Origin of the sequence: Bradyrhizobium sp. PUT101 (assembly GCF_052043945.1) — a bacterium.
GTDB lineage: Bacteria > Pseudomonadota > Alphaproteobacteria > Rhizobiales > Xanthobacteraceae > Bradyrhizobium.
In genome coordinates this window covers 5,158,103-5,265,836 of sequence record NZ_CP197207.1, presented here as the reverse complement: position 1 = coordinate 5,265,836, position 107,734 = coordinate 5,158,103, and the positions used below count along the sequence as shown (strand labels likewise).

General features: G+C 65.1%; 119 protein-coding genes, 2 pseudogenes and 1 riboswitch (2 of these 122 cut by a window edge). Of the genes and pseudogenes, 69 read left to right on the top strand and 52 right to left on the bottom strand.

Annotated features, from left to right (window positions below; translation table 11 throughout):
* The 6 genes from ACSHT2_RS25430 to ACSHT2_RS25405 all read left to right on the top strand — a co-directional run.
* On the top strand, positions 1-467 hold the 3' portion of the coding sequence (locus tag ACSHT2_RS25430; RefSeq protein WP_440637240.1) for a glutathione S-transferase family protein. It extends 184 nt beyond the left edge of the window; the window shows 467 of its 651 coding nt (coding positions 185-651); the start codon falls outside the window, past its left edge; its stop codon occupies positions 465-467.
* Positions 468-623: 156 nt separating this feature from the next.
* Entirely contained in the window at positions 624-800 is a 177-nt protein-coding gene (locus tag ACSHT2_RS25425) for a hypothetical protein (protein ID WP_319339030.1), read from the top strand.
* Between the two features lie 85 nt (positions 801-885).
* Positions 886-1,032 (top strand): hypothetical protein, encoded by a 147-nt coding sequence (locus ACSHT2_RS25420; protein WP_197488642.1) that lies wholly within the window; start codon positions 886-888, stop codon positions 1,030-1,032.
* Positions 1,033-1,160: 128 nt separating this feature from the next.
* A complete protein-coding gene (locus ACSHT2_RS25415) occupies positions 1,161-1,973 on the top strand; it encodes a PAS-domain containing protein (protein ID WP_440637238.1) in 813 nt (270 codons plus the stop codon).
* Between the two features lie 72 nt (positions 1,974-2,045).
* Positions 2,046-2,501, top strand: a complete 456-nt coding sequence (locus ACSHT2_RS25410) for an N-acetyltransferase family protein (RefSeq protein ID WP_440637237.1) — start codon at positions 2,046-2,048, stop codon at positions 2,499-2,501.
* 257 nt (positions 2,502-2,758) lie between these two features.
* Entirely contained in the window at positions 2,759-3,700 is a 942-nt protein-coding gene (locus ACSHT2_RS25405) for an aldo/keto reductase (protein WP_440637235.1), read from the top strand.
* Positions 3,701-3,713: 13 nt separating this feature from the next.
* On the opposite strand, the gene ACSHT2_RS25400 is transcribed toward ACSHT2_RS25405, so the two are convergent.
* Together ACSHT2_RS25400 and ACSHT2_RS25395 are read right to left on the bottom strand one after the other, a co-directional pair.
* Positions 3,714-4,037, bottom strand: a complete 324-nt coding sequence (locus ACSHT2_RS25400; RefSeq protein ID WP_440637234.1) for an antibiotic biosynthesis monooxygenase family protein — start codon at positions 4,035-4,037, stop codon at positions 3,714-3,716.
* Between the two features lie 155 nt (positions 4,038-4,192).
* Complete coding sequence (locus tag ACSHT2_RS25395; protein WP_440643045.1) at positions 4,193-4,414, bottom strand: hypothetical protein; 222 nt, start codon at positions 4,412-4,414, stop codon at positions 4,193-4,195.
* Positions 4,415-4,527: 113 nt separating this feature from the next.
* Between ACSHT2_RS25395 and ACSHT2_RS25390 the strand changes: the two genes are divergently transcribed.
* Positions 4,528-4,722: a cysteine-rich CWC family protein gene (locus ACSHT2_RS25390; protein WP_440637233.1), complete on the top strand. Its 195-nt coding sequence runs from the start codon at positions 4,528-4,530 to the stop codon at positions 4,720-4,722.
* A 74-nt stretch (positions 4,723-4,796) separates the two neighbouring features.
* Here the strand turns inward: ACSHT2_RS25390 and ACSHT2_RS25385 are convergent, their stop codons facing one another.
* The 3 genes from ACSHT2_RS25385 to ACSHT2_RS25375 form a co-directional block, all read right to left on the bottom strand.
* Positions 4,797-5,495 carry a glutathione S-transferase family protein gene (locus ACSHT2_RS25385; RefSeq protein ID WP_440637232.1) on the bottom strand — a complete coding sequence of 233 codons (699 nt, stop codon included), beginning with the start codon at positions 5,493-5,495 and terminating at the stop codon, positions 4,797-4,799.
* 121 nt (positions 5,496-5,616) lie between these two features.
* The gene (locus ACSHT2_RS25380; RefSeq protein WP_440637231.1) at positions 5,617-5,847 is read right to left on the bottom strand and encodes a hypothetical protein; all 231 of its coding nucleotides are present in this window, start codon (positions 5,845-5,847) and stop codon (positions 5,617-5,619) included.
* Complete coding sequence (locus ACSHT2_RS25375; RefSeq protein WP_440637230.1) at positions 5,844-6,623, bottom strand: TSUP family transporter; 780 nt, start codon at positions 6,621-6,623, stop codon at positions 5,844-5,846. The genes ACSHT2_RS25380 and ACSHT2_RS25375 overlap by 4 nt, the downstream gene beginning before the upstream one ends.
* 123 nt (positions 6,624-6,746) lie before the next feature.
* On the opposite strand from ACSHT2_RS25375, the gene ACSHT2_RS25370 reads away from it, so the two are divergent.
* From ACSHT2_RS25370 to uvrB, 4 genes are all read left to right on the top strand, one after another.
* Positions 6,747-7,661: a LysR substrate-binding domain-containing protein gene (locus tag ACSHT2_RS25370; protein WP_440642928.1), complete on the top strand. Its 915-nt coding sequence runs from the start codon at positions 6,747-6,749 to the stop codon at positions 7,659-7,661.
* 114 nt (positions 7,662-7,775) lie between these two features.
* Entirely contained in the window at positions 7,776-8,000 is a 225-nt protein-coding gene (locus ACSHT2_RS25365; protein ID WP_028176666.1) for a hypothetical protein, read from the top strand.
* Between the two features lie 56 nt (positions 8,001-8,056).
* Positions 8,057-8,284 carry a hypothetical protein gene (locus ACSHT2_RS25360; protein WP_440637229.1) on the top strand — a complete coding sequence of 76 codons (228 nt, stop codon included), beginning with the start codon at positions 8,057-8,059 and terminating at the stop codon, positions 8,282-8,284.
* A gap of 94 nt (positions 8,285-8,378) precedes the next feature.
* A complete protein-coding gene (gene uvrB, locus ACSHT2_RS25355; RefSeq protein ID WP_440637228.1) occupies positions 8,379-11,375 on the top strand; it encodes an excinuclease ABC subunit UvrB in 2,997 nt (998 codons plus the stop codon).
* A 68-nt stretch (positions 11,376-11,443) separates the two neighbouring features.
* Here the strand turns inward: uvrB and ACSHT2_RS25350 are convergent, their stop codons facing one another.
* Positions 11,444-11,830 carry a hypothetical protein gene (locus tag ACSHT2_RS25350; protein WP_440637227.1) on the bottom strand — a complete coding sequence of 129 codons (387 nt, stop codon included), beginning with the start codon at positions 11,828-11,830 and terminating at the stop codon, positions 11,444-11,446.
* A 246-nt stretch (positions 11,831-12,076) separates the two neighbouring features.
* Here ACSHT2_RS25350 and ACSHT2_RS25345 point away from each other — a divergent pair, with 246 nt between their 5' ends.
* The 5 genes from ACSHT2_RS25345 (at position 12,077) to ACSHT2_RS25325 (ending at position 15,523) form a co-directional block, all read left to right on the top strand.
* Positions 12,077-12,523: a nuclear transport factor 2 family protein gene (locus tag ACSHT2_RS25345; RefSeq protein WP_440637226.1), complete on the top strand. Its 447-nt coding sequence runs from the start codon at positions 12,077-12,079 to the stop codon at positions 12,521-12,523.
* Between the two features lie 220 nt (positions 12,524-12,743).
* Entirely contained in the window at positions 12,744-13,184 is a 441-nt protein-coding gene (locus tag ACSHT2_RS25340; protein WP_440637225.1) for a nuclear transport factor 2 family protein, read from the top strand.
* Between the two features lie 265 nt (positions 13,185-13,449).
* Positions 13,450-14,358 carry a hypothetical protein gene (locus ACSHT2_RS25335; protein ID WP_440637224.1) on the top strand — a complete coding sequence of 303 codons (909 nt, stop codon included), beginning with the start codon at positions 13,450-13,452 and terminating at the stop codon, positions 14,356-14,358.
* A 266-nt stretch (positions 14,359-14,624) separates the two neighbouring features.
* Positions 14,625-15,044, top strand: coding sequence for a hypothetical protein (locus tag ACSHT2_RS25330; RefSeq protein WP_319338999.1), 420 nt, complete (start codon positions 14,625-14,627; stop codon positions 15,042-15,044).
* A 341-nt stretch (positions 15,045-15,385) separates the two neighbouring features.
* Positions 15,386-15,523: a hypothetical protein gene (locus ACSHT2_RS25325; protein ID WP_164934668.1), complete on the top strand. Its 138-nt coding sequence runs from the start codon at positions 15,386-15,388 to the stop codon at positions 15,521-15,523.
* Positions 15,524-15,563: 40 nt separating this feature from the next.
* On the opposite strand, the gene ACSHT2_RS25320 is transcribed toward ACSHT2_RS25325, so the two are convergent.
* From ACSHT2_RS25320 to ACSHT2_RS25310, 3 genes are all read right to left on the bottom strand, one after another.
* Positions 15,564-15,710: a hypothetical protein gene (locus ACSHT2_RS25320; protein ID WP_027576077.1), complete on the bottom strand. Its 147-nt coding sequence runs from the start codon at positions 15,708-15,710 to the stop codon at positions 15,564-15,566.
* A gap of 242 nt (positions 15,711-15,952) precedes the next feature.
* Positions 15,953-16,432 (bottom strand): MaoC family dehydratase, encoded by a 480-nt coding sequence (locus ACSHT2_RS25315; protein WP_440637223.1) that lies wholly within the window; start codon positions 16,430-16,432, stop codon positions 15,953-15,955.
* On the bottom strand, positions 16,432-16,884 hold the full coding sequence (locus tag ACSHT2_RS25310) for a MaoC family dehydratase (RefSeq protein WP_440642927.1): 453 nt from the start codon (positions 16,882-16,884) through the stop codon (positions 16,432-16,434). The genes ACSHT2_RS25315 and ACSHT2_RS25310 overlap by 1 nt, the downstream gene beginning before the upstream one ends.
* A gap of 166 nt (positions 16,885-17,050) precedes the next feature.
* On the opposite strand from ACSHT2_RS25310, the gene ACSHT2_RS25305 reads away from it, so the two are divergent.
* A complete protein-coding gene (locus ACSHT2_RS25305; RefSeq protein WP_018648333.1) occupies positions 17,051-17,347 on the top strand; it encodes a DUF4282 domain-containing protein in 297 nt (98 codons plus the stop codon).
* A gap of 147 nt (positions 17,348-17,494) precedes the next feature.
* On the opposite strand, the gene ychF is transcribed toward ACSHT2_RS25305, so the two are convergent.
* From ychF to ACSHT2_RS25285, 4 genes are all read right to left on the bottom strand, one after another.
* Positions 17,495-18,592 carry a redox-regulated ATPase YchF gene (ychF, locus tag ACSHT2_RS25300; protein WP_440637221.1) on the bottom strand — a complete coding sequence of 366 codons (1,098 nt, stop codon included), beginning with the start codon at positions 18,590-18,592 and terminating at the stop codon, positions 17,495-17,497.
* Between the two features lie 120 nt (positions 18,593-18,712).
* Positions 18,713-19,318, bottom strand: coding sequence for an aminoacyl-tRNA hydrolase (gene pth / locus ACSHT2_RS25295; protein WP_319338992.1), 606 nt, complete (start codon positions 19,316-19,318; stop codon positions 18,713-18,715).
* A gap of 58 nt (positions 19,319-19,376) precedes the next feature.
* Positions 19,377-20,093, bottom strand: coding sequence for a 50S ribosomal protein L25/general stress protein Ctc (locus tag ACSHT2_RS25290; protein ID WP_440637219.1), 717 nt, complete (start codon positions 20,091-20,093; stop codon positions 19,377-19,379).
* 258 nt (positions 20,094-20,351) lie between these two features.
* Positions 20,352-20,615 carry an accessory factor UbiK family protein gene (locus ACSHT2_RS25285; protein WP_440637218.1) on the bottom strand — a complete coding sequence of 88 codons (264 nt, stop codon included), beginning with the start codon at positions 20,613-20,615 and terminating at the stop codon, positions 20,352-20,354.
* A 198-nt stretch (positions 20,616-20,813) separates the two neighbouring features.
* Here ACSHT2_RS25285 and lgt point away from each other — a divergent pair, with 198 nt between their 5' ends.
* The 5 genes from lgt (at position 20,814) to ACSHT2_RS25260 (ending at position 25,508) form a co-directional block, all read left to right on the top strand.
* The gene (lgt, locus tag ACSHT2_RS25280) at positions 20,814-21,659 is read left to right on the top strand and encodes a prolipoprotein diacylglyceryl transferase (protein WP_319338989.1); all 846 of its coding nucleotides are present in this window, start codon (positions 20,814-20,816) and stop codon (positions 21,657-21,659) included.
* Between the two features lie 20 nt (positions 21,660-21,679).
* A complete protein-coding gene (locus ACSHT2_RS25275; protein WP_440637217.1) occupies positions 21,680-22,798 on the top strand; it encodes a class I SAM-dependent methyltransferase in 1,119 nt (372 codons plus the stop codon).
* The gene (pgeF, locus tag ACSHT2_RS25270) at positions 22,795-23,562 is read left to right on the top strand and encodes a peptidoglycan editing factor PgeF (protein WP_440637216.1); all 768 of its coding nucleotides are present in this window, start codon (positions 22,795-22,797) and stop codon (positions 23,560-23,562) included. The genes ACSHT2_RS25275 and pgeF overlap by 4 nt, the downstream gene beginning before the upstream one ends.
* Positions 23,563-23,745: 183 nt before the next feature.
* A complete protein-coding gene (locus ACSHT2_RS25265) occupies positions 23,746-24,360 on the top strand; it encodes a hypothetical protein (protein ID WP_440637214.1) in 615 nt (204 codons plus the stop codon).
* A gap of 194 nt (positions 24,361-24,554) precedes the next feature.
* Complete coding sequence (locus ACSHT2_RS25260) at positions 24,555-25,508, top strand: ribose-phosphate pyrophosphokinase (protein WP_440637213.1); 954 nt, start codon at positions 24,555-24,557, stop codon at positions 25,506-25,508.
* Between the two features lie 114 nt (positions 25,509-25,622).
* On the opposite strand, the gene ACSHT2_RS25255 is transcribed toward ACSHT2_RS25260, so the two are convergent.
* Positions 25,623-26,186, bottom strand: coding sequence for a 6,7-dimethyl-8-ribityllumazine synthase (locus tag ACSHT2_RS25255; protein WP_028176646.1), 564 nt, complete (start codon positions 26,184-26,186; stop codon positions 25,623-25,625).
* Positions 26,187-26,263: 77 nt separating this feature from the next.
* Positions 26,264-26,422, bottom strand: a riboswitch (FMN riboswitch).
* 430 nt (positions 26,423-26,852) lie between these two features.
* Between ACSHT2_RS25255 and ACSHT2_RS25250 the strand changes: the two genes are divergently transcribed.
* The 3 genes from ACSHT2_RS25250 to ACSHT2_RS25240 all read left to right on the top strand — a co-directional run bounded on the left by ACSHT2_RS25250 (position 26,853) and on the right by ACSHT2_RS25240 (position 29,836).
* Positions 26,853-27,353: a YbjN domain-containing protein gene (locus ACSHT2_RS25250; protein ID WP_028176645.1), complete on the top strand. Its 501-nt coding sequence runs from the start codon at positions 26,853-26,855 to the stop codon at positions 27,351-27,353.
* A gap of 215 nt (positions 27,354-27,568) precedes the next feature.
* On the top strand, positions 27,569-28,393 hold the full coding sequence (proC, locus tag ACSHT2_RS25245) for a pyrroline-5-carboxylate reductase (protein WP_440637211.1): 825 nt from the start codon (positions 27,569-27,571) through the stop codon (positions 28,391-28,393).
* Positions 28,394-28,474: 81 nt separating this feature from the next.
* A complete protein-coding gene (locus ACSHT2_RS25240) occupies positions 28,475-29,836 on the top strand; it encodes an NAD(P)H-dependent oxidoreductase (protein WP_440637210.1) in 1,362 nt (453 codons plus the stop codon).
* A gap of 25 nt (positions 29,837-29,861) precedes the next feature.
* Here the strand turns inward: ACSHT2_RS25240 and ACSHT2_RS25235 are convergent, their stop codons facing one another.
* The 4 genes and pseudogenes from ACSHT2_RS25235 to ACSHT2_RS25220 all read right to left on the bottom strand — a co-directional run bounded on the left by ACSHT2_RS25235 (position 29,862) and on the right by ACSHT2_RS25220 (position 33,545).
* Positions 29,862-30,254 carry a thioesterase family protein gene (locus tag ACSHT2_RS25235; protein ID WP_440637209.1) on the bottom strand — a complete coding sequence of 131 codons (393 nt, stop codon included), beginning with the start codon at positions 30,252-30,254 and terminating at the stop codon, positions 29,862-29,864.
* Between the two features lie 139 nt (positions 30,255-30,393).
* Positions 30,394-30,600: pseudogene (locus tag ACSHT2_RS25230) on the bottom strand (tautomerase family protein); the annotation flags it as partial.
* 147 nt (positions 30,601-30,747) lie between these two features.
* Positions 30,748-32,262 carry a histidine--tRNA ligase gene (gene hisS / locus ACSHT2_RS25225; protein ID WP_440637208.1) on the bottom strand — a complete coding sequence of 505 codons (1,515 nt, stop codon included), beginning with the start codon at positions 32,260-32,262 and terminating at the stop codon, positions 30,748-30,750.
* A gap of 200 nt (positions 32,263-32,462) precedes the next feature.
* Positions 32,463-33,545, bottom strand: coding sequence for a branched-chain amino acid aminotransferase (locus ACSHT2_RS25220; protein WP_440637207.1), 1,083 nt, complete (start codon positions 33,543-33,545; stop codon positions 32,463-32,465).
* 336 nt (positions 33,546-33,881) lie between these two features.
* On the opposite strand from ACSHT2_RS25220, the gene ACSHT2_RS25215 reads away from it, so the two are divergent.
* The 3 genes from ACSHT2_RS25215 to ACSHT2_RS25205 are packed head-to-tail and all read left to right on the top strand — an operon-like array spanning position 33,882 to position 36,565.
* Complete coding sequence (locus tag ACSHT2_RS25215; RefSeq protein WP_440637206.1) at positions 33,882-34,424, top strand: MarR family winged helix-turn-helix transcriptional regulator; 543 nt, start codon at positions 33,882-33,884, stop codon at positions 34,422-34,424.
* Complete coding sequence (locus ACSHT2_RS25210; protein WP_271532029.1) at positions 34,421-35,152, top strand: response regulator; 732 nt, start codon at positions 34,421-34,423, stop codon at positions 35,150-35,152. Before ACSHT2_RS25215 ends, ACSHT2_RS25210 begins: the two co-directional genes overlap by 4 nt.
* 24 nt (positions 35,153-35,176) lie before the next feature.
* On the top strand, positions 35,177-36,565 hold the full coding sequence (locus ACSHT2_RS25205) for an ATP-binding protein (protein ID WP_440637205.1): 1,389 nt from the start codon (positions 35,177-35,179) through the stop codon (positions 36,563-36,565).
* Between the two features lie 65 nt (positions 36,566-36,630).
* Here the strand turns inward: ACSHT2_RS25205 and ACSHT2_RS25200 are convergent, their stop codons facing one another.
* Both ACSHT2_RS25200 and ACSHT2_RS25195 read right to left on the bottom strand, forming a co-directional pair.
* Positions 36,631-37,161: a DUF3617 domain-containing protein gene (locus ACSHT2_RS25200; RefSeq protein WP_440637204.1), complete on the bottom strand. Its 531-nt coding sequence runs from the start codon at positions 37,159-37,161 to the stop codon at positions 36,631-36,633.
* Between the two features lie 44 nt (positions 37,162-37,205).
* Positions 37,206-37,493 (bottom strand): hypothetical protein, encoded by a 288-nt coding sequence (locus ACSHT2_RS25195; RefSeq protein ID WP_440637203.1) that lies wholly within the window; start codon positions 37,491-37,493, stop codon positions 37,206-37,208.
* 184 nt (positions 37,494-37,677) lie between these two features.
* Here ACSHT2_RS25195 and ACSHT2_RS25190 point away from each other — a divergent pair, with 184 nt between their 5' ends.
* The 4 genes from ACSHT2_RS25190 (at position 37,678) to ACSHT2_RS25175 (ending at position 40,483) form a co-directional block, all read left to right on the top strand.
* Positions 37,678-38,139 carry a hypothetical protein gene (locus ACSHT2_RS25190; RefSeq protein WP_440637202.1) on the top strand — a complete coding sequence of 154 codons (462 nt, stop codon included), beginning with the start codon at positions 37,678-37,680 and terminating at the stop codon, positions 38,137-38,139.
* 119 nt (positions 38,140-38,258) lie between these two features.
* Positions 38,259-38,951 (top strand): ribonuclease T2 family protein, encoded by a 693-nt coding sequence (locus ACSHT2_RS25185; protein ID WP_440637201.1) that lies wholly within the window; start codon positions 38,259-38,261, stop codon positions 38,949-38,951.
* Between the two features lie 193 nt (positions 38,952-39,144).
* Entirely contained in the window at positions 39,145-40,005 is an 861-nt protein-coding gene (locus ACSHT2_RS25180; protein WP_440637200.1) for a 23S rRNA (adenine(2030)-N(6))-methyltransferase RlmJ, read from the top strand.
* A gap of 262 nt (positions 40,006-40,267) precedes the next feature.
* Complete coding sequence (locus tag ACSHT2_RS25175; protein ID WP_008544396.1) at positions 40,268-40,483, top strand: cold-shock protein; 216 nt, start codon at positions 40,268-40,270, stop codon at positions 40,481-40,483.
* 170 nt (positions 40,484-40,653) lie between these two features.
* Here ACSHT2_RS25175 and ACSHT2_RS25170 read toward each other — a convergent pair whose 3' ends face one another.
* Complete coding sequence (locus ACSHT2_RS25170) at positions 40,654-41,277, bottom strand: outer membrane protein (RefSeq protein ID WP_440637199.1); 624 nt, start codon at positions 41,275-41,277, stop codon at positions 40,654-40,656.
* Positions 41,278-41,512: 235 nt separating this feature from the next.
* Here ACSHT2_RS25170 and uvrC point away from each other — a divergent pair, with 235 nt between their 5' ends.
* From uvrC to ACSHT2_RS25135, 7 genes are all read left to right on the top strand, one after another.
* Complete coding sequence (uvrC, locus tag ACSHT2_RS25165; RefSeq protein WP_440637198.1) at positions 41,513-43,588, top strand: excinuclease ABC subunit UvrC; 2,076 nt, start codon at positions 41,513-41,515, stop codon at positions 43,586-43,588.
* A 97-nt stretch (positions 43,589-43,685) separates the two neighbouring features.
* Positions 43,686-44,303, top strand: a complete 618-nt coding sequence (gene pgsA, locus ACSHT2_RS25160) for a CDP-diacylglycerol--glycerol-3-phosphate 3-phosphatidyltransferase (RefSeq protein WP_135164835.1) — start codon at positions 43,686-43,688, stop codon at positions 44,301-44,303.
* Positions 44,300-44,551, top strand: a complete 252-nt coding sequence (gene moaD / locus ACSHT2_RS25155) for a molybdopterin converting factor subunit 1 (RefSeq protein ID WP_319338940.1) — start codon at positions 44,300-44,302, stop codon at positions 44,549-44,551. Before pgsA ends, moaD begins: the two co-directional genes overlap by 4 nt.
* Before the next feature lie 4 nt (positions 44,552-44,555).
* Complete coding sequence (locus ACSHT2_RS25150) at positions 44,556-45,023, top strand: molybdenum cofactor biosynthesis protein MoaE (RefSeq protein WP_440637196.1); 468 nt, start codon at positions 44,556-44,558, stop codon at positions 45,021-45,023.
* On the top strand, positions 45,023-45,982 hold the full coding sequence (prmB, locus tag ACSHT2_RS25145) for a 50S ribosomal protein L3 N(5)-glutamine methyltransferase (protein ID WP_440637195.1): 960 nt from the start codon (positions 45,023-45,025) through the stop codon (positions 45,980-45,982). The genes ACSHT2_RS25150 and prmB overlap by 1 nt, the downstream gene beginning before the upstream one ends.
* A gap of 91 nt (positions 45,983-46,073) precedes the next feature.
* Positions 46,074-46,691, top strand: a complete 618-nt coding sequence (locus tag ACSHT2_RS25140; RefSeq protein ID WP_440637194.1) for a phage holin family protein — start codon at positions 46,074-46,076, stop codon at positions 46,689-46,691.
* Positions 46,691-47,821 (top strand): YihY/virulence factor BrkB family protein, encoded by a 1,131-nt coding sequence (locus ACSHT2_RS25135; protein ID WP_440637193.1) that lies wholly within the window; start codon positions 46,691-46,693, stop codon positions 47,819-47,821. Before ACSHT2_RS25140 ends, ACSHT2_RS25135 begins: the two co-directional genes overlap by 1 nt.
* A 46-nt stretch (positions 47,822-47,867) precedes the next feature.
* Here ACSHT2_RS25135 and ACSHT2_RS25130 read toward each other — a convergent pair whose 3' ends face one another.
* Positions 47,868-48,707 carry a class I SAM-dependent methyltransferase gene (locus ACSHT2_RS25130; RefSeq protein WP_440637192.1) on the bottom strand — a complete coding sequence of 280 codons (840 nt, stop codon included), beginning with the start codon at positions 48,705-48,707 and terminating at the stop codon, positions 47,868-47,870.
* Between the two features lie 121 nt (positions 48,708-48,828).
* On the opposite strand from ACSHT2_RS25130, the gene ACSHT2_RS25125 reads away from it, so the two are divergent.
* The 3 genes from ACSHT2_RS25125 to ACSHT2_RS25115 all read left to right on the top strand — a co-directional run bounded on the left by ACSHT2_RS25125 (position 48,829) and on the right by ACSHT2_RS25115 (position 52,871).
* Positions 48,829-50,391: a winged helix-turn-helix domain-containing tetratricopeptide repeat protein gene (locus tag ACSHT2_RS25125; RefSeq protein WP_440637191.1), complete on the top strand. Its 1,563-nt coding sequence runs from the start codon at positions 48,829-48,831 to the stop codon at positions 50,389-50,391.
* Positions 50,392-50,534: 143 nt separating this feature from the next.
* Entirely contained in the window at positions 50,535-52,001 is a 1,467-nt protein-coding gene (locus tag ACSHT2_RS25120; RefSeq protein WP_440637190.1) for an EAL domain-containing protein, read from the top strand.
* A 15-nt stretch (positions 52,002-52,016) separates the two neighbouring features.
* The gene (locus ACSHT2_RS25115; protein WP_440637189.1) at positions 52,017-52,871 is read left to right on the top strand and encodes a TIGR01459 family HAD-type hydrolase; all 855 of its coding nucleotides are present in this window, start codon (positions 52,017-52,019) and stop codon (positions 52,869-52,871) included.
* Between the two features lie 139 nt (positions 52,872-53,010).
* Here ACSHT2_RS25115 and ACSHT2_RS25110 read toward each other — a convergent pair whose 3' ends face one another.
* Positions 53,011-53,406 carry a response regulator gene (locus ACSHT2_RS25110; RefSeq protein WP_008567674.1) on the bottom strand — a complete coding sequence of 132 codons (396 nt, stop codon included), beginning with the start codon at positions 53,404-53,406 and terminating at the stop codon, positions 53,011-53,013.
* A 229-nt stretch (positions 53,407-53,635) separates the two neighbouring features.
* Between ACSHT2_RS25110 and ACSHT2_RS25105 the strand changes: the two genes are divergently transcribed.
* The 7 genes from ACSHT2_RS25105 to arfB all read left to right on the top strand — a co-directional run bounded on the left by ACSHT2_RS25105 (position 53,636) and on the right by arfB (position 62,672).
* Positions 53,636-54,607, top strand: a complete 972-nt coding sequence (locus ACSHT2_RS25105; protein WP_440637188.1) for a bifunctional riboflavin kinase/FAD synthetase — start codon at positions 53,636-53,638, stop codon at positions 54,605-54,607.
* Between the two features lie 203 nt (positions 54,608-54,810).
* A complete protein-coding gene (ileS, locus tag ACSHT2_RS25100) occupies positions 54,811-57,855 on the top strand; it encodes an isoleucine--tRNA ligase (RefSeq protein ID WP_440637187.1) in 3,045 nt (1,014 codons plus the stop codon).
* Positions 57,856-57,864: 9 nt separating this feature from the next.
* Positions 57,865-58,359, top strand: a complete 495-nt coding sequence (gene lspA / locus ACSHT2_RS25095) for a signal peptidase II (RefSeq protein WP_440637186.1) — start codon at positions 57,865-57,867, stop codon at positions 58,357-58,359.
* A 97-nt stretch (positions 58,360-58,456) separates the two neighbouring features.
* The gene (locus ACSHT2_RS25090) at positions 58,457-59,182 is read left to right on the top strand and encodes a hypothetical protein (protein WP_440642926.1); all 726 of its coding nucleotides are present in this window, start codon (positions 58,457-58,459) and stop codon (positions 59,180-59,182) included.
* Positions 59,183-59,385: 203 nt separating this feature from the next.
* Positions 59,386-60,777 (top strand): M16 family metallopeptidase, encoded by a 1,392-nt coding sequence (locus ACSHT2_RS25085; protein ID WP_440637185.1) that lies wholly within the window; start codon positions 59,386-59,388, stop codon positions 60,775-60,777.
* Complete coding sequence (locus tag ACSHT2_RS25080) at positions 60,774-62,138, top strand: M16 family metallopeptidase (protein WP_440637184.1); 1,365 nt, start codon at positions 60,774-60,776, stop codon at positions 62,136-62,138. Before ACSHT2_RS25085 ends, ACSHT2_RS25080 begins: the two co-directional genes overlap by 4 nt.
* 117 nt (positions 62,139-62,255) lie before the next feature.
* Positions 62,256-62,672, top strand: coding sequence for an alternative ribosome rescue aminoacyl-tRNA hydrolase ArfB (gene arfB, locus ACSHT2_RS25075; protein ID WP_028176613.1), 417 nt, complete (start codon positions 62,256-62,258; stop codon positions 62,670-62,672).
* Between the two features lie 163 nt (positions 62,673-62,835).
* Here the strand turns inward: arfB and ACSHT2_RS25070 are convergent, their stop codons facing one another.
* A complete protein-coding gene (locus ACSHT2_RS25070) occupies positions 62,836-63,135 on the bottom strand; it encodes a hypothetical protein (protein WP_440637183.1) in 300 nt (99 codons plus the stop codon).
* 309 nt (positions 63,136-63,444) lie between these two features.
* Here ACSHT2_RS25070 and ACSHT2_RS25065 point away from each other — a divergent pair, with 309 nt between their 5' ends.
* Genes ACSHT2_RS25065 through ACSHT2_RS25050 form a run of 4 tightly spaced genes read left to right on the top strand, consistent with a single transcriptional unit; the run spans position 63,445 to position 66,409 of the window.
* Complete coding sequence (locus ACSHT2_RS25065; RefSeq protein ID WP_440642925.1) at positions 63,445-63,831, top strand: c-type cytochrome; 387 nt, start codon at positions 63,445-63,447, stop codon at positions 63,829-63,831.
* Entirely contained in the window at positions 63,832-64,227 is a 396-nt protein-coding gene (locus ACSHT2_RS25060) for a VOC family protein (RefSeq protein WP_440637182.1), read from the top strand. It abuts the gene before it with no gap.
* A 34-nt stretch (positions 64,228-64,261) separates the two neighbouring features.
* Complete coding sequence (locus tag ACSHT2_RS25055) at positions 64,262-64,810, top strand: gluconate 2-dehydrogenase subunit 3 family protein (protein WP_440637181.1); 549 nt, start codon at positions 64,262-64,264, stop codon at positions 64,808-64,810.
* A gap of 30 nt (positions 64,811-64,840) precedes the next feature.
* Positions 64,841-66,409, top strand: coding sequence for a GMC family oxidoreductase (locus tag ACSHT2_RS25050; RefSeq protein WP_440637180.1), 1,569 nt, complete (start codon positions 64,841-64,843; stop codon positions 66,407-66,409).
* A gap of 136 nt (positions 66,410-66,545) precedes the next feature.
* Here the strand turns inward: ACSHT2_RS25050 and ACSHT2_RS25045 are convergent, their stop codons facing one another.
* Entirely contained in the window at positions 66,546-66,863 is a 318-nt protein-coding gene (locus tag ACSHT2_RS25045) for a ribbon-helix-helix domain-containing protein (protein ID WP_440637179.1), read from the bottom strand.
* A 250-nt stretch (positions 66,864-67,113) separates the two neighbouring features.
* On the opposite strand from ACSHT2_RS25045, the gene mutL reads away from it, so the two are divergent.
* Entirely contained in the window at positions 67,114-68,928 is a 1,815-nt protein-coding gene (mutL, locus tag ACSHT2_RS25040) for a DNA mismatch repair endonuclease MutL (RefSeq protein ID WP_440637178.1), read from the top strand.
* 29 nt (positions 68,929-68,957) lie between these two features.
* On the opposite strand, the gene rsmD is transcribed toward mutL, so the two are convergent.
* Positions 68,958-69,512, bottom strand: coding sequence for a 16S rRNA (guanine(966)-N(2))-methyltransferase RsmD (rsmD, locus tag ACSHT2_RS25035; RefSeq protein ID WP_440637177.1), 555 nt, complete (start codon positions 69,510-69,512; stop codon positions 68,958-68,960).
* Positions 69,513-69,691: 179 nt separating this feature from the next.
* Entirely contained in the window at positions 69,692-71,779 is a 2,088-nt protein-coding gene (locus tag ACSHT2_RS25030) for a pseudouridine synthase (protein WP_440637176.1), read from the bottom strand.
* Positions 71,780-71,898: 119 nt separating this feature from the next.
* Between ACSHT2_RS25030 and ACSHT2_RS25025 the strand changes: the two genes are divergently transcribed.
* Positions 71,899-72,357 (top strand): nucleoside deaminase, encoded by a 459-nt coding sequence (locus tag ACSHT2_RS25025; protein ID WP_319338902.1) that lies wholly within the window; start codon positions 71,899-71,901, stop codon positions 72,355-72,357.
* Here the strand turns inward: ACSHT2_RS25025 and ACSHT2_RS25020 are convergent.
* From ACSHT2_RS25020 to ACSHT2_RS24995, 6 genes and pseudogenes are all read right to left on the bottom strand, one after another.
* On the bottom strand, positions 72,354-73,259 hold the full coding sequence (locus ACSHT2_RS25020; RefSeq protein ID WP_440637175.1) for an alpha/beta fold hydrolase: 906 nt from the start codon (positions 73,257-73,259) through the stop codon (positions 72,354-72,356). The genes ACSHT2_RS25025 and ACSHT2_RS25020 overlap by 4 nt on opposite strands.
* 220 nt (positions 73,260-73,479) lie before the next feature.
* On the bottom strand, positions 73,480-74,763 hold the full coding sequence (gene purD / locus ACSHT2_RS25015) for a phosphoribosylamine--glycine ligase (RefSeq protein ID WP_440637173.1): 1,284 nt from the start codon (positions 74,761-74,763) through the stop codon (positions 73,480-73,482).
* 306 nt (positions 74,764-75,069) lie between these two features.
* Positions 75,070-75,519, bottom strand: coding sequence for a hypothetical protein (locus tag ACSHT2_RS25010; protein WP_440637172.1), 450 nt, complete (start codon positions 75,517-75,519; stop codon positions 75,070-75,072).
* Positions 75,520-75,586: 67 nt separating this feature from the next.
* Positions 75,587-76,099 carry a hypothetical protein gene (locus ACSHT2_RS25005; RefSeq protein WP_440637171.1) on the bottom strand — a complete coding sequence of 171 codons (513 nt, stop codon included), beginning with the start codon at positions 76,097-76,099 and terminating at the stop codon, positions 75,587-75,589.
* 24 nt (positions 76,100-76,123) lie between these two features.
* Positions 76,124-78,301 (bottom strand): ATP-binding protein, encoded by a 2,178-nt coding sequence (locus ACSHT2_RS25000; RefSeq protein WP_440637170.1) that lies wholly within the window; start codon positions 78,299-78,301, stop codon positions 76,124-76,126.
* Positions 78,237-78,568 (bottom strand): annotated as a pseudogene (locus ACSHT2_RS24995) (transcriptional regulator). Before ACSHT2_RS24995 ends, ACSHT2_RS25000 begins: the two are co-directional and overlap by 65 nt.
* A 35-nt stretch (positions 78,569-78,603) precedes the next feature.
* On the opposite strand from ACSHT2_RS24995, the gene ACSHT2_RS24990 reads away from it, so the two are divergent.
* Positions 78,604-79,371: an IclR family transcriptional regulator gene (locus ACSHT2_RS24990; protein ID WP_440637169.1), complete on the top strand. Its 768-nt coding sequence runs from the start codon at positions 78,604-78,606 to the stop codon at positions 79,369-79,371.
* A gap of 315 nt (positions 79,372-79,686) precedes the next feature.
* Here the strand turns inward: ACSHT2_RS24990 and ACSHT2_RS24985 are convergent, their stop codons facing one another.
* A complete protein-coding gene (locus ACSHT2_RS24985; RefSeq protein ID WP_440637168.1) occupies positions 79,687-80,499 on the bottom strand; it encodes a nickel-binding protein in 813 nt (270 codons plus the stop codon).
* A gap of 191 nt (positions 80,500-80,690) precedes the next feature.
* On the opposite strand from ACSHT2_RS24985, the gene ACSHT2_RS24980 reads away from it, so the two are divergent.
* The gene (locus tag ACSHT2_RS24980; RefSeq protein ID WP_440637167.1) at positions 80,691-81,236 is read left to right on the top strand and encodes a hypothetical protein; all 546 of its coding nucleotides are present in this window, start codon (positions 80,691-80,693) and stop codon (positions 81,234-81,236) included.
* A gap of 64 nt (positions 81,237-81,300) precedes the next feature.
* Here the strand turns inward: ACSHT2_RS24980 and ACSHT2_RS24975 are convergent, their stop codons facing one another.
* A complete protein-coding gene (locus tag ACSHT2_RS24975; RefSeq protein ID WP_440637166.1) occupies positions 81,301-82,026 on the bottom strand; it encodes a TetR/AcrR family transcriptional regulator in 726 nt (241 codons plus the stop codon).
* A gap of 29 nt (positions 82,027-82,055) precedes the next feature.
* On the opposite strand from ACSHT2_RS24975, the gene ACSHT2_RS24970 reads away from it, so the two are divergent.
* On the top strand, positions 82,056-83,120 hold the full coding sequence (locus ACSHT2_RS24970; RefSeq protein WP_440637165.1) for an NAD-dependent epimerase/dehydratase family protein: 1,065 nt from the start codon (positions 82,056-82,058) through the stop codon (positions 83,118-83,120).
* A gap of 10 nt (positions 83,121-83,130) precedes the next feature.
* Here the strand turns inward: ACSHT2_RS24970 and ACSHT2_RS24965 are convergent, their stop codons facing one another.
* The 3 genes from ACSHT2_RS24965 to ACSHT2_RS24955 all read right to left on the bottom strand — a co-directional run bounded on the left by ACSHT2_RS24965 (position 83,131) and on the right by ACSHT2_RS24955 (position 86,013).
* A complete protein-coding gene (locus tag ACSHT2_RS24965; RefSeq protein WP_440637164.1) occupies positions 83,131-83,889 on the bottom strand; it encodes an SDR family NAD(P)-dependent oxidoreductase in 759 nt (252 codons plus the stop codon).
* The gene (locus tag ACSHT2_RS24960; RefSeq protein ID WP_440642924.1) at positions 83,886-85,061 is read right to left on the bottom strand and encodes an ABC transporter substrate-binding protein; all 1,176 of its coding nucleotides are present in this window, start codon (positions 85,059-85,061) and stop codon (positions 83,886-83,888) included. The genes ACSHT2_RS24965 and ACSHT2_RS24960 overlap by 4 nt, the downstream gene beginning before the upstream one ends.
* Positions 85,062-85,209: 148 nt before the next feature.
* Entirely contained in the window at positions 85,210-86,013 is an 804-nt protein-coding gene (locus ACSHT2_RS24955; protein WP_271531957.1) for an acetoacetate decarboxylase family protein, read from the bottom strand.
* A gap of 174 nt (positions 86,014-86,187) precedes the next feature.
* On the opposite strand from ACSHT2_RS24955, the gene xseA reads away from it, so the two are divergent.
* A complete protein-coding gene (gene xseA, locus ACSHT2_RS24950) occupies positions 86,188-87,810 on the top strand; it encodes an exodeoxyribonuclease VII large subunit (RefSeq protein WP_440642923.1) in 1,623 nt (540 codons plus the stop codon).
* Positions 87,811-87,966: 156 nt separating this feature from the next.
* On the opposite strand, the gene ACSHT2_RS24945 is transcribed toward xseA, so the two are convergent.
* Positions 87,967-88,116, bottom strand: a complete 150-nt coding sequence (locus ACSHT2_RS24945; RefSeq protein WP_162832052.1) for a hypothetical protein — start codon at positions 88,114-88,116, stop codon at positions 87,967-87,969.
* A 276-nt stretch (positions 88,117-88,392) separates the two neighbouring features.
* The gene (locus ACSHT2_RS24940) at positions 88,393-89,217 is read right to left on the bottom strand and encodes a dienelactone hydrolase family protein (RefSeq protein WP_440637163.1); all 825 of its coding nucleotides are present in this window, start codon (positions 89,215-89,217) and stop codon (positions 88,393-88,395) included.
* 209 nt (positions 89,218-89,426) lie between these two features.
* On the opposite strand from ACSHT2_RS24940, the gene ACSHT2_RS24935 reads away from it, so the two are divergent.
* On the top strand, positions 89,427-89,654 hold the full coding sequence (locus tag ACSHT2_RS24935; protein ID WP_014491939.1) for a DUF2093 domain-containing protein: 228 nt from the start codon (positions 89,427-89,429) through the stop codon (positions 89,652-89,654).
* Positions 89,655-89,670: 16 nt separating this feature from the next.
* On the opposite strand, the gene ACSHT2_RS24930 is transcribed toward ACSHT2_RS24935, so the two are convergent.
* Positions 89,671-89,979, bottom strand: a complete 309-nt coding sequence (locus ACSHT2_RS24930; protein ID WP_440637161.1) for a hypothetical protein — start codon at positions 89,977-89,979, stop codon at positions 89,671-89,673.
* Positions 89,980-90,475: 496 nt separating this feature from the next.
* On the opposite strand from ACSHT2_RS24930, the gene ACSHT2_RS24925 reads away from it, so the two are divergent.
* Entirely contained in the window at positions 90,476-90,673 is a 198-nt protein-coding gene (locus ACSHT2_RS24925) for a hypothetical protein (RefSeq protein WP_440637160.1), read from the top strand.
* Between the two features lie 237 nt (positions 90,674-90,910).
* On the opposite strand, the gene lpxK is transcribed toward ACSHT2_RS24925, so the two are convergent.
* From lpxK to ACSHT2_RS24895, 6 genes are all read right to left on the bottom strand, one after another.
* On the bottom strand, positions 90,911-91,927 hold the full coding sequence (lpxK, locus tag ACSHT2_RS24920) for a tetraacyldisaccharide 4'-kinase (RefSeq protein WP_440637159.1): 1,017 nt from the start codon (positions 91,925-91,927) through the stop codon (positions 90,911-90,913).
* Entirely contained in the window at positions 91,920-93,254 is a 1,335-nt protein-coding gene (locus ACSHT2_RS24915) for a 3-deoxy-D-manno-octulosonic acid transferase (protein ID WP_440637158.1), read from the bottom strand. Before ACSHT2_RS24915 ends, lpxK begins: the two co-directional genes overlap by 8 nt.
* Positions 93,217-93,936, bottom strand: coding sequence for a lysophospholipid acyltransferase family protein (locus tag ACSHT2_RS24910; protein ID WP_440637157.1), 720 nt, complete (start codon positions 93,934-93,936; stop codon positions 93,217-93,219). Before ACSHT2_RS24910 ends, ACSHT2_RS24915 begins: the two co-directional genes overlap by 38 nt.
* A complete protein-coding gene (locus ACSHT2_RS24905) occupies positions 93,933-94,175 on the bottom strand; it encodes a DUF4170 domain-containing protein (protein WP_271531942.1) in 243 nt (80 codons plus the stop codon). The genes ACSHT2_RS24910 and ACSHT2_RS24905 overlap by 4 nt, the downstream gene beginning before the upstream one ends.
* A 60-nt stretch (positions 94,176-94,235) precedes the next feature.
* Complete coding sequence (locus ACSHT2_RS24900; RefSeq protein WP_440637156.1) at positions 94,236-95,042, bottom strand: 3'(2'),5'-bisphosphate nucleotidase CysQ; 807 nt, start codon at positions 95,040-95,042, stop codon at positions 94,236-94,238.
* Positions 95,043-95,225: 183 nt separating this feature from the next.
* On the bottom strand, positions 95,226-96,629 hold the full coding sequence (locus ACSHT2_RS24895; protein ID WP_440637155.1) for a TldD/PmbA family protein: 1,404 nt from the start codon (positions 96,627-96,629) through the stop codon (positions 95,226-95,228).
* A gap of 262 nt (positions 96,630-96,891) precedes the next feature.
* Here ACSHT2_RS24895 and ACSHT2_RS24890 point away from each other — a divergent pair, with 262 nt between their 5' ends.
* Positions 96,892-97,410 carry a DUF6101 family protein gene (locus ACSHT2_RS24890; RefSeq protein WP_440637154.1) on the top strand — a complete coding sequence of 173 codons (519 nt, stop codon included), beginning with the start codon at positions 96,892-96,894 and terminating at the stop codon, positions 97,408-97,410.
* Between the two features lie 31 nt (positions 97,411-97,441).
* Here ACSHT2_RS24890 and ubiA read toward each other — a convergent pair whose 3' ends face one another.
* Positions 97,442-98,374, bottom strand: coding sequence for a 4-hydroxybenzoate octaprenyltransferase (gene ubiA / locus ACSHT2_RS24885; RefSeq protein WP_440637153.1), 933 nt, complete (start codon positions 98,372-98,374; stop codon positions 97,442-97,444).
* Entirely contained in the window at positions 98,371-99,033 is a 663-nt protein-coding gene (locus ACSHT2_RS24880) for a hypothetical protein (RefSeq protein ID WP_440637152.1), read from the bottom strand. Before ACSHT2_RS24880 ends, ubiA begins: the two co-directional genes overlap by 4 nt.
* A 210-nt stretch (positions 99,034-99,243) precedes the next feature.
* Here ACSHT2_RS24880 and ACSHT2_RS24875 point away from each other — a divergent pair, with 210 nt between their 5' ends.
* Positions 99,244-99,999 carry a 16S rRNA (uracil(1498)-N(3))-methyltransferase gene (locus ACSHT2_RS24875; RefSeq protein ID WP_440637150.1) on the top strand — a complete coding sequence of 252 codons (756 nt, stop codon included), beginning with the start codon at positions 99,244-99,246 and terminating at the stop codon, positions 99,997-99,999.
* A 75-nt stretch (positions 100,000-100,074) separates the two neighbouring features.
* Here ACSHT2_RS24875 and ACSHT2_RS24870 read toward each other — a convergent pair whose 3' ends face one another.
* Together ACSHT2_RS24870 and ACSHT2_RS24865 are read right to left on the bottom strand one after the other, a co-directional pair.
* Positions 100,075-100,920: a helix-turn-helix domain-containing protein gene (locus ACSHT2_RS24870; protein WP_440637149.1), complete on the bottom strand. Its 846-nt coding sequence runs from the start codon at positions 100,918-100,920 to the stop codon at positions 100,075-100,077.
* A 172-nt stretch (positions 100,921-101,092) separates the two neighbouring features.
* Positions 101,093-101,599, bottom strand: a complete 507-nt coding sequence (locus ACSHT2_RS24865) for a hypothetical protein (RefSeq protein WP_319338854.1) — start codon at positions 101,597-101,599, stop codon at positions 101,093-101,095.
* A 74-nt stretch (positions 101,600-101,673) separates the two neighbouring features.
* On the opposite strand from ACSHT2_RS24865, the gene ACSHT2_RS24860 reads away from it, so the two are divergent.
* From ACSHT2_RS24860 to ACSHT2_RS24835, 6 genes are all read left to right on the top strand, one after another.
* Positions 101,674-102,150, top strand: a complete 477-nt coding sequence (locus ACSHT2_RS24860; RefSeq protein ID WP_440637148.1) for a hypothetical protein — start codon at positions 101,674-101,676, stop codon at positions 102,148-102,150.
* Positions 102,151-102,393: 243 nt separating this feature from the next.
* Positions 102,394-103,545 carry an ATP phosphoribosyltransferase regulatory subunit gene (locus ACSHT2_RS24855; RefSeq protein ID WP_440637147.1) on the top strand — a complete coding sequence of 384 codons (1,152 nt, stop codon included), beginning with the start codon at positions 102,394-102,396 and terminating at the stop codon, positions 103,543-103,545.
* A 3-nt stretch (positions 103,546-103,548) separates the two neighbouring features.
* Positions 103,549-104,526: an ATP phosphoribosyltransferase gene (gene hisG, locus ACSHT2_RS24850; RefSeq protein WP_319338849.1), complete on the top strand. Its 978-nt coding sequence runs from the start codon at positions 103,549-103,551 to the stop codon at positions 104,524-104,526.
* A gap of 85 nt (positions 104,527-104,611) precedes the next feature.
* A complete protein-coding gene (locus tag ACSHT2_RS24845; protein ID WP_440637146.1) occupies positions 104,612-105,658 on the top strand; it encodes a glycosyltransferase family 2 protein in 1,047 nt (348 codons plus the stop codon).
* A complete protein-coding gene (locus ACSHT2_RS24840) occupies positions 105,655-106,500 on the top strand; it encodes a ChbG/HpnK family deacetylase (RefSeq protein ID WP_440637145.1) in 846 nt (281 codons plus the stop codon). Before ACSHT2_RS24845 ends, ACSHT2_RS24840 begins: the two co-directional genes overlap by 4 nt.
* A gap of 127 nt (positions 106,501-106,627) precedes the next feature.
* Complete coding sequence (locus ACSHT2_RS24835; RefSeq protein WP_440637144.1) at positions 106,628-107,479, top strand: DUF2076 domain-containing protein; 852 nt, start codon at positions 106,628-106,630, stop codon at positions 107,477-107,479.
* A gap of 117 nt (positions 107,480-107,596) precedes the next feature.
* On the opposite strand, the gene ACSHT2_RS24830 is transcribed toward ACSHT2_RS24835, so the two are convergent.
* Positions 107,597-107,734: the 3' portion of a L,D-transpeptidase gene (locus tag ACSHT2_RS24830; RefSeq protein ID WP_319338840.1), read on the bottom strand. The gene runs 663 nt beyond the window's last position; 138 of the gene's 801 nt are visible here — the last part of the coding sequence; the start codon falls outside the window, past its right edge; the stop codon is at positions 107,597-107,599.

The following is a 107,734-nucleotide window of genomic DNA, read 5'->3' as shown; positions in this document are numbered from 1 at the left end:
GCTATCTCGCCGAGTCCAATGCCATCCTCTGGTACGTCGCCGTCGGGACGCCGCTCGCGCCGGAAAACCGCATCGACCGCGCCGAGGCGCTGCAATGGATGTTCTTCGAGCAGCACGCGCTCGAGCCGAACATCGGCGCCGCCTATTTCTGGCTGTCGCTGGTCAAGGGCGGCCGCGATCTCCAGACCCATTCGCTGGAGGACTGGATGGAGCGCGGCTATGGCGCGCTCCAGGTGATGGAGAACCATCTCAAGACCAACGCCTATTTCGCCGCGCGCCAGCTCACGGTCGCCGACATCGCGCTGTACGGCTACACACACCTGGCCGACCGCTGCGACTTCGATCTTTCCACCTTCCCGGCGATCCGGGACTGGCTCAAGCGCGTGGAAGCCGCGCCCGGCTTCGTGACCATGGACTGGCGCCCGGCCGACATCGACGACCCCGCCAGCATCGCGGCAGGCGCCTGACGGCTCGCCCCGCTCCGGCGGAATAGCGGGTACAAGGACTATCCTTGCCGCATTCCCGCCATTTTTGGCGCGATAGCCGCCGCAATATTGCCGGTTGAAACTGGGAAATTCCGGAGAGTCGCGGGTGATTCGCTCGCGTGTTGAAGGATTTAGACCATGATACGGGCGTCCGGCACGGCAGGCTTTCAGAGCCCACCCGCTACCGTCGCGTCTTCCCGGCTCACCCATGCGGTCGCGGCCTCGCTCGCCGTCGCCGCGCTCTCGCTGTGCCTGATCGTCACCCTGACGGTGCTGTCGACCAAGGCGACCATGGCGATGGGCCTGCCGGTCTGATTCCCGTTTCATCCTGGACCTGCCTTCAGGGCGCCGCGCGGCCCGCGCCGACCGGCATCGCGACAGGACGTCGATGAAATCACCTGTGGTAGTCGTTGCAATCACCCTGACCGCGGCCATCCTGGTCGCGGCGTCGCTGTTGATCATCGTCGGCACGCGCAAGGGCACGGGGACGTCGACGCTGAATGCGCCGACGCTGCAACAGCGCGTCAAGCACGCGCACATGGTCTAAAATCATCCGAAAGCTCTAGGCTTGCACGCAAGCGCGCCTTAAGCACGCTCCACGAAATCGCAGCACTGTGGCGCAACAATCAGTCAGTGTTGCGCCCTTACCTCGTTCGTGAGGAGCGAGACTGGTCCATGCGGTTCGGATGGCGCGCGATCTCCGGTCCGGTGCTGGCGGCAGCGGCCCTGCTGCTGGCAATGTTGTTCGATCGCCTTTCCCCCGCCCCCTCGCCCGCGCCGCTGCTCGTTTGCATCGTGGCTTTCGCCGGCGCGCTCGCGGGTCTCGCCTCCGCCATGACGACGGCCGCCGTCGCGGTGATCGGCGCGGCGTTGTTCTTCCTCAACCGCCACGGCGTTTCCGGCTATGGCGCCGCCGATCTGGTCCGGCTCGGCCTCCTGACCGTCACGGCTGTCGGCACTGCCGGCATCACCGGCCTGATGCGCGAGCGGCTGCTCGGCACGTTCGCGGCCGAGCGCCGGAGCCACGCCACGGCCGCGCGGCTGTCGGCCGCGCTCGACCAGGTCGATATCGGCATCGTGCTGCTCGATGCCGAGACCCGGGCCGAATTCATCAACCGCGCATTCCGCGATTATTTTGCGGTGCCCGACCAGATCGCCGAGAGTAAGCCGCCCTTCATCGCGCTGATGTATCACGGCCGCGACACCGGCACGTTCGAGCTGCCGGAGGACGAGCTCGGCACCTTCATCGCGCAGCGCATGGAGATGGTGCGGGTCGGCGATGCCACCCCGATCAACATCGAATTGCGCAACGGCGAGGTGCTGCGCTTCGTCTGCACCGCGCTGCCCGATGGTGGACGCATGCTGAGCTACACCCCGGTGACCGACCTCGTGCGCCACACCGACGCGCCGTCACGCGCCGACTACTACCGCTCGCTGCGCGACCCCACGAGCCGCAGGCTGATCCGGTACCTGCGCGTCGCGGAGTGATGCGACGGCGCGATTGATCGGCAGTGCGACCATCACGTATGAAGGACGCTTCATCGATCGCGGGAATTTCACATGTCGCTCACCATTCGCGCCGTCACGAGGCAGGACTACGAACAATGGCTGCCGCTGTGGGACGGCTACAACGCCTTCTACGGCCGCTCGGGCCCGACCGCCCTGGCGCCCGAAATTACGAAGATGACGTGGCAGCGCTTCTTCGATGCCTATGAGCCGATGCACGCGCTGGTCGCCGAGGGCGACGGCCGCCTGCTCGGGCTGACGCATTACCTGTTTCATCGCAGCACCACCGCGATCGAGCCGTCCTGCTATTTGCAGGACCTGTTCACGCTCGAGGCCGCGCGCGGCAGGGGCGTCGCCTCGGCGCTGATCCATGGCGTCTATGAGCGGGCAAAGCTCGCGGGATCGCCGCGCGTGTACTGGCAGACGCATGAGACCAATCTCACGGCGCAGCGCCTGTACGACAAGGTCGCGGAGCGGTCCGGCTTCATCGTCTATCGCAAGATCCTCTGAGTCATGGGTCCGGGAGCCCCTGTGGATAACTCCGCCTGTCACCCGCGCGTAACATAGCAAGGCTACGCTGCATCTGCGTCTGGTCAGGCCCCCGTCACCGATCAAGCGCTCCAAAGCGGTCCCCGTCAGTCGCCGCGTCTGACAGGGGCCGCATTTTTTTGTCCGGGATTGTCTGCATGGCAGCAGCGCAGGCATCAGCTTGCTGATGCGGCGCACGGTGGGCACAATGTGCCGCTGCTCATCTGACAGGATCTCTCATGGAAATTCGCAATCTCGGCGCCTCCGGCCTTCGCGTGTCTGCGGTCGGGCTTGGCTGCAACAATTTCGGCCAGCGCACGGATCTGGAGACCTCGCGCAAGGTGATCCATCGCGCGCTCGATCTCGGCATCACGCTGTTCGACACCGCCGACATCTATGCCGGGATGGGCGGCTCGGAGACGGTGCTCGGCACCGTGCTCGGCGACCGCCGCAAGGACATCGTGCTCGCCACCAAATATGCCAAGCCGATGGCGACCGACGGCACCAGGCAGGGCGCCTCGCGCCGCTACATCATGGATTCGGTCGAGGCGAGCCTGAGGCGGCTCAAGACCGACTACATCGACCTCTACCAGCAGCACGATTACGATCCGCTGACGCCGATGGAGGAGACGTTGCGTGCGCTCGACGATCTCATCCGGCAAGGCAAGGTGCGCTACATCGGCAACTCCAACTTCCCGGCCTGGCGGATCGCGGAAGCCGAGTTCACCGCGCGCGCGATGAATGTCAGCCGCTTCGTCTCCTGCCAGGACGAATACTCACTGCTGGTGCGCGATATCGAGAAGGACCTGCTGCCGGCTGCGCAGGAGTACAGGCTCGGCCTGTTGCCGTTCTTCCCGCTCGCGAGCGGCCTGCTGACGGGCAAGTACCAGCGCGGCGCGGCGGCCCCCGCCGACACGCGCTTTGCCAAGGCGCCGGCGCTGCGAGACCGTTACGTCACGCCGCGCAACGAGGACATGGTCGAGAAGCTTCAGGCCTTCGCCAAGGCGCGCGGCCATTCGATGCTGGAACTCGCCTTCTCCTGGCTCGCCGCGCGCCCGCAAGTGTCAAGCGTGATCGCCGGCGCCACGCGCGTCGAGCAGGTCGAGGAGAACGTGAAGGCGATCGCCTGGAAACTCAGCGCAGATGAGATGGCGGAGATCGACAAGATCACTCTGGGCTGAGCTCTGCGGCGCGCTACCTCGCGCCGCGCCCCACCGTCTGCACCACCTCGAAGCCCTCGAACTGGGGATGGCCGAGATAAAGCGGCTTGTTGTCGCCCGCCCGATGATGCGCCGCGCGAAACGCCTCCGACTTGGTCCAGGCCTCGAACGCGGCGTGGTTCGCCCACACGGTGTGGGAGGCGTAGAGCGTGTGGTCCTCGAGCTCGGGGCCCCTCAGCAGATGGAATTCGACGAAGCCCGGCACCTTGTCGAGATGGGTGTCGCGCGAAAGCCAGACCTGCTCGAAGGCGGCCTCGGAGCCCTTGGCGACGCGGAAACGGTTCATGGCGATGTACATGGGTGGTCTCTCCTGATGCTCGGCCCATCATGTCGTCATTCCGGGATGCGCCGCAAGGCGCAGGCCCGGAATCCATTTCGCCACGGAACAAGTCGATGAATGGATTCCGGGTTCGCGCTCCGCGCGCCCCGAATGACGGCTAAGCCACCAATCCTTCATCGGCCTTGCGCTTGCGCTGTCGGCAAACACGGTCTCCGCCAGGCGCGATCGGACAGGCCGAACTGGTCCTGCAGCACGCCGTTGGCACGCGCGAGCTCCGCCTTCACGAAGCCGCGCGGGTCGGAGGCTGCGTTGACGAGATCGCCCGACGCGCCGCCGCGGGCGCCGAAGCCAAAGCGGTTGAGCGCGACGAGGGCAGCTCGCGTATCGCGGGCCATCGGTCTGTCCTTCGCGCGTTGGAGCCGCTTTCCTGATGCGTGCGCGGCGCGTAATATACCGCAGCGACAGATGAACCCGGCATGAAAATGACGGCGAAGCTTCGGCGTAGATCATGATAAATCCGAAAGAATCCGCGTTGCAGGAACCACGCCGCCTCGCCTGCTCCCGCTGCGGCACCGAGTTCGGCTGCGACCTCTCGGGAAGCTGCTGGTGCGCGGAGGAGACGGCAAAGCTGCCGATGCCGCTCGAGGGCGAGGATTGCTTGTGCCGGGAGTGCTTGCGGAAGGCGGCGGGCGCCGCTCGCTAAGCGCGAGAACGCATCCGCACTTTCCGTCTCGTCCCGGCGTTCCCCGGGGACGACCGTGGGGAGGGCAGCGTGCCCTACACCGCAAAGCCCGGCGATGTCCGCGCCATTCCATCGAACGCGTCGAGCAGTCTTTCGCGCCAAGCGTAGACCGGATCGTCCGCCTCCAGCAGCTTGAACGGACTGACCACGCGCGCCCACTGGAAGCCGCCGAACACGATGTAGTCGGCGTAGTTCGGCGCATCCCCGCCGAGACAGGGCTGTTTCTTCAAGGTCTGGCGCATCACCTCCAGCGACTTGCGGAACGCGACCACGCCGGTGTCGCGGCTCGCCATGACCTCTTCCAGGCTCTTGCCGCCGAAGCGCGCCTCGCGCGACTTGCGGAAATAGACGGCGTCGACCTCGGCAAGGCTGTTCGGGATATCGGCGACGATCAGCGGAAAGATGCCGCCGACGATGGCGATGTCGCCGAAGGCATTGACCATGCGCGCCATGGCGCGGCCGCCCTCGCCGCCGAACAGCGACGGACGATCCGGAAAATTGTCTTCCAGATAGTTCGCGATCGTCCAGGAATTGACCACGGGCTTGTCATCGTGCAACAGCACCGGGACCTTCTCCGAGCCGTGCGGCTGAAGCGTGCTCTTCTCGGTGAAGCGCCAGGGCAGCGACTCCGCCGACAGTCCCTTGTGCGCCAGCGCCATCCGCGTGCGCCAGCAATACGGGCTGAAGGGGCGCGAAGCGTCGGTGCCGACGAGTTCGTAGAGTTTGAGTGACATGATTGGCGGCCTCCTCATGCTCCGTCATTGCGAGGAGCCCTTGCGACGAAGCAATCCAGACTGCCGCCGCGGACGCATTCTGGATTGCTTCGCTGGCGCTCGCAATGACGATGTGGAGCAATCACCGCCCGTTCGTGCGCAGCAGCCTCTCGCCGTCCTCCGTCACCGCGATGACCAGCCCGAGTCCGGCAACCGTCTCGCGGGCGACGTAGCCGCGATCCGCGGCATCTTCCCAGATGGTGAGGCGCGGGCACGAGGTTTTCCAGGTCGCGATCACCTCGGCATAGGCGCGCGGCTCGCGCGCGACCCATTCGACGAAGTCCAGCACCAGCGGATCGGCGTTGCAGCTCATTGCAAACCTCCCTTGTCGAAGGCGGCCAGCACCGGGGTACGAACCAGGAGCCAGCCGCCATAGGCGATGTAGTAGCAGGCGATGGTGGTGATCAGCTTGTTCGACCAGGTGACGAATTGCTGGTCGGTCATGGCTTCGAGGATGCGCCGCGCCAGCGTGGTGCCGAGCATCGAGGCTGCAATCGCAACGCCGGCGAGCACGGGATCGACGCTCGCCGCCTGATCGATGATGCCGCCGAAATAGACCAGCTTGGTGAAATGGCTGACGAGCTGGCACATCGCCTTGGTCGCGACCTTCTCGCGACGGCCGAAATCGCCGCCGAGGAAGAAGGTGTCGAGCAGCGGGCCGGAGACGCCGGTCATCAGCATCAGGCCCATGCAGATCGTGCCATAGACCGTGCCCTGCCAGAGACGGTCGGGATCGGGCTTGATGTTCGCGGGAAGCAACCGCGCCATGAACGGCGTGGCGCCCAGCATCAGCAGCGCGACCGGCTTGTCCGGCACGTAGCGGGTGAGCGACCACGCCGCGAGCGCGACCGCGCAGCCGACCAGATAATTCGCGACCGGCCGCCAGCGGATATGCGCCCGCCACAGGAACGCGCGCCAGCCGTTCGAGGCCATCTGCGTGACCGCATGCAGCACCATCGCGGTCGGCAACGGCATCAGGGCCAGGAGCACGCCGATCAGGATCAGCCCGCCCGCCATGCCGAACAGCCCCGACAGGAACGCGGTGGCGACCATCAGCAATCCGAGGGCAGCGATCATGAGGAGCGTCACGCGCAGGATCTCCAAGTTCTCGGGTCAGGGACGCAGGCTGCTAAGGTGAACGTGCCTCGCTTGCCCCTTCTCCGCAAACTGAGTTATCTTGCCCTGGCATCAGCTTTCCTGAGGGTCGGACATTTGCGGCGGCTGCTGTTTCTCAACGGCATCAAGGCGTTCGAGGCGGCGGCGCGGACCGGCAGCTTTGCTGCGGCCGGGCTGGAGCTGAGCGTGTCGGCGGCCGCCGTCAGCCGCATGGTGCATCTGCTCGAAGAACGGCTCGGCGTCGCATTGTTCGAGCGCAAGGCCAATCGCCTGGTGCTGACGCAGGCCGGCCGCGCCTATCAAAGCGGGCTGACCCCGATCTTCGATGCGCTGGCGAGCCTCACCGCGCAGGTGACGGCGCCCTCGAGCGTGCGTGTGCTCACCATCGGCGTCGGCCACACCTTTGCGATGCGCTGGCTGATCCCGCGCCTGTCGGAGTTTCGCAGCGAGGAGCCTGACATCGAGGTGCGCTTCACGACCGGCGGCGCGTCGGTGCCGTTCGGCGAGGACTGGAGCTGCGGCATCAAGCTCGGCACCGGCGACTGGCCCGGCCTCGTCGCCGAGCCGCTGTTTGCCGGCGACCTTACGCCGGTGTGCGTGCCCCGCCTCGCGGGCGGCCTGAAGCGCCCGGCCGACCTGAAGGGACCGAGCCTGATCCGCGTCGCGCACTCAGCCGAGGACTGGCCGATCTGGCTGAAGGCCGCGGGCGTTGCGCGGATCAATGCGCGTGGGCCCGAGTTCCAGTTCTACGGCCAGGCGCTCCAGGCTGCTGCCGACGGGCTCGGCATCGCCATGGGCATCCGCCCCTATATCGACGACGATCTCGCTGCCGGCCGGCTGGTGGCACCATTCGACCTCTCGGTGCCCAAGGGCATGCGCTGGTACCTGCTCTATCGCAGCTTTCAGACCGAGCAGCGCGACTTTGCCGCCTTCCGCCGCTGGATCATGCGCGCGGCCTCGGAACCCACCGCCCGCCCCCGCCGGATCGGCCGCGCCGGCGCGCGGAACTGAAGTCTTTTCGACAAGCTTGAGCAAAAAAAGCCGCGTCGCTTGTGAACCGCTTCACATTCTGAAACCCGCAATCGTGGTCCCCTGACCCTCCGAAAAAAAGTGGGACCTACACTCATGACGACCCTTTACGACGGCTTTGACATCGAATCCTTCGAAGCTGGCAAGGGGCTGTGGCACGCGCGGATCCGCCGGGCCGATTTCAGCCCGGTAGCCATAGACGGCGTGCTGTTTCCTGCCATGGAAGTCGGCTTCGCCTGGCCCGATCCCGATGCAGCGATTGCCGATGCCAAGCACCACATCGATCGCTTCCGCCGGCGGGCCGAAGGCGACGACGAATAGCCCAGCAGGGTCCGCGGGCGGACCAGAGAAAGAGCGCGCAGGGGGGAACACCGGTCATGTCCATCATCGAAACCGACGCAGCGCGGCCGCGGATCTACACCCGCGCGGTGCTGTCCAACTGCCCGGAATGCGACGGCGATCTCGCGGTGCTCCGCGTGATCGCCGGCCGCGCCGGATGCGAGTACTGGACCATGCGCTGCAGCGATTGTGGCGGCATCCATCTCGACATCCTCGAGCCGAATGTCACGGCCGGGGACGACGAGGGGCCGCTGCCGGCAGCCTGAAGGTCCCGGCCTGCTGCCAACCTGCTGTCAGCAGCGCGCATCGCGACGGGCATTCGCCCTTTATCGCGGGGCGGACTCGTCCCATATTCGCCTGATGGCGAAGAAACCTGCATCCTCCGAAAAATCCGGCAAATCCCCCAGGACCAAGGCCCCGAACTCGAAGGCGCATCGCCCCGACGTGCAGCCGATCGGGCCGGCTCTGGCCGAACTGCTCAACCCCGCGATCAATCGCGGCGATGCCGGCCTTGGATCGGGCACTGGCTTGCAGCCGCCGCCGGACAATTCGCGCGACCGCCGCGCCGGCGGCGAGGCCGCCGCGCACCGCGCGCGGGCCTCGACGCCGAAGGAGTTTCCGCAGGACAATGCACGGCCGACATCAGGCAGTGCGACTCGTGGCTTACCCCGCTCCCCTACCCTCCCCCACAAGGGGGGAGGGAGCGGAGGGACCGGTGGGTTGGAAGAAGCGCCGCAGGCCAATTACGGCACCGCGGCCACGATCCCGACGCTTGATCCGGAACTGGCCCGTCAGCTCGGTTTCCCGACTGAAGAGGACGATGCCGAAGCATTGGCGCGGCCGCCGCGCAGCAAGATGGAGGCGCTCGGCGTCAAGGCGACCGCGGACGCGCTGGAGGCACTGATCCGCGAGGGCCGGCCGGAGTTCCGCAAGGGCGACGGCTCCATGCAAGTGTGGACGCCGCACCGGCCGCCGCGCCCGGAGAAGTCCGAAGGCGGCGTGCGCTTCGAGATCAAATCGTCCTACGAGCCCAAGGGCGACCAGCCGACCGCGATCGCCGAGCTGGTCGAGGGTATCAACCGCAACGACCGTTCGCAGGTGCTGTTAGGGGTCACCGGTTCGGGCAAGACCTACACCATGGCCAAGGTGATCGAGGCGACCCAGCGCCCGGCCTTGATCCTGGCGCCGAACAAGACGCTCGCCGCCCAGCTCTATGGCGAGTTCAGGAACTTCTTTCCCGACAACGCCGTCGAGTATTTCGTCAGCTATTACGACTACTACCAGCCGGAAGCCTACGTCCCGCGCACCGACACCTATATCGAGAAGGACTCCTCGATCAACGAGCAGATCGACCGCATGCGCCACTCGGCGACGCGCGCGCTGCTCGAACGCGACGACGTCATCATCGTCGCCTCGGTGTCCTGCATCTACGGTATCGGCTCGGTCGAGACCTACACGGCGATGACGTTCGCGCTGAAGAAGGGCGAGCGCATCGACCAGCGCCAGCTGATCGCCGACCTCGTCGCGCTCCAGTACAAGCGCACCCAGGCCGATTTCACCCGCGGCACGTTCCGTGTCCGCGGCGACGTCATCGACATCTTCCCGGCGCACTATGAGGACCGCGCCTGGCGCGTGAACCTGTTCGGCGACACCATCGAGACCATCGAGGAGTTCGACCCGCTCACCGGCCACAAGCAGGACGAGCTCGAATTCATCAAGATGTACGCCAACTCGCACTATGTGACGCCGCGCCCGACGCTGGTGCAGGCGATCAAGTCGATCAAGTCGGAGCTGAAGCAGCGGCTCGACCAGCTGCACGATCAGGGCCGCCTGCTCGAGGCCCAGCGGCTGGAGCAGCGCACCACGTTCGACCTCGAGATGATGGAGGCCACGGGAAGCTGCGCCGGCATCGAGAACTATTCGCGCTATCTCACGGGCCGCCGCCCCGGCGAGCCGCCGCCGACGCTGTTCGAATACGTCCCCGACAACGCGCTGATCTTCGCCGACGAGAGCCACGTCACCATCCCGCAGATCGGCGCCATGTTCCGCGGCGACTTCCGCCGCAAGGCGACGCTTGCGGAATACGGCTTCCGCCTGCCCTCCTGCATGGACAACCGCCCCTTGCGCTTCGAGGAATGGGACATGATGCGGCCGCAGACCATCGCGGTGTCGGCGACGCCGGGCGGCTGGGAGCTGAACGAGAGCGGCGGCGTGTTCGTCGAGCAGGTCATTCGCCCGACGGGGCTGATCGATCCGCCCGTCGACATCCGCCCGGCGCGGACGCAGGTGGACGATCTCGTCGGCGAGGTGCGCGCCACCGCGCAGGCCGGCTATCGCTCGCTGGTTACGGTGCTGACCAAGCGCATGGCGGAGGACCTCACCGAATATCTGCACGAGCAGGGCATTCGCGTCCGCTACATGCACTCCGATATCGACACCATCGAGCGCATCGAGATCATCCGGGATCTGCGGCTCGGCGCGTTCGACGCGCTGGTCGGCATCAACCTCCTGCGCGAAGGTCTCGACATTCCCGAATGCGCGCTGGTCGCGATCCTCGACGCCGACAAGGAAGGTTTTTTGCGCAGTGAAACGTCCTTGATCCAGACCATCGGCCGCGCCGCGCGCAACGTCGACGGCAAGGTGATCCTCTACGCCGACCAGATGACCGGCTCGATGGAGCGCGCCATCGCCGAGACCAACCGCCGCCGCGAGAAGCAGGTCGAGTACAACACCGCCAACGGCATCACGCCGGAGAGCGTGAAGAAGCAGATCGGCGACATCCTCAACTCGGTCTACGAGCGCGACCACGTGCTGGTCGAGGTCGGCGGCCACGACATGACCGACGACGTCATCTCGATCGGCCACAATTTCGAAGCCGTGCTCGCCGATCTCGAAACCCGCATGCGCGAGGCCGCCGCCGACCTGAACTTCGAGGAGGCCGCCCGCCTGCGCGACGAAGTCAAGCGCCTGCGCGCCACCGAGCTCGCCGTGGTCGACGACCCCACCGCCAAGCAGCGCACCGTGCAGGGCAAGGCCGGCGCCTATGCCGGCAGCAAGAAGTACGGCGACGCGGCGAATTTGCCGGTCAGCGCGATGAAGAAGAAGACCGTGAGCTCCGCGCTGAAAGCCAGCGGCGGCGGCAGCGGCTCGAAAGTGCACAAGCCGCATCTCGACGAGATGCACGGCCCGGAATCCCTGCCCTACCGCGAGGGCCGCGCGCTCCCGTCAAAGCCGTTCGGCAGCACCAGCCGCATCATCCAACCGACGGACTCACGGCAGTCCGGGCCGGAGTTCGGGCCCGCGCCGAAGTCGACGGGCGGGATGCCGGGGCGAAGGGGTGGGTGGAAGAAGAGGTAGTAAGGTGCATGGATTCCGGGCTCGCCGCTCCGCGGCGCCCCGGAATGACGGGGAAAGATTTGTGCTCCTCACCCCACGCTCGCCGTCACCACGGCCATCACCGACAGCAGCAGCACGATGGTCACGAGCTGGAGCGAGGCGACCGGCTGGGTGCGCCATGCCGTGATCTTGTCGGGGAGCGACAGATGGGCCTCGAAGAATTTCGGCTCGTAGACGGTCTTGAACAGGTGCGGGAAGCTCGGGCCGAGGGTCACGGCCACCATCGCGTGGGCGAGCGAGGCGAAGGCGACGAAGATGGCGACGCCGGGATCTCCGACGAGGTCGTGGTTGCCGCAGAGCTTGAGCAGGAAGGCGGCGGCGGCGAAGGTCGGGAAGCTCTGGAGCGTCGCGGTCAGCGCGAGGCCTTCGAACGCGTTGTGCAGGCGGGACTTTCTGGCGGTGGCGATGGAGGCCATTGCACGTCTCCCTGATGACATGGGGATGACGTTAGCTGCGACGCCGAAGGGGTGATGTGAGATGGGTCACGCGCCTCTTCGGTGCTGCGCATACCGCAATTCAACCCGCAATTGCATGCCATGAACCAGGCATAGCGCTCGCGCGTCATATCGTCTGCAACGTCCCTGTGACTTTGCGGATTGCCGGCGCGCGAGGCCGCGACTTGGCGTTGCGCGACGGCACGGGGCCGAACGAGGACGGGCGGGATGACGGTCGAGAAGCTGAATCGCCAACGCATCGTGCATCTGCTCGACGCCTTCGCGCGCGGCGATATCGAGACGGCGCTGTCCTGCTGCACCGACGACGTCGACTTCCTCACCCACGCGCCGATCGACGTGCTGCCGCACATGGTGCCGCGGCACGGCAAGGCCGAGCTGCGCGAGCTCTGGCGGACGGTCTGGTCGCGCTATTCGGACATCCGCTACAAGGCGCCGCACATCCTCGCCGAGGGCGAGGTGGTGGCGACCTACATGCACACCCATTTCAAGAAGCGCGGCAACGGCCGCATCGTGCAGTTCGACATGGCGGTGTTCTACACCTTCCGCGGCGGGCTGGTGGCGGAGATTCGTGAAATCATCGATTCCTACGACCTGGTGCAGCAGGTGCTGGAGCGGGAGATCGGGCCGCTGATCACTGGGGCGCAGGGGGATTGATGCTTCTCCCCTCGCCTGGAACCGCCGGGACCGGAAAATTACGGGGTTCTATTGTAAATCTCACAAAATCCGTTCAATGGTGCATTGCAAAAACGTGAATTGCGTTTTGGCCGAAATCCCTTAAGTTGTTCGTATACAAATGAGTTGAGCACCCCGGCACCATCGCCGTGCATGGGGTTGTTTTCCGTTTCTTCGCAAGCCAGCTTCAGGACGTCCCAAAATGACAGAGCACAGTCTCTGGCGTTTCTCGCGCGCGTTGCACCGCGCGATCAACGACCGGCAGTTCGAGGACATCGAAGCCCTCATCGACGAGGACGTCGAGTGGGCGCTCTACGGCCCGATCGACATGTTTCCGTTCCTCGGCGCGCGCCAAGGCAAAGAGGCCGTGCTCGACGTCATCCGCCAGCTCGCCGACAATTTCCACGTTCGCCGCTTCGACCGCGAGAGCATCATGCTGGGCGTCGATTCCGCCGCCTCGATGGTGCGCTATTCGCTGACGGCACTGGATTCCAGCAAGCCGATCAGCTTGCGCGTCGCGAAGTTCGCCCAGTTCAGGTCGGGCAAGCTCGCCAGCATGCGCGTGCTGATCGACACCTTCGATCTGGTCGAGCAGGCACTCGGCCGCGCCATTCATCTGCCGAAGATGACCAGCGTCGGCTGAGGGGGACGCCAACGGGCCCCGCTTGTCGGGACCGATGACAAGGCTACCGCGACGTCCTGGCCTCCAGCCCCGCCGGATGCCGTCGCATCAAAAGCTCGTCATCGGGCGCGCGCCGGTCGCGCGGCCCGTTGGTTCGCGTCCCGTGGCGAACCGCCACAATTCCGCAACGATGAAGCAACATTTTGCGGGCGGAATGGCGCATGGTCTTTGCGGAGGCCCGATATATATTATCGGAAAGCATGCGCCGGGGTTCGCGGGCAGGACGATGGAATTCTCGACAGGGTTTGGCTGGACCAGGCTGCCGGTGCTTGCGGCCGCATTCATTCTGGGCTCGGTGCTGACGGCCGCCGCGCAGATCATTCCGCCCACGGCGGCTGCGGCTGACGACGAGGCGACCGAGGCGACAGAGACCGCCGACGTCAACGACCCCGACGTGCTCAAGGGCATCGACGTCGACAAGCTCGACTGGAGCCAGCTCGCGGTCGATGCCGGGACCGGCGTCGACCCCATGGCCGCCAAGAAGCGCGCCCAGGCCGCGGCCAGGAACGGCCTGGACTGGTCGTCGAACCCCAATGCAAACGGCTCCTCGGCAGTGACCGTGAAGCAGTCGGTGTTCTCGTTCTGGGATACGCGGATCGGCGCCGACATGACGGTGACGAGCGAGCCGCGGACGATGTCCGAACTGCTGGCGCAGAAGGCCACCAATGGCGGCAGCCTGCCGCAATCCTCCGGCAGCGCCTGGGCGGCGGCGACCGCGCCGGGCGCGGGCTCGCTCTGGGACAAGACCGCGGTGGAAGCCCGGGTCGATCCCGGTGCCGAGCAGAGCAAGATCGGGGCATCGCTGACCAAGTCGGTGCCGCTGTCGGGCGACACCTCGCTGACGCTTCAGAACGGCTACAGCGTCAACCAGCAGGGCACCACAGCCCTCCCCGGCATCGGCGGCCACATCACGCGCAATTACGAAACCGACCAGACCGCCAGGATCACCCTCACCGACACCGGCACCAGCATCACCGCCGGCCAGACGCTGTCGACCACCGACGACAAATGGCTGCGCAGATTCGGGGCCGAGCAGAAGCTGTTCGACAACGTCACCGTCTCCGGCTCGGTCGGCGAGACCTCGCAAGGTGCGATCAACAAGAGCCTGACGGCCGGGTTCAAGAAGAGCTGGTAGTCCCACGCTCCACCACAGCCGGGCCTTTCATGGTTCGAGACGCGCGCGAAGGGCGCGCTCCTCACCATGAGGGGATAGGGTTGTCGTCGCCGCAACGGCGTTCATACTCTCCTAACCATGCGCCACGGCAAAACCCCTGAATCGTCTCCCCTTGCCGCATCTCGGCCCATTTGCGGCCAAATTCCGACGCCTTGATGAGGCAGCCTCACAGACGTCGTCGTGCGGGGGACACTCGCGCTGCGCTCAACGCGAACAGGGGAACAACGATGAACGCCACCCGTCCCGAAAAGATCGAAGCCACCGAGACCGAGACGGTCGACACCAACCTCGCCGCCGTGACCGAGGTCGAAGCCGGCATCCGCGATTTCGTCCGCAACGACATCGCCTATCTGCGCCGTCCGGCCGCGACCACGGACGCGCCGCCGCTCGACCCGAGCGCGGAAGCCACCGTCAACAACGTCAACTCGCTGATCCAGCGCGTCGCCGGCACCTCGCTCGCCGAGATCGAGAATTTGATCTCCGAGCTCGAGAGCTTGCGCGACCTGCTGCATGCCGAAGGCCAGCGCGTCCAGCGCGAGATCTCCGGTTACGCCCAGCTCAGCCAGGCCGCGATGAAGTCGACCCGCATGATCGCCGACAACGTCGCGCAGTGGAAGCGCGCCGCCGACGGCCTGCGCAACAGCTGATCGCAGATCACAGCATCACCGGCCGCCGCGTTCCCGGAAGGGAGCGCGGCGGTTTTGATTCAGGGGGGCGATCTTCCCAACGAAGGTGTCATCGCCCGACTTGATCGGGCGATCCAGCACTCCGAGACGGTGAGGCAGGAGCCGAGAGGCCGCGGCGTACTGGATGCCGCGGCTTGACCGGGGCATGACAGCGGTGAGTGTGGCGCGAACGGATGACAGGGCAGCGCGGTATGCGGCCACGCAGTCTACGCGCCCCACTCATCCGGTTTGAACCCTCCGCCCCATCCCGGCGACCAATGCCAAGCGCTCGTGGCCGCCTGGCCGGGCCCTGGGGATATGTCATGGAAAGCATTCGGCCCGACAACACGGACCCTATATCGCTGCGGCCCGCGCCGAATCAGCTCGGAACGATCATGCTGCGCTTTGTCGGATTGCTGGCCGTTGCGATCGCGGTGCTGGCGTTCGTCTACAGCCGCTGACAGAGGGCCGGACGCCGGCCCCGAAAAGTCCGAGGAGCTCTTACCAGGCGGCTTCCACGGTCGAGGCTTCCAGGGTGTAGGCGCCATCGGCATAGCCCTTCACCACCATCCCGGCGACCAGCATCACGGCCAGCGTCGCGGTCGCGAAGATGAATCCAACGAATTTGAGTGCGCCGCGGTCTGCCATGGTCCTCGTCCCCTGTCCTCAGCCAATTCGTTTCAAATAGACAGCGACAGGTTCATAATTGGTTAGCAACTCACTGGTTCCGGCGAACTGCTTCGCGGGTAACCATGTCGCGCAGGCTTATGGCAGCCACCCGGAATCGCGTCCATAGCGTCAGGGCAACACTCGGCTGGTTTCTCGTCTCGCTCTCCGCATTCTCCCGGGGAGAGGTGAGGGAAACGGCGACCGCCTCGATCGATTCTAAATCATGCGCCCTTGCGCATCGGCACGAAGGCCGAGGCGGTGATGGAATAGACTTCCTCGCCGCGCTGGTTGGTGCCGGCGGTGCGGGCCGTCAGAATGCCCCAGCCGGGGCGCGAGGCCGAATTGCGCTTGTCGATGACGACATTGACGTAAGCGACGGTGTCGCCGGCGAGCACGGGCCTGATCCAGCGCAGGTCGCGAAAGCCCGGCGACGGTCCCCACACCGCGACCTCCTCGCCGCGCGCCGCGGCCTCCCGTGCCAGACGCTGGCCGTCGGCGACAAGCAGGCTCATGCAGGCCGAGCCGACATGCCAGCCGGAGGCGGCGAGCCCGCCGAACAGCGAGTTCTTGCCCTCCTCCTCGTCGAGGTGAAAACGCTGCGGATCGAACTTTGCGGCGAATGTCTTGATGGCCTCGGCCGTGAACGTATAGCTACCGATCTCGCGGCGCTGTCCGATTGCGATGTCTTCGAAGAACCGCATCAGACCGCTCCCTCGCGCCGCTTGATCAGGATCGGCGAGGTCATCTCCGCGAGGGCCTGCCCCGCCGCGTTGCGCACGGTGCACTTGAACTTGACGATGCCGAGCTCCGGTCGGCTCTTCGAGGTGCGCGCCTCAACGACGTCGACGTCGAGCATGAGATCGTCGCCTGGTCGAAGCGGCGACATCCAGCGCACCTCGTCCACGCCGGGCGAGCCGAGCGATGCGGCACGGGTGATGAAGCCGTCGGCCATCATCCGCATCATCAGCGAGCACAGGTGCCAGCCCGAGCCGGACAGGCCGCGCAGCATGCTTTTCGCCGCCGCCTCCTCGTCGAGGTGCATCGGCTGCGGATCGAACTCGGCGGCAAAGGCCAAAATCTCGTCGCGGGTGACATGACGCGGGCCGAACGTTCCGAACCGGCCGGGCGGGAAATCTTCGAAGGTCAGGGTCATCTTGGGATTGGTTGGCGGAAATGACAGATTGTGGCCGCACTTTGCGGCAATCTCAACCCGCCGGCCCGCATGGCTCATGCTACATTCGACGCGGCAGTCCGGTCTTGAGTCGGATGCACCGAGAGCCGAGACCCGATTTGACGTCCCGACTTGCCTGGGGAGAGCAATGTTTTCATTCAGCGACCTGTTTCAGTGGGACCGCTTCATCACGCCGACGATCATCAAGACCTTCTACTGGCTGGTGATTGCGCTGATCTGCCTGTTCGGCCTCTCCGGCATCTTCTCCGGCCTGGCTGCGATGGCGATCAGCCCGTTCGGCGGTTTCCTCGTGCTGCTGTCCTCGATCGCCAGCGTCGTGGTCGGCATCGTGTTCTCGCGCATCGTCGCGGAGCTGATCCTGATCGTCTTCCGCATCAACGAGCATCTCGGCGCGATCCGCGACCAGGGCGGCGGGATGCGGTGAGGCTCTTGTGTCCCGGACGCGGCGCGGCATGAAATGACGCGACGCAGAGCCGGGACCCATGCATCCGCAATCAAGACTTCTAGGCCCTGGCTCTGCAGCGCACCGCTAAAGAAGCGCTGCGCTGCGTCCGGGGCACGAGATCAGGCCCTACGTATTGAACCTGAAATGCATCACGTCGCCGTCGGCGACGACGTATTCCTTGCCTTCGAGGCGGAGCTTGCCGGCATCGCGCGCGCCGGCTTCGCCGCCGAACGCGACGTAATCCTCATACGCAATGGTCTCGGCGCGGATGAAACCTTTTTCGAAGTCGGTATGGATCACGCCGGCCGCGGCCGGCGCCTTGGTGCCGCGATGGATGGTCCAGGCGCGCGCTTCCTTCGGGCCGATGGTGAAGTAGGTGATGAGGTCGAGCAGCGTGTAGCCGGCGCGGATCAGGCGATCGAGGCCGGCTTCCTCCAGCCCCAGCGTCTCCAGGAACTCGGCGCGCTCCTCGCGTGAAATGGTGGCGATCTCGGACTCGATCTTGGCGGAGATGACGACGGCGACCGCACCTTCCTTGGCGGCCTGCTCCTGCACGGCCTTCGAGAACGAATTGCCCGTCGCGGCCGAGCCCTCCTCGACGTTGCAGACATAGAGCACGGGCTTGGACGACAGCAGGCCGAGCATTCCGAAGGCGCGCTCCTCCTCGGGCTTGCGCTCGACGAGGCGCGCGGGCTTGCCCTCGCGCAGCAGCGCCAGGGTGCGGTTGACGAGGTCGAGCTGCTCCTTGGCGTCCTTGTCGTTGCCCTTGGCCTTCTTGGCGAGATTGTCGACGCGCTTCTCGAGGCTGTCGAGGTCGGCGAGCATCAGCTCGGTCTCGATGGTCTCGATGTCGGCGAGCGGGGCGATCTTGCCCTCGACATGGGTGATGTCGGAATCCTCGAAGCAGCGCACCACATGCGCGATGGCGTCGACCTCGCGGATATTGGCGAGGAACTGGTTGCCGAGGCCTTCGCCCTTGGAGGCGCCGCGCACGAGGCCCGCGATGTCGACGAAGGTCAGCCGCGTCGGAATGATCTGTCCGGACTTGGCGATGGCGGCGAGCTTCTCCAGCCGCGGATCGGGCACGGCGACCTCGCCGACATTCGGCTCGATGGTGCAGAACGGATAGTTCGCAGCCTGCGCCGCGGCCGTCTCGGTCAGCGCATTGAACAAGGTCGACTTGCCGACATTGGGCAATCCGACGATCCCGCATTTGAATCCCATGGTATCCTCTATCCGTATTCGTCATGGCCGGGCTCGTCCCGGCCATCCACGCCTTGACGCGCGGAACGAAGAACGTGGATGCCCGGAACAAGTCCGGGCATGACGGAGAAAACGGCGACCCTATTCCTTGCCGTTGTCGTCCTTGGTCAAAAATCCCTTCGCCTGCATGGCGAGATGCACCCTGTTGGCGAAGGTCGCGTCCGTGCCCTTGGCAAGCAGCGCGGCGTGCTCGGCGACAGCGTCGCAGAGCGTCGCCACCCATTCGTTGTCGGCCTTGGCGAAGTCCGACAGCACGTGGCCGTGCACCAGTTCCTTGACGCCGGGATGACCGATGCCGAGCCTGACCCGGCGGTAGTCGTTGCCGATATGCGCCGAGATCGAGCGCAGGCCGTTATGGCCGGCGATGCCGCCGCCGATCTTCACCCGCACCTTGCCCGGCGGCAGCTCGAGCTCGTCATGGAACACGGTGACGTCGCCCTCGGCGATCTTGAAGAAGCCTGCCGCTTCCTGAACGCTGCGGCCGGACTCGTTCATGTAGGTCGTGGGCTTGAGCAGGATCACGCGCTCAGATCCGAGCGTGCCCTCCGAGGTCTCGCCCTGAAAGCGGCGGCGCCAAGGTGCGAAACCATGACGCCGCGCGATCTCGTCGACGGCCATGAACCCGATATTGTGCCGGTTACGTGCGTATTTCGCGCCGGGATTGCCGAGCCCAACAAAGAGTCGCATGACGCGGCGCGCCCCTCGCTCGGCGCGCGATCAAGGACCGCGCGCCAGCCTTGAGAGATTACTTCTTCTTGTCGCCGCCGGCGGGAGCCTTGGCAGCCGCCGCCGGAGCAGCAGCCGGAGCAGCCGCACCAGCCGCCGGAGCCGCCGCAGCGCCCGGAGCCGCGCCACCGGCAGCCGCCGCAGCCGCGGCCTTCTGCTCTTCGGCGTAGCCGGACGGCGGCACGATGGTGACGAGGGTCGCGTCCTCGCGGGTCAGCGCCTTCACGCCGGCCGGCAGCTTGACGTCCGACAGATGCAGCGAGTGACCGATTTCGAGCGAGCCGACATCGGCCTCGATGTATTGCGGAATGCTCTCGACGCCGCATTCGAGCTCGATCGCGTGGGCGACGATGTTGACGGTGCCGCCGCGCTTCACGCCCGGGGAGGTTTCCGCCTTCACCACGTGCAGGGGTACGCTGATGCGGATGGTGGCGCCTTCGCCGAGCCGCATGAAGTCGACATGGATCGGGAAGTCCTTGACCGGATCGAGGTGATAGTCGCGCGGAATCACGCGGTGCTTCTTGCCCTCGAGGTCGATGTCGACCAGCGTGGTCAGGAACCGGCCGGCGAGGATGCGCTGGCGCAGTTCGCGATCTGCAATCGAGATCGTCAGCGGGGGCTGGTTGTCACCATAGATCACTCCGGGCACTCTGCCGGCGCGACGCTCAGCCCGGGCGGCCCCCTTGCCGCTCTTCGGACGTGCGGTCGCCTTCAATTCCTTGACGGTCGTCGCCATGTCATTAAGTCCTTGTTTTTGCAAAAGTTAATGGGCCGCAGCGCGGCCCATGGCATCATCCGCAGCAAGCCTCCAGGGGTGCGGGGGCCGCGAACGTGGCGGGCTTTTACCCGGAAGATGCGGAAATGACAAGGAGAATAGGCCCCTCTGATGCCCGGGCTTGCCCCGCGCATCCATCAATCAAAAGCGTTTCGAGGGGATGGTTGGCCAGGTCAAGCCCGGCCATGACGAGCAAGCGAAGGCGGCCGCCCTCCCCCCTCAAGCGGTCGGGGTCCCGCCGAGCCTTGCCTCCAGCGCTGCAATCCTTGCCTTCAGCGCCTCGTTCTCCTCGCGCGCGAGGCGCGCCATGTCCTTGACCGCCTCGAACTCCTCGCGCTTGACGAGGTCCATGTCGCGCAGGAATTTTTCCGCCTGGGTGCGCATCACGGTGTCGAACTCGCGCTTGACGCCCTGGGCGGCACCGGCGGCGTCGTTCATCAGGCGGCCGATCTCGTCGAAAAACCGGTTGTTGGTCTGGGTCATTTCGGCCTCCGATAAACTTTGCGCGAACTCTCGAAAGGACAATGGCAATCCGCAGGGAACGGTTCAAGAGCCGATCGCAGCCATCCTTGTCATGAACCGGTTTCCTTGCAATCGTATTCACCATGCCTGCATAAGAAGAATCATACGGCGTCCGCTGGTGCTCCTTCGCCGCAATCTCGTCCAGACATAGAAGGCGCGATGCCCTTTCTGCTGATCGACTTTCCCGCCTTCAAGCCGATCGCGATCGAGATCGGTCCCTTCGCGATCCGCTGGTATGCGCTGGCCTATATCTGCGGCATCGTGTTCGGCTGGCTCTATGCGCGCTCGCTCCTGAAGAACGAGCGCCTGTGGGGCGGACCGGCGCCGATCTCGCTGGTGCAGGTCGACGACTTCATCCTGTGGGTCACGCTCGGCATCATCCTCGGCGGCCGCACCGGCTACGTGCTCTTCTACAATCTGCCCTTCTTCGTCGATCATCCCGCCGCGATCTTCAGATTGTGGGAGGGCGGCATGTCGTTCCATGGCGGCTTCCTCGGCTGCGTCGTCGCGGTGATGTGGTTCGCCTATCGCAACGGCATCCCGATCCTGTCGCTCGGCGACATCACCACCGCCGTCGCCCCGGTCGGCCTGCTGCTCGGGCGCATCGCCAATTTCATCAACGGCGAATTGTGGGGCCGCGCCACGGACCCGAGCCTGCCCTGGGCGATGATCTTCCCCAATGATCCCACGCAGCTGCCGCGCCATCCGAGCCAGCTTTATGAAGCGGGCATGGAGGGCATCCTGCTGTTCACCGTGCTCGCGATCATGATCCGCTTCGGCGCGCTGAAGCGCCCCGGCATGATCCTCGGCGCCTTCATCCTGATCTATGGCCTGAGCCGGATCGCCGGCGAACATTTCCGCGAGCCGGACGCGCAGCTCGGCTTCCTCTGGGGCGGGTTAACCATGGGCATGCTGTTGTCGATCCCGATGCTTATCGTCGGCGCGATACTTATTGTATGGGCTGTCAGGCGGGGGGCGCCGAAGCCCCTCCAGGCCGTTCGCTAGTTCATTTCGAGAAGATATCCGTGACAGACTCGCCGCTCCTCAACGAGATCAAGGCGCTGATCAAATCCTCAGGCCCGATGCCGGTCTGGCGGTACATGGAATTGTGCCTGATGCATCCGCGCTACGGCTACTACGTCTCGCGCGATCCGCTCGGGCGCGAGGGCGACTTCACCACCGCCCCCGAGGTCAGCCAGATGTTCGGCGAGCTCCTGGGACTGTGGACCGCCTCGGTCTGGAAGCAGATGGGCTCGCCGCAATTGCTGCGGCTGATCGAGCTCGGCCCCGGCCGCGGCACCATGATGGCGGATGCGCTGCGCGCATTGCGCGTACTGCCGCCGCTTTACCAGGCGCTCAACATCCACCTGGTCGAGGTCAATCCGGTCCTGCGCGAACGGCAGAGTGCGACGCTGTCCGCCGTGCGCAACATCGCCTGGCACGACAGCATCGACGAGGTGCCTGAGGGCCCCAGCATCATCCTCGCCAACGAATATTTCGACGTACTGCCGGTCCACCAGATGATCCGCCACGAGAACGGTTGGCACGAGCGTGTGATCGAGATCGACCCCAACGGCAGGCTTCAGTTCGGCGCAGCGCCGGAGCCGACGCCGCGCTTCGACGTGCTGCTGCCGCCCCTGGTGCGTGCCGCACCGGTCGGCGCCGTGTTCGAGTGGCGACCCGACGGCGAAATCATGAAGCTCGCCACGCGCGTGCGCGACCAGGACGGCGCGGCGCTGATCATCGACTACGGCCACCTGCGCAGCGATGCCGGCGACACCTTCCAGGCCATCGCACGCCACACCTTCGCCGATCCCTTGAAAGCCCCGGGCCAGGCCGACGTCACCGCCCATGTCGACTTCCAGGCGCTGGCGCGCGCGGCCGAGGATGTTGGCGCCCGCGTGCACGGCCCGGTGACGCAAGGCAACTTCCTCAAGCGTATCGGCATCGACACCCGCGCCGCGGCCTTGATGCAGAAGGCGACACCCGAGGTCGCCACCGACATTTCGGTCGCGCTCAAGCGCCTCACCGATACCGGGCGCGGCGGCATGGGCTCGATGTTCAAGGTGCTCGGCATCTCCGAGCCGCGGCTGACGGGCCTTGCCGGCCTCAGCGATCTCGAACAGGCTGGAGAGAGCTCATGACGGTTGGTTCGTCGCTGCTGACCGCCGTGCCCGGCCTGCGCCATGCCTTCTTCACCCGCGAAGGCGGCGTCTCCGGCGGCATCTATTCCGCGCTGAACGGCGGGCTCGGCTCCAATGACGACCAGACCCTCGTCGCCGAGAACCGCCGCCGCATGGCCGAGCATGTCGGCGTCGCGCCCGAACGCTTCCTCAGCCTGCACCAGGTCCATTCGCCCGACGTGCTCGTGGCTGATGCACCGTGGCCGAACGGGCCGCGGCCCAAGGGCGACGCGCTGGTGACGAAGACGCCAGGCATCGCGCTCGGCGTCTCCACTGCCGATTGCGGGCCGGTACTGTTCGTCGATCCCAATGCGCGCGTGATCGGCGGCGCGCATGCCGGCTGGAAGGGCGCACTCACCGGCGTGCTGGAAACGACGATCTCGGCGATGGAGAAGCTCGGCGCCACGCGCGGCGGCATCATCGCCGCGATCGGCCCCATGATCCGGCAGGAGAGCTACGAAGTCGGCAACGAGTTCGTGACGCGCTTCATCGAGGCGGACGCCGAGAACGCGGTGTTCTTCATCCCGTCCGTGCGCGAGTGCCACACGATGTTCGATCTCGCCGGCTTCATCCGCAAGCGGCTGGAAATGGCGGGCATCCTGATGATCGACGATCTCGGCCTCGACACCTATGCCGACGAACGCTTCTTCAGCTATCGCCGATCGGTGCATCGCAAGGAGCCGGACTACGGCCGGCACGTTCACGCCATCGCGCTGGAAGGGTGAACACAACGGCAACCCTGTGTCATTCCGGGCTCGCGAAGCGAGAACCCGGAATCCATCCTGCAGAAATTGCGCGGGGAAATGGATTCCGGGCTCGCGCCAAGTGGCGCGCCCCGGAATGACAGCGGTATGTGTCGCCTCCGCCCTAGACGTTAATGCATTTTAACGATATCGCTGCCCTCCATAATGAGGGAAGCGTCATCTTTTCTACGCCGCGCGGGTTCGCGCGTGCTGGCGGTCATGCTGCTGGCGGCTGCGACCGCGCTTGGCGGCTGCGCCGGCGGCAACGCGCCGAGCAATTCCTATGCGATGGCGCCGAGCGGTGGCAGCGGCGCGACGGTGGCGTTCGAATCGATCGACGGACCGCCGCCGCAGGTGTTCGACCGCATGGTCGGGGTGCTCGACAGCGAATCCAAGCTGCGCAGCCTGTCCGTGGTCTCCCGCGAGGGCACGGCCGCCTACCGCGTGCGCAGCTACCTCGCCGCCCAGGTGGTGCGCGGCAAGACCGTGATCGCCTGGGTCTGGGACGTCTACGACGCCAACCAGCAGCGGGCGCTGCGCCTCTCCGGCGAGGAACCGACCTCGGCCAAGGGCGGCCGCGACGCGTGGGCGGCTGCCGACGACCTCGTGTTGCGGAAGATCGCCCAGGCCGGATTCAGCGGACTTTCCAACATGATCAACGGAACGCCGGATGCCCCGGGCGCGGCTCCGGCTCTGCGCGGACCGGCGGTGGCGAGCGTCCTCAAGGACGCTCCGCTGCCGGATATGCCGACCGCGGCCCTCGGCTATGCCGAGCAATAACCCCCGCTAAACCACGGCCTCAAGTTGCGGCCAAACCGTTGGCCCGACTCAGGATTTTCAAAGGGAAAACGTAGCATCCCGGGTTGCCATTGCAGCCTCCGGCCTGATATTTCCTCGCCCGTCGTAACCGTGCTTCCAGTGGGTATTTTCTGATGTTGAACGTCGTATCCAGCAAAGCGCGGGAGGAAGCGTCCATGTCGGGCAAGAACGGCTCCATCAAGCTCGTCGCCGGCAACTCCAATCCGGCTCTCGCACAGGCTATCGCGCAAGGGCTCCACCTGCCGCTGACCAAGGCGGTGGTGCGGCGCTTCGCCGACATGGAGATCTTCGTCGAGATCCAGGAGAACGTCCGCGGCTCGGATGCCTTCGTCATCCAGTCGACATCGTTCCCGGCGAACGACCATCTCATGGAGCTGCTGATCATCACCGACGCGCTGCGCCGCTCCTCGGCGCGCCGCATCACCGCGGTGCTGCCCTATTTCGGCTACGCCAGGCAGGACCGCAAGTCGGGCTCGCGCACGCCGATCTCGGCCAAGCTCGTCGCCAACCTGATCACCCAGGCGGGTGTCGACCGTGTCATGACGCTCGACCTGCATGCCGGCCAGATCCAGGGCTTCTTCGACATCCCGACCGACAATCTCTACGCGGCGCCGCTGATGGTGCGCGACATCAAGGAGAAGTTCGACCTCTCCAAGGTGATGGTGATCTCGCCCGACGTCGGCGGCGTGGCCCGCGCGCGCGGCCTCGCCAAGCGCATCAACACCCCGCTCGCCATCGTCGACAAGCGCCGCGAGCGACCCGGCGAGTCCGAGGTCATGAACGTGATCGGTGACGTCGCCGGCTACACTTGTATCCTCGTCGACGACATCGTCGACTCCGGCGGCACGCTGGTGAACGCGGCCGACGCGCTGATCGCCAAGGGCGCCAAGGACGTCTACGCCTACATCACCCACGGCGTGCTCTCCGGCGGCGCGGCCGCCCGCATCACGAACTCCAGGCTGAAGGAGCTCGTGATTACCGACTCGATCCTGCCGACCGAGGCGGTGAGCAAGGCGCCGAACATCCGCACGCTGCCGATCGCGAGCCTGATCTCGGACGCGATCGCGCGCACCGCCGCCGAAGAGTCGGTGTCGAGCCTGTTCGACTGACGCCGTCATTCCGGGGCGGCGCACCAGCGCCGAACCCGGAATCCATGTTGCAGCAATCAGTGTCGATAAATGGATTCCGGGCTCGCGCTTCGCGCGCCCCGGAATGACCATCGCCTACCCCACGATTCCCGCCGCGACCTGGCCGCGCAGGCGCTCCAGGCCGTGCAACGTCTCCGCACAGGCTGCCGCGACCTCCACGCCCTTGATCGCAAAATGCTTGCGGAAGAAGTCGTAGTGCACCTCGGTCTCGTGGAATTGCTGCGGCGTCAACACGGCCGAGAACACCGGCACCTCGGTGCGGAGCTGCACGTCCATCAGCGCCTTGATCACGGTGTCGGCGACGAACTCGTGCCGGTAGATTCCGCCGTCGACGACGAGGCCCGCGGCGACGATCGCGGTGTAGCGCCGCGTCTTGGCGAGGACTTGCGCGTGCAGCGGGATCTCGAACGAGCCCGGCACCTCGAACACGTCGACATGGGTGAGGTGCCGCGCCTCCGCCTCCCTCATGAAGGCGATGCGGGCTTCCTCGACGACGTCGCGGTGCCAGCAGGCCTGCACGAAGGCCACCCGCTGCGGCTTGGCGAAGCGCGGATGCTCGATTGCCGGCGGGTCCACGGGAACCGGCGGCTGGGTCGTCTGGGACGTTTCGTTTTGGGGATCTTGCAGCATCTGATTCATGGCTTTCCTCGGTTTAAGGACCAGAATCAGGGCACACGGAACGACAAACAGCCGCACCTTGCGATGCGTCTGCCACCGACCGTTCTCTTTCATCCGGACTTTAACCGTCGGCTTCGGAGTTGCACCGAATCTGCTGACCCTTCCCTTCGGGATACCCCTCACGGAAGGCGCTCGCGGGCTTAGGCCTTTCGGCCCTTACCGCCGGTGGGGACTTTCACCCCGCCCTGAGAACATCGGCCGTCCGGGATGAACGGCCTATCAGGAAATATGCCGCCGGCGGGTAGTCGCGGCAAGCATGTTCCGCATGGGCAAAGCGCATGGTGCCATGCCCGCAAGGCGGTCCGGCCCTCGCCTGGCGGAATTTGCGGTGAGCGCTTCTTGCGGAATCCGATTCCGGTTTGTTCTCGTCCGTTAAGAATTGTGGCGGAGATGAGCTGTGGACGAACGAGTCCTGGCTTGTGGACGGACTCGGGACCCCGTTGCGCAGATTCCGCAAATCACATCACTTGATCCGCGACAGGCCCGCGCTGATCCGAGGGATCGCAAGACTCCGAGGAGATCGTAAGGGCGACTCCGAGGAGACGCCGTAGCGACGCTTAGGGAGCGCGCGCCGGGCCCAACCGCGTGCGTATCAAGGACAACAGGAAGGCAAGAGGTCGAGACGGCATGTCCCTGCTCGAAGGCACTATCGATTCCAGAAGCCATCCGCTCGCGGTGGTCGAGGACATCGCTGCCAGCAACAACTGGCCGTTCGAACGCTCCGGCGAAGACGAACTCACGATTGTCTCCAAGGGACAATGGACCGACTACCAGCTCTCCTTCACCTGGATGGGCGAGATCGAGGCGCTGCATCTGGCCTGTGCCTTTGACATGAAGATTCCACTGCCACGGCGAAGCGAGGTGCAGCGGCTCGTCGCAGCGGTGAACGAGCAGCTGTGGGTCGGCCATTTCGACCTGTGGACCAACACCGGCATGGTGATGCACCGTCAGGCCCTGGTGCTGCCGGGCGGCCTCATCGCCTCGACCGCGCAATGCGAAGCCATGCTCGCCGGCGCCATCCACGCCTGCGAGCGCTATTTCCCGGCGTTCCAGTTCGTGGTGTGGGCGGGGAAGACCACCGCGCAAGCCATGGACGCGGCAATGTTCGACACGGTGGGCGAGGCGTAGGTCTCGCCTTCCCGGCGCGTGAGGAAGGCATCGCTCTCGCCTCATCGTCGTCCCGCGCACGTAGGGACCCATACCGCGTGGTTTAGCCGTGGCGGGCAGTGCTTGTTGCCCTGCCGTCCATCCATTAGAACCACCTGTGGTCATGCGACGAGCGCAAGCGCTCGCGCGGGGGTCCCTGCGTTCCCAGGGACGACAGCGAGTTTGTGGCAGTAGCGATGGCGAACAACCCCCTTCAAAACATCACCGGCACCATCCTCCTCGCCGGCGCCGGCAAGATGGGCGGCGCGATGCTGACGGGATGGCTTTCTGGCGGGCTCGATCCGCGCCGCGTCGCGGTGATCGATCCGCACATCTCGCCCGAGATCACCGCGCTTGCCGCCAGGGGCGTGGCGCTCAATCCCGATGTGAAGACCGCCGGCCCCGTCGAAACGCTGGTCGTCGCGGTGAAGCCGCAGATGTTCCGCGAGGCCGGCGCCAAGCTGAAGCCGTTCGTCTCGGACAAGACCTCGGTGGTCTCGATCATGGCGGGCACCACGATCGCCTCGCTTGCCGAAGTCTGCGGCGGCGCCGTGGTGCGCGCGATGCCGAACACGCCGGCTGCGATCGGCCGCGGCATCACCGTTGCGGTCGCAGCCAAGGACGTCAGCGCCGCCCAGCGTGACGTGGCCGATGCGCTGCTGCGCGCCACCGGCGCGGTCGAATGGGTCGAGGACGAAGGCCTGATGGACGCGGTCACCGCGGTGTCCGGCTCAGGGCCGGCCTATGTGTTTCTGCTCGCCGAGGAGCTCGCGCGCGCCGGTGTGGAAGCGGGATTGCCGGAGGCGCTGGCGACGAAGCTCGCCCGCGAGACCGTCGCCGGCTCCGGCGAGCTGCTGCACCAGTCGGAACTTCCCTCCGCCACGCTCCGCCAGAACGTCACCTCGCCCGGCGGCACCACCGCCGCGGCCCTCGGCGTGCTGATGGGCGAGCCGGGCCTGCGCGATCTGATGATCCGCGCGATCGCGGCGGCCACGAAGCGATCGAGGGAATTGGCGAAGTAGACAGATCAAGAGCGCTTCGGCCCCCGATCCAGGCGGCCGAATGCGAGGCGATCCCGGCTGTTGCCGACAGGGAGGGCGATCGTGAACCTCTACGCGAAGCTTCTCGAACGACAGGCCGACGGTCGCCCCATCAGGATCGGGCTGATCGGAGCAGGCAAATTCGGCGCAATGTACCTTCATCAGGTTCTGCGCACGCCGGGCGTCCATCTCGTCGGAATTGCGGACCTGTCACCGTCGCGTGCCCGCGAAAACCTGAACCGGGTTGGCTGGCGCCCGGAGCAATTCGCCGCGGCCTCGCCCGAAGATGCGCTCAAGAACGGCACGACCTTCCTGACCGACGACTGGGAAGCGCTTCTGAAGTGCGGAGCCATCGAGGTGATCGCCGAGTGCACCGGCAATCCTGTCGCGGCGGTCGAACACTGCCTTGGCGCCTTCTCTGCGGGCAAGGCCGTCATCAACGTGACCGTCGAGGCCGACGCCTTCTGCGGACCGATCCTCGCGCAAAGAGCCAGGCAGGCCGGCGTGATCTATAGCCTCGCCTATGGCGATCAGCCGGCCCTCGCCTGCGACCTCGTCGATTGGGCGAGAGCCTGTGGTTTCCCGGTCGTGGCGGCGGGCCGCGGTCACAAATGGCTGCCGCATTATCGGGAGTCGACCCCTGAAACGGTCTGGAATCACTGGGGACTCACCGCGGAACAAGCTGCGCGCGGCGGCATGAATCCAAAAATGTTCAACGCGTTTCTCGACGGCTCCAAGCCTGCGATCGAATCCGCCGCGATCGCGAACGCAACCGGCCTGGAAGCGCCGTCGCAAGGCCTCGCATTCCCGCCGGGATCGGTCGACGACATTCCGACGCTGATGCGCCCCCGTTCCGAGGGCGGCATCCTGGAATCCAAGGGCCAGGTCGAAGTCGTGTCCTGCCTGACGGCCGAAGGCAAACCGATCCCCAACGACATCCGCAAGGGCGTCTGGGTCTGTTTCGAAGGCGACAGCGATTACATCCGCAACTGCTTCCAGGAATACAGCGTCGTCACCGACCCGAGCGGTCGTTACATGAGCTCCTACAAGAAGTGGCATCTCATAGGTCTGGAGCTTGGAATTTCAGTGGCCTCGATCGCTCTGCGCAACGAGGCGACAGGCGTTGCAACGACGTTCAACGCCGATGTTGCCGCGACAGCGAAGAAGGACCTGTGCGAGGGAGATACGCTGGACGGAGAAGGCGGCTACACTGTTTTCGGCAAGCTGACGCCGGCCAGCACGTCGCTTGCAAAGGGCTATCTGCCGCTCGGACTGGCACACAATGTGCGATTGACCAAGGCGGTGGCAAAGGACTCCTGCATCACCTGGGCGGATGTGGCGATCGACGAGACGCTACCTGCCGTGCGTCTCCGCAGGGAGCAGGAAGCGTTCTATTCGTCGCCGGGAGCGCGCAAGTTGGGTTAGGCGAAGGCCCGCTCAGCAGGCTGCACTACGCCCCCAGCCGCTTGTTGAACATCTCGACATTCACCAGCCCGCGCGCGTGGCGGCCCTCGCCGAGCTTTCGCGTCCCTTCGAACGCCTCGACCTCGAAGCGGATGACGCGGCGCTCGACGGCAAACACCTTCGCCGTGGTCCGCACCGTCGCGCCGACCAGCGCCGCGGCAAGATGGCGGATGTCGACCTCGGTGCCGACCGTGACCCAGCCCGGTTGAAGCGCGGCTCGGATCGCATCGCCCGCCGTCATCTCCATCTCGAGGATCATCATCGGCGTTGCGTAGACCATGGGCATGCCGGGCACGAAATGCCCGACCGTGCGCTCGGCCGGGACCACCAGTGTTCGCTCGGCACTCATGCCGGCCTTGATGAAGTCTCGTGCGTCCATGGTGCCTGCTCGTCGTTCCGAGGCCCGCGAGTTGCCCGCCGAAGCTCGAAAGGCGGAAACGCGAACCCGGAATCCAGAAGTTTCTGACTCGACATTCCGGGGGCAGCCCTGCGGGCTGACCCGGAATGAGGCTAACGCGTCACTTCTTCGCGGCCGCCGCGCGCTCAACAAAGGTCTTGCCGCCCTTCATCTTGTGGCGCAGCGGAGCCTCGTTGATCTGGATGACGACGGCGTCGGCGTCGACGCCGAGGTTCTTCACCAATGCCTGCGTGATGTCGCGCATCATGCCGGCCTTCTGCTCGTCGGTGCGGCCTTCGGCCATGCTGATGGTGATCTCAGGCATCGTTGTCTCCCTGCTGCTCTGCTGCTGCCGTCATGGCCGGGCGTAGTGGTCTGCTCTTGCAGACTGCGTAAACTTGTCTGCACCCGGCAATCCATCATTTTGGAGATGGATGCGCGGGTCAAGCCCGCGCATGACGATCGAAGCGAATGGCTAGCCCCAGCTCACGTCATGGCGCGCCAGCACCTCGCGCACTTTCGCCACGAGGTCGGCTTCGCTGCACGAGAACTGCGCCGGCCGGCTCTCGCGCCATTCCTGGTTGGAGGCGATCGCGGCCGCCGCCTTCGCGCCCTCGATCAGGTCTTTGACCTGCACTTCGCCACGCGCCTTTTCATCCGAGCCCTGGATGATAACGCAAGGGCTGTTGCGGCGGTCGGCATATTTGAGCTGATTGCCCATGTTCTTGGGATTGCCGAGATAGAGCTCGGCGCGGATGCCGGCCGTGCGCAAGCTTGTCACCATCTTCTGGTAGTCGGCGACGCGGTCGCGGTCGAACACGGTGACGACGACGGGGCCGAATTCCGGCCGCGTATCCAGCTTGCCGAGCAGCGTCAGCGCGGCCTGAAGGCGCGACACGCCGATCGAAAAGCCGGTCGCCGGCACCGGCTCGCCGCGGAAGCGCGAGACGAGGCCGTCATAGCGCCCGCCGCCACCGACCGAGCCGAAGCGCACCGGGCGGCCCTTCTCGTCCTTCGTGTCGAGCAGGAGTTCGACCTCATAGACGGGGCCGGTGTAATATTCGAGGCCGCGGACGACGGAGGGATCGATCTTGATGCGATCCGCACCGTAACCCGAGGCCGTGACCAGCCTGGCGATCTCTTCAAGCTCGCTCACGCCGGCCTGACCGACTTCGCTCTTGGCGAGGTAGGCTTCTGCCGCGGCAACGGCCTCTTTCCAATCGTTGCGCGGCTTGGTGATGGCGAGGACAACGTCAGCTTCCGCCGCGCTCAGATTGGCGCCTTTGGTGAAGTCGCCCTTGCCTTCTTCACCGCCATCCCATCGTCCGGGACCGAGCAGCTTGCGCACTTCGTCGGTGGAAAACTTGTCGAGCTTGTCGATCGCGCGCAGCACGGTCAGCCTGCGGCCTGCGTTCTCGTCACCGGCGAGCCCGATGGCTTCCAGAACTCCGTCGAGCACCTTGCGGTTGTTGACCTTCACGACGTACTGGCCGCGCTGAATACCGAGCGCCTCCATCGTGTCGGCCGCCATCATGCAGATCTCGGCATCTGCCGCCGGCGTCGCCGAGCCCACCGTGTCGGCGTCGAACTGCATGAACTGGCGGAAGCGGCCGGGGCCGGGCTTTTCGTTGCGGAACACGTAGCCGGCGCGGTAGCTGCGATAGGGCTTTGGCAGCGTATCGAAATTCTCCGCGACATAGCGGGCGAGCGGCGCGGTCAAATCGTAGCGCAGGCTGATCCACTGCTCGTCGTCGTCCTGGAACGAGAACACACCCTCGTTCGGACGATCCTGATCGGGCAGGAATTTGCCGAGCGCGTCGGTATACTCCATCGCCGGCGTCTCCACCGGCTCGAAGCCGTAGAGCTCGTAGACGGCGCGGATCTTCTCGACCATCTCGCGCGTCGCCCGGATCGCTGAGGGATCGCGATCCTCGAGCCCGCGCGGCAGGCGCGCCTTCAGTTTCTGGGGCTTTTTGGGTTTCTCGGCCATGCGCGGCGTTTACCAGCCGACGCGGGATGCGGCAACCGCTGGCTTTTGCCCTCTTCCCTTGTGGGAGACGGGTGAGGGGTCTCTGTCGCGAGAAAGTCCCTTGCAGAAACAACCCCTCATCCGGCTCTTCGCGCCACCTTCTCCCACAAGGGGAGAAGGGAAGAAAGAAGCGCTGCGTCGCGTCCGGGACACGAGAGTCCCTAGAAGACCTTCCGGATCCAGTCGTGCGGATCGTTGGTGCGGCCGTACTGGATGTCGACGAGCTGCTTGCGCAGGCCCATGGCGACAGGGCCGGCGGCGCCGCCGCCGATGTCGAAGTCGCCGTTCACAGAGCGCACCTTGCCGATCGGCGAGATCACCGCGGCGGTGCCGCAGGCGAAAGCTTCCTTCAGCTTGCCTGAGGCAGCGTCCTTGCGCCACTGATCGAGCGAGTACGGCTCCTCGCGCACGGTCTTGCCGGCATCGCGGGCGAGCGTGATGATGGAGTCGCGGGTGATGCCGGGCAGAATGGTGCCGAGCGGCGGCGTCGAGAGCGAGCCGTCGTCGAACACGAAGAACACGTTCATGCCGCCGAGCTCCTCGATGTAGCGGCGCTCGACCGAGTCGAGGAAGACGACCTGATCGCAGCCGTGCTGGATCGCTTCGGCCTGGGCGCGCAGGCTCGCGGCGTAGTTGCCGCCGCATTTGACGGCGCCCGTGCCGCCGACCGCGGCGCGGGTATAATTCTCGGACACCCAGATCGAGACCGGCGCAGGCCCGCCCTTGAAGTAGGAGCCGACCGGCGAAGCGATGACTGCAAAAATGTAGTCGGACGAGGGTTTGACGCCGAGGAAGTTCTCGCTCGCGATCATGAAGGGACGCAGGTAAAGACTGCCCTCGCCGCCCGGAATCCAGGCGCGGTCGATGCGCACGACCTGCTCGACCGCCTCGATGAAGACGTCTTCCGGAAGCTGGGCCATTGCCATGCGGTCGGCCGAGTCCCTGAAGCGCCGCGCATTGGCGTCGGGGCGGAACAGGTTCACCCCGCCGTCGTCGCGCTTGTAGGCCTTGAGGCCCTCGAAGATTTCCTGGGCGTAGTGCAGGACCGCGCCGGCCGGATCGAGCTGGAAGTGGGTGCGCGCCTCGACCCGCGCCTCATACCAGCCGCCCTTGGCCTGGCTGTAGCGGACGATCGCCATGTGATCGGTGAAGACCCGTCCGAAGCCGGGGTCCACCAGCCTGGCGACGCGGTCCTTCTCAGGGGTTGGATTGGATGCGGGCTGGATATCGAATTTCATGCTCATGTCCTTGCCTCCCGCTGCCGCTGGCGGCGCTGTTCTGGCGCCCGCCTGCCCGCTTCGGGGCCCGGCTGGCTTTGATTGTTTCTGGCGGACCACCGCCAGCCTTGTTACGGCCGGTTTCCGTGGCCAGCATGTCACCGAGGACATGCTTTTGCGGAAGGCGGAAGTCCAGTATGTTTTGCCGAAATGCCGCTCGACAATCGCACGGTAGATCTGATCCGGCCGTCGTCGCCTGTCCGGCTCGCTCCGGCGCCTTGCTCCGATGCTACCCGACGCGAAGCGATCTAAAATTTCGTGCGGGTCGATCGTTTTGTAACATTGAACCCAAGATACGTCAATATGCCTGACATAAATTTCGCGACTTCCTCTCACGACGCCGCCGAGCCCAGGCCGGCCGCAGACGACGGAGGCAATTTGCGCTGGGATATCATCGAGCTGCTGTTCTTCGCGTACCGCGACTTCGTCGGCGATCCCGACCAGGAGCTGGAGGCGTTCGGCTTCGGCCGGGCCCACCACCGCGTCCTGCATTTCGTCTACCGCTATCCCGGCCTGAAGGTCGCGGACCTCCTCGACGTCCTGCGCATCACCAAGCAGTCGCTCGGCCGCGTCCTCAAGCAGCTCCTGGACGAGGGCTATATCGTGCAGAAGACCGGCGACAATGATCGCCGCCAGCGCCTGCTCTACGCGACGCCGAAGGGCGAGGCGCTGGTGCAGAAGCTCGCCGGCCTCCAGACCACGCGAATCACCAGGGCACTTGCGGAGATGGCTCCGCAGGATGCCGAGACCGTGAAGCGCTTCCTGCGCGCGATGATCGACCGGGACGATCCGGACAAGGTGCTCGAGACGATCTTCGCTTCCGTCAACCACGACGCCAAGGAGTGACCGTGTCGCTCGCTGCCACGCTCGCCCGCCCGCCGGTGCAACCTGCCGACGATGCCCCGCATCTGCTGCTGGTCGACGACGACCGCCGCATCCGCGATCTGCTCTCGCGCTTTCTCGCCAGTGAGGGCTACCGCGTCACCACCGCGGCGAGTGCCGGCGATGCACGCTCGAAACTGCTGGGTCTGCATTTCGACCTCCTGATCCTCGACGTCATGATGCCCGGCGAGACCGGCTTCGATCTCGCCCGCTTCATCCGGACCTCCTCCTCGGTGCCGATCGTGATGCTGACGGCGCGGCACGAGGCGGAAGCCCGCATCGAGGGCTTGCAGATCGGCGCCGACGATTACGTGGCAAAGCCGTTCGAGCCGCGCGAGCTCGCGCTGCGCATCAACAACATCCTCAAGCGGGCCGCCCCGCCGCCACAGGTCGCGATCGTGGAGAAGATTGCCTTCGGTCCCTACGTCTACCATCTCGAGCGCGGCGAATTGCGCCAGGGCGAGGAGGTCATCCATCTCACCGACCGCGAGCGCGAGATGCTGCGGATTCTCTCGGAAACACCGGGAGAGACCGTGCCGCGCAGCGCGTTGACCGGCAACGGCAGCGTCAACGAGCGCGCCGTCGACGTGCAGATCAACCGCCTCAGGCGCAAGATCGAGACCGACCCCGCCAATCCGCTGTTCCTCCAGGCGGTGCGCGGCATCGGCTACCGGCTGGTGGCCTCGCCTTGAGACCTCAGCAGTGAAGCGCGACCGATGAGCACGATCGATACCGGCCTGACGCTTTTGAAGAGCGCCGCCGGCCGCGTCTCCGCCGCCAATGGCTGGATGGGCAACGCGTTCAAGGGCTGGATGCCGACCGGCCTCTACGCCCGCGCGCTCCTCATCATGATCGTGCCGATGGTGGTGCTGCAATCGGTCGTCGCCTTCGTGTTCATGGAACGGCACTGGAACACGGTGACGCGCCGTCTGTCGGCTGCGGTGGTGCAGGACATCGCTGCGCTGATCGATGTCTACAAGGGCTATCCGCAGGACAAGGACCGCGACCAGATCCGCCGCATCGCGCAGCAGCGACTCGGCCTCGTGGTCGATTTCCTGCCCGCCGGGGACATGCCGCCGCCGGGACCAAAACCGTTCTTCTCGCTGCTCGACCAGACGCTGTCGGTGCAGCTCGGCCGCCAGATCGGGCGCTCGTTCTGGATCGACACGGTCGGCCGCTCCAACCTGGTCGAGATCCGCATCCAGCTCGATGATGCCGTGATGCGCGTGTTCGCGCAGCGCAGCGCCGCCTATGCCTCGAACTCGGAGATCTTCCTGTTCTGGATGGTCGGGACGTCCTCGATCCTCTTGATCGTCGCGGTGCTGTTCCTGCGCAACCAGATCAAGCCGATCCTGCGCCTTGCCGATGCCGCCGAGAGCTTCGGCAAGGGCCGCGAGGCGCCGAATTTCCGCCCGAGGGGCGCGCGCGAGGTGCGGCGTGCGGCAGTCGCCTTCCTCGAAATGAAGTCGCGCATCGAGCGCACGATGGAGCAGCGTACCGCGATGCTCGCCGGCGTCAGCCACGATCTGCGCACCATCCTGACCCGCTTCAAGCTCGAGCTGGCGCTGATCGGCGACAGTCCGGAGCTCGAGGGCATGCGCAAGGACGTCGACGAGATGTCGATGATGCTGGAGGATTACCTCGCCTTCGCGCGCGGCGATTCCGGCGAGCAGTCGCAGCCGACCGACATGGCGCAGGCGCTCGAGGAGCTGCGCAGCGATGCCGAACGCCACGGCCACATCGCGACCGTCGCGTTCCACGGCCTGCCCGTGGTGACGGTGAAGCCGGCCTCGTTCAAGCGCTGCCTCGCCAACCTCGTCACCAACGCGGCGCGCTACGGCAAGAACATCGCCATCACCGGCCAGCGCGATCACCGTTATTTGACCGTCACGATCGACGACGACGGCCCGGGCATTCCCGCTCACTTGCGCGAAGAGGTGTTCAAGCCGTTCCTGCGGCTGGACAACGCCCGCAACCAGGACGAAGGCGGCACCGGCCTCGGCCTCGCCATCGCCCGCGACATCGCCCGCTCGCATGGCGGCGACATCACGCTGGGTGACAGCCCGATGGGGGGATTAAGGGCGAGCGTGCGGATTCCGGTGTAGGCTGCTCCTAACCTCTCCCCGTGAGAACGGGCGAGGGAGCGCATCGCCTGCGCGGCGAGCAAATCCTACTTCGGCAGCAGCGCCTTCAGCTTGTCCATGTCGCGCAGGTTCATCTTGAATCCGCCCGGCATCACGATGTCGCCGGGCTTCTGGTCCGGCTTGCAGGCGCCCAGCCATTTGGCCTGCAGCGTCATGGTGGTATCGCGGCCGGCTGCGCCGGCGACACCGCCTTGCGCGTGCGAGGTGGTCTTCACCGTGTAGGCCGAGTTGAAATCGCCCGTGATCTCGGCATGCGACGTCGTGCTGACGCCGGCGACGTTGCACTCGGAATCGCTGACATAGCCGGTCGCAGTCTTCTTGATCTCCTGCTTGGCGCAGATCTGCTTGGCCATCGGGGAGACGTTGTTGCTCATCTCCTTGTCGACGGTCTCGTCGGTGCAGTGCTGCATGGTCATCTCGGGCACCGGCGAGCCGGTCGTGACCAGCTTCATTTCCCAAAGACCGGCCTTGCGCACCGGCAGGTCGTCGGCGCTGGCGCTGCCTGCCGACAACGCGAGGCAAAGCGTCGAGCCGAGCAAAGCGAGTTTGCGCGTCATGTGGGAGGCTCCCGGCCGAGAGAGTGCGGCGTTACGACAGCGTCTCAGTACAGCGTGCGGATCGGCTGCTCGGCGGCACCATAGGGCACCCAGCGACAGGCGAACGAGATGTAACCGCCCTCATAGCCCTGCACCGCCAGGAATTTGGCGACCTTGCCGTAGCGTGCGCAGTGATCGACAGCGACCTGACGCGCGTCGACCTGGGTCGCCATCGAATAGGCGATGATCCCGCCGGTGTCGTTGCCCTTGAACGGCGGCACGATATCGGCGCGCGCCGACTGGCCCGCCATCATACCCAGGGCAAGAAGGCCAGCGGCCGCAATGATTCGCATTCCCGTCACTCCAATTGGCTGGCGCCAGTCTACGGTGCCGGGATGGAAGTGGAAAGAACAGATGCCCGGTTGGCCGCGACGTCCTGGTCAACTCCTGGCCAAGTGTTGCCGCGCTGCACTTGACCTCCCCCGGCCTTCGCGGCACCGTCTAAGCTTCGCAAGACCTAAGCTGTCTGGATTGACCATGCGCGCCCCCTCCCCGAAATCGCTTCGCTTTGCCGCCCTGCTCGGCCTCATGTTCGGGGCGCTGTCGCTCGGCGAGGCCAGGGCCGCCAATCCGCTCGAACTGAATTTCTGGCTGAGCGGACCGCGCTACGACGGCGCCGTCGTCGATTGCGACAAGGCCCTGCCGACGATCGCCACCCAGTTCTGGGAAAAAGAGAGTTCGTTCTGGAATTCCTCGTTGAAGATCACCGGCTTCTCCGCCGTTCGCGAGGTCGCGTTCAGGCCCTGGCAGTCCGACAATATTCCGCGCCGCTTTTGCACCGGCGAGGCCATGCTCAATGACGGCAAGGTGCGCAAGGTGCACTTCTCGATCATGGAGGATGGCGGCTTTGCCGGCTACGGCGACGGCGTCGAATGGTGCGTGGTCGGACTCGATCGCAACTGGGCCTACAATCCGGCCTGCCGCGCCGCCAAGCCCTGATCCGAAGAAGGCCTGATTCGGCTGATCAGCCCTCAGACGACAACCGCTTCGAATTTTGTTCTTGAAATGTTCTCATTGCCTGCTAGGCTGCGTGCACAGTCTAGTTGAGGGGCGTTGCCATGTTTCATCCCAGATTGCGTTCGTTGTCCCGTCTGATGATCTCGCTGACCCTCGCCGCTGGGCTGGTAACACTCGCCGGCGGCGCGAAGGCGCAGGACAAGCGCCAGAACGCACCGGGCGAATTCGATTTCTATGTGCTCGCGCTGTCATGGTCGCCCTCGTTCTGCGAAGAGGCGGCCGAGCGCGGCAGCCGCTCCCACATCCAGTGCGGCGGCCGGCCCTACGCTTTCGTGGTGCACGGGCTGTGGCCGCAATATGAGAACGGCTTCCCGGAATATTGCCGGCGGCCGGCGCCGCGGCTGAACCGCAACATCGTGTCCTCGATGCTCGATCTGATGCCGGCGCCGGGCCTCATCTTCAACGAATGGGACAAGCATGGCACCTGCTCCGGGCTCGAGGGCCGCAGCTATTTCGAGACGATCCGGAAGGCGCGCGCCGCGATCAAGATCCCGGCCGACTATCTCGATCTGTCGGAGGCCAAGACCGTAGCGCCGGCAGAGGTTGAGGAGGCCTTCATCAAGGCCAATCCGGGCCTCAGCAATGCCAGCGTCTCGGTCACCTGCAACCGGACACGGCTGTCCGAGGTCCGCATCTGCCTCAGCAAGGACCTGCAATTCCGCGCCTGCGACGAGATCGAACGCCGCGCCTGCCGCCGCGACCAGGTGACGATGCCGCCGATCAGGGGCGGGTAGGCGGAGATCTCTTGCCCCGGATGTAGTGCAATGCGCCGCGAAACGCGGCGTAGTGCACGGCTGATCCGGGGCCCATCGCGCAAGAAGAAGCTGGGTCCCGGCTCAGCGGCGCAGCGTTACACGCTGCGCCGCGTCGGGGACACTTGATTGTGCCTCTTTGCTCAAGCCGTCACGTGGCGTAGTGCTCTCCGCCATGAACTACCGCCACGCCTTCCACGCCGGCAGCTTCGCCGATGTCGTCAAGCACATCGTGCTGGCGCGCATCCTCACTTACTTGCAGGACAAGCCGGCGGCGTTCCGCGTCATCGACACCCATGCCGGCGCCGGCCTCTACGATCTCGACAGCGACGAGGCGCGCCGGGGCGGCGAATGGTTGACCGGCATTGCGCGGCTGCTGCAGGCGCGCCTGTCGAACGAGACCGCGGCGCTGACCAAGCCCTATCTCGACATCGTCCGCGCCTTCAATCCGAAGGGCGAGCTCAAGGCCTATCCGGGCTCGCCGTTGATCGCGCGCGGCCTGCTCAGGCCGCAGGACCGGCTCGTCGCCTGCGAGATCGAGCCGAAGGCGCGGAAAGCGCTGATCGACGTGCTGCGTCGCGACGAACAGGCCCGCGTGGTCGATCTCGACGGCTGGGTGGCACTGCCAGCCTTCGTGCCGCCGAAGGAGCGGCGCGGCCTCGTGCTGATCGACCCGCCCTTCGAGGCCAAGGACGAGTTCGAACGGCTGGGCGAAGCCTTCTCGACAGCCTTCGCGAAATGGCCGACCGGTATCTATGTAATCTGGTATCCCGCCAAGAGCCGGCGTGCCACCGACACGCTGGCGCAGCTTGTGGCGCGGCTCGCAGCCGCAGCAAAACCGCCGGGAAAATGCCTGCGCCTCGAATTCAGCGCTGCGCCGCAAGTCGATGGCGGACCCCTCACGTCGACCGGGCTTTTGATCATCAATCCGCCCTACACGCTGCAAGGCGAGCTCAAGACCATCCTGCCCGAACTGGAAATGCCGCTCGGCCAGGGCGGGGCTGCCAGATTCCGATTGGAGGTGCCCAAGCCTTAAAGCCAAGCCGTAACACTCCGGCATTCTTGGGAAAAATATGCAGGAACGGTAGTCAATCTGCGAAGAACCGTATTATGCTGTTTCCGTGACTGGCTTTGCGTTCCGCTTCCGCGAATGGTTGCGGCGGAGTGAAGGCCTAAGAAAGATCCGGCCGGACCGATGGTCCGTCCAAGGATGGCCAGCTCCCGGGCTCCGTAAGGCCCGGTCATGTCGTGACGTGAGTCTGCGTCGCGGCGGAGGAGCAATGAGGGGGAGTTTCCCGATGGCCATGACGGGAACGGTCAAGTTCTTCAACGGCGAGCGCGGCTACGGCTTCATCAAGCCCGACGACGGCGGTCGCGATGTCTTCGTTCACATCACTGCTGTGGAGCGGGCGGGACTGAAGGACCTTGCCGAAGGACAGCGTATCACTTTCGAAGTCGAACCGGACAAGAAGGGGAAAGGACCGAAGGCGGTCAATCTGGTGATCCTCTCCTAGAGCGTTTTCGAGCGAAGTCGACACCGGTTCGCGGCAAGAAAACGCGTCAAACGAGAATCCAGAGCACTGTCCGATTCCATCGGAACGGGAAAGGCTCTAGCCAGCCTGGCGCAAAAAAATCCCGGCCGCGAGCGGCCGGGAGGCTGGTCCGGAATTTTCTTCTTGAGACGTCAGAAGCGATAGTTCACGCCTGCGCGGACAATGCTGGCGCTATAGCCGTTCGACACGCCCGTAATTGCGAACTGACTCGTGGACAGATCGATGTAGAGATATTCGAGCTTGACGCTCCAGTTCGGCACGAGGCCCACTTCCGCGCCGGCACCAATGGTCCAGCCCGCGGTGGTGTGCGACTCCGTCCAGCCGAAGGTCTCCCCACGCAGCTCGCCGAACGCAAGGCCGGCAGTGCCGTAGAACAGCACGTTGCTGAACGCATATCCCGCGCGGCCGCGCAGGGTGCCGAACCACGGATTGGAGAATTTCCACGGTGCGAAGGTGTCGTCGGCACCGGCGGCCTGGATGTCACCCTCGACACCGAACACCCACGGGCCGTTCTGGAAATTGTAGCCGGCTTGCACGCCGCCGACGAAGCCCGACGGCTTCGAGGGGTTGTTGTCCACCGAACCCCATTCATAGCCGATGTTGCCGCCGAGATAGGGACCTGCCCAACTATAGGCATTGAGCGGCTGGTTGACGGTGTAGGGCGCACGCTGCCCATAATTGAAATCGGCGGCCTCTGCCGAAGCCGTCCAGCCGGCTGCAACCAACGCGGCCGCGCCCACAACGAGCCCCTTCATCACTCACTCCAACGCAACTGTCGCAACCCGCGCGACGCCTGCGCCGCCGCGCCGGCCTGTCGCATGGTTACGGAACCAAGAACTTTTCGCGTAGGATTTATCGAGAGTTTTAAGTTAAAGGGCTGTTAAGTCGGGTTACTGCGCTCTTAACAGACTTAAGGAAGCGTTACCGGGACCTGTGCGTGCGGCAGGGCCGGAACTTCAAATCGGCACCCCCAGCCCCTAAATTCGTCCCATGGTTCACGATTCCACCGACAATCCGGACGACGCACGCGCGCGCAAATCCCGGCGCGGCACGGCAGCGGATGCTCCGCCCCAGGAGATCCAACAGGAGACGGCGCCGCCGGACCTCGATCCCGCCAGCGCAAGCGGCGATGACGAGGACGATGCGCGGCTGCCTGATATCCTGGAAGAGAGTGGCGCCGTCGGCGAAGGCCCGCTCGCGACCGGCCACGAGGCGATCGAACGCGCGGTTCGGCTCGCCCCCACCTCGCCCGGCGTCTATCGCATGCTCAATGCGAGTTCCGACGTGCTCTATGTCGGCAAGGCCAAGAACGTCAAAAAGCGGCTGTCCAGCTATGCGCGCCAGAGTGCGCCGCTGCCGGCCCGCATCCTGCGCATGATCGCCGCCACCTCCACCGTGGAGATCGTCTCGACCGGCACCGAGACCGAGGCGCTGCTGCTCGAGGCGAACCTCATCAAGCAACTGCGGCCGCGCTTCAACGTGCAGCTGCGCGACGACAAGTCGTTTCCCTATATCCTCATCACCGGCGACCATTGGGCGCCGCAGATCCTGAAACATCGCGGCGCGCAGAGCCGGCCCGGACGCTATTTCGGCCCGTTCGCCTCCGCGGGCGCGGTCAACCGAACCATCACGGCGCTACAGCGCGCCTTCCTGATCCGCTCCTGCACCGATTCCTTCTTCGAGAGCCGCACCCGGCCCTGCCTGCTCTACCAGATCCGCCGCTGCGCCGGCCCCTGCACCCGCGAGATCGATTTTCCTGGCTATACGACGCTCGTGCGCGAGGCGACCGACTTCCTCTCCGGCAAAAGCCATGCGGTGAAGCGGGAGCTTGCCGGTGAGATGGAGAAGGCGGCCAGTGAGCTCGAATTCGAGCGCGCCGCGCTCTACCGCGACCGCCTTGCTGCACTCTCGGCGATCCAGTCGCAGCAGGGCATCAATCCGCGCACGGTGGAAGAAGCCGACGTGTTCGCCATCCACCAGGAGGGTGGCTTCTCCTGCGTCGAAGTGTTCTTCTTCCGCACCGGCCAGAACTGGGGCAACCGCGCCTATTTCCCACGCGCGGAAAAGACCTTTACGCCGGAAGAAGTGCTCGGCTCCTTCCTCGCCCAGTTCTACGACGACAAGCCGCCGCCGAAGAACATCCTGCTCTCGCACGAGATCGAGGAGAGCGAGCTGCTCGCCGATGCGCTGTCGATCAAGGCCGGCCACAAGGTCGAGGTCGCGGCGCCCAAGCGCGGCGAGAAGAAGGAGCTCGTCACCCACGCGCTGACCAATGCGCGCGAGGCGCTCGGCCGCAAGCTCGCGGATACCGCGACGCAAAGCCGCCTGCTGGACGCCATGGCCGCGACGTTGAACCTGCCGCACCCGCCCAAGCGCATCGAGGTCTACGACAACAGCCACATCCAGGGCACCAATGCGGTCGGCGCCATGATCGTCGCGGGACCCGACGGCTTCGTGAAGAATCAGTACCGGAAGTTCAACATCAAGTCGGAAGGACTGACGCCCGGCGACGATTACGCCATGATGCGCGAAGTGCTGGAGCGCCGCTTCAAGCGCCTGATCAATCCGCCCGAGGAGGGTGCCGCCAAGGCGAAGGACGACGACTTCCCGCAATGGCCCGACCTCGTGATCATCGACGGCGGCCGCGGGCAGCTCAACGCGGTCCGCGAGATCTTTGCAAATCTCGGCCTGACCCAGGTGTCGCTGATGTCGGTCGCGAAGGGACCGGACCGGGATGCCGGCCGCGAGACCCTGTTCATGCCGGAACGCGAGGCCATCAAGCTCGAGCCGCGCGATCCCGTGCTCTATTTCATTCAGCGCCTGCGCGACGAGGCCCATCGCTTCGTCATCGGCTCGCACCGCAAGCTGCGCAAGAAGGACATCCGCGAGGCCGGTTTGCAGGAGATTCCGGGCATCGGCCCGTCACGTAAACGTGCCTTGCTGCATCATTTCGGGACCCTGAAGGAGATCGAACGGGCCTCGATCACCGATCTCGGCAAGGTTCCGGGGGTGAGCGCCGAGAGCGCCCGAAGGATTTTCGAGTATTTCCATCCCCAGCCGGGATGAACTAAAGGGGGACCGCGGTCATATGGTCGTCGTATCCCGCACCCATCTGGGAAGCGGAACGGTTGACCTTCAGGCTCGAGCGGTATTGGTAGGACGAATGAACATCGCCACGACACGAGGGACGACCAGACGCGCGATGTCCCTCCCGAACATCCTGACCTATGGCCGGATCGCCGCGATTCCGGTCGTGGTCGGATGCATCTATGCGCAGTCCATCCTTGATCAGCCGCTGTGGTTGCGCTGGGTCGCGGTCGCCATTTTCATTGCGGCTGCGGTCACCGACTACCTCGACGGCTATTACGCGCGGATCTGGAATCAGCAATCGGCATTCGGCCGGATGCTCGATCCGATCGCCGACAAGCTGCTGGTCGCCTCCTGCCTGCTGATGCTCGCCGCCGACGGCATCATCCACGGCTGGTCGCTGTGGGCCGCCATCGTGATCCTGTGCCGCGAAATCCTGGTCTCGGGCCTGCGCGAATACCTCGCGGCGCTCCGCGTCAGCGTTCCCGTGACCAAGCTTGCGAAGTGGAAGACAACGGTCCAGCTGGTTGCGATCGGCTTCCTGCTCGCCGGCCCGGCCGGCGACGAGGTGGTGCCCGTCGTCTCGATGATCGGGCTGGCGCTGCTGTGGGCCTCGGCGATCCTCACCATCTACACCGGCTACGATTATTTCCGTGCGGGCATCCATCACCTCATCAAGGAGGACGAGGGATGAAGGTGAAGTATTTCGCCTGGGTGCGCGAGCGCGTCGGCAAGGCCGAGGAGACGATCGAGCCGCCCCCGACCGTCCGCACCGTCGAGGATCTGATCGCCTGGCTGTCAGGCCAGGGCGAGGCTTATGCCTATGCGTTCGAGAAGCCAAAGGTGATCCGCACCGCGATCGACCACGCCCACGTCAAATCAGACGCCGCGATCGCGGGCGCCCGCGAGATCGCGTTCTTCCCGCCGATGACCGGCGGCTAGGCTCATGACCTGCCCCGTCACCATCCGCATCCAGGAAGACGATTTCGACATCGCGCGCGAGATCGCGCTCCTGACGAACAGCCGCACCGACATCGGCGCGGTCGTGAGCTTCTCCGGCATCTGCCGCGCCGACGAGGACAGCGCCAAGGTCGCCGCGCTCGCGCTCGAACATTATCCCGGCATGGCAGAAGAGGAGATCGGGCGCCATGTCGACGAGGCGACCTCGCGCTGGCCGCTGAACGGCGTCACGGTGATCCACCGCGTCGGCCGCTTCATGCCCGGCCAGAACATCGTGCTGGTGCTGACTGCCTCGCAGCACCGACAGGCCGCGTTCCACGCGGCCGAGTTCCTGATGGACTATCTCAAGACCAGTGCGCCGTTCTGGAAGAAGGAAGAGAGCGCCACCGGCACGGGCTGGGTCGAGGCCCACGCCCGCGACGACGAGGCCGCCGCGCGCTGGACGAAATCCTGATGGCAAAAGCCTCCAAAAAAGCCGCGCGCGGCCGCGCCGCGCCGAAGCTCGCGAAGGTGGGACGCGGAGAGCTTCTCACGCTGCTCGACTTCGTCCGCTATGCGGTGAGCCGCTTCGTCGAAGCCAGGCTCGCTTTTGCCCACGGCACCACCGATCCGGTCGCAGAAGCCGTCTTCCTGGTCTGCGAGGCGCTGCACCTCAATCCCGGACAGTTCGAGGGCTTCGCCAATGCCCGCGTCACGGCAGCGGAGAGCAAGATACTGCTCGACCTGATCAACAAGCGCGTCACCACACGCAAACCGGCCGCCTATCTCGTCAACAAGATCTACATGCGCGGCCTGCCCTTCTATGTCGACGAGCGCGTCATCGTTCCGCGCTCCTTCATCGGCGAGCTCCTGGATTCGCATTTCGGCGCCGGGGGCGAGGCGGGCTCGCTGATCGACGACCCCACGGCGGTCGCGCGCGTGCTCGATCTCTGCACGGGATCGGGATGCCTCGCGATCCTCGCCGCGCATCATTTCCCGAACGCCACCGTCGATGCCGTCGACATCTCCAAGGGAGCACTTGAAGTCGCCGCGCGCAATGTCGGCGAATACGGGCTCGAGGACCGGATCACCCTCTATCGCGGCGACCTGTTCGCCCCGCTCGGCGACAACAGATACGACCTGATCATCACCAACCCGCCTTACGTCGATGCCGAAGGTATGGCTGCGTTGCCGCCGGAGTGCCGGGCCGAGCCGAAGCTCGCCTTCGACGGCGGCGCCGACGGTCTCGACGTGGTGCGCCGCATCCTGCGCGATGCGCCCGATCACCTGACGCCGGATGGCGGGTTCATCTGCGAGATCGGCCGCGGCCGCGAGCTGGTCGACGAAGCCTTTCCGGAGCTGCCGCTGCTCTGGCTGGACACCGAGGATTCCGAGGGCGAGGTGTTCTGGATCGCAGCCGCCGATCTCGGCTGATTCAGCACGACGGATCACGCTCCGTCGGAACAAGTCAAATACCGCCACGTTCATCCCCCGAGGAATTTTCTCAATCTCGGAGGATGTCCGCATGCTCGCGCCATCGGGCGAATTGCTGCGCGCCGGCATGGCGCTCAAGCTCAATCACGTCAAACGCGCCGCCCAATCCTATTTGCGTGACCAGACCAGCCACGCAACCGGCAAGGTGACATCCTACGCGGTGGCCGGCGGACTGTTCGCGGTCGCGGGCCTGTTCGTTGTCGCAGCATTTTTCGTCGGACTGATCGCCCTGTACCGCTGGATCGCGATCACTTACGGCCAATTCTGGGGTTTTGGTGCCGTCGGCGCCCTGTTGCTGGCGCTGGCTGCGGTGTGTGTCGGGGTGGCAATGGCGCAGACGAAACGCAAAGCCAAGCCGATCGTGCCGCTTGCGAGCCGTCTGCGCGTGGCGATTGCGACGCCGCGGATCCCACGTGGAACGGTCAAGCAGGCGGTGAAGGAGGTCGCAACGACGATTCCCCTCGTGCCGCTTGCGCCGGGTGAACGCGGTCATGGCAACAAAAGTCATGACAGCAAGGCTTATCACGGCAAAGCTTGGCCGGTCCGCGCCAACCGCCCCGTGCAACTCGGCCTGATGCTCGCTGCCGTCGGCCTGGTCGGGCTGACGGCCGCCCGCCGGCGGCGCCACAGGCACGGTCTGGAGGCGTGATGCTGCTGCGGCGCTCCGAGCAGATCGATTCCTGGCTGCTGGTGGCGGCGACGGCCGTCTTCGTGCTGACGGCGGAGCGCTACATTCAGGAAACGGGCCTGATCCGGTCGGGACCTCCGCAAGACGACCGCGAAGGCGAAGCGAATTCACCGGAAACGCACCCGGCCGGTGCGGCGATGCAGGCCGGCCGGGGCCGCCGTGCGAAGAGCCCGTTCACGATCCCCTGGGCGGGTTGGAAGGATATCTTCTGGCGGACCTATCAGCGCATCGACGAGGATCGCCTGCTCGCGACGGCGGGCGGCGTCGTCTTCTTCGGGCTGCTCGCCATCTTCCCCGCAGTCACGGCGCTCGTCTCCTCCTATGGCCTGTTCGCCAATCCCGCGACCATCAGCGCCAATCTGCACACGCTTGCGACCATGCTGCCCGAGGGCTCGTACCAGATCGTCGAAGATCAGGTCGCGCGCGTGGTGTCGAACGGCAGCACCACGCTGGGTGTCACGTTCCTGTTCGGCCTGCTGCTTGCGATCTGGAGCGCCAATGCCGGTGTCAAGGCGATCTTCGACGCCCTCAACGTCGCCTATGAGGAACGCGAGAAGCGCAGCTTCATCCGGCTGAACACGGTCTCGCTGGCCTTTACCGTCGGCGGCATTGCGGCGCTGCTGTTGATGGTGGGGGCCGTCGTCGCCTTCCCGCTTGCGCTAAATCATCTCGGCATGGCGCCTGAAAGCAAGCTGATCGTGGCGCTGGCACGATGGCCGCTCCTGTTCCTGATCCTGCTCGTCGCACTCGCCATCCTCTACCGCTTCGCTCCCAGCCGTGACGCGCCGCGCTGGCAATGGCTGAGCCTCGGCGCCGTGACGGCCGCGATCCTCTGGATCGCCGGTTCGGCCCTGCTCTCCTGGTACCTCTCGGAATTCGCCAATTACAACGCGACCTACGGCTCTCTGGGCGCTGCGATCGGCCTGATGATGTGGATGTGGATGTCGGCGATCGTCATCATGTTCGGCGCCGAGCTCAATTCGGAGATCGAGCGGCAGACGCTGCGCGACACGACCACCGGACGGCCCAAGCCGCTCGGCAGCCGCGAAGCCGTCTCGGCCGACACGGTCGGTGCCACCGCGCCATTTTGATCGGTGGCGGTCAGGCCGGAGGCCGGCCCGACCGCATCTCGGGCTATCAGCGCTTGGTGATCACGGCTTCCAGATATTCGCTGTGCACCACGATCGTGCCGTCGTCGGCGTGGTTGAACTCCCTGAGCAGCGCCAGGAGATCCCGCTTCAGCGCGGCCTGGCCGCTCTCGTCGAGCGCGGCAAACGCCTTCAGCGTAGGCCCGTAGAAGGTCTTGAAGATGTCGAGCCAGTGGTCCGGCGAGCGATAGCGGAACACAAACATGCGCGGCTCGGCGGCGATCTCGGAAGCCTGGCTTCCGAACATCTCTTCAAGTCGCGCAGCCGTGCCCCACAGCGCCGGTGACTTCACCCCCGCCGGCGGCGGCAAATGCTGGCCGATGGTCTTGAACAGCTGGCCGATGAAACCTTGCGGCGTCCAGTTGGCGAGGCCGATCTTGCCGCCGGATCTGCAGACCCGCGCGAGCTCGGAGGCGGCCTTGTCCTGATCCGGCGTGAACATCACGCCGAAGGTCGAGAGCACGACGTCGTAGGTGGCATCGGCAAACGGCAACGCTTCGGCATCCGCCTCGCGGAACTCGACCATGAGATGTTCGGCCGCCGCGCGCTCGCGTCCGCGCTTGAGCAGCGCCGGCACATAATCGGTGGATGTGACGTCACACCAGCGCCGCGCCGCGGCCAGCGTCGCATTGCCGTTGCCGGCGGCGACGTCGAGCACCTTGCTGCCGGCGCGTAAGTCGACTGCCTCACAGAGCTGTTCGCCGACGATCTGCAAGGTGGTGCCGACAACGGCATAGTCGCCCGACGACCAGGCGCCGTGCTGGCGCTGCTTGACGGCGGCAAGATCGGGTTGGGCTGCGGTTGGCTTCAGCGCTGCGGATGTCGACATGGCAATCTCCTGCGGTTGAAAACGCCGGGACGATAGGGCGCATGCGGCCCGCTGGCCTTGAGAGCGGCGTTATTTTACGCTGAGAGTGCCTTGATTTCCCGACGGGAGCCGAGGAGAACGCGTGACGTTTCAGTTCGAGGATTTTCTGCTCGATCCCGAGCGCCGCGAATTGCGGCACGCGGACGCGCTCGTCGCGCTCGAACCCCAGGTGTTTGATCTCCTGACCCACCTCGTCCGCAACCGCGACCGCGTGGTGACACGGGACAACCTGCTCGACGCGGTCTGGAACGGCCGCATTGTCTCGGACTCGACACTGACCAGCCGGATCAACGCAGCCCGCCGTGCGGTCGGCGATTCCGGCGAGGCGCAGCGGCTGATCCGCACGGTCGCGCGCAAGGGGGTGCGCTTCGTCGGCGAGGTGACCGAACTCTCCGCCGCCGCGAGACCGGCTGCCGCGAGCCCGCCGTCCGGGCCAGCTCCGACAGGACTGCCCCTGCCCGACCGTCCCGCGATCGCGGTGCTGCCCTTCACCAACATGAGCGGCGAGGCCGAGCAGGATTATTTCTCCGATGGCATCAGCGAGGATATCATCACCGCGCTTTCGAAGCTGCGCTGGTTCTTCGTCATCGCGCGCAACTCCTCCTTCATCTACAAGGGCCGCGCGGTTCACCTCCGCCGGATCGCCGAGGAGCTCGGCGTGCGCTATGTCGTCGAAGGCAGCGTCCGCAAGGACGGCGATCGCGTCCGTATCACCGCACAGCTCAACGACGTCGCCAGCGGCAGCCATCTCTGGGCCGAACGCTATGATCGCGAACTCGCCGACGTCTTCGCGGTGCAGGACGAGATCACCGAACGCATCGTTGCCGCCATCGAGCCGCAGCTCTATGCCGCGGAGAGTTTTCACGCCGAACGCAAGCCGCCCGACAGCATGGACGCCTGGGACCTCGTGATGCGCGCGCTCTCGCATTACTGGCGGGTGACGCGGCAGGATCATGTCGTCGCACAAGCGCTGCTCGAAAAGGCCATCTCGCTCGATCCAAACTACGGCAAGGCGCTCGGCCTGCTCGGCACCAGCTATATGTTCACGGCGCATATGGGCTGGATGGAGATGGCCGCGGCGGTATCCCTCGCCGAGCGCGCGGCGCGGGCGGCGATCCGCGCCGATGACGAGGACGCCTGGGCGCACAACGCGCTGGGCCATGTGCATCTGTTCGCACGCCGGTTCGAGCATTCGCTGGCCGAGTTCGAGGCGGCGTTGCGGCTCAATCCGAACTTCGCGCTGGCCCAGGGCTATCATGGGCTGGCGCTGAGCTATTGTGGCCGCTGGCAGGATGCCGAAGAGGCCGCGCGCCGGGCGATCCGCCTCAGCCCGCGCGACCCATATGCGCCGGTCTATTTCGGCATCGCCGCCTATGCCCGCTTCCTTGGCGGCGACTATGTTGAGGCGATCCGGCTTGCGCAGGAGGCGTTGCGCCAGCGCAGCGACTTCGTCGGCGCACACCGGGTGCTGACCGCGGCCGCCGGCATGGCCGGGCAGATGGAGATGGCCCATGCGGCCCTGAAGGAACTCCGCCGCGCCCAGCCGAACGTCTCGCTCGCCTGGATCGCCGAGTTCATGCCGATCAAGCTCGCCCCTGACCGCGACCGCTACCTCGAAGGCTTTCGCCGGGCGGGCCTGACATAGGCCGCGAGACAGTCACTATCCCCTCGAATCAACAATGATGTTAGGGTCATGCATCGCTTGGGGGAGCATGAGGCGAGACGGGTTCGAGCGCGACCCGTGTTTTCCCGGGTGCGACAGTCAGCTCTTGAGGCATAACGCGCGGCATGATTCGCATTTCGACGATCTTCATCGCCATCTGCATGGTCCTGGTCGCGGCCTCGCTCGGGCTCGTGCTCTATTCGGTCGCCGGCATCAGCGGAACGGAATCGGCGATCGTGGCGCTGACCGCGCTGACGTTCCTGATCCTCTACAACGCGGTGTCGATGCGGCTGCGCGACCGCAGCGACGTCGGCGGGCAGATCACCGACCTCTCGCGGGGCACCGCCGACCTCGCCCGCCAGGTGGCCGAGTTCGGGCGCCGGCTAGCCGCGATCGAGGGCCGCATCGCCTCGTCCAATTCGGCCAACTCAGACCGCGTCCAGTCGGTCATCGGCGAGATCAACGAACTCGGCGGATTGGTCAGGCAGCTTGCCACCACCGTGTCGGCCCATGAGGATCTGCTGGCCGGCAACGCGCCGGCTCCCGCCCCGGTCATGAGGCCCGAGCCGGAGACGCCGATCGATCTGGCTACCCCCTTCGAGGAGAAGCCGGTCGCCTCCCCCCCGCTGCCCGCGCCGCCCCGGCCGGCACCGGCGGTCCAGGCCCAGCCCGCCAACCCGGTTCAGACCGGCAACGGACGCAGCCAGACCCAGTTGCTGGCGACGCTGCGCAATGCAATCGACGAGAACCGCATCGACATATTCCTGCAGCCGATGGTGACGCTGCCGCAGCGCAAGGTGCGGTTCTACGAGGCGGTGACGCGCCTGCGCGACGAGCGCGACCAGCTGATCACCGCCGAGGAGTTCATCAGCATCGCGGAAGCCTCCGGCCTGATCGGGCGCATCGACAACATGGTGATGCTGCGCTGCGTGCAGGTGCTGCGGCGCCTGATGGTCCGCAACAAGGACGTCGGCGTGTTCTGCAACCTCGCGGCCTCCACGCTCGGCAATTCCACCACCTTCGCGCAATGTCTCGACTTCCTCGAAGCCAACCGGGCGCTGGCGCCCTCCCTGGTGCTGGAATTCAAGCAGTCGACGTTCCGCAATCTCGGCCCCGCCGAGACCGAGAATCTCGCGGCGCTCGCCCAGCGCGGCTTCCGTTTCTCGATCGACCATGTCACGGATCTGCGCATCGAGCCGCGCGAGCTGGCCGATCGCGGGGTGCGCTTCATCAAGGTGCCGGCCACGCTGCTGCTCGATCCCAGGCAGGCCTCGACCTCGGACATCCACCCCTCCGATCTCTCCGACCTGCTCGGCCGCTTCGGCATCGACCTGATCGCCGAGCGGATCGAAGGCGAGCGCGCGGTGGTCGACCTGCTCGACTACGACGTGCGGTTCGGACAGGGGTTCCTGTTCGCGCCGCCGCGGCCATTGCGGCCGGAGGGGGCATCTGCTACCGCCGGGGCCCCGCCGAACCAGACGAAAGATGTTCAGGGACCTCATGGCTCCGGCACACCCAGCTCAGGCGCGACGTCTTCTGCGCCTCCGCCACAACGCATCACCGGCAACGCGGCGCTCGCGCGCCGCATCTGATCGGCCGCGCATATCATGACCACGCTGCATTTTGCCGAAGGCCTGCGCGAGCTCGTGGGCGGCGTCGACGTCGTGCTCAGCGACATCTGGGGCGTGGTCCATAACGGGCTGGAATCCTTCCCCGAAGCCTGCGAGGCGCTGCACACCTATCGCAGCCGTGGCGGTACGGTGATCCTGATCACCAACGCGCCGCGCCCGGCCGACTCCGTGCAGCGGCAATTGCGCAAGCTCGGTGTCCCCGATGAGACCTATGACGCGATCGTATCTTCAGGCGACCTGACAAGGCTCTATGTCGCCGAGCATCCCGGCCGCAAGATGTTCTGGCTCGGCCCCGAGCGCGACAACTCGATCTATCGCGGCCTCGATGCGGTGACCGCGCCGCTGGAGGAAGCCGACTACATCGTCTGCACGGGCCTCTATGACGACGAGACCGAGACGGCGGAAGACTATCGCGGCATGATGCTGAAGGCACGCGAGCGCAAGCTGACGCTGGTCTGCGCCAACCCCGACATCGTAGTGGAACGCGGTGACCGGCTGATCTATTGCGCCGGCGCGATCGCGGAACTCTACCGCGAGCTCGGCGGCGAGGTGATCTTCTATGGCAAGCCGCACCGGCCGATCTACGAGCGCGCCATGGCGCTCGCCGGGGAACGCCAGGGCTATCAGATCGATCGCAAGAAGGTGCTGGCGATCGGGGATTCCGTTCGCACCGACTTAACCGGCGCGCGCGAATTCGGCATCGACTGCCTGTTCGTGACCCGCGGCATCCATGCGGAGGAGTTCGAGGGTCTTGACCAGCTCGACCCGACATCGGTCACGGAATTGTTCGGCCACCCGCCGAAGGCGCTGATGCGCGAATTGAAGTGGTAGAAAATGCTGTGCCCCGGACGCAGCGCGAAGCGCTGCAGAGCCGGGGTCCAGAAGCCGCAAGTAATATCGTGGATAGACTGGGTCCCGGCTCAGCGTCGCGTCACTGGCGCGCCGCTCCTTGTCCGGGACACCAAAGCGCTTACGCGCTCGCCATGTCCGGGAAGACCGCCTCGATCTTGGTCTTCAGCGTCGCCGCATTGAACGGCTTGACGATGTAGTTGTTCACGCCGGCCTTCTTGGCCGCGATCACGTTCTCGGTCTTGGATTCTGCCGTGATCATGATGAAAGGCGTGGTGGCGAGGTTCGGATCCGCGCGGACTTCGCGCAGGAGGTCGTAACCCGTCATCGGCTCCATGTTCCAGTCGGAGATCACGAGCCCGTACTTCTTGCCACGCATCTTGTTCAGCGCTGCCGAACCGTCGCTGGCATCATCGATGTTCTCGAAGCCAAGCTGCTTCAGCAGATTCCGGATGATACGGATCATGGTGCTGTAGTCATCCACCACCAGAACCGGCATCGACAAATCAACCGCCATCTCGACTCCCCCAACGCATACCCAGGAATTTTACGATCAGACCCGCCAGGCCGGAGCCCGGCAGTTCCACGCCTCAAGGACTAGCATCAAGGCGTTAAACAGCGCGTTAATTGGGGACGCCTCCGAAGGATTGAGATCGTGTTCAATGTCTGCGCTCCCCCGCTTGACTTCGTCAGGCCGGTCGAGCCACGGTCCGGGCCGGTCCTGCCCGGTTCGAGAATTTCCCCTGATGGCTCCGCCTTTTACCGTTATCCGCGACACAACGCCGGATTCCGCGATCCCGAGGGGCGCCGTGGTCGCCATGGGCAATTTCGACGGCGTTCATCTCGGCCATCGCGCCGTGATCGCGGCAGCCCTGGAGATGGGCCGGACGCATGGCCGCCCTGCGCTGGCATTGACCTTCGAGCCGCATCCGCGGCGGTTTTTCAGCCCCAACACCCCGCAATTCCGACTGACGGACGAGCGGGCCAAGCTGCGGCTGTTGGCCGGCGCCGGGCTGGCCGGCGCCGTGGTCATGACCTTCGATAAGGGGCGTGCCGGAACCAGCGCGCAAGATTTCATTCACCATGACCTGATCGGGCGTCTCGGCGTCAGCGGCGTCGCGGTCGGTTACGACTTCCATTTCGGCAAGGGACGGGTCGGCTCGCCGAGCCTTCTCGTCAACGAGGCGCCCCGGCTCGGCATCGAGGTCGACGTGCAACCGCATGTCGATATCGACGAGCGGCCCGTCTCATCCAGCGCGATCCGGATCGCCCTCGCCGAGGGCCAGCTCGACGACGCGACCACCATGCTCGGCGCGCCCTGGTTCATTACGGGCGAGGTCATCCATGGCGAAAAGCGCGGCCGCGACCTCGGCTATCCCACCGCCAACATTCGCCTGGACGCCAATTGCGGGCTCAAGCACGGCATCTACGCGGTGCGGGTCGGCCGCGGTGCCGAGCATCTGGACGGGGTGGCCAGCTTCGGCCGCCGCCCGACCTTCGACAATGGCGCCCCTCTCCTGGAAATCTTCCTGTTCGCCTTCGAGGGCGACCTCTACGGGCAGCTCCTCGACTGCGCCTTCATCGGCTTCATCCGCGAGGAGCTGAAATTCGACAGCCTGGAGGCCCTGATCCGCCAGATGGACGACGATTCTGCCCGCGCCCGCGCCATCCTGGCCGCCGCCCCAGACGCGTTTCCGAGGCTGGGCGTGATCGATTGAGCCTGAAACCGGGCCACCCGAACCTTTGCGCTTCCCTTGGCCCCCTGCTATGGAGAGCCCATGTTTGCGCGGCGCATCATAGGGATTAGCGGCCCGGCTTCCGCCTGAGCCTTTGGCTCGGCGCAAGACCGGGATTTTGTCGTTTCACTCCCGCGATTCCGCATCGCCATCCGTTCCCGCGCCCTTCCGAGCCAGTCAGCCTCATGTCCGAAAAGCCGCAGAAGTCCCAAAAGTCTGAAGCCAAAGACTATTCGAAAACCCTGTTCCTGCCGCAGACCGAATTCCCGATGCGCGCCGGCCTGCCGCAGCGCGAGCCGGAGATCCTCAAGCGCTGGTACGAGATCGGCCTCTACGAGAAGCTGCGCCAAGCTGCGAAGGGCCGCGCCAAGTTCGTGCTGCATGACGGCCCGCCCTACGCCAACGGCAACATCCATATCGGCACGGCGCTGAACAAGATCCTGAAGGATCTGGTCACCAAGAGCCAGCAGATGCTCGGCTTCGACTCCAACTACGTGCCGGGCTGGGACTGCCATGGCCTGCCGATCGAGTGGAAGGTCGAGGAGGAGCACTATCGCAAGAAGGGCAAGCAGAAGCCCGACTTCCGCGACAGCGCCGCAATGATCGATTTCCGGAAGGAGTGCCGCGCCTATGCCACGCACTGGCTCGGCGTCCAGCGCGAGGAGTTCAAGCGCCTGGGGGTGATCGGCGACTGGGACCATCCCTACGCCACCATGAGCTATCCCGCCGAAGCCCAGATCGCACGCGAGCTGATGAAGTTCGCCGCCAACGGCACGCTCTATCGCGGCTCCAAGCCGGTGATGTGGAGCGTGGTCGAGAAGACCGCGCTGGCCGAAGCCGAAGTGGAGTACGAGGACCACACCTCCGATACGGTGTGGGTGAAATTCCCGGTGACCTCGCCCGCGCACGGTGCGCTCGCCTCCGCAAGCGTCGTGATCTGGACCACCACGCCCTGGACGCTGCCCGGCAACCGCGCCATCTCGTTCTCGCCGAAGATCGCCTACGGCCTCTACAAGGTGACGGACGCGCCCGCCGACAATTGGGCCAAGACCGGCGATCTCCTGATCCTCGCCGACGCGCTCGCGGAAGAGGTCTTCAAGCAGGCGCGCGTGACGGCTTTTGAGAAGGTCCGCGAGGTCCCCGGCGACACCATGGACGCGATCGAATGCGCTCATCCGCTGAAGGGCCTTGGCGGCGGCTATGACTTCATCGTGCCGCTGCTGCCCGGCGACCATGTCACCGACGACACCGGTACCGGCTTCGTGCACACGGCGCCCGGCCATGGCCGCGAGGACTTCGATGTCTGGACGGCGCAGGCGCGCGATCTCGACGCGCGCGGCATCAACACCGCGATCCCCTACACCGTCGACGAGAACGGCGCCTACACCGATCATGCGCCGGGCTTTGCCGGCAAGCGCGTCATCAACGACAAGGGCGAGAAGGGCGATGCCAACGAGGCCGTGATCAAGGCGCTCGTCGACAGAGGCATGCTGCTCGCGCGCGGCCGGCTGAAGCATCAATATCCGCACTCCTGGCGCTCCAAGAAGCCGGTGATCTTCCGCAACACGCCGCAATGGTTCATCGCGATGGACAAGCCGATTGTGGACGCCCCGGGCAAAGCCGGGGCTACGGACATCGCGATGGGCGGCAAGACGAAGAGCGGCGACACCCTGCGCGCCCGCGCGCTGCACGCGATCTCGGTGACACAATGGGTGCCGCCATCGGGCGAGAACCGCATCAACGGAATGATCGAGGCGCGTCCCGACTGGGTGATCTCGCGCCAGCGCGCCTGGGGCGTGCCGATCGCCGTGTTCGTGCGCGAGAAGGGCGACGGCTCCGCCGAGATCCTCCAGGACGAGGCCGTCAATGCGCGCATCGGTGAAGCGTTCGAGAAAGAAGGCGCCGACGCATGGTACGCGAAGGGCGCGCGCGAGCGCTTCCTCGGGACGCGCGCGAACGAAGACTGGCAGAAGGTCGACGACATCCTCGACGTCTGGTTCGATTCAGGCTCGACCCACGCCTTCGTGCTCGAAGACCCCGTGCATTTCCCGGGGCTGTCAGGCATCAAGCGCAAGGTCGACGGCGGCACCGACACGGTGATGTATCTGGAAGGCTCGGACCAGCACCGCGGCTGGTTCCACTCCTCGCTGCTGGAGAGCTGCGGCACGCGCGGCCGGGCTCCTTACGACATCGTGCTGACCCACGGCTTCACCCAGGCCGAGGACGGCCGCAAGATGTCGAAGTCGCTCGGCAACACCATCGAGCCGCAGGCCGTCATCAAGGAGTCCGGCGCTGACATCCTGAGGCTCTGGGTCGCATCCAGCGACTACACCGACGACCAGCGCATCGGCCCCGAGATCCTGAAGAACACCGTCGAGACCTATCGCAAGCTGCGCAACACCGTACGCTGGATGCTGGGCACGCTGCATCACTACAAGCCGGCCGACGCAATCGCGCCCGCCGAGATGCCCGAGCTGGAGCGCCTGATGCTGCACGAGCTCGCGGTGCGCGCCGCCGCGATCGGCAAGGCCTATCGGGAGTTCGACTACAAGACCGTCGTCGCGATCCTGTCCGCCTTCCTGAACAGCGAGCTCTCCGCGTTCTACTTCGACATCCGCAAGGACACGCTCTATTGCGATCCGCCCTCGTCGCTGACGCGCAAGGCGGCGCTGACGACCATCGACCTGTTGTGCGCCTCGATCCTGAAATGGCTGGCCCCGATCCTCAGCTTCACCGCGGAGGAAGGCTGGCGCATGTACCGGCCCGACGCCGAGCCGTCCGTGCATCTGACGCTGTTCCCGACCGATCTCGAAGACCTTCGCGACGACAAGCTCGCCGCAAAATGGGAGACGATCCGCAACGTCCGCCGCGTCGTCACCGGGGCACTCGAGCTCGAACGCGCCGCCAAGAACATCGGGTCCTCGCTCGAAGCCTCGCCGGTGATCTATGTCGCCGACCGCGACATGCTGATGACGCTGTTCGACACCGATCTCGCCGAGATCTGCATCACCTCGAACTACGAGGTGCGTGAGGGCGAGGCGCCGGCTTCGGCGTTCCGTCTCGATGCCGTGCCCGGCGTTGCGGTCGTGGTGGAGAAGGCGGTCGGCACCAAATGCGCCCGCTCCTGGAAGATTTCGCCGACGGTCGGCGAAGACCCTGAATACCCCGACGTCACCCCGCGCGACGCGAAGGCGCTGCGCGAATGGAAGGCGCTGGGCGTGAGCGTCTGATCCCGAACCATGACCCCGTTCCGCGCCGGCATCCTCTCCGCCGTGGTCACGCTCGTGGCCGACCAGGCCTCGAAGCTCTGGCTCCTGAACGTGTTCGATCTCGCCCATCGCGGCGCGGTGCGGGTGACGCCGTTCTTCGACCTGGTGCTGGCCTGGAATATCGGCATCAGCTTCGGCTGGCTCCAGAACGACAGCCAGGCAGCGCAGCTCGCGCTGATGGCCGTCAAAGGTATCGCGGTAATCGCACTGGCGATCTGGATGGCCCGCTCTCACACCGTGCTTGCTACGATCGCGCTCGGCCTGATCATCGGCGGCGCCGTCGGTAACGGCATCGACCGCCTGGCCTATGGCGCGGTGGTGGACTTCGCCCTGCTCCACATCGAGATCGCCGGAAAAACCTATAATTGGTATGTGTTTAACCTCGCCGACGTGGCCATCGTTGCTGGGGTGGCGGCGCTATTGTATGATTCTTTCCTGGGGGTACCCGCCGCAAAAGCGCCCTGATCCCGGCCGATACGGACCGGCAGGTGGAACCCGGCTCTTGCGAGGGTTAGAGCCGCTTACGGGCGGCAATCTGCCACGATATGGAACAGGTAACATGATGCGCAGCTCGAAGACCAGCGGTTCGATGGTTGGAGATCCCCGGTGGGGGTTCTGGCGGGCGTTGAAATTGTCTGCTGTCGCGCTCGGTATTGGCCTCGTCATGTCGACCGGCGCGGCCCGCGCCGGTGACGACGACGACGAGGAAGACGATATGACCTTCGAAGAGAGGCTCATCGACAATCTGATGTCCGGCATCGGCGCCAAGAGCATGGAGAAGAAAGGCATCGAATACCGCGAGCGCTCGCCGCTGGTCGTGCCGCCCAAGCTCGATCTGCCGCCGCCTGCGACCGAAGCCAAGGCTGCGCCCAACTGGCCCAAGGACCCCGAAGAAAAGCGCCGCAAGGAAGCCATCGCCGCGCGCAAGAAGGCCAACAAGGTGCAGGAAAGCTGGCAGGCGGCCCAGCCGCTGACCCCAGCCGAGATGAAGGCCGGCCAGGTCGCCGCAGCGCCCCGCACCAGCAACGATCCGATTCAGCCGGGCACCAACGGCAACCCCTCGCTAAGCCCCGCCGAACTCGGTTTCACCGGCGGTCTGTGGAACATGATGAAGGGCGGCAACAGTTCCGAGTCCAAGGAATTCACGTCGGAGCCGCCGCGCCAGTCGCTGGTCGAGCCGCCGCCCGGCTACCAGACGCCGTCGCCGAACTACGCCTACGGCGCGGGACCGGACAAATCGCGGCGGATGTATTACGACATCATGTCCGGCAAGGAGAAGGAACAATAGCGTTCCTGTCCACTGCGACACCCTGAATAAAGCGAAGCCGGCGCCGGCGTCTCCCCGCGCGCCGGGCGCAGTCGTAAATTGCCTATCAGTAACTTGCCTACGAGCTGCGTTCTCTGCTTCGTGACGCGAAGCCTCAGCCGCACGGTGTAGCATGCCGTGCCTCCGAGCCGGACATCCGGGCTCGGCCCTTCAAAAGGATTGTGATGTCCTCTTACCGATCGGCTGCCTGCCTCCTTGCCGCGCTGCTTTCGACGAGTGTCCTCTCAGCCGGCGCGTCCCTCGCCCAGACCACGGTAACATCGGCCCCACCCGCCAGCTTCACGCTCGGCAACGGCATGCAAGTCGTGGTGATTCCCGATCACCGCACGCCCGTCGTCACCGAGATGATCTGGTACAAGGTCGGCTCGGCCGACGAGACGCCCGGCAAGTCCGGCCTCGCCCATTTCCTCGAGCACCTGATGTTCAAGGGCACCTCGAAGCATCCGGCCGGAGAATTCTCCCAGACCGTGCTTCGCATCGGCGGCAACGAGAATGCTTCGACCTCGGTCGACTACACCAACTACTACCAACGTGTGCCGAAAGAGCAGCTGCCGACCATGATGGAGTTCGAGGCCGACCGCATGACGGGCCTCGTCCTCAAGGACGAGAACGTGCTGCCCGAGCGCGACGTCGTGCTCGAAGAGTACAACATGCGCGTCGCCAACAATCCGGATGCGCGGCTGAACGAGCAGATCATGGCCGCGCTCTATCTCAATCATCCCTACGGGCGTCCGGTGATCGGCTGGCATCAGGAGATCGAGAAGCTCGATCGCGAGGATGCGCTTGCGTTCTATCGCCGCTTTTATGCGCCGAATAATGCGATCCTGGTGATCGCCGGTGACGTCGACGCCGCCGAAATCCGCCCGCTCGTCGAGCGCAATTTCGGCTCCATCCCGGCGCAGCCCGCGATCCCGGCACGGCGCGTCCGCCCGCAGGAGCCGGAGCCCGCCGCCCCGCGCACCGTCACGCTGGCCGACCCGCGTGTCGAACAGCCGAGCATGCGGCGCTATTATCTGGTGCCCTCCGCGACCACGGCGGCAGCCGGCGAGAGCGCGGCCCTCGACGTGCTGGCGCAGCTGATGGGCAGCGGCAGCAATTCCTATCTGTACCGCGCGCTCGTCGTCGACAAGCCGCTCGCGGTCTCCGCCAACGCCAGCTATTCGAGCATCTCGCTCGACCCGACCCAGTTCGCAATCTCCGCTGCGCCGAAACCCGGCGTCAGCTTCGCAGAGGTTGAGCAGGCGGTCGACGGCGTCATTGCCAGCGTTGCGCAGAACCCGATCCGCGCCGAGGATCTTGAGCGCGTGAAGACCCAGCTCATTGCCGAAGCCATCTACGCCCAGGACAACCAGGCGGTGCTGGCGCGCTGGTACGGCGGCGCGCTGACCACGGGCCTGTCGATCGAGGACATCAGGAGCTGGCCCGATCGCATCCGCGCCGTCACCGCCGAGCAGGTCCGCGCCGTTGCGCAGAAATGGCTTGAGAAGAAGCGCTCGGTGACGGGCTACCTGATCAAGGACACCGCCACCGCCAAGCGCGAGGAGAAGCGTTCGTGACCTATCCCTTCTTTCGACGCGTTGCATTCTCCCTTGCCACCGGCGCGACGTTCGCGCTCGCCGCAATCTCGCCGTCACATGCCGCCGCAAAAATCCAGCACCTGATCTCGCCCGGCGGCATCGAAGCCTGGTTCGTGCAGGACGCAACCGTACCGCTGATCGCGATGGAATATTCCTTTGCCGGCGGCTCGGCGCAGGATCCCAAGGACAAGCCCGGCGTCGCCAATCTGGTCGGCGACCTCCTCGACGAAGGCTCCGGCGATCTCGACTCCAAGACGTTCCATGAACGGCTCGACCGCCGCGCCATCGAGCTCTCGTTCAACGCGACGCGCGATACGTTTCGCGGCAGCCTGCGCATGCTGCGCGACAACAAGGACGAGGCCTTCGACCTGCTCAGGAGCGCGCTGACCTCGCCGCATTTCAACACCGCCGACGTCGAACGCATCCGCTCGCAGGTCATCTCGGGCCTGCGCCGCGAGACCACCAATCCGACCTCGCTGGCGAGCCGCAAGTTCCTGGAAGTCGCCTTCGGCGAGCATCCTTACGGCCGGCAGACCAACGGCAACCTCGACAGCGTGCCGACCATCACGGTCGCCGACATGAGGGATTATGTCGGCCGCGTCCTCGCCAAGGACGGGCTGAAGATCGCGGTCGTCGGCGACGTCGATCCGGCGACCCTGGGCAAGCTGCTCGACCACACCTTCGGTAGCCTGCCTGCCAAGGCCAATCTGACGCCGGTCCCCGACGTCGAGGCTGCGAAGCCCCCGCAACGCGCCTTCGTGACGCTCGACGTGCCGCAGACCGTGATCACCTTCGGCGGCCCCGGGGTGAAACGCAGCGATCCGAATTTCATGGCGGCTTATGTCGTCAACCACATCCTCGGTGGCGGCGGCTTGTCCTCCCGGCTCTATCGCGAGGTCCGCGAGAAGCGCGGGCTGGCCTATTCGGTGTTCGAATCGCTGCTCTGGATGGAGCATTCGGCGATCTTCATCGGCAACACCGGCACCCGCGCCGACCGCGCCGGCGACACTATCGATGCGATCGAGAAGGAGGTGCGCCGCATCGCTGAGCAAGGCCCGACGCAGAAGGAGCTCGACGAGGCCAAGTCCTACCTCAAGGGCTCGCAGATGCTGGCGCTCGACACCTCCTCCAAGCTGGCCCAGGCGCTGCTGCAATATCAGCAGGACAAGCTGCCGATCGACTATATCGAGAAGCGCAACGCCATCGTCGACGCCGTGACGCTGGACGACGCCAAGGCGGCCGCCAAGCGCCTCTGGGGCCAGGGGCTACTGACCGTCATTGTGGGCCGCGCCCCGCAGGCCGCGGCCCAACCGGCGGCTGCGACTCCGAAGTCGAACTGATCTCTTCTCCATGTGCGTCCTGAATGGCCGGGCCCTGCCCGGCCATTTGCGTTTGCATGAGCACCATTGCCGAACCTGAACGTCCGCGATATGTCCAGACATCACGGATGGTGCTACATGCTGCGGATATCCCGCAATCTCGTCATCGACGAGGACGATATCGAGATCGGTTTTGTCCGCGCCTCCGGCCCGGGCGGGCAGAACGTCAACAAGGTCGCGACCTCGGCACAGCTGCGCTTCGACACGCGCAAGCTGACCTTGCCGGAGGACGCGGCCCTGCGGCTTGCGCGCCTTGCCGGCCAGCGCATGACCAAGGACGGCGTCATCGTGATCCAGGCGCAGCGCTTCCGCACCCAGGAGCGCAACCGCCAGGATGCCATCGACCGTCTCACGGAGATGCTGCGCGAGGCGATGATCAGGCCGACGCCGCGGCGCGCGACGCGGCCGACCTTCGCCTCCAAGCAGCGCCGGCTCGAGGGCAAGAAGCGCCGCAGTGACGTCAAGGCAGGACGCGGCCGGAGCTTTGACGACTAACTGGCGCGGCAAAGCGCTCCGGCCGCGAGACGACCGGAGCTCTGCCGATTCACCCGGCGGGACTAAAGCGCGATGCGATTAGGATGAATCGTCATCGCGCTTTAGGTTGTTGTTTGAGCATGATCTTTTCGGAAAACCGCTGCGCACTTTTCCGGATCATGCCTTAGTAACGTTTGGACGGGGCTGCGCCGCCCGTCGCGGCATCGTCGGCCGTTCCTTTGTGCGTAGCGCTGCCCGTGGTGCCGACCGTGCCCCTGGTGCCTTTGGTCGACTTCATGCCGGTTTTCTCACCCGCCGCGCCCGCCTGAGGACTCTCGTCGCCGCTGCCCATGGTGCTGCCCTGCATCGGTTTGCTCTGCACGGTGCCGCCTGTCTTGGCAGGTGGCGCGCCTTGCGCGAGAACGGGCGTGGCAACGAGAGCCGATAGAGCGCATGCGATCATCGAGGTCTTGACCAACTTCATCCATTTCTCCTGGATTCTTTCGCGAGGAACGGCTCGGCGGCTCCCCACACCGCTCATCTGCACCGGCCATGTCATCGCGTAGAGAGTTCGAGCGGCGTGATCGTCATGCAATCCGGATGGTGTGGTGATCGTTTAGGGATTTGACGGCGGTTTCGCGGAATTGTGCTCCGCATATAAGGCGCCGCGGAACATCACACGGCCCAAGACATCTCCGTTCGCCGCGAAACAGCCCGCTACTACCACCTCATCTCTGACGCCGATTAGAGTTTGCACACGCTGGATTTGACGTGGATGAGCAAGCTCTTGGCGATGCGCACGATCGTGCTGGGATTGTGCACCGCGATGGTGCTGATGGCGCGAGGCGCCGACGCGCAGATGCCATTGCCGGCGGCAAGGCCGCCGGATGGCGCGACGCTGTTCAAGCAGCAATGCGCGGTGTGCCATACCACCAATCTCTCGGACCCGATGCGACAAGGTCCGCCGCTGGTCCGGATCGTGGGCCGGGCTGCCGGCAAGGTCGAAGGCTTTCATTTTTCAGACGGCCTCGCCAAAGCTGACTTCACTTGGGATGAGACCCGGCTGGACGCATGGCTGGCCAATCCGCAAACCGTCATCCCCGGTGTGATCATGGCCTATCGGCAGGCCAGGCCCGAGACGCGCGCCGCCATCATCACTTACCTCAAGGAGCTGAACTGAATGGCAAAGCCAGTCCATTCCATGATCCGCGTGCTGGAGGAGGCGCGCTCGCTCGACTTCTACAGGCGTGCCTTCGGCCTGGAGGTCACTGACCATCTGAAGTTCGCGGATTTCGCCCTGATCTATCTGCGTCACCCCTCCTCACCTTTCGAGGTCGAGCTGACAGTGAATTTCGATCGCAAGGAGCCGTACCAGCTCGGCGACGGCTACGGCCATCTCGCCGTGGTCGTTGAAGACGTAGATGGCGAGCATGCCCGCTTCGAGCGCGAGAAGCTCGCACCGGGACCCTTACGCGATTTCAAGCACGACGGCCGAACGCTGGCGCGCTTCTTCTTCGTCAGTGATCCCGATGGCTACAAGATCGAGGTGATCCAGCGGGGTGGCCGTTTCAACTGATCAAACCAAAATCAAAATCTACGGAGGACATGCCATGAGAGAAGTCGATCGTCGAAGCAAGCACAGCCGCCGCGTCTTTCTCAAGGGCGCGGCGACCGCCGTGCCGGTCGCAGCCGTTGCGACCAGCGTCGGAGTCAGTATCGACAACGCCTGGGCCGAAGAGACGAGCGCACTCTCGCCCGCGACGATGAAGACGCTGCTGAAGGTCGCGCGCGATATCTATCCGCACGACGTGCTCGGCGACAGCTACTACATCACCGCGATCAAGCCGTGGGACGGCAAGGCGGCGAAGGACGCGTACGTCAAATCTCTGATCAGCGACGGCATTTCCCGGCTCGATCAGAACGCGCGCGACCGCCACAAGGTACCTTATGTCGAAGTGGCCTGGGAAGCCGACCGCGTGGTGCTCCTGAAGGAGATCGAGCAAAGCGCCTTTTTCCAGAAGGTGCGCGGCGATCTCGTCGTCTCGCTCTACAACCAGAAAGAGGTCTGGCCGCGGTTCGGCTACGAGGGCTCTTCCGCCGAGCTCGGCGGCTACATCAACCGCGGCTTCGCCGACATCGACTGGCTGCCGAAGGCTTAGATCGCCACCCAACGGTTCAGGAGAACGCATATGGCAAAATTCGATCTGAACGACTCCAGCGTTGTGGTGATCGTCGGCTCCGGTGCCGGCGGCGGCACGCTGGGCAACGAGCTCGCGCAGAAGGGCGTCAAGGTCGTCATTCTCGAGGCAGGTCCCCGCATCGAGAACCACGACTTCATCAACGACGAATGGGAGAGCTTCTCCCAGCTCGCCTGGACCGATGCGCGCACCACGTCGGGCACATGGCGCGTCGCCAAGGATTTTTCGGGTCTTCCCGCGTGGATCGTCAAGGCGGTCGGCGGCTCGACCGTGCATTGGGCCGGCGCCTCGCTGCGGTTCGACGAGCACGAGTTCAAGGTGAAGAGCACCTACGGCAACATTCCCGGCGCGAACCTCCTGGACTGGCCGGTCACGCTTGCCGAGATGGAGCCGTGGTACGCCAAGGCCGAGAACAAGATGGGCGTGACTCGCACCAACGGCATTCCCGGACTTCCCGGCAACAATAACTTCAAGGTGCTGGAGGCCGGCGCCAGGAAGCTCGGCTACAAGACCGTACACACCGGCAACATGGCCATCAACAGTCAGCCGCGCGACGGACGCGGCTCCTGCCAGCAGATCGGCTTCTGCTTCCAGGGCTGCAAATCCGGCGCGAAATGGTCGACGCTCTACACCGAGATCCCCAAGGGCGAGGCGACCGGCAATCTCGAGGTCCGCCCCGGCAGCATGGTGGTGAAGATCGATCATGATGCCACTGGCAAGGTCACCGGCGTCGTCTACGCCGACGAGCAAGGCGCGATGCAACGCCAGAAGGCGCGCATCGTGGCTGTGGCCGGCAATTCGATCGAGAGCCCTCGGCTGCTGCTCAACAGCGCCTCCACGATGTTCCCCGACGGCCTCGCCAACTCCAGCGGCCAGGTCGGCCGCAACTACATGAGGCACATGACCGGCAGCGTCTACGCGGTGTTCGAAAAATCGGTGCACATGTATCGCGGCACCACCATGGCCGGCATCATCCGCGACGAGGCCGCCAACAACCCGAAGCGCGGCTTCGTGGGCGGCTACGAGATGGAGACGCTGTCGATCGGCCTGCCGTTCATGGCGGCGTTCCTCAACCCCGGCGCCTGGGGACGCTCGTTCACGTCAGCGCTCGACGGTTATCCCAGGATGGCCGGCATGTGGCTGGTCGGCGAGGACATGCCGCAGGAGACCAATCGCATCACGCTCGATCCGGTCGTGAAGGACAAGTTCGGTCAGCCGGTCGCGAGCGTGCATTTCGACGACCATCCCAACGACGTCGCGATGCGCGCGCATGCCTACAAGCAGGGAGCCGCGGTCTATGACGCCGTCGGCGCCACCGTGACCTATCCGACACCTCCCTATCCGAGCACGCACAATCTCGGCACCAACAGGATGAGCGAAAAGCCCCGGGACGGCGTGGTCAACAAGTTCGGACAGAGCCACGACATCAAGAATCTGTTCGTCTCGGACGGCAGCCAGTTCACCAGCGGCGCGGCCTGCAACCCGACGCTGACCATCGTCGCGCTGGCGATCCGGCAGGCCGACTACATCGCCGGTGCGATGCAGAAGAAGGAGATTTGATCTTACCTACATTGCCAGAACGGCGTTGAGGAGAGATTGGGTATTCACACGCTAAGGTGTCGTCCCGGCCTGGTGCGCGATTGCGCAACTGGCCGGGACGACATCGAGAATGCGGGTATGGCTCTCGCTGTAGGGACTATTCGGCCGCGTCGAGAATGGGCGTAACCGTGGCCTTGAACTCCTGGACCGGCGCAACACTTCGAGACCGATAGATCAGGCACGAGCACCGCAGCAGCGAGGCGAAATTGTTGACCTCGCCATGATGGTCGAGCACCTCGTTGTAGAGCGTGGTCAGGAACTTGCCGAGGCTCATCCTCTCCTTGGCCGCGATCTCCTCCAGCGTGTCCCAGAACGCCATTTCCAGACGGATCGACGTGCAGTGCCCACCGATCCGCAAAGACCGGGTCTGGGATTCGTAGTCGCGTTGGGGCTGATGCGCGAAGAGATGGCACATGGCGTCCTCCCATCCTGTTGCCGTTTTTTCACGATGCTACACCGCTGCCGGTGCCTCCACAATCGCGACCACGGCCGAAAGCCGGCTCATCGACGTCGCGGCATTGTCCCGAACGCCCAATGTCTTCAATGTGATAGGGGGCCTTCTTCCCCAGCCCGTCACGCGACTGTTGCCCAACACATGCTTTTGACGCAACACGGCCTAGAATAGCACTCTCAGCGAATCCAAGGCCGAGTCCCCGATCGAATTCATGCCCGTCCGTCAATTGCCAGAACAGGTCGTCAACCGCATCGCCGCCGGCGAAGTGGTCGAACGTCCCGCGAGCGTGGTCAAGGAGCTGGTCGAGAACGCCATTGATGCCGGCGCGAGTCGGATCGACGTCTTCACCGACGGCGGCGGGCGGCGGCGGATCGGCATCACCGACGACGGCAGCGGCATGACCGCAAGGGACCTCTCGCTCGCTGTCGAGCGCCACGCCACCTCCAAGCTCGACGACGAGGACCTGCTCCAGATCCGGACGCTCGGGTTCCGCGGCGAGGCGCTGCCCTCGATCGGCTCCGTGGCGCGTCTCTCGATCACCACGCGACATGCCGGCGAACCGCATGCCTGGGCTCTCACGGTCGAGGGCGGCGAGAAGTCCGAGATCATGCCGGCGGCGCTGGCCCACGGCACCCGCGTCGAAGTCAACGATCTCTTCTATGCGACGCCGGCGCGACTGAAGTTTTTGAAGACCGACCGCACCGAGGCGGAAGCCATCCGTGAGGTGGTGCGGCGCCTCGCCATGGCCCGGCCCGACATTGCCTTCACGCTCGCGGGCGAGGAGCGCGCGCCGGTGACCTGGGCCGCCGCCCTGCCCGGCGCCGCCGGACGGCTGACCCGGCTCGGCGACATTCTGGGCGCTGAATTCCGCAGCCACGCCATCGAGGTCCATGCCGAGCGCGAGGGCGTGGTGGTCGTCGGCTATGCCGCAGCGCCCGCGCTGACCAAGGCCAACGCGCTCGGGCAATATCTCTTCGTCAATGGCCGCCCGGTGCGTGACAAGCTCATTCTCGGCGCCGTACGTGCGGCCTATTCCGACTATCTGCCGCGCGATCGCCATCCCCTGCTGGCGCTGTTCGTCACGCTCGATCCGCGCGAGGTCGACGCCAACGTGCATCCGGCCAAGACCGAGGTGCGCTTCCGCAACGCCGGCCTCGTGCGCGCCCTGATCGTGCACGGGCTGAAGGAGGCGCTGGCGCGGGAGGGCCGGCGCACGGCCGCCAACGGCGGCGAGAGCGCATTGTCCTCGTTCCGGCCCGCGTTCACGCCACCCCGCCCGGCTAGCTGGGACTGGCGCGCCTCGCCATCCGTCCCGGTCGCGCCGATGCCGTCCTTCGAAGGCTCGGCCGCGCCTGCCTTCGCCGAGCGCGTGCAGGCTGCATTCGATGTCGGTGCGCCCAGCGCGGACGTGCGGTTCGAATCGCAGCCAACCAGCGATCTCGTCGACCGCCCGCTCGGCGCCGCGCGCACGCAGATCCACGAGACCTACATCGTCTCGCAGACCCGCGACGGCCTGATCATCGTCGACCAGCACGCCGCGCATGAGCGCATCGTCTACGAGCGGCTGAAGGCCTCGCTGGCTGCCAACGGCGTGCAGCGGCAGATCCTCCTGATCCCCGAGATCGTCGAGATGGACGAGGCGACCGTCGAGCGCCTGCTCGAGCGCAGCGACGAGCTGGCCTCGTTCGGCCTCGCGATCGAATCCTTCGGCCCCGGCGCAGTCGCGGTGCGCGAGACGCCGTCGCTGCTCGGCAAGACCAATGCGGGCGGCCTCTTGCGCGATCTCTCCGAGCACATGGCCGAATGGGACGAGGCGCTTCCCCTCGAACGCCGCCTGATGCACGTCGCCGCCACCATGGCCTGCCACGGCTCTGTACGTGCCGGCCGAAGGTTGCGGCCGGAGGAGATGAACGCGCTGCTGCGCGAGATGGAGGAGACGCCGAACTCCGGCCAGTGCAATCACGGCCGGCCGACCTATGTCGAGCTGAAGCTGAGCGACGTGGAGAAGCTGTTCGGGCGGAGGTAGCCCCGATGCCGTAGGATCTCCTACGATCTCTACGGCTTCCTCAAAAACACAAACTCCGTATCGTCATACGCACGCCGCTCCAGCTCCTCGTATCCTTCCGGCGTCACGAACTGCGCGGCCTTCGCCTCCTCCACCACCAGCAGCGCCCCCGGCGTCAGCCAGCCGCCGTCGCGCAGGCTCGCGAGCGCCTTCTCCGCAAATCCCTTGCCGTAGGGCGGATCGAGGAACACCAGCGAGAACGGCTCGACGGGATGCGCAGGGCCGAGATCGGTGGCATCACGGCGATAGACCTTGGTGACGCCGCCGAGGCCGAGCGCCTCGACGTTGCTACGGAGCAACGCACGCGCCTCGGCACCGTTGTCGACAAACAGCGTGAACTTGGCGCCGCGCGAGGCCGCCTCAATGCCGAGCGCCCCGGTGCCGGCGAAGAGATCGAGCACGCGCGCGTCCTCGATCGGATCGCCATAGGCGTGCACGAGGATGTTGAACACGGACTCACGCAGGCGATCCGCCGTGGGGCGTATGTCGCGCGAGGACGGTGAGGCGAGATTTCGCCCCTTCAAACGACCGCCGACGACGCGCATCTACATGGCTCCGTCATGCCCGGGCTTGTCCCGCCTGCTCGGCCAAAGCCGCTTCGGCGAGGCGAAGGCCCGGACATCCATGTTCTTCAACCCTGAATGCAAGCAAGACGTGGATGGCCGGGTCAAGCCCGGCCATGACGACCTATGGCGGAGCGTCGGCGTCATCTCAGCCACCGGCCTTACTCGCCGTCCCGCGGCGTCAGGTCGCGCTTGCCGTGATAGCCGCGCTTGGGACGGCGTGGCGGGCCATGGCCGGCCGCGTCCATCTCGTTGCGCTCGCGCGCCTCCTCGCTGCCGGTGCGCTGCACCAGCACGCGGCGGCCCTTGCGGTCGTTGATCACGGCGCGCTTGCTGGCGGGCTTGTTCTCGCGGGGCGCATCGTCATCGGCCGCAGAAGATTTCTGCGGCACGTCGAACTGCGCGCCCGATTTCTCGATCACCTTGTCGCCGAGCTGCTCGCGCAGCACGCGCGAGCGGACCTCCTCGACTTGACCTTCAGCAATCTCGCCGAGCTGGAACGGGCCGTAGGAGACGCGGATCAGCCGGTTCACCTCGAGCCCGAGATGGGCGCAGACATTGCGCACCTCGCGGTTCTTGCCCTCGCGGATCGCGAACACCAGCCAGACATTGGCGCCCTGGTCGCGCTCGAGCGTCGCCTCGATCGGACCGTACTTGACGCCTTCGATCTCGATGCCGTTCTTGAGCTCGTCGAGCTGCGCCTGCGTGGCGTCGCCATGGGCGCGAACGCGATAGCGGCGCAGCCAGCCGGTGTCGGGCAGCTCGAGCGTGCGCGCCAGCCCGCCGTCATTGGTGAGCAGCAACAGGCCCTCGGTGTTGAAGTCGAGCCGGCCGACACTGATCAGGCGCGGCAGGCCTTCGGGCAGATTGTCGAACACGGTCGGACGCCCCTCGGGGTCGTCATGCGTCGTCATCAGCCCGCGCGGCTTGTGGTAGAGGAACAGCCGGGTGCGCTCACGCTCCGGCAACGGCTTGCCGTCGACCGTGACGACATCGTTCGAGGTGACGTCGAGCGCCGGCGAATTGATCACGCGGCCGTTGACGGTGACGCGGCCCTGCGTGACCATCTCCTCGGCATCGCGGCGCGAGGCGAGGCCCGCACGCGACAGCACCTTGGCGATGCGCTCGCCGGCCTTCTTCGGCTTCGGCTCTTCTTCCCGCCGCGGCCGGCGATCGAAATCACGATCCCGCTCGCGATAGGCGCCGCGGCCGCCGAAGGCCGGGCGCTTCTCGAAGATCCTGCCGTCGTCCTCGTTCTCACGGCGCGGACGATCGCCAAAGCGGCCTTCGTTGCGCGGATGCTCGTGCCAGTCGGAACGGCCCTCGGAGCGCTCGCGAGGACGGTTGAATTTCGGACGGTCGCCGCCGCGCTCGCCATCGCCGTCGCGACGGGGCCGATCGAATTTCGGACGATCATCGCGCGGGCGATTGAATTTGGGCCGCTCGCGGAACGGACGTTCGCCCGACGGACGATCGTCGCGCGAACGCGAGAACCGGGGACGATCCTCGCCGCCTTCGCGCTTCTGCCAGGGCTTGTCCCCGCTGCGGTCACGGTCGCCAAAATCCTTGCGCGGGCCCTTGCTAAAGTCCCTGCGCGGCGGCCGGTCGCCGCGCGGCGCCGCATCGCGCTTCTGCCAGGGTTTGGACTCGCTGGGCTCGCCACCGCGCGGGCGGTCGCCAAAATGACGCGGACGATCGCTGCGATCGGGCGCGCCCCGCGAGAACTTCCGCTCGCCGTCGAACTTGCGGTCCGGACGGTCGCCACGCGGCGTATAGGGCCGCTTGTCGCCAAACTTCTTGTCGCCGAACCGGCCGGCCGGACGGGAGTCGTCGCGATTCCGGCTGGGTGGCGGGCGGTCGCCGCCATAGGACGGACGATCACCGCGCGGCTTGAACGGTCGCTTCTCGCCATCCCGCGAGGAGCGATCGGAGGACGGACGGTCGCCGCGCGGCTTGAAGCTGCGCTCGCCGCGCCCCTCACCACCACGGTCGTCACGCTTGAATTTCGGACGGTCGCTGAAATCGCGGCGCGGGGCATCGCCCTCCTCGCGGCGGCGGAACGGACGATCCCCGCGGTCGGCGCGAGGCGGACGGCTGTCGCGGTCGCCACGGGGCGGGCGGGCATCGCCCCTGCCCTCAGGGCCGCGCTTGGCGAACTTCTTCTCGGGGCCACGCGGCTTGCCGGACCGGCCCTTCGGCGGGCCTCGCCGGCCGCGGGAATCGTTGTCTTTGTCGCTGTCGCGAGGCATGAATATTCTCACTTAGGGGGTGGCCAGAAAGCATTGTGCGTGCTCGCTTCGAGCCGCATGCTCAGGCAAATCCGGTATTCACTCTTGCTGAAGGCGGAGCTAGTAGCAGGTTTCTGGCGATGATACGAGGCACGAAAGCCCCTTCTTTCATGGATTTGGCGCTTCTGACGGCCGAAAATGCCGGAAAATCGGGCGAAGTTCCGATCGGATGCGTCGTGGTCCGCAATTGCGAGGTCATCGCCACCGCCGCCAACCGGACGCTGACCGACCATGATCCGACCGCCCACGCCGAGATCATCGCACTGCGCGAGGCCGCCGCGAAGATCGGCAGCGAGCGCCTGGTCGACTGCGACCTCTACGTGACGCTGGAGCCCTGCACCATGTGTGCGGGCGCGATCTCCTTTGCAAGGGTCAGGCGGCTCTATTACGGCGCCGCCGATCCCAAGGGCGGCGCGGTGGAATCCGGCGTACGCTTCTTTGCCTCGCCGACCTGCCACCACGCACCGGACGTGTACTCCGGCGTCGGCGAGAGCGAGGCGGCGCGGCTGCTCAAGGAGTTCTTTCGCGAGCGGCGCTAATCCGCGGAGAAGAACTCGCGCAGCGCCTTCGCGGTCGCGTCAGGATTCTCCTCGGTCAGGAAGTGCCCGGAATCGACCGGCATGCCGTCCAGTTTGGTCGCCCATTGCTTCCACGTGTCCAGCGGCGTCGCGGCGGCCTGGGCGATGCCGGCATTGCCCCACAGCGCCAGCACCGGGATCGTGATCTTCTTGCCGGCCTCGAAATCCGCCTTGTCGAGGTCGTAGTCGAAATAGGCGCCGGCGCGGTAGTCCTCGCACATCGCATGCACGCGGGCGGGATCGCGGAACGGGGCGAGGTAGTGTTCGAGCGCGCGCGGGTCGATGGCGTCGAGCGTCTTCGACTTGGTCTGGCTCGCCATCTTGAAGCGCAGGAAGAACTCGCCATTGCTCGAGATCAGCGTCTCCGGCAGCGGATAAGGCTGCGCCAGGAAGGTCCAGTGATAGATCTTCAGGGCATAGGTGCGGTTGATCCGCTCCCAGTAGTTATAGGTCGGCAGGATGTCGAGCACGGCCAGACGCGACAGCCGGCCGGGATGATCGAGCGCGAGGCGATAGGAGACGCGGCCGCCGCGGTCATGGCCGGCGAGCGCGAAATGCACATGGCCGAGGCGCTCCATCGCCTCGACCATGGCTTTCGCCATCGCGCGCTTGCTGTAGGGCATGTGCAGCGCATCGCTCGCGGGCATGTCGGACCAGCCGTAGCCCGGCAGATCGGCGATGATCAGCGTGAAATGGTCGGCAAGCTCAGGTGCCACGCGGTGCCACATCACGTGCGTCTCGGAGAAGCCGTGCAGGAGCAGCAGCGGCGGGCCCTTGCCGCCGACGCGGGCGAAGATGCGGCCGAAGGAGGTATCGATCCATTCGGCGGCGAAGCCCGGATAGAGGTCGGCGAGATCGGACATCTTTTGTATCCCTATCTGGTCTCAGTCCCGGAGCCGCCCCGACAGGACAAAAATATCGAAAACAACCCCATGCACAGTAGCGGTATTATCGACGGGGTCGCTAACCGCAACAGCTGATTGCACATTCTGGAATATCGATGTGGCGGCGCGGTGACGGAAAACCTCGAGATTCCGGATCGGCGCGTTTTGCGCGCCGCCCGGAATGACGGGCAAGCTCTTGCTAATTCCCGGCCTTCTCCGCTTCCACCGCCTGCCAGCCGATGTCGCGGCGGCAGAAGCCCTCGGGCCAATCGATCCGGTCGACCGCCTGATAGGCGCGCTTCTGCGCCTCGGTCACGGTCTTGCCGAGCGCGCAGACATTGAGCACGCGGCCGCCATTGGCGAGGATCGCGCCGTCCCTGGCCACCGTGCCGGCGTGGAAGATCTCGACGGTCTCGACCTTGGCGGCTTCGTCGAGCCCCTCGATGCGCGTGCCCTTCTGGTAGTCGCCGGGATAGCCCTTGGCGGCCATCACCACGGTGAGCGCGGAGTCCGGATGCCAGCGCAGATCGAAATGCTTCAGCTGCCCATCGCAGGCCGCAAGGAAAGCCGGCACGATGTCGCTCATCATGCGCAGCATCAGCACCTGGCACTCGGGATCGCCGAAGCGAACGTTGAACTCGAACAGCTTCGGACCCTGCGTCGTCAGCATGATCCCGGCATAGAGCACGCCACGGAACGGCGTGCCGCGCTGCTTCATGCCTGACACCGTCGGCAGAATGATCTTCGCCATGATCGCGTCATGGATCGCGGGCGTGACCAGCGGCGTCGGCGAATAGGCGCCCATGCCGCCGGTGTTCGGACCGACGTCGTGATCGAACACGCGCTTGTGGTCCTGGGCGGAGGCGAGCGGAATCGCCGTCTCGCCGTCGCAGAGCGCAAAGAAGCTGATCTCGCGGCCCGGCAGAAACTCCTCGATCACGACCTCGGCGCCGGCCTCGCCGAAGGCGCCCTCGAACATCATGGCGATGGCATCCTCGGCCTCGCGCACGGTCTTGGCGACGACGACGCCCTTGCCCGCGGCAAGGCCGTCGGCCTTCACCACGATCGGCGCGCCCTGGCTCTGGACATAGGCGCGGGCGTCATCGGCGTTGGTGAACCGCTTGTAGGCGCCGGTGGGAATGCCGAACTCGGTGCACAGCGCCTTGGTGAACCCCTTGGAGCTTTCGAGCTGGGCGGCGACCTTGCTCGGGCCGAACGCCTTGATGCCGGCCGCGGTGAGATCATCGACGATGCCGGCCGCCAGCGGCGTCTCCGGCCCGACCACCACCAGCTCGACCTTGTTCTGCCGGCAGAAGTCGATCACCGCCGCATGGTCGGCGACATCGAGCGCCACGCACTCCGCCTCCTTGGCGATGCCGGCATTGCCGGGCGCGCACCAGAATTTGGTCACCAGGGGAGAGGCTGCGATCTTCCATGCCAGGGCATGTTCGCGGCCGCCGGAACCGAGCAGGAGAATGTGCATCGAGGGCTCAGAATGAGGGGTTTGCTGGGGCGGAGGTCGCATGAATCGGGGCGGGTCTCAAGGGGGGCTGGGCTCCGGCCCCCCCGTCATTCCGGGGCGCGGCGAAGCTCCTCTTCCCTTCTCCCTTATGGGAGAACCGACAAAAGATAGCCCAGCAACATCAGTCGGTCCACGTCGGGGCATATGTGCTTAAAAAATAGTAGATTCCGCTGATACTCGCGGGAAATAGCGCGTCGGTTCGCTAATGGCAGGTCGCTAGGCGAAGCCCAGCCGGAGCCGAACGCGCCTATGGTGGCCCGGCGCGAGTCAGCGAGTTTTGAAGAGATAAAGCGCGGCTATAACGGCGACGCCCAAAAGCGCGACGCCTAGCCAACCCCAAACGTCTTTGGTCTTGTCGTCATCGCTCGGATTGAAAAGGGCGCGGATCAGCACGATGCCGATCGCAGCGAAACAAACGGTCCCAGCAATATCCGATAGCGTGAGGGTCGCCAGCGGCGTGTTCGAGATATCCTTCGGTGCCCAGATATACAGCAGAAGAAACAGCGCGGCGTAAGTAAGTAACCTCGTCACGAAGCCAATCGGTCGGAGCCATCGTCGGTTCTCGGCAACCTCGGCAGCTTCGATCCTGCTGGCCTCACAGAAGCGCTCGAATTCTACGAGCGAGTCCGCGATCTCTTCCGGAGTGGGCGGATTCGGTTCTAGTTTGAGGGGACTTTTGCGGGTGGACGGGCTTCGACGTGCGATAAGTAGACCCATTACCCATCACAACTAACAAAAACAGTCCCAGTCCTAGCACGGCCACTCCGACGGAATCTGTCATTGCTCAAGTCCCGGAACCGTCGAGCAGCGCCATCAATTCGTCGCCGTCGATGCGGACCGTATCCGTCCCGTCTTCCCATCGTCGGACCATCAGTTCGGCAGCGAGTCGTTGCACCTTGGCTGCGTGCTCTCTTAGGATCTCCTCGGCAAGCCGGTAGCCTTCCGAGCGCGCGGCACGTCTCTTGGCTTCAGGCAGCTCCAATAGCAGTCTCCGCATCTTCCTGAAGTCACTGATCTTTGTCCCTCGGGACGATCTCGCGTCGAAAGCATGCTCGGCTCTGCAGCCGGCAACACAAACCGCAAGGTTGTTGACGTGCTCAACGAAGTTTTGCGAGTGCGACCTGCCATTGCCGGTCGTCAAATCGATCTCCACGAATACGACATGTGCGCCGAGAACACTCGCAACGACGGCGTGGCCAGCCTCGTGGACCGTCAGCGCGCGATCCCTCGCGTCAAAGTGAGCCACGAACAATTCAATCCCGGCTTCGTCATCTTCGTCTTCCTGAGGTGCGCTCATTCGGAGTTGTCCAGCTTGTCCATCTCAGCTTTCGCTCGACGGCCCCTCCAAGACCGCATCGTCGGTCGTTTCTATCTGCTCGTCGTCGTTGATCAGCACGCCTTCAAGCAACTCGCGATGCCGCTCCTGCAAAAACGCGAGCGCTTGGCCATCATCGACCCTATGTTCTAGCTTCTCTTTGACGAACTGAAGTCGAGCGTTGTTCTCTTCGAGGATTTCGCCCCAAGTCTTCACGCCGACCTTTACCCTGTCAGTCCGCTGGATCAGACGGCGCTGAGGATCGGGCCCGCCCCGTATGCGGGCCTCGACTTGCTTGTTGTAGGCATCAGAAATGATCCAGAAATGCCAACGCAAACCTTCAACCCGGTTGAACCGAGGGTCTTCCTCCACGGCTAGGGCGTAACCCTCGATTTGATTCAGGTGTTCCGCATTGATAGTGACTTTTGGGGCCTTAAGCTCGATCACCAGATGTTCAAGGTCGTCCGCACGATGTCGGCGTTGTGCGCGCGAGAGCATGAGATCGACTATGCCGCGCGCTTTGTTGATCACTTTGACCGGGTCGTCGATGACGAGATCGGAATCGAGCTTATCCCGATGCACTTTCAGCACCGTAGTAAGGTCCTTATCGCTGGCCCAGAGATTATACTCCTCTCCGAAAATCCACGTATTTTGCTCTAAGATCTTATGAAGCTGCGAACGCTCGCGCAGCTTCTGGCGAGCCTCGTAGTCAAACAGGATAAACCGCAGGGCTTCTAGGAACTTCAACCGATCAGCGACAAGGGTAGCCGCACTGATGATTCCGGCGAGCGTGGTCTCGTTAAGCAGTTCAGCCAGCTCTTTCTGCTTTCGCTTGGGTAATTTCAGAACCTGATCGAGAATAAGCTGCAGCTCGGCCGGACTGCGCTCGATAGCATGGCGCAACAGCCTCAGGTGTAGGGCGGTTTGCTTTGAGGCGGTGTCGCTGAACTCTGGCGAGGCATCTTGGACGGTAACGGCGACGATATCGAAAATCTGGCGCTCGGCCTTCTCAACGGGAGTCACCGGGTCACCTTCGTAGGGATAGACCTTCCATTCCTTCCATTCGTCAACGACGATCCGAGCCCGCTCAGCCGCACGGTTTCGGAAAACTTCCTTAATCTTTGCTCTCGCTTCCTCGATCGAGGCAACCAGAGCCGGGACCATTTCCGCAAGATCAAGCCGTCCGTCTTGATGCAACTCGCTGATAAAGCTGGATTTCAGATAGGCAGAAAAATGGAAGTCGCCTACGTGGAAGCGCGTCTCTACTTGCGATAACGGGAAGCCCTGCTCGTTGCACAGATAAAGGGTTCGACGGGTTTGTCCGCGCCATTCGATTATTTCGAGATCGACAGGGTGCTGTTCTCCATCATCGTCCGCGATGGGCGCTAATTCGAAGTTCCATGTACCTGCGATCGCCCGATCCGGGTCGATTCGCTCGCCTGCGATCGTGATCGTGACGTTGCGATAATCCTTGAGATAGATAGCGAAGATCTCAGAAAGCTCTTGAACGGCGTTTTCCGGCTGCAACGAACTGAACTGCCTCTTCAGTTCGGATATCACCACCGTTACGCCGGTGGCAGCGCCGGGAGCCGGTGCTTCCTCGCCAACCCGGACCCGCTCAATCTGTTGCTCCAGCACAGCGACGTCATAGCGAAACGGAGTGCCATCCTTCGCGTAGATGATCTTCCAATCGACCACCCCCCCAAGGGCAAACGCTTTGAACCGCCCGCGCCCCTCGCGTCCGTGGAGCATGCGATTCAGGCGGGGTGTGGTCAGCCGTAGGGTCTTCCAAGATCCTCCAAGGTTCTTGAAGACCTGCCGAGCTTCTTCGCGCGGAATGCCGTCTCCATTATCCGCAACTACGATTCTAGAGATGCCGCCGATGCCGTCTGGCTCGAACTCAATGTTGACAGATGTCGCGTCAGCATCGAGAGAATTCCAAATCAGCTCCGCCAGCGCCTGAATAGGTTGCGCTTTCGCTTGCCGCGCGAGAAAATCAGGCCTTACTTCGACCTTTACTTCTTCCTGCATGGTATCCCCCGTATCTCTTACTACCTCAGAGAGCGCCAAAAAGCGAGGGTTGTACGTTCGCTCGACACTCCCGCAAGGGGAGAGCGCGCTATGATCGGCATTGCGGAAAGCTACATCTCTTTCCCCCAATGATCTCCTGCAACGTCGCGACATGCCGCCGAACGCGCCGCGGGCGGCGGCGGTCACGGTGGTCTGCGGCTTCTTGCCCACGAACGCCTTCTCCACCGACACATAGCCCACCTTCGCCAGCGCCTCGATAGGCGCGCCGAGATTGCCGTCGATGGCGCCGGTCAGCTTCTTCAGCCGCGCGAAGTCCAGGCCGGCCTGCGCCAGCAAGATGTTCAGCGCGGACAGGCGTTCACTGGCGAACGGCTTTTCGCCACTCGGGCGATCGGGTACACGAAGGCGCACTGCCAACATGTGATCCCGGCAGTGCACTCTCAAAGGCTTGATCGATGAACCCTGAAAAGCCGCAGCCGGGCGCGCCCGCCCTGGAAAAAGGGCTGGACCTTCTGGAGGCGCTGGCGGGCGCTGCACGCGGCCTGAGCCAGAAACAACTTGCCGAACGCGTCGGGCGCTCCGTCAGCGAGATCTTCCGGATGCTGGTGGCGCTGGAGCGCCGCGGCTATGTCGCGCGCGACCCGGCGACCGGCGAATACACCTTGACGCTGAAACTGTTCCGGATCGCCTCGCAATTCCCGCCGACCGAGCGGCTGCTGAAGGCGGCGCTGCCGGTGATGGAGCAGCTCGCCTCGCGCGTGCAATTGTCCTGCCACCTTACGGTGCTGCACGGCGAGCAGTTCATGGTGATTGCCCGTATCGAGCCGGAATGGCTAATGGGCTGGTCGGTCAAGGTCGGCGCGGTGTTTCCGCTCACCCAGCAATACGCATCCGCGAAGGTCCTGGCGGCCTTCCAGCTCGAGGGGCGGCGCCAGGAGCTTGCGCAGGTCATCGCCGCCAATGATCGGATCAGCACCAAGAAGGCGCTTGCGGCGCTCGACCGCATTTCGGCGGAGGGAGGAAATTTCTCCAATGACGACGGCTATACGCGCATCCTCGCCTATAGCTGCCCGATCATCGAAGCCTCCGGCCGTGCGGTGGCCGCGATGACCGTCCCGCTGGTGAGGCAGGACCAAATCCCCGCCGCGGAAGCCAGCACCATCGCCGCGGAGCTGCGCAGCGCGGCCAGGATCGTCTCCGAGAAGATCGGCGGCGTTTCTTGACGTATGGTGGGATGAGGCTCCATTGCTGCAACGACGGAGGTGCACGCCCTCTCCCGCTTGCGGACAAGGGCTGGAGAGAGGGTGGATCCTCAAAGAAACAATATTCAATAGGCCAAGTCCCCCTTGCCCCCGCCGCAAGCGGGAAGAGGTGAACGATCCGCAGCGATCTCTTCCAGCCGAAGCCAACCCGCTAGGACGTGTGCTCATAAGCGGCTCGGCGCGTGAGGTCCACTCAAACCCGACAGCGGCGGAGAAGCAGCAATCTTCCAAGGTCGCACAAGGGCCAAACGCAGACGTCGCCAGTAGTCGCGACAGTTAACGCCATTCGATTCCGTATGCATCAATGGGCTGCTGAAAGCCTTTGAGATGGTGGGCACCCAAGCTTGACACTTGCACGCGATCTCGGATGCAATCCTGTACAGCCTTTGACACCAGAATGGCATCGGGGTCGGCCAACTGACACAAACGAGCGGCCAGTTGAACGGTCGCACCGAAAAGGTCGTTGCTGTCAGCAATCGGCTCGCCGACATCGATGCCAATTCGCACCTGAAGCTTCTCCTTGCTTGCCAGATTGAAGGCTTCAAATGCACGCTGGATGGCGCGGGCGCATTGCACGGAGGCAGCGGCGTCGGCAAAGGATGCCATGATACCATCGCCGGTGTGCTTCACCACATGCCCGCCCTCGTCCTTCAAGGCCCGGCGCACCAGCGCGTCATGAGCCCGAACCATCTCCACTGAACGGGCATCGCCAAGACGCTCCGTCATGCTGGTAGAGCCAACGATGTCGGTGAACATGATAGCTCGCAGCGCCGAGTCGAATTTGACATCGTCTGCCCCGCCGCCAGGGACCGGGTCGGACACCCTCCCCAGAAACGCCTGGACCGCCGAGAGGTCCACTTCGATGACATCTTTCGCTACGTCGCCGTGAGCTTCGTCATGAACCCTCATCGCCGTTCGGATATCCGGTGCGTCAATGAGACAGAAGCCCGTACCGCGCGATTCATCAAACCAGTACGTTAAAAAACGAACGCCGTATCGATCTTGCACTTCCAAATCTTTGCGATGCGCCTCGGCGATATCGGCGGCAGTCAGCCCCGAGAGATCGTGTCGATCGAGGAAAATTGGCATCGGCAGCACCCTATCCAATTCTTCGAAATATGGCCTGAAGTCTGCACCAAGCTTGAAGTTCCCGAAAGGGCCAATCCCTGCGTCCTGATGTCAGCTCCGGGGCCAACAGGCGACATTGTAGCCGTCGCAATGCCTAGACGTGGCGATTCCAGGAGAAGCCCGCGAGGGAGTCCCTGTGATATTATGATCCGATGCAGCTTATTTTCATCTATGGGCAAGTCGCCTCGGGAAAACTGACTATCGCGCGCCATCTTGCCTCCCGGACAGGGATTGCGCTGTTTCACAATCACCTCGTCGTCGACGCAGTTGGCGCGGTATTTCCGTTTGGCACGGAGGCATTCTCGCGTTTACGTGAACAGTTCTGGATGGCCGTGTTCGAGGAAGCTGCCAAGCAGAAGCGATCGTTGATATTCACATTCGCCCCCGAGCCAACGGTGGCTGAAGACTTTCCGGTCCGGGTACAAGAACTAGTGGAGCGGAATGGCGGCGAGGTCATCTTCGTAGCACTTCACTTGGAACAGGCCGAGCAAGAGCGACGCCTGGTTGATGAAGATCGTGCCGCCTTCGGCAAGATGCGGGATCTGTCGCTACTGCGCGCACTCCGCTCGCAGTTCGACGCCTGCATGGTATCAATGCCTCAGCCCGCACTAACCCTCGATGTAGGTAATCTGAAGCCGTCTGAGAGTGCCGAGGCTATCTCAAGCCTGATCTCGGTAAAGCCTAAGAGAGAGACTTAAGGCGAGTTGCAGCCCTGCCGTGCGCAACATCCGCTCCGGGTCGATCAGCGCGCCAACACCGGATTCACGTCAATTTGGCACCCGCTTTGAATCCGGCGCAAATCGTGCGCACAACGTTGCGGGCCATCCTCTCGCTGGGGAGATTGGCCGCGACGGCGGTTGCCACGTGGACCGGATGGACAAACACGGTCACCGCGTCCCGCACGACACCGGCCGCGGCCTCGACATCATCAACCCGGATTTCACCGCGTTTTTTTGCATCAGCCAGGATGCGGCCGACCAGAGACGTCATCGCTTTCGAGTACGCCGCTATGATCTCCGGCCGCTCCTCCACGATCCGGCGGTACAGGCCGTAGACCTCCGCGTCGGCAGTGAACCGTTCGCGCTTGCGGGCGTGCAACGCCATCACCATGCCCTCCAGGCGCTCGGCGAAGGATCCTTTCGCCTCGACGAATTTTTTCGCCATCTCTTCCTCGTCGCGCATCATTTCAACGACGAGGGCGTCGAAGATGTCTGCCTTGGAGCGAAAGTGGCGATAGATCGTGGTGTGCGACGTGCCAAGCGCACGCGCGATGTCGACCACGTTCGTCTTTGCCTCACCATGCCGACGCACCTGGGCTCGAGCGGTTTCGAGAATCTGCTCTCGGAACGAATTGTCGTCGGAAGAGGGACTTGAGGGCATATCGACCTGCGTTTCCTGGCGAAAAAGTACAGCAAAGCCGCCCTGCGCGCAAATCCGAACAAAATATGAATTATGTTCGTTGACTTTTGAACGGACGCGCGACATCATCGGGCTCCATTCAGCCCGAGAGGTTCGCCATGAATGATCCCCTGAAGCCATCCGAACAGGCCCGAATTGCGCTCGTGACCGGCGGCTCCGGTTTTGTCGGCGGCCGCCTGATCTCGCAGCTTCTCGCCCGGGGCTGGCAGGTGCGGGCGCTGGCCCGAAGCGCTTCGAGCGAGGCGCAAGTCGAAGCGCTCGGAGCGACGCCGGTTCGGGGTGCGCTCGACGACGAGCAGGCGCTGCGAACGGCGATGCAAGGCTGCGAAATCGTGTTTCACGCTGCTGCGCACTTCAAGCTTTGGGGCAAGCGAGAGCTTTTCGATCGGACCAACGTCGAGGGCACGCGTGTTGTCGTGAACGCGGCGGCGTCGTCGGCCAGCGTGCGCCGCGTGGTTGCGGTCAGCGCAGCGGCGGTGGTCATGGGTGATCCCGAGCCGATGTTGAATGCCGACGAGAGCCTTCCGTTACAAGTCCGCGCCTTCTCGCCCTACGCCTCATCGAAAGCTGAAGGCGAACGCGTCTTGCTGGCCGCGAGCGGCGTCCGCCCGGGCCTGGAGACGATCGCGCTGCGGCCGCCCTTTATCTGGGGAGGCAACATGCCGATCCTCGATCACATGGTGGAGACGGTAAAGGCTGGCCGGTGGCAATGGGTCGCGGGAGGCACGCAGGCCATGTCGAGCTGTCACGTCGACAACTTGTGCACCGCGCTGATACTCGCCGCGGATCGGGGTCGCGGCGGCCAGGCGTATTTCGTCGCAGATGCGGAGCAGAGCACCCTCAAGAGCTTCATCTCGTCGCTGCTTGCCACCCGCGGGGTAAGCCCGCCAGACAAGTCCGTCCCGTTCGCGATGGCCTGGACCATGGCCGGCCTCATGGGAGCAGCGTGGCGCATCCTGCGCCTCAGCGGCGAGCCGCCAATCACGCGCCAGATGCTACGCCTTATCGGCAAGCCATTCACAATCAGCACAGCCAAGGCGCAGGCTGAGTTGGGCTACGCGCCGCAAATCACGATGAAGGAGGGACTTGCCGCGATGCGGCAGCCCGAAGCCAACCTCGCCAGTCTGGCTGACCATCGGGGGCACGCAGTCGCCGTCTCCTGACGGCAAAGCGTCATGCCAGCGTCACTCCACCATCCACGACCCACGCGGCGCCATTCACGTGGGCAGCCTCGTCGGAGGCGAGAAAAGCAACGACGTTCGCGACATCCTGCGGCCGCCCATGCGTGGTCGCAACGTTTCTGCGCAACGCAATGGCGCTGTCACGCGCCTGGCCTTCCAGTTCCCGGATCATGCGCGACTCGACCGGTCCGGGCAGAACGGCGTTGACCCTGATCCTCGTCCCGGCGACATCGAGCGCCGCCGTGCGTGTCAGCCCGAGCACGGCGTGCTTGGAGGCGACATAGCCGGCAAGCCCTGCGCGCCCCCGGATCGCAGAGGTCGATGCGGTGTTGATGATCGCGCCCGTCCCACGCTGTATCATTCTCGCGATCACGTGCTTGAGGCCGAGAAAAACGCCCTTCACATTCACCTGCAGCAGTAGATCGAATGTTTCGTCCGGGTATTCGTGAAGAGGAGCGACGACGCCCTCGATGCCCGCGTTGTTGGCAAAGATGCCGATCGGCCCAAAGCGCGTTTCAGCCGCCTCGACGAAGGCGATTGTATCCTGAGCGATCGAGACATCCGCGCGGATGGCGAGCGCCCTCGCACCGGCCTTCTCGACCAGTTGCGCAGTGGCGCTGGCAGCCGCTTCGTCGCGATCGACGATCGCGACCGCATCGCTCATCCGCGCCAGCCTCAACGCAATGGCGCGTCCGATATCGCCCCCGCCGCCGGTGACGAGCGCGACCGGCGGCCGGTCACTCTCGCTCACGACTTCAGAAACTCGCAGCCGCCATCCGCCAGAGGCCGCCACGCCTCGGACGGCGCAATGGTCTTGACCAGCTTGTAATAGTCCCAGGGATATTTGGAGTCTGCGGGGGTCTTCACCTCGAACAGATACATGTTGTGCAGCTTGCGACCGTCGGCGCGCACGCTGCCCTTGCCGAACAGCGGATCATCGGTCGGCAGCTTCTTCATCTGTTCGACGACCGCCTTGCCGTCGCTGGAAGCGCCGAGCGCATCGACAGCCCTCAGATAGTGCAGCGTCGCGGCATAGGCGCCCGCATGCAACGCGGTCGGATGACGGCCGTTATTGCGCGGCGCGAAGCGCCTGGTCCAGGCGCGCGTGTCGTCATTCAGGTCCCAGTAGAAGGACTCGGTGAACTGCAATCCTTGCGCGATCTTCAAACCGAGCGAATGCACGTCGCTGAGATACAGCACCGTCGCAACGACGCGCTGGCCGCCTTGCGGAATGCCGAATTCGACCGCCTGCTTGATGGAGTTGATGGTGTCGCCGCCGGCATTGATCAGCGCGATGATTTCCGCCTTAGAAGACTGGGCCTGCAACAGGAAGGAGGAGAAGTCCTGCGTGTTGATCGGCGTGCGAACCCCGCCGAGAACCTTGCCGCCGAATTTCTGCACGACGTTCTTGATGTCGCCTTCCATGGCATGGCCGAAGGCATAGTCGGCAGTGAGCAGGAACCAGCTCTTGCCGCCGCTCTCGACGACGGCGCGCGCGACACCCGACGAGAGCGCGTAGGTATCGTACGTCCAGTGCACGAGATTGGGCGAGCAGGACTTGCCGGTCAGGTCCGACGACGAGGCGCCGGACACCAGCAGCGTCTTGTTGTTCTGCTGCACGACGTTGCGGACCGCCAGTGCGACGGCCGAATTCGGCGCATCGACGATCACGTCGACACTTTGCCGATCGATCCACTCGCGCGCGATGTTGGCGCCGAGATCTGCCTTGTTCATGTGGTCGCCGCTGATGATCTCGATTGGCCGGGTCATCCTGGGAGCCGAAGCCTGGAAATCCTCGACCGCCATTTTTGCCGCCAGCAGCGAGCCCGGACCGGTGACATCGGCATAGAGGCTGGACATGTCCGTCAGCACACCGATGCGAAGCGGCTTTGCCTCCTGCGCCCGCGCACCGAGTCCCGTCATGCCCAGCGCCAATCCGCCGGCGCCGGCCAGCAGCCGGCGGCGGCTCACCCGAAATCGTCTTTCCATGTCGAATCCTCCTTTGCCTCGCGCGTGTTTCTTCCCGGTATTCGCCGCCCGCACGTACATCGCGCGCAGGCTGGTCTTGTCGTCAGGGAATGAGCCGCTCGATGAGCCGCCGGTCCTCGACCTCGAATCCGCCGCCATAGACCTCCGACACCATGAAATGCGCGCCGAGGATTTCCGGCTCGAGATCGGCAATCGGATCGTACTCGCTGGCGTGCAGCGTCATCGCGGCACGGCCCGGCACCGGCTTGGAGTATTTCAACGGCGTGCGGCGATAGGCGATGTCTGCATAGGCGATGCCGAGGCGCTCAGGATGCGGCAAACGACGCACATGGATCTCGCCGGCCGGCAGTTCGTCGCCATCGACGATGCGGACGACGGGTGCGGACGCATCCGGCGTAAAGGCGAAATCAGCCAGTGGAATTCCGCGGCGCCGGACCCACCCGGTGATCGAGCCGTCCGGATGCTCGTCGAAGGCGTAATGGGCATCCTTCTTGGTGTAGCCGAACACCTCGCGTCCGGCGCAGATCCCCATGGGATCGCTGCAATACATGAAGATATGCGTCTCGGTGAACAGCCCCTTGTACCGGACAGGCACGGAGATCATCAGATCGAACATCTCGCCCGCGTGCACGGCCAGGGAGTGGCCGGGCGAACGCATGAAGCGGAAAGCGACGCGATCGCTGGCGATCTCGAACGGCGTGTCGGCCAGCAGGGAAGCGACCTTGCCCGGCGCGACACGGGTCATGATCTCGACGGTTCGCAAGGTGCAACCCCACTCGACGGGATAGGCCGGCGAATAGGGCGGATTGACCCCGCTATCCGGCTTGAGCCGGTACTGCGCAAACATGCGCCGACGGGGATCGTTGGGGTCGGTGACCACGGTCATCGGGTCCGCTTCCTCTCTATGTTCATATATGATTTTTAACTTTCATATATGAAATCAGCGGCGAGTCAAGCAGCCCTCCGCGGGAGCGGTTCCACGCCTCGCCGAATTGATTGGCGCCGCGCTGCGAAAATCCTTAACGTCGGGTCTGACCCCAACATGCCGAATCGTTTGCCGATGCCGCCCGCGGAACCACTGCTCAACGCCCCCGAATTCACCGTTTCCGAGCTCTCGCAGTCCCTGAAGCGGACGGTGGAGGATGCCTTTGGCCATGTCCGGGTCCGCGGCGAGATCTCGGGCTTTCGCGGCGCCCACTCCTCCGGCCATTGCTATTTCGCGCTCAAGGACGAGAGCGCCAAGATCGAGGCGGTGATCTGGAAGGGCGTGCACGGACGGATGCGCTTCAAGCCCCAGGAGGGGCTCGAGGTCATCGCCACCGGCAAGCTCACGACCTATCCGGGCTCCTCGAAATACCAGATCGTGATCGAGTCGCTGGAGCCGGCCGGCATCGGCGCGCTGATGGCGTTGATGGAGGAGCGCAAGAAGAAGCTCGCGGCCGAAGGGCTGTTCGACGAGGCGCGCAAGCAGCTGCTGCCCTGGCTGCCGGAGGTGATCGGCGTCGTGACCTCGCCGACCGGCGCCGTGATCCGCGACATCCTGCATCGGCTGGAGGACCGCTTTCCCCGCCGCGTGCTGGTGTGGCCGGTCAAGGTGCAGGGCGACGGCTCGGCCGAGCAGGTCGCAGCCGCGATCCGCGGCTTCAACGCGCTGCCGGAGGGCGGCAAGATTCCGCGGCCCGACGTGTTGATCGTCGCGCGCGGCGGCGGCTCGCTGGAGGACCTCTGGTCGTTCAACGAAGAGATCGTGGTGCGGGCAGCAAGCGAGAGCATGATCCCGCTGATCTCGGCGGTCGGGCACGAGACCGACATCACGCTGATCGACTTCGTCGCCGACAAGCGCGCGCCGACGCCGACGGCGGCGGCCGAGATGGCGGTGCCGGTGCGCGGCGAATTGTTCGTCGAGGTCGCCGATCTCGGCCGGCGCACCCGCGCCTATTGGCAGCGCGCCCAGGAAAGCCGCCGCAGCGAGCTGCGCGCCGCCGCGCGCGCGCTGCCGGCGGCCGGCGATCTGCTCGCGATCCCGCGGCAGCGGCTGGATTCGGCAGGTAGCGCCCTGCCCCGCTGCCTCAAGGCCAACACGCATGCGCATTTCCGCCGGTTTACCGCCGCCAGCTCAAAGCTGACGCTGCGGGTGCTGCACGGCCAGATCGCGCAGGCCGATCACCGGCTCACCGTGTGCGGCGAGCGGCTTGGCCTCTCGGCGCGCTCGCTGCTGCGGCAACGGCGCGATCGCTTCGCCGGACTTGAAGTGCGCCTGCGCGCCTCGAAACTTTCGAATGCGCAGGCGCAGCGCAACGCGATTGCGCGCCAGCGCGAGCGCACCCATCGTCTGGCCGAACGCGCGGGGCGCGCGCTTGCGACGCTGCTGCACCGGCTCGACACAAGGGTCGAGAACAGCGGCAAGCTGCTTTCCGCGCTGTCCTACCGCAGCGTGCTCGCGCGCGGCTTTGCGCTGGTGCGCGATGAGGCCGGCCACCCCCTGCATGCGGCGGACGCGATCGGTCCCGGCGCACGCGTCGAGATCGAATTCGCGGATGGCCGCGTCGGCGCGACGGCGGATGCGGATCGCGCGGCCCCCGCCGCAAAGCGCGCGCCGTCACAGCCGAAGCCGGTCGCGCAGGAGACAAAGCCGGCGCCGAAGCGCGTGGCCAAGCCGGTGGATCAGGGCAGCTTGTTCTGAGGCGGGAGGACGGCGAGTGCTCCACCCTCGCTGTCATTCCCCGCGAAAGCGGGGAATCCAGTACACCGCGGCTCCTCGGTAAATCACAGCCGCCTCGGCGTACTGGATCGCCCGGTCAAGCCGGGCGATGACAGCGGGTGTGTGGATGCAGCTCGCCTACCGGCAGGACAGTCCCGCGTCGATCGTGGTCCAGAAGCCGCAATGTTCCGGCGCTAGCATTGGCGCGCCGGCGCGGGCTTCGAACAGGAAGATCGCGACGGTGAAGACGATCAGTGCGGAGGCGAAGAGAACGATGCGGTTGCGCATGTGAATTCGTTTAACCGCCATCGTGGTCGAATGATGGCACAGTCACAGCTGAAACCGGCGCGGCATGGGTCCGTAGATTCACGGTCGGCCATACTCCGTGCAGGACCGTGGTCGATGCGGGGCTGCCCGCCCACGTTGTTCCTCGGGCGGCCCCGCTTCCGCCTTCGCTTCTACCGAGCCTTCGGCGGGACAAGTCCGCAGCCCGCATGAGCGCAGCGATATGCGGGAACAGTCTTCCCGGATCTCGCTTCGCTCATTCGGGCGACTGGAGCTTCATCACCGCGCCAGCCATCGCGCGACGTCCTTCTGCGATTCCGCACGCGCCTCGGCGTCCATGCCGAAATGGCCGCGCTCGGGCGCGGCGGCGTCGCGGCTGCCGGCAGCTGCGTGCAGCGGCATGTTGGCGCGGTCGAAATCGTGATCGGCGCCGGGATAGACCACGATGCGCGCGAGCGCGCTGCGGCCACGCGCGCCGTCCACCATCTGGCGGCAGGCCGGCGGCGGCGACACGTCGTCATCGGCGCCGATCAGCACAAGCGTCGGTACCCGCGTGCTCCACCCCAAACCCGCCGAGATCCGGCATTCCGGATAGAACGCGATCGCTGCGCGGAAATCCGGACTGAGATCGCGCGCTGCGCTCTGCGGGCGCACCGCCCAGAGCAGCGCACTCGCGCCGTTGGCCCAGCCGATCAGGCTGACGCGGTCGTGCGCCACCCAGGCCTGCTTCATCAGCCAGGCGCGTGAGGCCGCGATATCGGCGACACGCTCGCGCCGCGCCTTGACATGCATCTCCCGGACGCGGCATTGCGGCCCGAGTTCGCGCGAGCCGTAGCTGTCCGGCAGCAGCACGGCATTGCCCGCCTTGAGCAGGCGCTCGGCCCAATCCCGATAGCGCGGCAGCACGGGATCGGAATGGCCACCGAGGCCGCCGCAGCCATGCAGCGCGATCACGGTCGGAAACGGGCCAGCGCCCTCGGGCTTGTAGAGCTGCGCATGGAGGACCCCGGACGCGAGCGGAATGTCGACCGGCTGCGGCGCCGGTGCGGCGTGCGCAGTCGATATCAGCAGCGTCAGGAACAGGGCGGTCAGTCGAAGGCGCATCGGACTCTGCCGTATCGGGTGCCGGGGCCGCGCGCGGCACACCGGGACAATCCTTCGGTCGTGCAGTATCACGGGCAAACGGGGGCAAAACATCACAAACCGGTGGGTTTGACGGGCGGACAAGCCACCCTATCTATGCTACATCCAATCCAACACATTCTGCCCTCCAGGGTTTTCCAGGGAGAGGCCTTCCACGGAGACTTTCGACCGTGCTGAACAAGTTCGGCCCCTCGGGCCATGGCGAAGCGCAGGTGCAGTATCTCGACGGCGATTTCCGCGTCATCTCGCCGGGGACCTTCGTGCGCTGCGCGATCACCGACACGCGGATCCCGCTCGACGAGTTGAAGTACTGGAGCGTGGATCTGCAGGAGGCCTACGCCACACCCGCCGCGGTGCTGCAGCGGCATTTCCCCGGCGCGCTCAAGCCGCAGCCGTAAGGCCTGCTGTTCGCGGCTATTGCTGCTCCGTGCCATCCGACGAGCCTGCGCAGGTCTTGATGAAATCCTTCCGGGCATCTCCGACGATTTTCTGATCGATCGCCTGCTTCAGACAATCGACCCGCGCCTGCGCCATGCAGAGCTGCCGCTGGTCGCGCCTGTCCTGTCCCTTCAGGTTTTGCGTCGTAGCCAGGCACGTGACCCGTTTGGTGGCGGGAACCGGCACCGCGCCGGGAGCAGCGGACGGCATCGTTTGTGCAGCAAACACAGGCGCAATGATCAGACACACAAGGCTGGCGGCGACAGTCGCGGACGGCAGTTTCATCGCATTCTCCCGATCGCCTGAACCGATAGAAGTCTTGCGATGAATGTCGCCTGAATGACGGGCTGCTGCAGGATCGACAAGGCGCAGCAGCGCGAGCAGTGCAGCTTATGTCGAAGCACGTGTGTCGCATCCCGGCGATGTTCGCGCGCCTGACCTGACCGCCTCACAGCCGAAATGATCTCCGTCGTGCCGCTCCGAGTTGCATCGAACAGTTGCGTGCACTCCGTGGCGAGTCATTTCGCGCTGTGGTTGGATTCCTCGTCGCCGTTCGGCGCCCTTAAGTTGTTTGACGAAGTCCTGGTGAAACAGATCGCTGCTAAAGTGCATGTTAGGTAATCAGCCCTGTTCCTTTTCGCACAGACGATCAACTCAACCGAGCAGCCGTCGAGCTTCGGAATTGGCACAGTCTGTGAACGGGCTCATATCGAAGAGCCACCTGACAGGCTATGATCATCGCGAAAATTCGCAGTGGAATATCTGTAAATTGAGAGTCACGATGGGGATGATCATGCCCGCCATACTAGACCTGCTCTATCGTGAATATTGCCGCGCCCGTCTCGCCGAGATGCGCAGGCAGCTTCTGATCGCAGCTGAACGCTCTGAAACTCTGGAAGCGGATCATCACCCTGCGAAGCAGGGCGACGATGAGAGAGCGGACGCACACCGCAAGACCGGTCAGGGCATGCCGAACTGAAGCGGCCGCAAGACCGGCGATCACTCCCGCATGGCAGTGACCAGGCAACTGGCGACCAGTTTGGGAGACAGCAATGAACGCACCGCAGTACTATACTGTCATCATGGCTTGCATCTCGTGCGTGACCATTATCGGATTGATGGCCGTCGGGGCGTGGTGAGCCGGACGGAGTTCTGAACCGCAATCGCAAGCCGTCACCAAGACCCGCTGGCGCGCACGTTTGCTCACGCTACGAGATCATCGCCTGCCGAACCGCCGCTCGCGCGCCTTGTAGAGATGATCGCTGATCAGTTGCCGCAGCTTTGCCGGCTCGTCGAACTCGAGCTGAACGGCGAACGGCACGATGCCGTCGGGCACGTCCGCGCGGCCGCGCAGGCGTGCAAGATCCTTTTCCGTCGTCACCAGCGTGAGCTGCTCGCGCTGGGCCTCCGCGGCGAGAGCTGCGATCTCGTCTTGCGAAAACACGTGGTGGTCGGCGAAGGCGCGCGTGCGCGCGACCTCGATCCCGCTGGCGCGCAAGCTGCGGAAGAAGCGCTCGGGATCGCCGATGCCGGCGAACGCGAGGACCCGCTTGCCCAGCAGCTGCGCGAGCGATGCGGCAACCGGCTTCAGGCGTGCGCGCAGCTCCGGCTTGTCGCGCTTGGCAAGCTCGGCCGCGACATCGTTGGCGGCGCGGCCATCGCCGATCAGCACCAGCGCATCGGTGCGCGCGAGCTGGGCCTGCAGCGGCGCACGCAGGGGGCCTGCGGGAAACACCTGGCCGTTGCCGAGGCCGCGCTCGCTGTCGATCACGATCAGGGACGCGTCTTTCAGAAGGCCCGGGTTCTGAAAACCGTCATCCATCAGGATCACGGTGGCGCCCTGCGATTTCGCCAGCGCGACGCCGCCGAGGCGGTCGCGCGCGACTGCGACCGGGACGTCGCGCGCCATCATCAGGGGCTCGTCGCCGATATCGGATGCGGTGTGACGGGCGCGGTCGACCATCACCGGGCCCTTCAGGCGCCCGCCATAGCCGCGGCTGAGCACGACCGGCGTCTCGCCGAGCTCGCGCAAAAGCCCGGTCAACGCCAGCACCGTCGGCGTCTTGCCGGCGCCGCCGACATGATAGTTGCCGACGCAGATCACGGGAATGCCGGCGTCCACGCCGTTGCGCAGCATGCGCCATGCGGTGACGGCGCCGTAGAGCGCACCCAGCGGACAGAGGACATACGACTGCGGGGAGCGGGGCCGGTACCAGAAGGCCGGCTCACGCATTGGCGGCCCCCATCTCGATCCGCAACTGCAGCAGATACGGCTCGAGCGCGGTCATGGTGCGATCGAGCGCACCGCCGAGCTGCTCGACCACGCCTGAGCCTGCGCGTTGCATCTTGTCGCGCACCGTCGGCTCGGCCAGGAGCAGGCCGAGCTGCTTGACCAGCGCCTCCTGTGTATCGGCCTGCCGCGCTCCGCCGCTGCCGTCGAGCGCTTCATAGACGTCGGCGAAATTGAAGACGTGCGGACCATGGACGACCGCGGCGCCAAGCTTGATCGCCTCGATCGGATTCTGGCCGCCATGGCGGATCAGCGATCCGCCCATGAACACGATCGGCGAGAGGCGGTAGAACAGGCCGAGCTCGCCCATGGTGTCGGCAACATAGACATCGGTCGTGGCCGTCGGCAGCTCCTCGCGCGAGCGCAGCGCCGGCTTCAGGCCGGTCGCCGTGACCAGGCCTGCGATCGCGGAGCCGCGGTCCGGATGCCGCGGCACGATCACCGTGAGAAGCTGCGGGAAGAAACCAACGAGGCTGCGATGCGCCGCGATCAGCATCTCGTCCTCGCCCGGATGGGTCGACGCCGCGACGACGATCGGACGCCCGCGCGTCATCGCCATCAGCCGTTCGAGCTTTGCGAGATCGGCCGGCGGCGCCGCCACGTCCAGCTTCAGATTGCCCGTGGTGACGACGTCGCGGCCACCGAGCGCGGAAAAGCGCTCGGCATCGGTCTTCGACTGCGCAAGACAAATGTCGAACCGCGACAGCAGCGCCGAGATGGTGCCGTGCAAGCGGCGCCAGCGCGGGAAGGAACGCGGTGACATCCGCCCGTTGATCAGCACCATCGGCATCCGGCGCGCCGCGCCGGCGAGGATCAGGTTCGGCCACAGGTCGGATTCGATGAACAGCGCCAGCGACGGCTTCCAGTGATCGAGGAAGCGCGCGACATAGCGCGGAGAGTCATACGGCACGTATTGATGGATGACGTCAGGCGGAAAGCGCTTTGCCACCACCGCCGCCGAGGTGACGGTGCCCGAAGTGAGCAGGATGCGCAGATTGAGATCGCGCAGGCGCCCGATCAGCGCCGCCGCGGCCAGCACCTCGCCGACGCTGGCGCCGTGGATCCAGACCAGCGGGCCATGCGGCCGCACGTCACCGGACAGCCCTCGTCGCTCGCCGACGCGCGCGGGATCCTCCTTGCCCTGCTTCAGCCGCCGCTTGATCAGCGCAGGCGCAAGCGGCACCAGGCCGGAGGCCAGACGCTGATACATCCGCAGCGTCATCGGCAGCGAATTAGACATCTGCAGGTCCCGGGCGGCCGAGTTGCGCATAGGCGCGGCGGGTGGCTTCGTTCAAGGTGTCTTCCAGCTCCTGCCGCAACGCTTCCATCGTCGCGGCGTCGGCATCCGGAGGAACGTGGATTTCCCTGATGCCGACCAATGCGCCGCGCCCGAATGGCAAGTTGATGGTGGTGCGGTCCCAGTTCTTGAGCCGGACGAAGCGGCTGGTCGCCATCGCGAAAGGCATGATCGGCCGCCCCGATTCCCGTGCCAGCATGATAATGCCGAGCCCGGCCACGCGCGAGCGCTTGGGGACATCGGCGGTCAACGCGACATTACAACCGGCCTGGAGCGTCCGCACCATTTCCTTGAAGGCGCCCACACCTCCCTTGCGATGGAACGCCCCGCCATGGTCGCCGGAGCCGCGGATGGTGCCGATGCCGAGCCGTTCGGCCGCGATCGCATTGAACTCGCCGTCGCGATGGCGGGAGATCAGGACCTTGGCCCGATAGGAGGCCTTGTCCTGGTTCTTGATGAAGGGCGTCAGGAAATGCTGGCCGTGCCAGAACGCGAAGATCGCAGGCAGCTGCGGCTCGACGCGTTCATAGACGTTCGGGGGATCGAACGTGAACCTGTTGGTCCGCCAGACCAGACGCAGATATTCGGCCGCCAGGACCCCGACGGCACGCTGAAGCCAGCTGCTTCGCAGCGTATTGCGAAGCAGTCTTTTCAACGCGCCGGTTCTTGATTCGGGTCGAGCAGCCGGTGGAGATGGACGATGAAATAGCGCATCTGTGCGTTGTCGACCGTGCTCTGCGCCTTGGCGCGCCAGGCGGCATAGGCGGCCGCATAGTTCGGATAGAGGCCGACGATCTCGACGTCGTCGAGATTCTTGAAGGTGTTGCCCTCGAGATCGACGAGTTCGCCGCCGATGACGAGGTGAAGCAGTTGTTGCGGGGCACTATCTGGCATGAGTTCTATTCCTAACGGGCTGCCCGGCAAAGCAGTGTCCGACAAGCACGACGAAGCGCTTCACGGCAAGGGACGGTTGCGAAAATGCGCGACAATGCCCGCATGACGATCGCGTCCCGCTGCCACCAGCACCCCGTGCGCCACTTCCCGGCGGTTATAGAGGATGGGTTCTCCGGAGAGGTTGCTCATCCTACCATCCGCTTCCTGCACGATCAAATCGGCCGCCGCAAGGTCCCAGTCATGGCTGTTGCCCCCCGCAAAAGCCGCATCCAGCGCGCCATGGGCGACCCGGCACAGCCGCAGCGCCAGCGAGCCGATTCGCCGATGCAGCTTGATTTCGCCGAGTGACGGCTTCAGGCGCTCGACCAGCGGCTTCGGGCCGGCGACGCGGGCGAAGTCGAGCTCGGATCCGGACGTCGCCCGCACCGGCTTGTCGTTGAGCGTCGTGCCCTGGCCGCGCACTGCGAAAAAGAACTCGTCGCTCGTTGGTGCAAATACCGCGGCAAGAACGGGCGAGGCGTCTTCCACCAGCGCCACACTGACGCACCATTCGTCATGACCGCCCAAATAATTGCGCGTGCCGTCGATGGGATCGACGATCCATGTCAGCCGCCGCGACAGCCGTACGGCATCGTCTGCGCTCTCCTCGGACAGCCAGCCATAGTCGGGTGTCGCAGCGCGCAGGCGCGCTTCGAGGAGATCGTTGACCGCGATGTCGGCCTCCGACACCGGCGAGGATGCGCCCTTGGTCCACTTCCTCAGCTCGGTGCGAAACATCGACTGGGCGAGCGCACCCGCCTCCCGCACCGTGTCCTTCAGCAGCGCCGCGTCGCGGGCCAGGGTGGTGTCGTCGAGAACAGGAGTCATCCGAGTCAATCGAGCTGCATGCGAGGACCACCTCTCCCCATCGGGGAGAGGTCGATTTGCGCAGCAAATCGGGTGAGGGGGCGCAGGTCCCACGAGAGAGAGTAACCCCTCACCCGGATCGCATCTTGCGATGCGATCCGACCTCTCCCTACGGGAGAGGAGAGCCAACTCGCTTCTGCTCGATCAGCGTCCGCCAAGCGTCAAACCCTCGATGCGCACCGTCGGCGCATTGATGCCGTAGCGAAATTCGAGATTGTTCGCGGGCTGCATCGACTTGAAAATCTCGAACAGATGGCCTGCGATCGTGACTTCGCTGACGGGATAGGTGATCTCGCCGTTCTCGATCCAGAAACCGGAGGCGCCGCGGCTATAATCGCCGGTGACGCCGTTGACGCCGGAGCCGATCAAATCGGTGACATAGAACCCCTGCTTGATATCGGAGATCAGCTCGGCCGGCGTCGGCGCGCCGGCCTCGAGATGCAGATTGTACGGCCCGGGCGAGGGAGAGGAGGAAACGCCGCGATGGGCATGGCCGGTCGTGGTGAGGCCGAGCTCGCGCGCGGTCGCGCAGTCGAGCAGCCAGGTCGTCAGCACGCCCTCGTCGACCAGCGCGGTCCTCTTCACCGCGACCCCTTCAGCGTCGAAGGTCTGCGAGCGCAGGCCGCGCCGGCGCAGCGGATCGTCGATGATGCGAATGTTCTTCGCGAAGAGCTGCTGGCCGAGCTTGTCCTTCAAGAAGCTGGTCTTGCGTGCGATCGAGGCGCCATTGATGGCGCCGACGAGGTGACCGACCAGCGAGCCGGCAACGCGCGGATCGAACACGATCGGCACCTTGCAGGTCTCGACCTTGCGCGGATTGTAGCGCGCCACGGTGCGCTCGCCGGCGGAACGGCCGACGGTTTCCGGCGACAAGAGATCGGCGCCGTGCGGCGCCGAGGTGAAGTCGTAATCGCGCTCCATGCCGGTGCCCTCGCCTGATATGGCGGTGGCGGAAATGCCCTGGCTGGAGCGGAGGTAAGAGCCGTGGAAGCCGGTCGAGGTGACGAGCACCATGCCGCCGATGCCGGCGGAGGCCGAGGCGCCGCCGGATTTGGTCACGCCCTTCACGCCGAGCGCCGCAGCTTCGGCCACGAGCGCGCGGCGCTCGAGCTCGGCGGTCGCCGGCACCGCGGGATCGAGCAGGTCGAGATCGGGGAAGTCGCGCGCGAGCAGCGCGGGATCAGCGAGCCCGACATATTTGTCGCCAGGTGCAACCTTCGCCATCGCGACCGCGCGCTCGGCAAGCTTGGTCACGGCATCGCCGCTGACGTCGTTGGTCGAGACCACCGCCTGGCGTTGGCCGACCAGCACGCGCAGGCCGACGTCGTCGCCCTCGGACCGCTCGGATTCCTCGACACGGCCGTCGCGGACCTCAACGCCCTGCGAGACGCCGCGCACCGCGACCGCATCGGCCGCATCCGCGCCGGCGCGCCTGGCCGCCTCGACCAGCCGCTGCGCGAGATCGGAGAGCGCGGACTGATCGAACAGGTCGCGATTGGCCTGCGACGATGTTTGGGTCGAAAGCGTCGAGCTTGGTGAAGAGTTCACGAACGAAATCCTGTTGGGGCGGGGTTCGGGACCGGAACCCACAGATGTGCCCTGATAGCGCGGACTTCAAGCATTTTCAGCCGCCAAAAGCTCAGATTCGCAACTTCGGCGCAACGTCTCGTCAATCATGCGCGCCAAGGTCTTGTCAATCATGAGCAGCAGTGACGGTGGGTTAACCAGGCTTTTTAAGCGGTTTCGGAAAGGCGCGCGCTAAGGTCCTCGCATCGACCGGGAACATAATCCCGGCGGGGAGAACCAAGCCGTGAGGCGTCAAACAGCAACATGCGGGCTCGCTCCCGCCGGGTCGAGCCGCTCCTTGCGGCTCGACCCCCTTTCCCTTCCGGTCCGCTTCGATGCGCATGACCCGCGCGCCGACGGACATGTCAGGCAGATCGAGCTTCATCGCGAGCGCGTCGTGCTGCGCCGTGCCGTCCGCGGCATGCAGATGGCGATCAACGTGCGCGTTGCCGACTTCACCGGCGTCGCTTTGCGCGGCAATGACGAAGCACAGACGCTCGTCCTCGTGCATCGCGATCCCTCGCTGTCCATTCCGCTGCTGGTCGGCGCCGATGCTGACGAGATCGCGCAAGCCTGGGCGATCTGGAGCGAGCTCTTCGCGCTGCCGCAGCTCGACGAAGGCGCTCGCAAGCCTGCGCCGCGCCGTCGCCGCGCCAACGCGATCCGCGCCCGCCGCCCGAAATTCCTGATGCGCCGGCGCACCGGCATGGCGCGGGAATTGCCCGTTCATCGCGGCGAACGTGAGATTATTGCGCGGAGCTAAAGGGCGCCTTTGCCGACCCAACGCCTTCGCGTCAGGCGGCCCGCATCACTGCGTCCACCAGCAATCCCGCAAACAGCAGCAAACCTGCATCGCGGTTCGACTTGAACAGGCGCAGGCACAGTTCGGGATCTTCGATCTTCAGGCGCACGATCTGCGAAGCCAGATGCACGGCGAAGGCCACGAGCCCGAGCCAGGCCGGCCAGCGCGCATCGCCGGAGGCCAGCGCGATGCCGATCAACATCACCGCGAGCCCGTAGAAGAGGATCAGCGCCTGGTGCGTGTGCGCGCCGAACAGGCGCGCGGTCGACTTGATGCCGATCAGCGCGTCGTCCTCGGCATCCTGATGCGCATAGATCGTGTCATAGCCGATCACCCAGGAGATCGCGCCGGCATAGAGCACGAGCGCAGTGACGTCGATGCGTCCGAACGTGACGGCAAATCCCATCAAGGCGCCCCACGAGAAGGCAAGCCCGAGCACGATCTGCGGCCACCAGGTGATGCGCTTCATGAAGGGATAGATCGCGACGATCAAAAGCGAGGCGATGCCGGTCGCAATCGCGAAGCGGTTGAATTGCAGCAGCACCAGGAGGCCGATCAGCGCCTGCGCGACCATGAAGGCCAGCGCCTGCTTCGTGGTCACCTGCCCTGACGGCAACGGCCGCGAGCGCGTACGCTCGACCTTGTCGTCGAGATCGCGGTCGGTGATGTCATTCCACGTGCAGCCGGCCCCGCGCATCACGAAGGCGCCGATGAAGAACAGCACGATGGTGAGAGGCAGGCCGCGGACGTCGTGCGCCATGCCGGCGGCGAGCGCCGCCGACCACCAGCATGGCATCAGGAGAAGCCAGGAGCCGATCGGACGGTCGAAGCGGGACAGGCGCAGGTAAGGCCGCGCCCAATGCGGCGCGAGCGTATCGACCCAGTTGCCGGTGGAATCGGCAACGCGGGCGGATGTCTCGCTCATCGGGTCAGGACGTTGCCGTTGAGCGTATCGAAGGTGCTGCCGCCCTTCTTGCCGGCATTGACCTCGGGCGCCGAGCCCGAACCGAGTACCTCGCTCAGGGACGGGCCGGCCGGACGCGCCTGTTGCTGCTGCATCTGCAGCGCGACGTTGCAGACCTTCGCCGCCATCGCCTCTGTGTTCTTGTGACCGTCCTTCATCTGCGCGCCCACCTGCGGCGGGATTCCGCATTTGGCGGCGTGGGTCTCGATGTACTTGATCATCTTGGTCTCGGCCTGGCTGAAATTGCGAATCAGCTTGCAGGCCTCGTCCGGCGGCGCGTGACGGTCGCTCGCCGCCTTGATCAGCTTGCCGCGCTTCTCGGCTTCTTCGCGCAGGGGCATGAACGCCTTCATGCAGTCCTCGCCGGGACCGGCTTGCGTCGGCGGAGCCGCGCTGAAGGCGCCGGCACCGCCGACCGGCGCGGCCCCGTTCACGGGAAAGGACGATTGCGGCGCGGTGCCGATGGAGGCGGCGGGCGCAGAGCCGTTCACGGGCGGAAAGGGGGAGTTGGTCGCGGCCTGGCCGGGCAGCGGCGCCGGGAAGGCGCTTTGCGCATGGACGCCCGCGGCACCCATGGCGACCATGGCGGCAGTGATCGGAACCATCAGATGACGGATCATGAAGGCAGTCTCTCTGGCAGGAGCTTACGGGGTCGGGGTCTTCTCAATTGAAGCGCAACCAGCGTGTTCGCTTTTCTACGATTCCCGCCGGCCCTTAACAACCCGTGGAATAGGGCAAGAGCGCGGCGCTGGGACGCACCAATTCGGCGATATTTACCCCCAAAACTACTGGTTTCGGTTAAAAACAGCGGCGAATCGGACCTTTGAACGATGCCCTCCCACGATTTTCGCGCTCCCCGCCTGTTCGTCGATGCCGCCCTCGTCCAGGACGCCAGGGTGCCGCTCGACCGCGACCAGAGCAATTACCTCGGCAACGTGCTGCGGCTTGCCGCCGGGGCCGAGGTTCTGGCGTTCAATGGCCGCGACGGCGAGTGGCAGGCGGCCATCGAAGGCCGCAAGCGGCCGGATGGCCTCGTGATCCTTCAGCAGACCCGGCCCCAGGACCGACTACCCGACCTCACTTACGTCTTCGCCCCGCTCAAGCACGCCCGGCTGGACTACATGGTGCAGAAGGCGATCGAGATGGGCGCCGCCGCCCTGCAACCGGTCCTGACAAGGTTTACCCAGGCCTCCCGGGTCAATACCGAGCGGATGCGCGCCAATGTGGTCGAGGCGGCCGAGCAATGCGGCATCCTCAGCATCGCCGCCGTGGCCGAGCCGGTGCCGCTGGAGCGCTTTTTGAGCCAGCGCGCCGCGGGCCGGCTACTGATCTTCTGCGATGAGGCGGCGGAGGTCCAGGACCCCGTTCAGAGCCTGCAACGCGCCCGCGAGGCCGGCCAAGGTATTGACGTGTTGATCGGCCCCGAAGGCGGCTTTGCCGAGGAGGAACGGGCGCTGCTGCTGCGGCAGCCCAAGATCCTGCGGCTGGCACTCGGCCCGCGGATCATGCGGGCCGACACGGCCGCGGTGGCGGCATTGGCGCTGGTGCAGGCGGTGCTGGGCGACTGGGGCGGTGGAAGCCGCTAGCATGGATCCGGAAAAGTGTGCCGCGGTTTTCCGAAACGATCATGCTCAAACGATAACCTGAAGCGCGATGACGATTCATCCTGATCGCATCGCGCGGTGCAGGGTCTCGGACGGCAGCTCTCCGAAGGCCGCCCTGTAACTCGCCGCGAACTCGCTCAGATGCCAGAAGCCGTGCGCAATTGCGCAGGCCTTCACACTGCGCCGCCCGGGACCGATGCGCAGCTGCTTGCGCACCGACCAGAGCCGCAGGACCCGGCTGAAGCGATGCGGGCTCATGCCGCAAATGGCCTGTGTCGCGCTCTGGAGGGTCCGGACGGACACGCCCACTTGCGCGGCCAGTTCGGTCGTCTTGGGCCAGACCGTCAGATCTTGCCGGATCAATCTTTCCATGTCCGCGACGATCTGCCGATAGCCATCCGTGGCGGACGACGCAGGTCCGCCGCTCACGCTGGTGCGCAGCGCGGCGTCCATCGTGCCGAGCAGGGACTGCTCGACGGCGGTCAGCGACATCGGCTCGTTCAGGAAGTCCGGGTCATGTGCCGCGATTTCCAGCGTGACGGAGATCAGGCGGCGCAGCGAGGCAAGAACGTCCGATGGCGGGTTCACCAGGCGATAGCCGTCACCCAGTTGCGCCCAGGGTTCGCGCTGCGGCGGACTGAGATACACGACGGCAATCAGCCGGCCCTCCGGTTCATAGACCAGGCAATCGGAGCTGCCCCTCAGAACGACGATGGAACGGCCCATTGACTGCCCGTTGATGCGGGCCGAGGTCACGTGATCCATCGGCACCACGACGGCGGCGGCATTCGTCAATTGATAGCCGCGAACGATCCTCGGGAAGGTCTTCACCAGAGAGAGGGTCAAGGTCGGCAGGCTGAGCCGGGCCCGCATGATCGCCGTCGCCCCGACCGACAACGGCATGCTGGATGCGCCGGCGTATCTCTCGGTCTCGCCGAAATGGTCGATGTCATACGCCCTGAGCTCGAGGGCTGACGATGGCTTGAGCTCCTGGAAGGACATCAAGCGGTCCGTCGCCAGCTCTCGCGCTCCGTCGCGCGCAATATCGAGATGGCCTTGATCCATATCGTGCCGCTTACCTTGCCTTCTTTGCGGACGTGGCGCCCTTGGAGGCGCGCAGATCGTCCGGCCCGCTGATGCCGGCACGCCTGAGATCGCGAAGCAGCTTCGTGAGCAACAGCATGTTCGTCTTCTGCAGTTCGTGGTTGTTTCCAAACCTGAATGCGTTCTGCTCGGTCACGATGAGTCCGGCCTTCGTCTCGGCGAGAATCTTCCGCCTCTTCAGTCCTGTCACGCGACGGCGAACCGTCTCCAGCGGCAGGCTGAGGAAGCGGGAGAGTGCCGCCCGGGAAACTCCTTGCTTGATCAAATCCGGCTCGACCGCATGAATGCTCGAGAATTGCTGGTCCAGCGCCGGATTGTTCATCACGTGAATGACGTTCGCATTCAGGACCGCATGAACGATCAGAAGGTCCAGCGGATCGAATTCGTCGTAGTGCCGGAAGAGCTCGCTGATCGAAAACAGCATGTAGGCCAGCGTGTGTCGCGAGACCGTCCGGATAATATCTGAGGCATTGCGCATGAATCTGAAACTATGATTCGCATTTGTAGCCGAATGCAGCAGCGAACGGATCGTCCGCCATACCCAGAATGAGTATGCGACGACTTGCCAGCCGTCCTCAATTTCTCATTGTGACGCTGGCCTTCGGCTGCAGCTGGACATCGTTTGTCGACGAGTTCACGAAGAGCCGTGAAGGCTGGACGTCCGGCGTGCCTGCCGGACCCGTGGCCGCCAAGACTTCATTGCGCGACCATGCATCCAACAGTTTCGATGATGCCGGCGCCATCGAGGTGACGATCGCGATGGAAGACGTGATCGCGATGGAAGACCTAGCGATAAAAGACCTGGCGATGAAAGACGACCTTATGCCCGGGGCGGGACCGTTCGAGCTGCTGCGACTGATCAGGGTGTTTCTCCGCCTCGCGGACCCCGGCAGAAGGGGAAGGGTACTCGACCTGGCGGAGCAACTCGCGAAAGAAGCGGGGACAGCGACGGCAGGGTCGACCTTTGCCGCGACCGAGGCGCCATGCGTGGAACCAGCCCCGATCTCCGGCCCAACCGAATCAAATTGAACTCTCTCGTCCCGGCGTCCTCCGCGACGAAGCGGGGACAACGGATGTAGGTATTAAATTACCTGAACCAGGATCCATGCGACGCCACGTTTCACACGCTGCCGACGAGGCCGGGGTCGCACCAAACTCGTTAAGCGATTGATCCTTTGGAGGTCGAAAGCGCTTTCGGGCCGTGCTAAGGGCTGCGCCAACTCCCATTCCTTCCTTGCCCTGCCCGGATCCACCGGGATGATGGACCCTGAGATGACCGCGACTGCCACCTCAAATGCTGCCGGCTCCGCCGCCTGGGCGGATACGCTGCTCTTGTCGTTCGCGCAGGCGGGTTACGTCAGGGCCGAGCCCGCTATCCTGCAACCGGCCGAGCCGTTCCTGGACCTCTCCGGCGAGGACATCCGCAAGAGCCTGTACCTCACCACAGACCTCTCGGGCGAGGAGCTCTGCCTGCGCCCGGATCTGACGATTCCCGTCGCGCGCGACTATCTCGCCTCGCCCCGCGCCGGCCAGCCGGCCGGGTTCAGCTATCTCGGCCCGGTGTTCCGCTACCGTAGCGGCCAGACCAGCGAATTCCTGCAAGCCGGCATCGAATCGTTCGGCCGCCAGGACCGCGCCGCAGCCGATGCCGAGATGCTGGCACTGGCACTGGAGGCGACCGCCGCCTTCGGCGTCCGCGATGTCGAGATCCGCACCGGCGACGTCGCGCTGTTCAACGCCCTGCTGGACGCACTCAACCTCTATCCGGTCTGGCGCCGCCGCCTGGTCAAGGATTTCAACCGCAAGATCAGCCTGGAGCAGGATCTGGAGCGACTGGCAGCCGCCAGCACCGCGACGCGCAGCGAATATGAGGGCGTGCTGGCCGCTCTCGCCGGCTCCGATCGTAAGGCGGCACTCGCCTTCGTCACCGATCTGATGTCGATCGCCGGCACCACCAATGTCGGCGGGCGCACCACGGCCGAGATCGCCGATCGCTTCCTCGAGCAATCGACGCTGAAGGGCGGTGCGCTGCCGCGCGAGGCGATCGCCGTGCTCAAGCGCTTCCTGTCGATATCGGGCAATCCCGACGACGCCATCGCCGAGCTGCGCGCACTCACGACCGACGCGAAGCTCGATCTCGCCCCGGCGATCGATCAGTTCGAGAGCCGCGTCGGCTTCATGGCTGCGCGCGGCATCGACGTGAAGCAGACCCGCTTCTCGACGGCGTTCGGGCGCGGCCTCGACTATTACACCGGCTTCGAATTCGAGGTTCATCACAGGGGCAACGGCGCCGGGCCGCTGGTCGCCGGCGGCCGCTATGATGGGCTGATGACCCAGCTCGGCTCGATCGCGCCGATCCCCGCGGTCGGCTTCTCGGTCTGGGTGGATGCGCTGACGACGATCGGCCGCAAGGTGGGAGCTTAAGTCATGAGCGCGCCATTCGTTCTGGCCGTTCCCTCCAAGGGCCGCCTTCAGGAAAATACCGAGGCCTTCTTCGCCCGCGCCGGGCTCAAGCTGTCGAAGGCCGGCGGCGCCCGCGACTACCGCGGCACGATCGCAGGTCTCGACAATGTCGAGGTCGCCTATCTCTCGGCGAGCGAGATCGCCTCGCAACTCGCCCGCGGCTTTGCGCATCTCGGCGTCACCGGCGAGGACCTGGTGCGCGAGAGCATCGCGGATGCCGACAAGCGCGTGTCGCTGATCGAAGGGCTCGGCTTCGGCTATGCCGACGTCGTCGTGGCGGTGCCGCAGGCCTGGATCGACGTCCGCACCATGGCAGACCTCGACGATGTCACCACCGGCTTCCGTGAGCAGCATCACATGCGGATGCGGGTCGCGACCAAGTTCGTCAACCTCACCCGCGGCTTCTTCCAGACTCACGGCATCACCGATTACCGCATCGTCGAAAGCGCAGGCGCAACCGAAGGCGCGCCGGCGGCTGGCAGCGCCGAGCTGATCGTCGACATCACCACCACAGGTGCAACGCTCGCCGCCAACGGCTTGCGGGTGCTCGACGACGGTATGATCCTGCGCAGCCAGGCCAATCTGGTGGCATCCAAAGGGGCCGACTGGTCGCCGCAGGCGCGAGAGACGGCGCGTGTCATCCTCGATCACATCGCAGCGCGGGCGCGGGCCAACAAGTACCGCGAAGTCCGCACCCGCTTCCGGCAATGCGACGCCGCCCTGCTCGGCGAGGCCCATAGCCAATACGGAGTCGAGGCTCCGTTCGGCGGTCCGACTTCGTCAGGCATGCTGACGCTGCACTGCCCGCCGGGGCAGCTCTATGCGCTGGCGAGCTTCCTCCGCGAGCATGGCGCCGAGACCGTCTCGGTGGTCTCGCTGGACTACGTGTTCGATCGGGAGAACCCGCTGTTCGCCAAGCTCGAGGCGTTCCTGGGGCAGTGAACCCCGGGTTCGTTCAGCATGGCGACAGCAAGCGGCAGCTACCATATGCTGTTGAGATATCTAAACGCCTCTGGAACCTTGATCGATGACGCTGGGCTCTGACGTTTCCGGTATGACGACCACCGCAGCGAGCGCCGCCGCGAAGGGGCTGTCGATAGTCGTCCCCGTCTACAACGAGGCGGCGGGCCTCGCTGCCCTGCATCAGCGCATCTGCGATCTCGCAAAGACGCTGCGGCAGCGCTATCGGCTGACTTGCGAGGTCGTGTACGTCGATGACGGCAGCAAGGATGCGACGCTGTCGATTGCCCGGTCGCTGCCGGCCGACGCGATCGACGTCCAGGTGGTGTCGCTGTCGCGCAATTTCGGCAAGGAGGCCGCGCTGATGGCGGGCCTCGACCATGCCCGGCTCGGCGCCGTCATGTTCATGGACGGGGACGGCCAGCATCCGCCGGCGCTCATCGAACAGCTGGTGCGGCACTGGATCGATGACGGCTATGACGTCGTCTACACCGCCAAGGCCCATCGCGACAACGAGCCCTTCTTGCGCCGGGTCGCGGTGCACGGCTTCTACGCGCTGATCAATTGGGGCGCACGCCAGAAGATTCCCGAGGACGCCGGCGACTTCCGCCTGCTCTCGCCGCGCGCGGTCGCCGCACTCAGGCAGTTGCCGGAACGCAACCGTTTCTTCAAGGGCCTCGCCAGCTGGATCGGCTTCCGCCAGATCCGCGTCGACTACGAGCCTGCGGCGCGCGTCCATGGCGTCACCACCTTCAACGCCGCAAGCCTGCTCGGCCTCTCGATCGAGGGCCTGACCTCGTTTTCGGTGGCTCCGCTGCGCTTCGCCAGCCTGCTCGGCGTCATTCTCGCCGGAGGTGCCTTCCTGTTCGGCCTGTCGATCCTCTGGGAGGTGTTCACGACCGGCAAGCAGGTGCCCGGCTATCCCTCGCTCGTGATCGGCCTGATGACGATCGGCGGCGTGCAGCTCATCATGATCGGCATCGTCGGCGAATATATCGGCAAGATCCTTTCCGAGCTGAAGGCGCGCCCGATCTACTTCGTCGCCGAACACAGCGAAAAGCACTCCGAGGCCGGCAGGGCCGACGACGCCCCGAACAGGACGGCCGCCGAATGAGCGCGGCCGCGAGCCCGCGGCGAATCTGGCTCTGCGCCGACGATTACGGTATCAGCCCGGGCGTCAACCGCGCCATCCGCGACCTGATCGAACGCGGCCGCCTCAACGCCACCTCGGTGATGATGGTGGGTGCAGCGATCGAACGCAGCGAGATCGAGGCGCTTCAGTCCGCAGTAAAGACGAACCCGCGCTGCACGATCGGATTGCACGTGACGCTGTCGGCGCCGTTCCGGCCGCTCACCATGCATTTCCGACCGCTCGACGGCGACATGTTCATGCCGTTTCCGAAGCTGCTGCGCGCGGGCGTTCTGCGGCGGCTCGACCGGGAATTCTTCCGCAACGAGGTCAAGGCGCAGCTGGCAGCCTTCATGGAAGCGTTCGGACGCGCCCCCGACTTCGTCGACGGCCACCAGCATGTGCAGCTCTACCCGCAGGTACGCGACGGCTTTGTCGATGCGGTCGCTGAGACTTCGCCAAACGCCTGGGTGCGTCAGGGCGGCCGCGATCTGCCGCTCAGGCAACGGCTGGCCTCGCCAAAAGCCCTGCTGCTCGACAGTCTCAGCGCGCAATTCCGCCGCCGCGCCGGCAGCGCCGGCCTCAGCTTCAACCCCGGCTTCGCCGGCGCCTATGATTTTACGCGCGAGGCCGATTTCGGCGCGCTGATGCGGCAATTTCTGGAAGGCCTTCCCGACGGCGGTCTCGTGATGTGCCATCCCGGCTTCGTCGATGACGTCCTCGCCGGCCTCGACCCGATGACCGACGTCCGCGAGCGCGAGCACGCCTATCTCTCGGGCGAAGCCTTCGCGCGCCTGCTGGCGGACAGCAACGTGACACTGGGATGAAGCCGGCGAAGAGCTGGCCCAGGAGGCAGCTTGTCGCATACGGAAATTTAATCCGGCCGGCACTGTTGGGGCCACAATGGAACCCTACATCTCCTGCGCGCTTGGTTTTGCGCGAAGGAGACAGATCATGACGCCGCAGGAACGCCAGCTCGTCGACGACCTTTTTGACCGGCTTTCTAAGCTGGAGAATGCACCGCGCGATCCCGATGCGATTGCCGCGATCTCCGACGGCCTGCGCAAGGCGCCCGGCGCCGTCTATGCGCTGGTGCAGACCACGCTGTTGCAGGACGAAGCGCTGAAGCGCGCTCATAACCGCATCCAGGAGCTGGAGGCCGGCCAAGCGCCCGAGCCCGCCCAGTCCGGCGGCTTCCTCGACACCATGCGCGACACGCTGTTCGGCGGGAGCCCCGCGCGCGGCTCGGTTCCGAACGTGCCGCCGCGTGAGCAGCGACCGGTCTGGAACACCGGCCAGGCGATGCAGCAGACGCAGCCGGGCTACGGCCAGCCGCCCTATGGACAGGCTTACGGCCAGGGACCGGTGCAAGGGCCGGGACAAGGGCCGGGACAAGGTTATGGTGCCCCGCCCGTGGGCGGTGGCGGCGGCTCGTTCCTCGGCACGGCGGCGGCGGCCGCGGCCGGCGTCGTCGGCGGCTCGCTGCTGCTCTCCAGCATCCGCGGCATGATGGGTGGATCGCATCAGCAGGCCTTCGGCGACACCAATGCCGCGGGCGACCGCAGCCCCTGGGGCGGCGGCGACCAGTCGGGCGGATCGCTCGCGCGCGACGCCGGCGTCAACGACATCAGCTCGAACCGGGATTCCCGCCAGGGCTTCTCCGACCAGGCGTCGAACGACGACCGGAACAACAACAATAACGACAACAACGACCAGAACTACGACGACAATCGCGACGACAACATGGACATGGCCGACGACAGCGATTTCGGCGGCGACGACGACGGCGGCAGCGACTACGCGTGACGCCGATCTACAAGGCATGCAAGCGAACGGCCGCCGATGAGGCGGCCGTTTTCATGAGATGTGTCTTGCTCGGAGGCCCTTCCTTCTCCCTGCAACAAGGGGAGAGGGTAACGACGATCACATCACCACAACCTTGGTACCGACATTGACGCGGCCGTAGAGGTCGATGACGTCCTCGTTGCGCATACGGATGCAACCGGAGGAGACATTGGTGCCGATGGTCCAGGGCTCGTTGGAGCCGTGAATCCGGTAGAG

Excerpts from the sequence above, each read along its gene's own strand:
- ACSHT2_RS25425 (WP_319339030.1), top strand. The coding sequence starts at position 624 with ATGATACGGGCGTCCGGCACGGCAGGCTTTCAGAGCCCACCCGCTACC.
- ACSHT2_RS25415 (WP_440637238.1), top strand. The coding sequence starts at position 1,161 with ATGCGGTTCGGATGGCGCGCGATCTCCGGTCCGGTGCTGGCGGCAGCG.
- ACSHT2_RS25410 (WP_440637237.1), top strand. The coding sequence starts at position 2,046 with ATGTCGCTCACCATTCGCGCCGTCACGAGGCAGGACTACGAACAATGG.
- ACSHT2_RS25405 (WP_440637235.1), top strand. The coding sequence starts at position 2,759 with ATGGAAATTCGCAATCTCGGCGCCTCCGGCCTTCGCGTGTCTGCGGTC.
- ACSHT2_RS25400 (WP_440637234.1), bottom strand. The coding sequence starts at position 4,037 with ATGTACATCGCCATGAACCGTTTCCGCGTCGCCAAGGGCTCCGAGGCC.
- ACSHT2_RS25395 (WP_440643045.1), bottom strand. The coding sequence starts at position 4,414 with ATGGCCCGCGATACGCGAGCTGCCCTCGTCGCGCTCAACCGCTTTGGC.
- ACSHT2_RS25390 (WP_440637233.1), top strand. The coding sequence starts at position 4,528 with ATGATAAATCCGAAAGAATCCGCGTTGCAGGAACCACGCCGCCTCGCC.
- ACSHT2_RS25385 (WP_440637232.1), bottom strand. The coding sequence starts at position 5,495 with ATGTCACTCAAACTCTACGAACTCGTCGGCACCGACGCTTCGCGCCCC.
- ACSHT2_RS25380 (WP_440637231.1), bottom strand. The coding sequence starts at position 5,847 with ATGAGCTGCAACGCCGATCCGCTGGTGCTGGACTTCGTCGAATGGGTC.
- ACSHT2_RS25365 (WP_028176666.1), top strand. The coding sequence starts at position 7,776 with ATGACGACCCTTTACGACGGCTTTGACATCGAATCCTTCGAAGCTGGC.
- ACSHT2_RS25360 (WP_440637229.1), top strand. The coding sequence starts at position 8,057 with ATGTCCATCATCGAAACCGACGCAGCGCGGCCGCGGATCTACACCCGC.
- uvrB (WP_440637228.1), top strand. The coding sequence starts at position 8,379 with ATGGCGAAGAAACCTGCATCCTCCGAAAAATCCGGCAAATCCCCCAGG.
- ACSHT2_RS25350 (WP_440637227.1), bottom strand. The coding sequence starts at position 11,830 with ATGGCCTCCATCGCCACCGCCAGAAAGTCCCGCCTGCACAACGCGTTC.
- ACSHT2_RS25345 (WP_440637226.1), top strand. The coding sequence starts at position 12,077 with ATGACGGTCGAGAAGCTGAATCGCCAACGCATCGTGCATCTGCTCGAC.
- ACSHT2_RS25340 (WP_440637225.1), top strand. The coding sequence starts at position 12,744 with ATGACAGAGCACAGTCTCTGGCGTTTCTCGCGCGCGTTGCACCGCGCG.
- ACSHT2_RS25335 (WP_440637224.1), top strand. The coding sequence starts at position 13,450 with ATGGAATTCTCGACAGGGTTTGGCTGGACCAGGCTGCCGGTGCTTGCG.
- ACSHT2_RS25330 (WP_319338999.1), top strand. The coding sequence starts at position 14,625 with ATGAACGCCACCCGTCCCGAAAAGATCGAAGCCACCGAGACCGAGACG.
- ACSHT2_RS25325 (WP_164934668.1), top strand. The coding sequence starts at position 15,386 with ATGGAAAGCATTCGGCCCGACAACACGGACCCTATATCGCTGCGGCCC.
- ACSHT2_RS25320 (WP_027576077.1), bottom strand. The coding sequence starts at position 15,710 with ATGGCAGACCGCGGCGCACTCAAATTCGTTGGATTCATCTTCGCGACC.
- ACSHT2_RS25315 (WP_440637223.1), bottom strand. The coding sequence starts at position 16,432 with ATGCGGTTCTTCGAAGACATCGCAATCGGACAGCGCCGCGAGATCGGT.
- ACSHT2_RS25310 (WP_440642927.1), bottom strand. The coding sequence starts at position 16,884 with ATGACCCTGACCTTCGAAGATTTCCCGCCCGGCCGGTTCGGAACGTTC.
- ACSHT2_RS25305 (WP_018648333.1), top strand. The coding sequence starts at position 17,051 with ATGTTTTCATTCAGCGACCTGTTTCAGTGGGACCGCTTCATCACGCCG.
- ychF (WP_440637221.1), bottom strand. The coding sequence starts at position 18,592 with ATGGGATTCAAATGCGGGATCGTCGGATTGCCCAATGTCGGCAAGTCG.
- pth (WP_319338992.1), bottom strand. The coding sequence starts at position 19,318 with ATGCGACTCTTTGTTGGGCTCGGCAATCCCGGCGCGAAATACGCACGT.
- ACSHT2_RS25290 (WP_440637219.1), bottom strand. The coding sequence starts at position 20,093 with ATGGCGACGACCGTCAAGGAATTGAAGGCGACCGCACGTCCGAAGAGC.
- ACSHT2_RS25285 (WP_440637218.1), bottom strand. The coding sequence starts at position 20,615 with ATGACCCAGACCAACAACCGGTTTTTCGACGAGATCGGCCGCCTGATG.
- lgt (WP_319338989.1), top strand. The coding sequence starts at position 20,814 with ATGCCCTTTCTGCTGATCGACTTTCCCGCCTTCAAGCCGATCGCGATC.
- pgeF (WP_440637216.1), top strand. The coding sequence starts at position 22,795 with ATGACGGTTGGTTCGTCGCTGCTGACCGCCGTGCCCGGCCTGCGCCAT.
- ACSHT2_RS25265 (WP_440637214.1), top strand. The coding sequence starts at position 23,746 with ATGAGGGAAGCGTCATCTTTTCTACGCCGCGCGGGTTCGCGCGTGCTG.
- ACSHT2_RS25260 (WP_440637213.1), top strand. The coding sequence starts at position 24,555 with ATGTCGGGCAAGAACGGCTCCATCAAGCTCGTCGCCGGCAACTCCAAT.
- ACSHT2_RS25255 (WP_028176646.1), bottom strand. The coding sequence starts at position 26,186 with ATGAATCAGATGCTGCAAGATCCCCAAAACGAAACGTCCCAGACGACC.
- ACSHT2_RS25250 (WP_028176645.1), top strand. The coding sequence starts at position 26,853 with ATGTCCCTGCTCGAAGGCACTATCGATTCCAGAAGCCATCCGCTCGCG.
- proC (WP_440637211.1), top strand. The coding sequence starts at position 27,569 with ATGGCGAACAACCCCCTTCAAAACATCACCGGCACCATCCTCCTCGCC.
- ACSHT2_RS25235 (WP_440637209.1), bottom strand. The coding sequence starts at position 30,254 with ATGGACGCACGAGACTTCATCAAGGCCGGCATGAGTGCCGAGCGAACA.
- hisS (WP_440637208.1), bottom strand. The coding sequence starts at position 32,262 with ATGGCCGAGAAACCCAAAAAGCCCCAGAAACTGAAGGCGCGCCTGCCG.
- ACSHT2_RS25220 (WP_440637207.1), bottom strand. The coding sequence starts at position 33,545 with ATGAGCATGAAATTCGATATCCAGCCCGCATCCAATCCAACCCCTGAG.
- ACSHT2_RS25215 (WP_440637206.1), top strand. The coding sequence starts at position 33,882 with ATGCCTGACATAAATTTCGCGACTTCCTCTCACGACGCCGCCGAGCCC.
- ACSHT2_RS25205 (WP_440637205.1), top strand. The coding sequence starts at position 35,177 with ATGAGCACGATCGATACCGGCCTGACGCTTTTGAAGAGCGCCGCCGGC.
- ACSHT2_RS25200 (WP_440637204.1), bottom strand. The coding sequence starts at position 37,161 with ATGACGCGCAAACTCGCTTTGCTCGGCTCGACGCTTTGCCTCGCGTTG.
- ACSHT2_RS25195 (WP_440637203.1), bottom strand. The coding sequence starts at position 37,493 with ATGCGAATCATTGCGGCCGCTGGCCTTCTTGCCCTGGGTATGATGGCG.
- ACSHT2_RS25190 (WP_440637202.1), top strand. The coding sequence starts at position 37,678 with ATGCGCGCCCCCTCCCCGAAATCGCTTCGCTTTGCCGCCCTGCTCGGC.
- ACSHT2_RS25185 (WP_440637201.1), top strand. The coding sequence starts at position 38,259 with ATGTTTCATCCCAGATTGCGTTCGTTGTCCCGTCTGATGATCTCGCTG.
- ACSHT2_RS25180 (WP_440637200.1), top strand. The coding sequence starts at position 39,145 with ATGAACTACCGCCACGCCTTCCACGCCGGCAGCTTCGCCGATGTCGTC.
- ACSHT2_RS25175 (WP_008544396.1), top strand. The coding sequence starts at position 40,268 with ATGGCCATGACGGGAACGGTCAAGTTCTTCAACGGCGAGCGCGGCTAC.
- ACSHT2_RS25170 (WP_440637199.1), bottom strand. The coding sequence starts at position 41,277 with ATGAAGGGGCTCGTTGTGGGCGCGGCCGCGTTGGTTGCAGCCGGCTGG.
- uvrC (WP_440637198.1), top strand. The coding sequence starts at position 41,513 with ATGGTTCACGATTCCACCGACAATCCGGACGACGCACGCGCGCGCAAA.
- pgsA (WP_135164835.1), top strand. The coding sequence starts at position 43,686 with ATGAACATCGCCACGACACGAGGGACGACCAGACGCGCGATGTCCCTC.
- moaD (WP_319338940.1), top strand. The coding sequence starts at position 44,300 with ATGAAGGTGAAGTATTTCGCCTGGGTGCGCGAGCGCGTCGGCAAGGCC.
- ACSHT2_RS25150 (WP_440637196.1), top strand. The coding sequence starts at position 44,556 with ATGACCTGCCCCGTCACCATCCGCATCCAGGAAGACGATTTCGACATC.
- prmB (WP_440637195.1), top strand. The coding sequence starts at position 45,023 with ATGGCAAAAGCCTCCAAAAAAGCCGCGCGCGGCCGCGCCGCGCCGAAG.
- ACSHT2_RS25140 (WP_440637194.1), top strand. The coding sequence starts at position 46,074 with ATGCTCGCGCCATCGGGCGAATTGCTGCGCGCCGGCATGGCGCTCAAG.
- ACSHT2_RS25135 (WP_440637193.1), top strand. The coding sequence starts at position 46,691 with ATGCTGCTGCGGCGCTCCGAGCAGATCGATTCCTGGCTGCTGGTGGCG.
- ACSHT2_RS25130 (WP_440637192.1), bottom strand. The coding sequence starts at position 48,707 with ATGTCGACATCCGCAGCGCTGAAGCCAACCGCAGCCCAACCCGATCTT.
- ACSHT2_RS25120 (WP_440637190.1), top strand. The coding sequence starts at position 50,535 with ATGATTCGCATTTCGACGATCTTCATCGCCATCTGCATGGTCCTGGTC.
- ACSHT2_RS25115 (WP_440637189.1), top strand. The coding sequence starts at position 52,017 with ATGACCACGCTGCATTTTGCCGAAGGCCTGCGCGAGCTCGTGGGCGGC.
- ACSHT2_RS25110 (WP_008567674.1), bottom strand. The coding sequence starts at position 53,406 with ATGGCGGTTGATTTGTCGATGCCGGTTCTGGTGGTGGATGACTACAGC.
- ACSHT2_RS25105 (WP_440637188.1), top strand. The coding sequence starts at position 53,636 with ATGGCTCCGCCTTTTACCGTTATCCGCGACACAACGCCGGATTCCGCG.
- ileS (WP_440637187.1), top strand. The coding sequence starts at position 54,811 with ATGTCCGAAAAGCCGCAGAAGTCCCAAAAGTCTGAAGCCAAAGACTAT.
- lspA (WP_440637186.1), top strand. The coding sequence starts at position 57,865 with ATGACCCCGTTCCGCGCCGGCATCCTCTCCGCCGTGGTCACGCTCGTG.
- ACSHT2_RS25090 (WP_440642926.1), top strand. The coding sequence starts at position 58,457 with ATGCGCAGCTCGAAGACCAGCGGTTCGATGGTTGGAGATCCCCGGTGG.
- ACSHT2_RS25085 (WP_440637185.1), top strand. The coding sequence starts at position 59,386 with ATGTCCTCTTACCGATCGGCTGCCTGCCTCCTTGCCGCGCTGCTTTCG.
- arfB (WP_028176613.1), top strand. The coding sequence starts at position 62,256 with ATGCTGCGGATATCCCGCAATCTCGTCATCGACGAGGACGATATCGAG.
- ACSHT2_RS25070 (WP_440637183.1), bottom strand. The coding sequence starts at position 63,135 with ATGAAGTTGGTCAAGACCTCGATGATCGCATGCGCTCTATCGGCTCTC.
- ACSHT2_RS25065 (WP_440642925.1), top strand. The coding sequence starts at position 63,445 with ATGCGCACGATCGTGCTGGGATTGTGCACCGCGATGGTGCTGATGGCG.
- ACSHT2_RS25060 (WP_440637182.1), top strand. The coding sequence starts at position 63,832 with ATGGCAAAGCCAGTCCATTCCATGATCCGCGTGCTGGAGGAGGCGCGC.
- ACSHT2_RS25055 (WP_440637181.1), top strand. The coding sequence starts at position 64,262 with ATGAGAGAAGTCGATCGTCGAAGCAAGCACAGCCGCCGCGTCTTTCTC.
- ACSHT2_RS25050 (WP_440637180.1), top strand. The coding sequence starts at position 64,841 with ATGGCAAAATTCGATCTGAACGACTCCAGCGTTGTGGTGATCGTCGGC.
- ACSHT2_RS25045 (WP_440637179.1), bottom strand. The coding sequence starts at position 66,863 with ATGTGCCATCTCTTCGCGCATCAGCCCCAACGCGACTACGAATCCCAG.
- mutL (WP_440637178.1), top strand. The coding sequence starts at position 67,114 with ATGCCCGTCCGTCAATTGCCAGAACAGGTCGTCAACCGCATCGCCGCC.
- rsmD (WP_440637177.1), bottom strand. The coding sequence starts at position 69,512 with ATGCGCGTCGTCGGCGGTCGTTTGAAGGGGCGAAATCTCGCCTCACCG.
- ACSHT2_RS25030 (WP_440637176.1), bottom strand. The coding sequence starts at position 71,779 with ATGCCTCGCGACAGCGACAAAGACAACGATTCCCGCGGCCGGCGAGGC.
- ACSHT2_RS25025 (WP_319338902.1), top strand. The coding sequence starts at position 71,899 with ATGATACGAGGCACGAAAGCCCCTTCTTTCATGGATTTGGCGCTTCTG.
- ACSHT2_RS25020 (WP_440637175.1), bottom strand. The coding sequence starts at position 73,259 with ATGTCCGATCTCGCCGACCTCTATCCGGGCTTCGCCGCCGAATGGATC.
- purD (WP_440637173.1), bottom strand. The coding sequence starts at position 74,763 with ATGCACATTCTCCTGCTCGGTTCCGGCGGCCGCGAACATGCCCTGGCA.
- ACSHT2_RS25010 (WP_440637172.1), bottom strand. The coding sequence starts at position 75,519 with ATGGGTCTACTTATCGCACGTCGAAGCCCGTCCACCCGCAAAAGTCCC.
- ACSHT2_RS25005 (WP_440637171.1), bottom strand. The coding sequence starts at position 76,099 with ATGAGCGCACCTCAGGAAGACGAAGATGACGAAGCCGGGATTGAATTG.
- ACSHT2_RS25000 (WP_440637170.1), bottom strand. The coding sequence starts at position 78,301 with ATGTCGCGACGTTGCAGGAGATCATTGGGGGAAAGAGATGTAGCTTTC.
- ACSHT2_RS24990 (WP_440637169.1), top strand. The coding sequence starts at position 78,604 with ATGAACCCTGAAAAGCCGCAGCCGGGCGCGCCCGCCCTGGAAAAAGGG.
- ACSHT2_RS24985 (WP_440637168.1), bottom strand. The coding sequence starts at position 80,499 with ATGCCAATTTTCCTCGATCGACACGATCTCTCGGGGCTGACTGCCGCC.
- ACSHT2_RS24980 (WP_440637167.1), top strand. The coding sequence starts at position 80,691 with ATGCAGCTTATTTTCATCTATGGGCAAGTCGCCTCGGGAAAACTGACT.
- ACSHT2_RS24975 (WP_440637166.1), bottom strand. The coding sequence starts at position 82,026 with ATGATGTCGCGCGTCCGTTCAAAAGTCAACGAACATAATTCATATTTT.
- ACSHT2_RS24970 (WP_440637165.1), top strand. The coding sequence starts at position 82,056 with ATGAATGATCCCCTGAAGCCATCCGAACAGGCCCGAATTGCGCTCGTG.
- ACSHT2_RS24960 (WP_440642924.1), bottom strand. The coding sequence starts at position 85,061 with ATGACGGGACTCGGTGCGCGGGCGCAGGAGGCAAAGCCGCTTCGCATC.
- ACSHT2_RS24955 (WP_271531957.1), bottom strand. The coding sequence starts at position 86,013 with ATGACCGTGGTCACCGACCCCAACGATCCCCGTCGGCGCATGTTTGCG.
- xseA (WP_440642923.1), top strand. The coding sequence starts at position 86,188 with ATGCCGCCCGCGGAACCACTGCTCAACGCCCCCGAATTCACCGTTTCC.
- ACSHT2_RS24945 (WP_162832052.1), bottom strand. The coding sequence starts at position 88,116 with ATGCGCAACCGCATCGTTCTCTTCGCCTCCGCACTGATCGTCTTCACC.
- ACSHT2_RS24940 (WP_440637163.1), bottom strand. The coding sequence starts at position 89,217 with ATGCGCCTTCGACTGACCGCCCTGTTCCTGACGCTGCTGATATCGACT.
- ACSHT2_RS24930 (WP_440637161.1), bottom strand. The coding sequence starts at position 89,979 with ATGAAACTGCCGTCCGCGACTGTCGCCGCCAGCCTTGTGTGTCTGATC.
- ACSHT2_RS24925 (WP_440637160.1), top strand. The coding sequence starts at position 90,476 with ATGGGGATGATCATGCCCGCCATACTAGACCTGCTCTATCGTGAATAT.
- lpxK (WP_440637159.1), bottom strand. The coding sequence starts at position 91,927 with ATGCGTGAGCCGGCCTTCTGGTACCGGCCCCGCTCCCCGCAGTCGTAT.
- ACSHT2_RS24915 (WP_440637158.1), bottom strand. The coding sequence starts at position 93,254 with ATGCGCAACTCGGCCGCCCGGGACCTGCAGATGTCTAATTCGCTGCCG.
- ACSHT2_RS24905 (WP_271531942.1), bottom strand. The coding sequence starts at position 94,175 with ATGCCAGATAGTGCCCCGCAACAACTGCTTCACCTCGTCATCGGCGGC.
- ACSHT2_RS24900 (WP_440637156.1), bottom strand. The coding sequence starts at position 95,042 with ATGACTCCTGTTCTCGACGACACCACCCTGGCCCGCGACGCGGCGCTG.
- ubiA (WP_440637153.1), bottom strand. The coding sequence starts at position 98,374 with ATGAGCGAGACATCCGCCCGCGTTGCCGATTCCACCGGCAACTGGGTC.
- ACSHT2_RS24880 (WP_440637152.1), bottom strand. The coding sequence starts at position 99,033 with ATGATCCGTCATCTGATGGTTCCGATCACTGCCGCCATGGTCGCCATG.
- ACSHT2_RS24875 (WP_440637150.1), top strand. The coding sequence starts at position 99,244 with ATGCCCTCCCACGATTTTCGCGCTCCCCGCCTGTTCGTCGATGCCGCC.
- ACSHT2_RS24870 (WP_440637149.1), bottom strand. The coding sequence starts at position 100,920 with ATGCCGTTGTCGGTCGGGGCGACGGCGATCATGCGGGCCCGGCTCAGC.
- ACSHT2_RS24865 (WP_319338854.1), bottom strand. The coding sequence starts at position 101,599 with ATGCGCAATGCCTCAGATATTATCCGGACGGTCTCGCGACACACGCTG.
- ACSHT2_RS24860 (WP_440637148.1), top strand. The coding sequence starts at position 101,674 with ATGCGACGACTTGCCAGCCGTCCTCAATTTCTCATTGTGACGCTGGCC.
- ACSHT2_RS24855 (WP_440637147.1), top strand. The coding sequence starts at position 102,394 with ATGACCGCGACTGCCACCTCAAATGCTGCCGGCTCCGCCGCCTGGGCG.
- hisG (WP_319338849.1), top strand. The coding sequence starts at position 103,549 with ATGAGCGCGCCATTCGTTCTGGCCGTTCCCTCCAAGGGCCGCCTTCAG.
- ACSHT2_RS24845 (WP_440637146.1), top strand. The coding sequence starts at position 104,612 with ATGACGCTGGGCTCTGACGTTTCCGGTATGACGACCACCGCAGCGAGC.
- ACSHT2_RS24840 (WP_440637145.1), top strand. The coding sequence starts at position 105,655 with ATGAGCGCGGCCGCGAGCCCGCGGCGAATCTGGCTCTGCGCCGACGAT.
- ACSHT2_RS24835 (WP_440637144.1), top strand. The coding sequence starts at position 106,628 with ATGACGCCGCAGGAACGCCAGCTCGTCGACGACCTTTTTGACCGGCTT.